Raw genomic sequence first — 95,451 nt, forward strand, 5'->3', positions numbered from 1 at the left:
CCGTCGCCGCTGTGGTGGCGCTGCACGCCGTCGGCGTCAGCCTGGCCCGACCCGGCACCACCGCCGCCGCCCTCGGGGTCGTGGCCCTGGTCGGCTTCGTCGTCGCCGGACTCGCCCGGGTGCTGGCCGGCTCCCCCGACCGTACCGACCCCGACGAGATGCCCAGCCATCTGACCCAGGTCGGCGGGGCGGCCACCTGCGGGGCGCTCTTCGCGCTGCCGGGAGCGGTCGCCGCGCTGGCCGCCACGCTTGGCTGGCCCGCGGGCATCATCGTCACCAGCGGGCTGGCGGCGTCGAGCCTCGGGGTCGCCGTACTGGCCGTGGTCCGCCGACAGGTGCCGCAGTTCCTGCCGTACGCGACCCTCGGCACCGTCGCCGGTGCGACGTTCACCGCCGCCGCCTCCGTACCCGCGGGTCTGCCGACCGGGGTCTACGCCGCAGCGGCGGCACTGCTGGGCGTGCTGGCCGAGCTGGTCCGGGCCTCCACCCCACCGCCGGCCGTCACCACCGAACCGTCCCGTCGCTGGTCGGTGGTGCTCGAAGGTGCCCTACGCCGGCTACCCCGGCGATCGCTGCACGGAGCGTGGCCGGTCAGCCCGGCGGTGGGGGCGATGGCCGCCGCCGCCCTACCGGTCGTCATCGCCCTGGCCGCCATCGCCCCGGCGCTGTTGGCCGCGCTGATCAAGCCGTACTGGACCCTCACCGACGTCTGGGCCGGACCGCAGCCACAGTTGTTCGACTTCCCGGCCGGTGCGGTGGACGGCACCAACGTACTGGCCGCCCTGCTGCTCACCATCACGGCGGCGTTGGCCGCCACCGGGCTGGCCGGGGGCCGACCGGCCCGGGCCGTGCCGGTGGTCCTGCCCGGTGCCGCGATCACGCTGCTCATCGCCCCGATCTCGCTCGGCTTCGGCTGGCCCAACAGCACCATGGCGGCGCTGGCCGTGTTCGCGATCTCGATGCTCGGGCTGGCCCTGACCCCGCCGCCACCGATCGCCGAGCGGGCCCGGTCACTGCGACTGGCCCGGTTGCTGGTCTTCGCCATCGGTCTCGCCGCCGGTGGCGCGGGTCTGGCCGGCAGCCTGGCCACCCGGCCCATGACCCTGTTCACCCTCGGTGGTGCCGTGGTCGTCGGTGCCGTGGCAGCCCTGGCCGGCCGTACGCAGACAGCCCGCATCCTCGGCTGGCTGTTCGCCTCGATCATGGCGCAGCTCTTCGTACTCACCGCCGGGCTGGTCGCCGGCCTGTCCCCGGTCTGGTCCGCGTTCGGCGTACTGGCGGTCGGGGCGGCCCTGCTGGTGGCTGCGGCGACGCTACCCAGACTCCGTGATCCGGTGGCGACCCGCGAGGCCGCGACCGTGGAGTGGAGCGGGTACGCGGCAGCGCTCATCGCCGCTGCGTTGGCCTTCGACTCCCCCCGGCACATCGCCGCCCTGCTGGCCGGTTGGGGCGCGGTGCTCGGGGTCTCGGCGGCACGTCCCGGTCGCCGGGTGGTGCAACGGCGGATCCTGTTCTGGGCCGCCGTGGGCTGCGAGATCAGCGCCTGGTGGCTGCTGATGGCGACCGCCGACGTCGCACTGGCGGAGGCGTACACGTTGCCGTTCGCCGCGCTGGCCCTGCTCGTCGGGGTGCTGGAGTTGCGGCACCGCCCCGACCTGAGCAGTTGGGTGGCGTACGGCCCGGCCCTGGTGGCGGCGTTCCTCCCCACCCTGGTCATCGTGCTGGCCACGGACACCAGCGCCCTACGGCAGGTGCTGCTCCTGCTCGGTGCGGTCGCCACGCTCATCTTCGGGTCGATGCGTCGTCAGCAGGCACCCGTGGTGGTCGGTGCCGTGGTCACCGCACTGGCCGCGCTGCATGCGCTCGCCACGGTCGGTCCGTGGTTGGTGCTGATCCCGGTCGGTGTGGTGCTACTGGTGCTCGGGGCCAGCAACGAGCGCCGACGCCGTACCCAGGAACGGCTCCGTGGTGCCCTACGCGGAATGCGCTGACACCGTGTAGCTCAGGAGAGCGAGGCGCGCAGCGCGGCGTCCTTCTCGGCGACCAGCGCCTCCAGGTCGGCCTGGAACGCGGTCATCCTGGCCCGCAGGTTCTCGTCAGCGGCGGCCAGGATGCGTACGGCCAGCAACCCGGCGTTACGGGCGCCACCGATCGACACGGTCGCCACCGGCACCCCGGCCGGCATCTGCACGATCGACAGCAGCGAGTCCATCCCGTCGAGGTACTTGAGCGGCACCGGTACCCCGATCACCGGCAGCGGGGTGACCGACGCGACCATGCCCGGCAGGTGCGCGGCTCCGCCCGCCCCGGCGATGATCACCCGAATTCCCCGGCCGGCCGCCTCACGGGCGTAGTCGATCATCTTGACCGGGGTACGGTGCGCCGACACGACGCCCACCTCGTAGGCGACGCCGAACTCGTCGAGCGCCTCGGCAGCCCCCTTCATGGTGGCCCAGTCCGAGTCGCTTCCCATGATCACGCCGACCAGGCTCACTTGCCCTCCCGCAGCCACCGCGCCGCACGCTCGGCGCGCGCCCGTACCTCGTCCATGTCGTCGCCGAGCACCGTGACGTGCCCGATCTTCCGTCCGGGACGGACCTGCTTGCCGTAGAGGTGCACCTTGACCCCCGGGTCCTCGGCGAAGAGGTGGTGCAACCGCTCGTCGATCGACATCCCACCCTCCGGGCCACCGAGCACGTTGGCCATCGCCACGGCCGGCGCGGTCAGCGCGGTGTCCCCCATCGGGTAGTCGAGAACCGCCCGCAGGTGCTGCTCGAACTGCGAGGTCCGGGCCCCTTCGATGGTCCAGTGCCCCGAGTTGTGCGGACGCATGGCCAGCTCGTTGACCACCAACCTCGGCCCGCCGCCGGTTTCGCCGGCCCCGTCGACCCCACCGGCCCGAGGCCCGACTGCGTCAACCTCGCTGGCCTGACCGGTCCGAGGCCCGACTGCGTCGACCTCGCTGGCCCGACCGGTTCGAGGCCCGACTGCGTCGACCTCGAAGAGCTCCACGGCCAGCATGCCGACCACGCCGAGCGCGTTGGCGATGTCGATCGCCAACTGCTGGGCCCGTAGTGCCAGGGCCTCCGGCAGCGCCGGGGCCGGGGCCAGCACCTCGACACAGATGCCGTCGCGCTGCACGGTCTCCACCACCGGGTACGCGGCCACCTGGCCGAACGGCGAGCGGGCGACCTGCACGGCCAACTCCCGCCGCAGCGCCACCCGTTCCTCGACGATCAGCTCGGTGCCGCCCTCGATCAGCAGCGCGGTCTGCTCGGCTGCTTCCCGGGCGTCGGACACCACCCACACGCCCCGGCCGTCGTAGCCGCCCCGGGCTGCCTTGAGTACGACCGGCCAACCCACCCGGTCGCCGAACTCGACCACGTCCTCGGGCAGGGTCACCGGTTGCCAGGCGGGCATCGGCGCCAACGCCGACAGCCGTTCCCGCATCGCCCGCTTGTCCTGGGCGTAGAGCAGCGCCTCCGCACCCGGATACACCGCCACCCCCTCGGTGGCCAGCGCCTGGACATGCTCGTTGGGTACGTGTTCGTGGTCGAAGGTGACCACGTCACACCCCTTGGCGAAGGTCCGTAGGGCCGCCAGGTCGGTGTGGTCGCCGTACCGGACGTCGGCGGCGACCAGCGCGGCACCGTCCTCCGGCGTGAGCGCGAGGACGCGCAGCGACTGGCCAAGGGCGATCGAGGCCTGATGGGTCATCCGGGCCAGCTGGCCACCGCCCACCATGCCGACAACGGGAAGTCCGGTACGTGAATCCATAACGGCGATCAGCGTAGCGTTGCCCAGGCAGCCGCCCCCAATCGCTGGCCCAGAAAGTGAGCAGCAAAGTGCGAGATCTTCTCCGTGGCCTTCCCGTACTGGCCCATCCGACACCGGAGTTCGACGTGGAGGCCGCACCGGCAGAGCCGACGGAGTTGTTCACCGCATGGCTGACCGGGGCGATCGCCGCCGGTGTGGCCGAGCCGCACGCGATGACCCTCTCGACCGTGGATGCCGACGGGCAGCCCGACGCGCGGGTGCTCATCCTGAAGGACCTGGACGCCGACGGCAACTGGCACTACGCGACCACCTCGACCAGCGCCAAGGGCCGACAGGTCGCCGCGAACCCCCGGGTGGCGCTCAGTTTCCACTGGCGGGAGCAGGGCCGGCAGATCCGGGTACGCGGCACCGCCCGCCCCGCCGAGCCCGACGTCTCCCGGCAGGACTTCCTGGCCCGGCCGGCGGGCTCCCGGACGGCCAGCCTGGTCGGCCGGCAGAGTGAGGTGCTGACCGACCGGGTGGAGTTGACCGAAGCGCTCGCGGCAGCCCGGACCCGGGTCGCCGCCGACCCGAGCGTGGTCTCCGAAACGCACGTCGTCTACGTCGTACGCCCCGACACCATCGAGTTCTGGCAGGCCGACCCGGAGCGCGAGCACATCCGCCTGCGGTACCGGCGCAGTGGCGGCACCTGGGCGCGGGAGCTGCTCTGGCCCTGAGGTGTGGGAAGGGGCCGCCGGCACGGCAAACCGCGCTTGAAGGCGGCCCTTCCTGACACCCGGTCAGCCGAGCTGGGTGATCAACTCCTCGACCGAGGTGACCGGTCGGTCGCAGACGAACCCCCGGCAGACGTACGCGGTCGGGGCACCATCGAGCATCGGCCGGTCCCGCAGCAGCGGCACCCCGGGCTGGTCGGCGGCACCCGCCACGATCACCGCCCCGGGCGGGGCGTGCCGGTACGCGGCCCGCAGCAGCGGCTCCTCGGCCGGGTCGGCGGTGACGATCGCGACCTCGTACGGGCCGGAGAGCGAAGCCTCGCCGACGGCTGCGGCGTAGCCGGCGAATCGGGGGTGCCGGGCGACGATCGGTGCCACCGTGCCGATCGCCAACTCGGCTGCCTCCCGATAGCTCGGCTCCCCGCTCAGCGCGGAGTACGTGACCAGCGCCCCCACCAGGGCGGACAGCCCGGACGGGGTGGCGTTGTCGGTCGGGTCGGCCGGTCGGGTGACCAACTGCTCGGCATCGTCGGCGGTGTCGTAGTACCCGCCGTCACCGGTCCCGAACCGGGCCAGCGCCGTGTCGAGCAGCCCGCCGGCGAGGGAGAGCCAACGTCCTTCGCCGGTGACCTGGTGCATGGCGCAGAACGCCTCGGCCACGCTGCCGTAGTCCTCCAGCACGCCGGTCGGCTCGCCCACCACGCCGTCGCGGGACACCCGCCGCAGCCGCCCGTCGACGATGTGCACCGTGGCGAGTTCCTCGGCGGCTTCCCGCATCGCCCGCCGGGCCGCCTCGGCGACGCCCTCCAACGTCTGGGACGAATCGTCCGCCCCTGCCGGGCCGAACGTGTCGGCGTACCGGCTGAACTCGGCGAGGGCGGTGATCGCCAGTCCGTTCCAGGCGGCCACCACCTTGTCGTCCCGCATCGGCTGCGGCCGGGTACGCCGGGCCTCCAGCAGCCGATGCACCACCGCCTGCCAGCGTTGCTGGACCATCGGGTCGGCATCGTCGATGTCCCGGGCCAGACGCAACACACTCGTCCCGTGTTCAAAGGTCCCGGTCGGCGTGACCCCGAAGAGGTCGGCTGCCCACGCCCCGTCCTCCCCACCGAGTACCTCGACGAGTTGCGCGGGCGTCCAGGCGTAGGTCAGGCCCTCCACGCCGTCAGCGTCGGCGTCCAGCGCCGACGCGAATCCCCCACCCGAGCGGTGGAGGTCGTCGACGAGGAACCAGGCGGTGTCCCGGGCGATCCGGCGGGCCAGCGGATCGCCGGTCAGCCGCCACAGTTGGGTGTAGACCCGCAACAGCAGCGCGTTGTCGTAGAGCATCTTCTCGAAGTGCGGCACGGTCCAGTGCCCGTCCACCGAGTACCGGGCAAAGCCGCCGGCCAACTGGTCGTAGATGCCGCCCCGGGCCATCGCCTCACAGGTGTGCCGGACGATCTCCAGCGCCTCGGCGGAACCGGTGCGCTGGTGGTGCCGCAGCAGGAAGAGCAGGTTCATGTGGGGCGGAAACTTGGGCGCCCCGCCGAAGCCGCCGTTCTTCTCGTCGTACTCCCTGGCCAGCTGGGCTGCGGCGGCGTCGAGCAGTTCGGCGGTGAGCGGGGTGGTCGGTCCGCCGACCGCCTGGGCGCCACCGATCGCCTCGACCACGGCGGCCCCCTGCCGCAGCACCTCCTCCCGCTGGTCGCGCCACGCCGTGGTCACGGATCCCAGCAACCGTACGAAGTTGGGCCGGGGGAAGTAGGTACCGCAGAAGAACGGGGTGCCGTCCGGGGTGGCGAAGACGGTCATCGGCCAGCCACCCTGCCCGGTCATCGCCTGGGTGGCGGTCATGTAGACGGCGTCCACGTCCGGTCGTTCCTCCCGGTCTACCTTGATCGAGACGAAGTTCTCGTTGAGCAGCCGGCCGACCGCCTCGTCCTCGAACGACTCGTGTGCCATGACGTGGCACCAGTGACAGGCGGCGTAGCCGACCGAGATCAGCACGGGCACGTCCCGCCGTTTCGCCTCGGCGAACGCCTCGTCGCACCACGGCCACCAGTCGACCGGGTTGTCGGCGTGCTGTTGCAGATACGGGCTGGTCGCGCTGGCCAGTCGATTCACCTGACGACCATATACAAGGCGGAACCGGCACCCGTATCCAAGACGGAAAAGGTGCTAGCCGAGACGAGGAACTTCGTATTCGGGAGGAGAAGGTCAGGAGGCGCCGTCGGCCCGCAACGGGAAGATCCGGGCCGGGGCGGAGTCGAGCAGTGACCGGAGCACCGAGACGATCTTGTCGGACGGCATCGGTTTGAAGAAGTGGTAGCCCTGGGCGGCGGTGCAGCCCAGCTCGGCGAGGACAGCACGCTGGTCGGCGGTCTCCACCCCCTCCGCGACCACCCGCAGGCCCAACTCCCGCCCCAGGTCCACCGTGGTACGGACGATCGCGGCGGCCTCCGGCGACTCCGCCATCCGCATCACGAACGACCGGTCGACCTTGAGTTCGTCCACCGCGATCCGGGTGAGGAAGGTCAACGACGAGAACCCGGTGCCGAAGTCGTCCACGGCGAGTTGTACGCCCATCGACCGCAGGGCGGCCAGCACCTCGTCGATGACCTCCAGCTCGCTCATCATCACCGTCTCGGTGATCTCCAGTACGAGCCGGTGTGGTGGCACCTGATGGCGACGCAGCGTCTCGGCGACCTCGGCCGGCAACCTCGGATCGAGCAGGCTCCGGGCGGACAGGTTGATCGAGATCGGCACGTCGACACCGTGCCGGGCCCAGTCGGCCGCAACCGCCAGTGCCTTGTCGATGACGTACCGGGTGAACGCGCCCAGCAGCTCGCTGCCCTCGACCGGTCGTACGAAGTCCATCGGGCTGAGCCAGCCCCGCCGTGGATGGTGCCAACGGATCAGCGCCTCCACCCCGGTCGGCACTCCGGTGCTCAGGTCGACCGCCGGCTGCAACGCCAGGACGAGCTGGTCGTCGGAGTCCAGCGCCTCCCGGAGTTCGGCCAGCAGCGCGAGCTGGTCGGTGCTGGCGTCGTCCTTGCTGCTGTCGTACGAGGCGACGTTGCTGCCGCCCTCCTTCGCCTGGTACATGGCGATGTCGGCCCGACGCAGCAGTTCGGTCATGTCGGCGGTGCCCGCCCCGGCGACCACCACCCCCACCGAGGCCTCGACCGACATCTTGACCCCGGCGACCTCGGACGGATCGGCCAGACGATCGACGATCTCCCTCGCCCGGCGCAGCGCGGGTTGCAGGGGGGACGGCCGGTCCCCGAGTACGGTCGGCTCACCCAACACCGGCAGGTTGGGGATCAGCAGCGCGAACTCGTCGCCGCCGAGCCGGCCGAGCAGCTCACCGGGCCGGGCCATCGCGGCCAGCCGGGCACCCGCCACCTGGAGGAGTTCGTCTCCGGCCGCATGGCCCAGGGTGTCGTTGACCTCCTTGAAGTGGTTGATGTCGAGCAGCAGCAACGCCACCGGATGATCGTGTCCGAGCTGGTGGAGCGTCACGTCCCCCTTGCTCAGCATCGCCACCCGGTTGGCCAGACTGGTGAGCGGGTCGTGCAACGCCTCATAGGAGGATCGCGCCGTCACGATGCGCAGCTCCCGGTGGGTGGCAGCATCGTGCAGGGCGGCGGCCAGCGCGTCGGCGAAGGCCGACAGGGCGTCCAGTTCCCGCTCCCCGGGGCTCGCCGACCGGGGAAGTCGTACGGTCAACTCCCCGACATGGACGGTGCCGACCACGAGCGATCGGGTGAGTTCCTGTTCGGTGTACTCCGGTCTGGCCTGCGGCGGCATCTCGCGGTCGACGATCCGCCCGGTGGGATCGCCACGGTAGCGGCGCCACCGTCCATCCCGGCGTAGCACGTCGACGTCGACCAGCTCCGCGTTGAACAGCGCCACCGCACCACCGACACCGGCGATCGCCACGCTGCGCTCGTCGAGCTGGTTGAGCGCGCGGGTCGCATCGGCGAAGACCCGCCACGTCCGGCGCTCGTCGTCGGCCCGCAACCGGTGGCTGTAGGTCTGCTGTAGCAGCCACAGCGCCGGAGGCAACAGGACCAGCCAGCGTGGATTGATGTCGATCAGGGTGACCACGGCCAACCCGACGAAGACGTTGCCGATGAACATCAGCGCCTTGCCCCGCATCGCCCGCATCAGCAACGGCCGGATCGGCAGCCGGTGGTGCAGCGACATCGTGACGCCGACGAGGCCGATGGTGACCAGCAGGTAGGTGGCCGCCCCGAGGGTCAACGCACCGGCGAGAGCGGGCGTCAATCCGGCTGCCAGCGGCCGGGCCAGCAGGGACGTGACGGCGGTGGCGAGGGTGACGGCGACGACGATGGAGGCGACGTTGTGTAGCACCTTGACGGGCGAACGCCGGTCCGTGAAGATCGACAGCAACGTCAGGGCCAACCCGGCACCGACAAGGGCGGCGGCGGGCAACCAGTTGGCGGGCGCGAGGTAGCAACCGACGATGAAGGCCGCTTCCCCCCAGGCGACACTGATCTCGCCGGACGCCACCCGGACCCGCAGCCGGGCCAGGAGTGCAACCGCCACCACCCCGACAACGAGGCCGAATCGGAGCAGCGGTGGCAGTCGGTCGGTGGCCGGCAGGTCCGCCGGCAGAACCAGGCCGGTCACGGCCGCGGTGAAGGTGAGGGCCACCAGGATCGCGCTGACGGCCAGGAGCCGAGGCGGGAGTTCAGCGCCGCCGAAGCGGGCCGCGAGCCGCTGGGCCTTCCGGCCGGTGGTCACGGATCTCCTCCGGCGAGGGTACGACCCGACACAGCACGCTCCGGCCGGGCAGAACGCCGGACACCGGATCGTCTGACAGTCATCGGCACCCCTTCCGCGCATGGTGCGGGGACTTTTGGCCCCCGGCGGGAAGGCTAAGCCAAACCTGTTAAGTACAACAGGGGCCTGCTAACCGATTTAGCCGGAATCATGCCCCGGATTGCACGTCCCTGCCCAGGTGGGCGGTGTCGGGAACGCTCCCGCGACTTTCCTTGACGGTGGCACCATCTGTCGGATCAAGGACTGCCGCCTCAGCGGTCCGATCAGCCACTCCGGTTCCCCCCTGGTCCGGGAACTGGGCCGGGAGCCGGCGCAGCCGGCCGTTCATGTTCCGGATCAGCAGGACCGTGGCGATGGCCAGCACCACGATGAGAAACAGACCCATCGGACCAGCCAGCCCACCGGTCCGGGTGTCACCAAAGTTGTTCTCCGCGAGCACCTGCGCGGCGGTCAGCATGACTGGGCTCCTCTGAAATGCGGGTCTGGGTCCACCGTACGCCCCTGGCGGTCAGCGGGCACCGGTGGTGTCCCGTACGCCGGCGAAGAGGTCCGACTCGGGCAGTGGGCTGTCGACCAGGGATCGAGCCAGCTGGAAGTCCTCCGTCGGCCACGCCTGCCGCTGCACCTCCATCGGCACCTGGAACCAGAAGCCGTCCGGGTCGACCTGGGTGGCGTGCGCCCGAAGCGCGTCGTCGCGGACCGGGAAGTACTCGCCGCACTCGACCCGGGTGGTGATCCGGGTGCCCTTGTCGACCTGGTCGCCCCAGCGGTCCAGCCATTCCACGTACGGCGACTCGCGCCCCGCCGCCAGCATGGCCTCGTGCAGCGCCATGATCTTGGCCTTGGAGAACCCGACGTCGTAGTAGAGCTTGAGCGGCTGCCATGGCTCGCCCAGCTCCGGGAAACGGGCCGGGTCGCCCGCTGCGTCGAACGCCGCCACGCTGATCTTGTGGCACATGATGTGGTCCGGGTGCGGATAGCCGCCCTGCTCGTCGTAGGTCGTCACCACGTGCGGCCGGAACTGGCGCATCAGGCGGACCAGCGGGCCGGCGGCGACCTCGACGTCCTGTAGGGCGAAGCAGCCCTCGGGCAGCGGCGGCAGCGGGTCGCCCTCGGGCAGCCCCGAGTCGACGAAGCCCAGCCAGGCCTGCTCGACGCCGAGAATGGCGCGGGCGGCGTCCATCTCGGCGCGCCGGACCTCGGCGATGTTGGCCCACACCTCGGGACGGTCCAGCTTCGGGTTGAGCACGCTGCCCCGCTCACCACCGGTACACGTGACGACCAGTACCTCGACCCCCTCAGCGAGGTACCTGGCCATCGTCGCGGCACCCTTGCTCGACTCGTCGTCGGGATGGGCGTGGACAGCCATCAGGCGTAGTTGCTCTGCCAACTCAGGTGCTCCCTCGTCTTTGCCCGTCACCCGGACCCCGTGCCCGGTGGGCCGACCTGCCCGGCTTTGGGTCACCTGCCGGTAGCGGCCGGTTGCCCGGCTGAGAAGATGGACCCTGTCATTCTGGCCGATGCCACCGACAACAAGCGTAGGAGATTACCTCCGGTGTCCGAGACGCACACCACATCCGCGCCGATCTTCCCGCCCGGGCGGTACGGCCGGCGTCGTGCGGCACGACGTAACCGGCCCTGGCTCATCAGTGCCCTGGCGGTTGTGCTCCTGGCCGCGCTGGGAATGGTCGCGTTCAGCCAGTACCGCCAGTACGGCGACCCTCTCTACGACGCGAAGGTCATCACTTACACGGACATAACGGACGCCCAGATCCTCGTCGAGTTCCAGGTGACCGTACCGCCCGGCGGCTCGGCGGTCTGCGCGTTGCGGGCCCGCTCCCGGGATGGCGCCGAGGTCGCCCGCGAGGAGGTACGGGTCACTGCGGCAGCCGGCGAGGAGCATCCCGTCGTCCGGCACCGGCTGGCCACCTCCGGTCGCGCCTTCCTCGGCGAGGTGCTGCGTTGCCGGGCCGGCGACTGACCGGCCGAACCGGCCCCGCAGAGATCATCGGGCGCCGTACGGGTGTGGCACTGGTAACTTGGTAGTTCTTGCCGGTTCGCCAGGCACTGTCCACCGCCCACCCAAGGAGATCCTCTGTGACCGACCGCGAGGCGCCCGCCACCTGGCTGTCCCAGGATGCGTACGACCGACTGCAGGCCGAGCTCGATGAGTTGATCGCTGGACGGCCAGTTATCGCCGCCGAGATCAACGCGCGACGTGAAGAGGGCGACCTGCGGGAGAACGGCGGCTACCACGCCGCCCGTGAGGAGCAGGGCAAGCAGGAGGGCCGCATCCGTTACCTCCAGGAGTTGCTGCGTACCGCCCAGGTGGGCGAGGCACCGAACGCCGACTCGGTCGCGCCCGGCACCGTGGTCACGATCCACTTCGACGACGACGAAGAGGACACCGAGACCTTCCTGCTCGGTTCACGGGAGATCGCGGCAACCACCGACCTGACCGTCTACAGCCCGGAGTCCGCCCTCGGCAAGGCGATCCTCGGCGCCCGGTCCGGACAGACCGTCACCTACACCGCGCCCAGCGGTGCCGACATCAAGGTCACGGTCGACCGGTTCGAGCCGTTCACCGGCTGAGCCCCGCCGCCCGACGCCTGCCGTTTCCAGATCAAGGTTCCGACCGGGTCTCCACTGTCGACCTCCGCTACGTGTTGCCACACTCGGTGCCCATCATCCGATGGGCACCGAGTGTCGGTACCGGATCGACGAGCGGTACGTACGCTCGGCCGGCGCAACCTGCTGCGCCGGCCGACACGATCGTGGCGGGCCGGTGGTACTCGGACGGGCCGGTCAGGCGAAGACCACCTGGTAGCCGCTGCTGCGCAGCGCGCTGATCAACCGGTCGGAGTGCTCGGGCCCCCGGGTCTCGACCGAGAGCGCCACCTCGACCTCACCAAGCCGCAGATGCGGATTGTGCCGCTGGTGCTCCACGTCGACCACGTTGCCCCGGTGTTCGGCGATCTGGCTCAGCAGCGACGCCAACTGCCCCGGCCGGTCCGTGCAGCGTACGGTGAACCGCAGGTAGCGACCGGCCGCCGCGAGGCCGTGCTCGATGACCCGCAGCAGCAGCAACGGGTCGATGTTCCCGCCCGACAGCACCCCCACCACCGGTGTGTCGACCCGTACCGCGCCGGACAGCAGGGCCGCCGCCCCCACCACCCCCGCCGGCTCCACCACCTGCTTACCGCGCTCCAGCAGCATCAGCAGCGCCCGGGAGATGTCCTCCTCGGAGACCGTGACCACCTCGTCGACCAGCTCACGTACGTGCGCGAAGGTGACGTCGCCGGGACGGCCGACGGCGATACCGTCGGCGATGGTGGCGTACGCCGGTAGCCGGACCGGAGCACCGGCCAGCAGCGAGGGCGGGAAGGCCGCCGCACCGGATGCCTGCACCCCGATCACCCGGATGTCCGGGCGCAGCGCCTTCGCCGCGACCGCGATGCCGGAGATCAGGCCTCCGCCCCCCACCCCGGCGACGATCGTCCGTACGTCGGGACACTGCTCCAGGATCTCCAACGCGACGGTGCCCTGACCGGCGATCACGTCCGGGTGGTCGAACGGGTGGATGAAGACCGCTCCGGTCCGGTCGGCGAACTCCTGCGCCGCGACCAGGGACTCGTCCACGCTGCTGCCGACCAGTTCGACCCTGGCCCCGTACTTCTTCGTCGCCTCCACCTTCGGCAGCGGGGCACCCACCGGCATGAAGACCGTGGCCGTGGTGCCGAGCAGCCCGGCGGCCAGCGCGACCCCCTGGGCATGGTTGCCGGCGCTGGCCGCCACCACCCCCCTGGCCCGCTCCGGCGCGGCCAACCGGGCGATCCGCACGTACGCCCCACGCACCTTGTACGACCCGGCGCGCTGCATGTTCTCGCACTTGAGCCACGCGGTGCCGCCAAGAACCGCGCTGAGCGGACGGGACGGCTCCAACGGGGTGGTACGGGTGATGCCAGCCAGCAGTTCCCGCGCGGCCTGTACGTCGGCCAAGCCGACCAGCTTCGTCATGCCCCGATGGTGCCACCCGGCCTGGGCTGCACCGGTGGGGAGGGGATGATCATGCCCGGGTGCAGTACGTCGGTGAGCACCGCCACGCCCACCGTGATCATGGTGGCCAGGCCGATGCCGCCCACCGGGTAGGTAGCGACGCTCCACGGCTCAGCCGGCAGCGCTGGGCACCCTGGGCCAGCTGGGTGCGTGCCGGGACCACGGGGCGGCCAACTCGAACTGACCGGCCACCGCCAGCAGCAGCAGCTCCGATCCGGGCGGGCCGACCAGTTGCACCCCGACGGGCAACCCGTCCGGCCGTACGCCTACAGGCACCACCAGCGCCGGTAGGCCGGCAATGTTCCACGGTGCCGCGTACGGGGCGTACCGGATGCTGGCCATCAGGTTGGCCCGCCAGGACCCGGTCGCCCAGCCCAGCGCCGACGGCGGTGTGGCGGCCAGCGCCGGGGTGAGCAGCAGATCCACCGAGTTGTCGGTGAAGAAGTTGATCGACCGCCGCCGCCACTCGGCACGGTCCGTCTCCCGGACCAGACCCCGCCGGTTGGCCCAGTCGCCGATGGCCGCGTGCCGTCGGCTGCGGGGTTGCAGGGTCCGCCGGTCCAGGCCGCTCTCCCGGATGTCCTGGGCGGCGGCGGCGAACCAGGTCGCGGTACCCCGCAGGCTGAGCGCGGCGGGATAGACCGGATCGATGGCGATCGCATCATGCCCGGCCGCTGCCAGCAGCCGGGACGCGGTGGCGACCGCGTCCCGGTTCGGCTCGTCGGGGCGTACGCCCAGCACGGGTGACCGCAGCGAGGTCGCCACCCGGAGGCGTTGTGGGGGTACCAGCTTGTCCGGGCGGCGCCCGGCCAGCACGGAGAACCCGACTGCGGCGTCGGCGACCGTACTGGCCAGGATGCCGTGCTCGGTCAGCCCGAACCAGTCCTCGGCCCCGAGTTGGCAGGGCACCACGCCGCGACCGGGCTTGAGACCGATCAGCCCGCAGCAGGCGGCCGGGATCCGGATCGAGCCCAACCCGTCGTTGCCGTGCGCGATCGGCACCATGCCGGCGGCGACCGCCGCGGCCGACCCGCCGGACGAGCCGCCCGGGGTCCGGTCGGCCCGCCACGGGTTACGGGTGGCCGCGGTCTCGTCGTCGGTGACCGCCCAGAGGCCCAGCTCCGGCATCCGGGTCACGCCGAGGATGATCGCGCCGGCCCCGCGTAGCCGTCGGACCACCTCGTGGTCGTCCTCGGCGACCGGGGTACGGGCGGCGGCGGAGCCGTTCCAGGTCGGTAGCCCGGCCACCGCCGTGTTCTCCTTGACCGCCACCGGTACTCCGGCCAGCGGCAGGTTGGCCAGTTCCTCCTGCTCGTCGACCTTCTCCGCTTCGACGATCGCCTCGCCGCCCCGAACCACCCGGAACGCGGACAACTCACGGTCCGCCGTGGCGATGTGGTCCAGGTGGTCGGCGACAACCTGGGTGGCGGACGCGTCACCGCGCCGGACCGCCCGAGCTATCTGTTTCGCGGTCGCGCCCACCCAGGTCGGCATGATCTCCTGCACGGCCACCCTCCCCAGCGCCTCAGCCGAGTGCCTGCTCCAGGTCGGCAAGCAGATCATCGGCCGTCTCGATGCCGACAGACAGTCGCACGAGATCGGCGGGAACTTCAAGCGGCGAACCGGCTGCACTTGCGTGTGTCATTTGTCCCGGGTGTTCGATCAGCGATTCCACCCCGCCCAGCGACTCGGCCAGCACGAACAGCTTGGCCCGGTTGCAGACGCGTACGGCCTGCTCCTCGCCACCGGCGAGCCGGAAGGAGATCATTCCACCGAACCGGCGCATCTGCTTGGCCGCCGTCTCGTGGCCCGGATGCTCCGGCAGACCCGGGTACAGCACCTGCGAAACGGCCGGGTGGCTGTCGAGGTACTGGGCGATCCGCTCCGCGTTGTCGCAGTGGCGGTCCATCCGTACGGCCAGTGTCTTGATCCCGCGCAGGGTCAGCCACGAGTCGAACGGCCCGCTCACCGCACCCATCGCGTTCTGGTGGTAGGCCAGTTCCTGGCCCAGGTCGGTGCTGGCCGCGATCAGGGCGCCGCCGACAACGTCGGAGTGGCCACCGACGTACTTGGTCGTGGAGTGCACGACGACATCCGCACCGTGGGCGATGGGCTGCTGGAGATAGGGCGAGGCGAAGGTGTTGTCCACCACCAGCAGTGCGCCCGCGTCGTGGGCGATCCCGGCGAGGGCGGCGATGTCCGCGATGCCGAGCAGCGGGTTGGTCGGCGTCTCCACCCAGACGATCTTGGTCTTGCCCGGTTCGATCGCCGCCCGCACGGCATCGGGGTCCGATACCTTCGCCGCCGTCCAGGCCAGACCCCAGCGTTCGGCGACCCGGGAGACCAGCCGGAAGGTGCCGCCGTACGCGTCGTCCGGGATCACGATGTGGTCGCCCGGCCGGCAGACCGTACGCAGCACCGTGTCCTCGGCAGCCAGGCCGCTGGCGAACGCCAGGCCGACCGGCCCGCGCTCCAGCGTGGCGAGGCACTCCTGCAACGCGTCCCGGGTCGGGTTGCCCGACCTGCTGTACTCGTAGCCCAGTCGGGGTTCTCCGACGGCGTCCTGGGCGAACGTGCTGGTCTGATAGATCGGCGGGATCACCGCCCCGGTGCGGGGGTCCGGCTCCTGGCCGGCGTGGATGGCGAGCGTCTCAAAGCCGTGACTCATCTGAGTGAGGTTAGTCTGCCCGGGTGGCTGGCTGTGTCTTCTGTGCCATCGTTGTCGGTTCGGCGTCGGCCTTCCTGGTCGCCGACGAGCCCTCCGGCGTGGCGTTCCTGGACACCCGGCCGGTGTTCCGGGGACATGTGCTGGTGATCCCCAGGGAGCATTTCGCGACGTTGGGCGACCTGCCCGGCCCGGACCTGGCCGGCTACTTCGGCCTGGTGCAGCGGATCTCGGCCGCCGTAGAGGCCGGTCTGGGTTCGGGTGGCACCTTCGTGGCGATCAACAACCGGGTCTCCCAGTCCGTGCCGCACCTGCACACGCACGTCGTACCGAGGACGAAGGGCGACGGGCTGCGCGGTTTCTTCTGGCCCCGCCACCGCTACGCCGACGACGCCGAGGCCGCCGACTACGCCACCCGGATCGCCGCCTCCCTGACCGGGCCCTGACGGGCCGGAGGACACCGGGCCACAACAGGCCACACCTGTCCCACCGGCCACTCCGGCTCCGCGACGGCTGCCGGCCTGAGTTGCCGCTGAGCGGGTAAGGATCCGACAGGGTACGGCGTTGCATCCCTTTGGAAGGCACGAGAGGAGAAGGACCCGTGTTCCTACGGCGGATGAAGGCCGAACTGCCCACTCCCGACCAGGCGCTGCCGGGCCGGGACACGCCGGTGCTGGTGACCGACCAGCATGCCGTGCTCGGCAGCCGGCTGCGTGGACCGTGGCCCGAGGGGGCGCAGGTGGCCGTCTTCGGGATGGGCTGCTTCTGGGGTGCCGAGCGGTTGTTCTGGAAGCTCCCCGGCGTGATCTCGACCTCTGTCGGTTATGCCGGCGGACTGACCCCGAATCCGACCTACGAGGAGGTCTGTTCGGGGCGTACCGGGCACGCCGAGGTGGTCCAGGTGGTCTACGACCCGATGCGGATCAGCTACGAGGACCTGCTGAAGGTCTTCTGGGAGAACCACGACCCGACCCAGGGCATGCGTCAGGGCAACGACGTGGGCACCCAGTACCGGTCCGCGATCTACACCACCTCGGACGAGCAGTTGGCGACCGCGCAGGCCTCCCGGGACGCGTTCGCGCCGGTGGTGGCCCGGGCCGGACACGGCGAGATCACCACCGAGATCGGCCGGCTCGGCGACTACTTCTACGCCGAGGACTACCACCAGCAGTACCTGGCCCCCACCAAGAACCCGGACGGCTACTGCACCCACGGTCCGACCGGTCTGACCTGCCCGGTCGGGGTCGCCCGTACCGGAGCCTGAGGGGCCTGAGGGAGCGAGCCCGGGCCTGAGCCAGCGAGCCCGGGCCGGAGCCGGTCCCGGACCCGGACCCGGACCCGGACCGTAGCCGCGGGCGGGGATGCCCTGCCTGCCCGCAGCAGGCCGATACCCCTTCTGCGGAACCAGCCTGCGGCCTGTCGAGCTGCCCCGTCTGTGCTCCCGCTGCTCCCGACCACGACCTCCCCGTGCCACGCCCAGCGTCGCGGCGGCTTGCCCCGTTGGTGCACCCAGCTCGACAGCTCCCGGAGCGTACGGGCCGACCGGGCCGACCTCCTCGATCGCCCGACGCCATCCGTACCGTCCAGGTGCAGCACCGACCCGCCGCCGACAGAGTCGACGAAATTCGTTGGCGGCACCACCCGGCGGTGGATAGCGTGGCCGTACACGGGAAAGGAGGTGGTCCTACTTTGTACGGCATTGGGACTCGTGAGGTGGCTGTCCGTTAGCCGCTGTCCTTGACAGTTCCCGGCTCCGCTGCTGTCGGTGGGGCCGGTCAACCGCCGAGACCGTGTGGCAGCGGTACGGCGAATCCAAGACAGCCATCCGACCCCCGGGGTGCCGGCCCAGTCCAGCCGGCCCACGCCACGGCGTGGAAGCCCCGGGGGTCGCTTTTTCTGTCGGCCGCCGAGTAACCTCGTCGATCCACCCGTGAAGGGACGATCCACCGTGTCGCTGCGTGAACTGGTGGTGCTCGGTACGGCCAGCCAGGTGCCCACCCGCCGCCGTAACCACAACGGCTACGTCCTGGTCTGGGACAGCGAGGTCGTCATGTTCGACCCGGGCGAGGGCACCCAGCGGCAGATGCTCCTGGCCGGGCTGCCGGTCAGCGCGCTGACCCGGATCTGCATCAGCCACTTCCACGGCGATCACTGCCTCGGCCTGCCCGGCGTCGTACAGCGTCTCTCGCTGGATCGCACGGCACACCCGGTCAGCGCCCACTTCCCGGCCACCGGAGCGGACTACTTCGCCCGGTTGCGGCACGCCAGCGTCTTCCACGAGACCGCCGAGGTCCGCGCCGAGCCGGTCAGCATGGACGGGCAGCAGATCAGCACCAGCGCCGGAACGCTCCAGGCCCGCCGGCTCCAGCATCCGATCGAGACGTACGGTTACCGGCTGGTGGAGCCGGACGGCCGCCGGATGTTGCCGGAGCGGCTGGCGGCGTACGGAATCGCCGGGCCGGCCATCAGCGAGCTGATCCGGACCGGCCACCTCGACGTCGACGGGCGCCGCGTCCCCCTGGATGCGGTCAGCGAACCGCGCCGGGGGCAGCGGTTCGCGTTCGTGATGGACACCGGCCTGTGCGACAACGTCTACGCCCTCGCGGAGGGGGCCGACCTCCTGGTGATCGAGTCGACCTTCCTGACCGAGGACGCCGAACTGGCCGCCGAGGCCGGCCACCTGACCGCGGCCCAGGCTGCCCGGGTGGCGGCCGAGTCAGGGGTACGACGCCTCGTGCTCACCCACTTCTCGCAGCGGTACCCCGATCCTGACCGCTTCGCGGCCGAGGCACGCGAACAGTTCGACGGCGACCTCGTGGTGGCCGCGGACCTGATCCGGGTGCCGGTGCCACCCCGGCTCACCAGTGCCGGGTCGTCGCCAGCCGCTTAGGTGCTCTGAGCCGCCACGACTCGGCCAGCAGCTCCCCCAGTTCCTGGTTGTCCACAGTCGACAGATTGACAACGACCATCGGATAGTTGACGTAGTGGTCGGGGACGGTGAAGGTGACCGGATCGGCCGCGACCAGCCCTTCCCGCTCGTGCGTGAAGATGGCGGCCCGCTGGCCGTCTTCCAGCAGTCGCGCGAACACCTTGCCCCGCACCTTGCAGGCGGGGGTGCCATAGGACGTGGAGTGCTGGACCTCCGGCAGCGCCGAGGCCAGCTCGCGCAGGGTCTCCCAGGTGGCCATGCCGGCACGCTACTACCGTTGACCGGGTGAGCATCACCCTCCGCCCGGCCCACTCCGATGACCTGATGGCCGTCGGCGCCCTGCACTACCGCGCCCGGCTGGCCGCCTACCGCGATTTCGTGCCCGCCGAGGCACTCGCCGCGATCTCCGCCGAGTCGATGGGGAGGTGGTGGACGGAACGCTGGCCGTACGAACGGGACAGCCACCGGATGACCGTCGCGGAGTACGACGGACGACTGGTCGGCTTCACCTATCTCGGCCCAGCCCCGGACGATCCCGCCGTCGGCGAACTGTACGCCATCCATCTCGACCCCAGTGAACAGGGAAAAGGCGTCGGTAAGCTACTGATGGTCGATGCCCTGGAGAGCCTGCGCCAGCGCGGTTGGCAACGGGCGAGCCTCTGGGTACTGGCCGACAACACGCATGCGCGCCGGTTCTACGAACGGGGTGGCTGGAGCGTCAGCGGCGAAGAACGGGAGGGCGACGTCGGTACGGCGATCACCCGCCAACTGCGGTATGTCCGAGATCTACCGTAGCCGTGAAGGTGACTCATATCACATAATGGGGAATGGGTAGGGACAACGATACGGATCAACCCCTGCTGCGTCGTATCCGCGAGGGTGTCATCGGCGACGACCGGCTGATAGCCGGCCCCTACGGTCCCCGCCGGATCACCTACGCCGACTACACCGCATCCGGCCGGGCGCTGTCGTTCATCGAGGACTTCATCCGCGACGAGGTACTCCCCCACTACGCCAACACGCATACCGAGTCGTCCAGCACCGGCCGGCAGACCACGAGGCTGCGCGAGGACGCCCGGGAGCTGATCCGCGAGGCGGTCGGCGGCGACGAACAGACCGTCATCATCTTCACCGGCTCCGGTGCCACCAGCGGCATCGACAAGCTGATCCGGATCCTCGGCCTGCAGGCGGGACCACCGAACCGCCACCAGCAGCACCCGGCACCGGGCGGCGACCGGCCGGCGACCGGCATCGAGCGGATCATGAAGGGCAGCGACCGCCCGGTGGTGTTCATCGGCCCCTTCGAGCACCACTCCAACGAGCTGCCCTGGCGGGAGTCGACCGCCGAGGTGGTGGTGATCCCGGAGGACGCCGACGGCCACATCGACATCACCAGGTTGGCGGGGGAACTCAGGCGCTACCGCCACCGACCGTTGAAGATCGGCTCGTTCTCGGCCGCCTCCAACGTCACCGGCATCCTCACCGACACCGGCCCGATCTGTCGGCTCCTGCACCGGCACGGCGCACTGGCGTTCTGGGACTTCGCCGCCGCCGGCCCGTACGTCGACATCGACATGGCCGGGGCCAGCACGCCGCTCGGCCACAAGGACGCCGTCTTCCTGTCGCCGCACAAGTTCGTCGGCGGCCCGGGCACCCCCGGTGTGCTGGCCGTACGCCGTGAGCTGCTGCGCAACCCGGTACCCACCGTTCCCGGCGGCGGCACGGTGGACTACGTCAACGCCATCGAGCACCGCTACCTCACCGATCCCGTGCACCGGGAGGAGGGCGGCACCCCGGCCATCGTGGAGTCGATCCGCGCCGGCCTGGTGTTCCAACTCAAACAGGCGGTCGGCACCGAGGTCATCCGGGCCCGGGAGGAACGGTTCTGGCGTACGGCGATCGACCACTGGGGCGGCAACCCGGCCATCGAGGTGCTCGGCAACCCCGACGCCGACCGGCTGCCCATCGTGTCGTTCGTGGTACGCCGACCGGACGGCCCCTACCTCCACCACAACTTCGTGGTGGCCCTGCTCAACGACCTGTTCGGAATCCAGGCCCGGGGCGGCTGCTCGTGTGCCGGGCCGTACGGGCACCGACTGCTCGGCATCGACCTGGACCGGTCACACCGGTTCGAGCGGGAGATCGTGGCCGGCTGCGCCGGGATCAAACCCGGTTGGGTACGCCTCAGCTTCAACTACTTCTTCAGTGACACGGTCGGCCGGTTCCTGATCGACGCGGTGGACCTGGTCGCCACCCATGGCTGGAAACTCCTGCCCGACTACCGGTTCGACCCGTGGACGGGGTTGTGGCGACACCGGGACGCGCCGGCCGAGCCGACGCTGCGCCTCGGCCAACTCCGCTACACCGAGGCCGGGCCGGACTGGCCGAGGCGGCACGGGCGGGCGGGCGAGGACGCGCTGGCCGGCTACCTGTCGTACGCCCGGGAGCTGTTCGACCGGCTCGACGGGCGCAGCTACGTTGACGGGGACCGGGGTTCGTCGGTGTCGTCCGCCTTCGAGGAACTGCGCTGGTTCGTACTGCCGGACGCCTGCCTCATGACGGAACGCAGCCCGGAGACCCCGTCCTGCGGGTGATCTCCGGGCTGCACGGGGTCGCTGCCCCGGCGGCGGGCGCCGAGGCAGCGGGGCCGCCGGGTCAGCGGGCGCCGAGATGCGCCAGCAGGTCCTGCCGGGTCAGTACGCCCTTGGGCTTGCCGTCGACCAGCACCAGCGCCGCGTCCGACTTCTCCAGCAGGTTGACCGCCTCGCTGACCGGCTGCCCGCCACCGATCATCGGCAGCGGCTCCGCCATGTGCCGCTCGATGGTGTCGTGCAGGTGGGCCTGTCCGGTGAAGAGCGCGTCGAGCAGATCCCGCTCGGCGATCGAGCCGGCCACCTCGCCGGTCACCACCGGCGGCTCGGCCTTGAGCACCGGCAGTTGGGAGACGCCGTACTCGCGCATGTAGTCGATCGCGTCCCGGACCGTCTCGGTCGGGTGTACGTGGACCAGTTCGGGAATGCCACCCGGCTTGCTGGCCAGCGCCTCGGCCACGGTCGCCTCGGTGCCGCCGGTCTGCATGAAGCCGTACCGGGCCATCCACTGGTCGTTGAAGATCTTCGACAGGTAGCCACGTCCACCGTCGGGCAGCAGCACCACCACCACGTCGTCGGGGCCGGCCTGCCGGGCGACCTCCAGCGCGGCGACGACGGCCATGCCGCAGGAGCCACCGACCAGCAGCCCCTCCTCCCGGGCCAGTCGCCGGGTCAGCTCGAAGGACTCCTTGTCCGAGACCTCGATGATCTCGTCACAGATGGTCCGGTCGTACGTCTCCGGCCAGAAGTCCTCGCCGACGCCCTCGACCAGGTACGGCCGACCGGTGCCGCCGGAGTAGACCGAGCCCTCCGGGTCGGCGCCGATCACCCGGACCTTCCCGCCGGAGGCTTCCTTCAGGTAGCGGCCGATGCCGGAGATGGTGCCGCCGGTGCCCACCCCGGCCACGAAGTGGGTGATCCCGCCCTCGGTCTGCTTCCACAGCTCGGGGCCGGTGGTCTCGTAGTGCGAGCGCGGGTTGGCCGGGTTGGCGTACTGGTTGGGCTTCCAGGCACCGGGGATCTCCCGCGCCAGCCGGTCGGAGACGTTGTAGTACGAGCGGGGGTCCTCCGGCGCGACCGCGGTCGGGCAGACCACCACCTCGGCGCCGTACGCCCGCAGCACGTCCTGCTTGTCCTGGCTGACCTTGTCCGGGCAGACGAACACGCACTTGTAGCCCTTGAGCTGGGCGACCAGGGCCAGCCCGACACCGGTGTTACCGCTGGTCGGCTCGACGATGGTGCCACCGGGCTTGAGCAGCCCGGCCTTCTCGGCGTCCTCGATCATCCGGGAGGCGATCCGGTCCTTGACCGATCCGCCGGGATTGAGATATTCAACCTTGGCCAGCACCGTCGCCGAGATGCCCTCGGTCACGTTACGTAGTCGGACCAGCGGGGTGTTGCCGATCAGCTCGACGACGTTTTCGTAGTAGTGCACCTCGTTGTGCCCTTCTCAAGGCGCCGACGGCTTCGTGGCCGGGCGGACGGTCACAGGTCAGCGCCAGCCTACGTGCCGTCAGTGCACCACGTACCCAGGGATCACCGTTTCGCGGCGGCGCTCCCACTCCAGGAACCGCTCGGTCTCGGCCAGCACGCTACCGGCCAGCCAGGTGATCATCAGGGCGTCGTCGGCCAGCCCGAAGAGCGCGAGGAACGCCTCCGGCACCAGGTCGACCGGGGAGGCAACGTACGCCGTCGCCGCCACCATCAGGGCCAGCCGCAGGCCGCCGTCGTACTCGCGCCGGGCGGTAGCCTTGATCATCCGGGGCAGGGCGGCCAACCGCTTGCCCAACGAGGGGCCACCGCGTGCGCCGGAGGTCATCGCCCGTGCCAGCGCCGCGAAAGCCGCCGTCCGCCTGAGTTTCTTCGCCATGTTCGTGACCTCCTCCTCGCAATGATGCACGCGGTGGCAAGAAGGCCCGACCGGCATCGGCCCTCATCGAAGGTAACTACCCATCACTGTCACTTTCTACTCAACCGGGCAGCCGGACAGCGACGGCACGCGTCGTACCACCGCGTTAGTCTCGAAATTTGCAGGGTCATTCGGCATCTGGGGGGCCGCTTGATGAGTCAGGCCGCAGCATCGGCAGGAAAGCTTCCGTCATGGCGCGTCGCGCGCCGGATCGGCAGGGTGGCGGCCGTGGGGACGGGCGCAACCGCGTTGACGGCGGCGGTCACCGCGGGCGTGTTGCTGGCCCAGGCCCGACAGGCCCGACGGACCATCCCGATGGCCGAGGCCCCGCCTCCGCGCGGCGACGGCCTCTACGGCGCCAAGCTTCCCGGCCAACCGATCAACCTGGTGCTACTGGGCGACTCGTCCGCCGCCGGCTACGGCGTACACCGTCCCCGGGAGACCCCGGGCGCGCTGCTGGCCACGGGCGTGTCCCGCCGCCTGGGACGGCCGGTGCGACTGCGCCGGTTCGCCGTGGTGGGCAGCCTCTCGGCCGGGCTGGCTCCGCAGGTCGACGCCGCCGTCGAGACCCGGCCGGACCTGGCGGTCATCCTGATCGGTGGCAACGACGTCACCAATCGCACTTCGCCGGCGGTGGCCGTACGCTATCTCGTCGATGCGGTCCGCCGGCTGCGGGAGGCGGGCGCGCAGGTGGTCGTCGGCACCTGCCCCGACCTCGGCGCCATCCAACCGATCAAACCGCCGTTGCGCTGGTTGGCCCGCCGCTGGAGCCGCCAACTAGCCGCCGCCCAGACGGTCGCCGTCGTCGAGGCGGGCGGGCTGACGGTGTCCCTGGGTGACCTGCTCGGCCCCCGGTTCGCCGCCGAGCCGACCCGGTTGTTCGCCTGGGACCACTTCCACCCCTCCGCCGAGGGGTACGCCATCGCCGTCGCGGCGCTGCTCCCGACCTCGCTGGCCGCCCTCGGTTCGGCACACGAGCAACGGGCTGCCCTCGCCCCCGGTGAAGGCGTACGCTCGCTGCCAGCCGCTGCCCAGGAGGCGGCCCGCCATGCCGGTACGGAGGTACGTGGCGCTCAGGTTGGCGGCCGGGAACGCGGTCCGGCCGGCCGGTGGGCGCAGCTACGTCGGCGTCGGTCCTGGTTCGGCCAGCCCCGGGCGGAGGAGCCCACCGAGAGCGGGGTGACGTCGGCGGTGCCCTGGCCGCCCCGCCCGGCCCCGGATCCAGCCAAGGTAGAGGAGCGGGCATGAGAGGCGTCGCCGCCCGGATCGGTCGGGCCGCCGTACTGACCCTCGTCGCCGGAACCGTCGGTGGCGCAGCGTTGCTGGCCGGTGAGGCACTGGTGGCCCGTAACCGGCGTTACGCCCAGCCGAAGCTCGGCCTGGCGTTGCGCTCGACCATCGGCCCGGCCAGTGCACCGCCGTTGCGCCTGGTGCTGCTCGGTGACTCGTCGACGCTCGGCGTCGGCGTCGACCGGGTCGGCGACACGGTCGGCGGGCAACTCGCCAGGCTGCTCTCCCCCGGCACCGGGCCGGCCGGGGTCGGTGAACGCCAGGTTCTGCTCTCCAGCGTCGGCGTCTCGGGCTCCCGGTGCGCCGACCTCGCCACCCAGGTCGCCCGCGCCCTGCTCGGTGAACGTCCGGACGTGGCGGTGATCCTGATCGGCGCCAACGACGCGACGTCCCTGCGCTGGCCCGGGGAGAGCGCCACCTATCTCGGCAGCGCCGTACGCCGGCTACGCGAGGCCGGGGTGGAGGTCGTCGTCGGCACCTGCCCCGACCTCGGTGCGGTACGGGCGATGGCGCAGCCGCTACGCCAGGTCGCCGGCTGGCTCGGCCGGCGTACCGCCCGGGCGCAGGCCCGCGCGGTGCTGGCCTCAGGTGGTGCCGTGGTGGACCTGGCCGGTGAGACCGGTCCGGTGTTCCGGGCCGACGCGGGGACCCTGTGCCCCGACGGCTACCACCCGTCCGCCGACGGCTATCGGGTGTGGGCCCACGCGCTGCTGCCCGCCGTGGCCCACGCGGTGGCCGTCGCCCAACAGCAGCACTGAGCGGCGGCAGCCGCACCGAGCCACAGCGTCGGTCAGAGTTCCTGACGGGTGGCGGCCACGTCAGCCGCGGCGGCCGACAGGACCGGTTCCGGCGCGTCCGCGGCGATCAGATCCGAGGCGATCGCCCGGAGCTGGTCCGGCAGGGCCAGATCGTTGCCGAGTCTCGGCACCTGCCGCCGGGGCTCCCCCTCGACGTCGGCGGACAGGTCGGCCAACCGCTGCACGAGTCGGTGCACCAGGTCGGCGCGGGTGCCCAGCCCGTTGGCGGCCTCGGCCTCCCAGCGGGGGGTTCCCCAGTGCCCCACCTGCCCAAGCAGCAGGTCGACCGCCCGGTTCAGTTCGTCAGCGCTCATCACCGCGAGTCTACGAGCAGACGGCGGCGGCCCGCCTCCGTTTCGGAAGCGGGCCGCCGTGGCCGTGGGACGACTGCTCAGTCGTCGCCCTGGAAGTAGCTGATCAGACGCAGGACCTCGAGGTAGAGCCAGACCAGGCTGACCAGGATGCCGAACGCGGCGGTCCACGAGTAGCGCTGCGGCAACCCCATCCGCACGCCCTCCTCGACCTCGTGGAAGCTCAGAACAAAGCTGAGCGAGGCCACCACGATGCAGACCAGGCTGAAGCCGATCGCCAGCGCACCGCCGCTACGCAGCCCGGTGTCGAACCCGAACAGCGCCAGCACCAGGTTGATCAGCATGACCGCGAAGAGACCCGCCATCACCGCGATCAACCCGCGGGCGAACTTCGGCGTGGCCCGGACGACCCGCATCTTGTAGAGCATCGCCATCACGAAGAAGACGCCGAAGGTGGCGACCACCGCCTGGAGCACGATGCCGTTGTAGAGCGTCTCGAACGCCTTGCTCACCATGCCGACGAAGACGCCCTCGATCACCGCGTAGGTGACCACGAGCGCCGGGTTGGCGATCCGGGAGAACGAGATGATCAGACCGAGCACCAGGCCGACCACGGCGGCACCGATCCAGGCCACCTTGACCAGCGCGTCGGGCACCAGCACCCAGGCCGCCGCCGCCGACACCCCCAGGATGCCCAGCAGGGTCACGGTCTTGACGACGACATCGTCGATGGACATCGTCTGCACGGTGGGCGGCGCGGACGGGTAACCCGTCGCCGGGTACGGCTGTCCGGGCTGTCCGTAACCGGGCTGGCCGTACGCACCGGGGTGCCCCGGCTGGCCGTATCCGGGCTGGCCGTACGGGCCGCCTGGGGCGTACCCGGCGGCCCGCTCGCGCTCGGCCGCCTGGCCGAGCCGGGCCAGCACCGGGTTGGAAGTCTTCACTGTCAGGCCTCCCTTGGGGGGTCGATGCACGTTGAGGTGCCAGTCAAGAGTAAACCGAGGCAGCAGGCTTTTGGAGATCCAACTATCCAGGCCATGACGGTTGGCTGGTGCCCGGGGCGGGGGTCGAACCCGCACGCCTTGCGGCAGCCGCTTTTAAGGCGGCCGTGTCTGCCTTTCCACCACCCGGGCCGGCGGCAGCGGAGTGTCGAGACACTCCGGTGCTGTCACCGTAGCGGGTCCGAGTCAACTGGGCGCACCCCGCCGCGCCTTCTGGCACTAGGGTCAAGGTCGTGACGAGCGCAGCCGACACCGCACAGGAGGCCGGCCCCGAGAAGGCCGCCACGAAAGGCAGTCCTGACGTGACCCGGCCCGGAAGACGCCAATGGCTCGAACGGCTCCGACGCTACTGGCCCGACCTGGGAATCTGTCTGCTGTTTCTCGTACTGGCCGGATGGCTCACCCACGGGCTGTGGCCGGATCCGACGACCCGTACCCTCGCTCTCAACCCCGAGGACCAGACCCTGATCGAGTGGTTCCTGGCCAACGACGCCCGGATGCTGCTCGGCGACTTCGGTCTGGTCAGTGACCGGCTGAACGCGCCGGACGGGTTCAACCTGATGGCCAACGCCACCATCATCGTGCCCGGGCTCATCCTCGCCCCGATCACCCTCCTGTTCGGCACCGGCACCTCGTTCGCCGTACTGGTCGCCGGCAATCTGGCCTTCACCTCGATCGGCTGGTACCTGCTCTACCAGCGCACACTCGGCGCAGGCCGGTTCCCGGCAGCCATCGGGGCGCTCTTCTGCGGCTTCGCCCCGGGCATGATCTCCCAGTCCAACAGCCACCCGCACATGACCGCACAGTGGCTGGTGCCGGCGATCGTGTGGTGCGTCGTACGCATGGTCCAGGTGTCCGACCCCGAACACCGCGACGGCGCGGCGGGGTCGAGCCGCCGTCTGGCCATCCTTGCTATGACCCTTGCCACACTGGTGACCGTCCAGGTCTTCGTCGGCGAGGAAGTGCTGTTCCTGACGGCGATCACCCTCGCCCTGCTGACGATCGCCTACGCCGTCGTCGCTCCCGCGTTCGTACGCCGGGTCCTGCCGCGTTTCGTCGGCGGCATGCTGCTGGCCGTCGGTCTGGCCGGGATGGCACTGGCCTATCCGCTCTGGATGCAGTTCAAGGGGCCGCAGAGCGTGCCGAACGGCGTGTTCAGCCCCGACTACTTCTCGGCCGACCTGGCCAGCTACGCAGCCATCTCGCCGCTGTCCATCGCCGGTACGCCAGGGGCGGCCCGACTGAGCACCGGGGCCTCCGAGTACAACACGTTCCTCGGCCTGCCGATGCTGCTGCTCTTCGCCGCCTGCGTCTGGTGGTTGCGGCGAAACCGGTTGGTGCTCGCGATCGTGCCGGTCGCCCTGCTCGCCGCCTGGCTCTCCCTGGGCCCACAGGTGGTCCTCGACGGTGTCCGTACCGACATCTGGGCACCGTACGAACTGCTGCGCAACAAGCCGGTGATCGAGGGTGCCCTGCCGATGCGGTTCGCCCTGATCCTGATCCCACTGATCGCAACGGTCCTGGTGCTGGCCCTGGACCGGGCCATGCGCAGCATGGACAGCCCGGCCCGGTTGCTGGTCCCGATCGCCACCGTCGCCGTCCTGCTGCCGATCGCGCCGGCTCCGCTGCCGGCCACCTCCCGTGCCCCCGTACCGACCTTCATCAGCGGCGGCCACTGGCGCCAGTGTGTGCCGAGCGACGGTGTGCTGGTGCCCGTCCCCCTGCCGACTCCGAAGGAACCGGACGTGATGCGCTGGGCCGCCGTCGCGAACGCCGAGTTCCGTCTGCCGGAGGGGTTCTTCATCGCCCCGTACGGGGCCGGCGGCAAGGCGTCGATGGGCACGTACAAGCAACCGACCTCGACGCTGCTCACCGAGGTGGCCAAGACCGGCCAGGTGCCGGTGATCACCCAGCAGCACCGTGACCAGGCCGCCCGGGACGTGGCCTTCTGGGGCGCATCCTGCATGGTGGTGGCGGAGTCGGAGCGCAACGCCCCGGCGCTGCGGACGACGCTGGACTCGCTCTTCGGTCCGGGCACCCTCATCGTCGACGCGTGGACCTGGCGGGTCTGACCAGTCGGCTACGACCAGGGCCGGTCCCGACCGGCCCGCTACGACGGGGTCCTAAGACTGCCTGTGACCCGGGGTCTCGACGACTGTCTACGACCCCGGGTCGCCTACCGACGACCTACGACCCGGGGGTCTCGGCGACGGCCAGTACGGACTGGCCGAACGGCACGCGGATGCGCGCCTCCACCCGTCGTAGCACCGGCACGATGAGCTTGTCGTAGATCTTCAACGGCAGCCCTTCGCCCGGTCGGCCGCGCAGCAACTTGACGAACACCAACCAGCCGAAGAGCCCGAGCGAGTTGAGGTAGGTCACCTTGATCGGCCGCAGACCCGCCGCCCGCAGGGTCGCCTCCATCGACCGGACCCGGTAACGGCGGAAGTGTCCGATCTCCCGGTCGAAGTTGCTCATCGCCTGCTCGAACGCGGGTACGACCAGCACGATCCGGCCGCCGGGTCGGACCAACCGGGCGAAGTCGCGCAGCGCCGCAACGTCGTCCTCGATGTGTTCCAGGACGTTGAGGGAGACCACCGCGGAGTAGTTACCGGATTCGCGGATCGGTACGGCCAGCTCGCGGACCTGGACCGTGGGATGCTCCGCAAACCGTTCCCGCAGCTCGGCCAGCCGGCCCGGGTCGGCCTCGGAGACGGTCAACGGTCGGCCGGTGGCGGCCCACCGGGCCGCCGCGTCACCGAGCCCGGACCCGATCTCCAACGGGTCGTCGCCCAGCCACGGCTCGGTCAGGGAGGTCACCCAGTCGAGGTGGTTCACCGCGGTCCGGAGGTCCTCCAGCACCTCCGACTGCAGGACGGTGGCCTCCTCGAGCGTCGCGGGTCCACGCCCGCCGGTCGAGCCGCTCACCGTCGCGGCCCCGCCCAGGTTTGCGCGACGTCGTCCCAGAAAGCGGCGCGATACACGGATGCGGCGCGATACACGGATGCGGCGCGATACACGGATGCGGCGCAATGCGCGGAACCGGCTGAATCTGCCGGCCTGCCCGAGACGGTAACGGCTCGAAGGCGGGGCATGACAGGCTCCTCGTCATCGTGGCGTAGGCCGAAGCCTGGACAGGATAACGCGAATGACGGTCGGACAAAGCCCTGCGTACAAATTGACCGCCCGGTAACAAGCGGCCGACCCGCACGACATCGTCCGTCGGGTCGGCCAAGTGTGACCGGGTCAGCAGGCACTAGCGGCGGGAGTCGGCCTCCACCTTCGGGGTGGCCTCCAGGAACTCCTCACGTGGGTCGTGCAACTGCCCGAGGGCGACCACCTCACGCTTCAGGAAGAGCGCGAGGGTCCAGTCGACCACCACCCGGATCCTGCGGTTGATCGACGGAATCCGGCTCATGTGATAGGTCCGGTGCATGAACCAGGCGGCGATACCGGTCATCTTGATGCCGTAGACCTGGGCCACCCCCTTGTGCAGGCCGAGGCTGGCCACGCTGCCCGCGTGCTTGTGCTTGTACTCGACCGGGGTCCGCCCCCGGATCACGGCACGGATGTTGTCCGCCATCAGCTTCGCCTGCCGTACGGCGTGCTGCGCGCTCGGCGAGCAGAACGAGCCCGGCTCCTTGGTCAGGTCCGGCACCGCCGCGCAGTCACCGGCGCTCCAGGCGCCCTCGACGATCCGGTCCCCGTCGACCACCTGCAAGGTGGGCAGACAGGTCACCCGTCCCCGGTTGTCCCGGGGCAGGTCGGTCTGGTCCAGCATCGGAGACGGCTTGACACCTGCGGTCCACACGATCGTGTCGGTCTTGAAGCTGTCCCCGTCGGAGAGGGACACCCGGCCGTCGACACAGGATTCGAGGCGGGTGTCCAACCGGATGTCCATCTTGCGCTTGAGTAACTGCTGGACGGTGTACGCCCCCATGTCCCGGTCGACCTCGGGCAGCACCCGCTGCGTCGCCTCGACCAGCACCCAGCGCATGTCCTCGGCCGACAGTTCCGGGTAGTACCTGAGCGCGTCGCGGGCCATGTCCTCCATCTCCGCCAGCGCCTCGATGCCGGCGTAGCCACCCCCGACGAAGACGAAGGTCAGCGCGGACCGGCGAACCTCCTCGTCGACCGTTGCCGCGGCGACGTCGAGCCGGTCCAGCACGTGGTTACGCAGAAAGATGGCCTCACCGATGGTCTTGAAGCCGATCCCGTGCTCCCGCAGACCCGGAATCGGCAGGGTCCGGGACACCGAGCCGGGGGCCACGACGATGTGGTCGTACGGCACCTCCCGGGGCGGCCCGATGATGGGCTGGACCGTGGCCACCCTGCGACCGTGCTCGATCCGGGTCACCGCGCCGGCGACGATGTGACAGCGCCGCAACGACCGACGCAGGGGCACCACGGAGTGGCGCGGTGAGATGTTGCCGGCCGCCGCTTCGGGGAGGAACGGCTGATACGTCATGTGTGGCTGCGGATCGACGACGATGACCTCGGCCTCGCGCGCCCGGAGTTTCTTCGAAAGGCGCAGGGCGGCATAGAGACCAACATGTCCGGCACCGACCACGAGAATGCGCTGCGGCTTCACGATTCCATCTTTCCCCCGGCAGACCGATCGTGCCCGGCAGATACCCCCTTCTGTGACGGGGAACGCCACTGTGAGCTACCTGACCGAGTTGGCTGTCCCCGCACCTTCAGGTCTACCCCGCATCACCCCCGGCCGGCAGCCGCTCGCCCGAATCCCACCCGTCCGACGCCCGAACGGGACACCATCCCGCCAGGTCAGGCGAGGTCCGGTCGGGTCGGGTGCGGTCATCGACGCCGGACCAGCCAGGCCAGGAGCGCACTCGTGGCGACGGCGACGGCGAGTCCGGCCAGCGCGACCGCGAGGAACGTCCGGTCACCGCTGCCCCGCTCGGCCAGTGCGATCAGCAACACTCCCAGGACCGCCGAGGCCAGCGTCACACCGAGGGCCCGCAGCACCCACCGGACCACCACCTCGGACGAGACGACGGCATCGAAGGGCAGCAGCGCGGCCAGGGCGGACAGGCTGTGGGTCAGGTAGAGCAGGGTCGCCAGCGCCAGCAGCCGCCACAGCACGATCGGCTCGTCGTACCAACTGGTCGACACCACCCAGCCGGCGACCGCGGTGAGCAACGCCAGGGTGGCACCGGCACGCCGAGGCGTCAGCGCCGGCAGCAACGCCACGATCAGCAGCACCGGCAGCAGCCGGCTCGTCAGGAGCTGTGTCGGGTACGCCACGACGAACGCGACCAGGGCGGTGAGGGCGGCGCCGGACCGTACCAGCAGGGAAACCCGGCTCACCCGCCTGATCGCGGCGGTGGTCGCCCGTACCCGACCGGTCATGGGGTTGGTCATCGCACCCCCACCCGGGGTGCGCCGGCCAGCCGGGCGATGTCGCGCAGCACCAGGTCGAGGCTGCCCGCCCCGGCCCAGGCGACCACGGGTACGCCATGCTCCCGCAACTGGCCGACGATGTTCGCCCGGTCCAACCGCCAGAGCCGGTACGCCACCTCCGTCCACGGCCCACTGCGTGGGGGCACGGCCAGCTCGGGCAGCGTGTCGACGGCCACCACGAACCGCCCGGAGCGGGCGAGCCGGGCCAGCATCGCGGCCGACCGGGGGTCCACCAGCGGCGTGAGTACGACCACGAGGGCGCTGGACGACAGCAGATGCGGGCCGAAGACCTGGTCGTACGGCTCGTACGGGGACGGGTCGACGTGTACGTCGAGCAGCCATTCCAGCAGCGTGAGGTACTGCCGGCGACCGGCGGCGGGACGCAGTCGCCGGGCGGACGGCCCGTATTCGAGCATGGACACCCGGTCGCCCTGGTGCAGGTAGTGCTCGCCGATCGCGGCGGCGGCCCGGACCGTGGTGTCCAGTACGGACGCGCTGCCCTTGATCCCACCGGACCGGCCGCCCTCGGCCAGCACGTCGAGTAGCAGCACCACCTCGGCGTCCCGGTCGGACAGCATCGCGGCGACGTGCAACTGACGGGCGCGCAGGGATACCCGCCAGTCGATACGGCGCAACCGGTCGCCGGGGCCGAACACCCGTACCCCGGCCAGTTCGCCGCCCTCGCCGGGGCGGCGGGACCGGTGACCGCCGACCAGGCCGGCGGCCCGGGGCATCGCCTCGTCCGCGTCGAACGGCTCGGTGACCGGATAGACCCGCAGGCCCCGGGCGTTGCTCACCACCGACCGGCTGGTCATCAGCCCGTCACAGGCGGCCACCCGGACCGCCACCGGTCCGATCTGGTGGCGCCCCCAGCGCAGCGCCTCACCGTGCAGCCCGATGGCGGCCCGGCCCGCCCCGGGAACGGTGAACGCCAGGGTCCGGTCCAGCCCGGCGGCGGTCAGGGCCGGCGGTCGTCCGCCAGCACCGTCCGAGCCGCCGCCGTCCGACCCGCCGCTGCCCGACCCACCACCGTCCGAGCCGGCGGTACCGTCGCTGACCTCGGCCCGGTCGATCCGGAGCCAGTTGGACACCAGCGACCGGACGAGCACCAGGTCGTAACCGGTGGTCTCCGGGTTGACCACGCTGATCTCGCCGGTGATCGGCCCACCCTCGACGACGTGGTCGTCGTCGGCGTCGACCCTGATCTGTGGCACCGCCGAGGGCCGCTGGCGCATCGCGTACGCGGTGCCGAGGGCGAACGGAACGGCCAGCACGATCAGGTCGATCCGCCCGAGCAGTACCCCGGCGACCAGCAGCACGCCGGTCAGCAGCACCGCGCGGCCGAACGCCCGGGTGGGCCCCCACTGTGACCCACTGTCCGAATCCTCGGCGGAGCCGGACGTCACCGGCTCGGCCAGCTGCCGCCAACCGGCACCGGGTACGGCCGGACGCAGCGACGCCCCGGTGCCGGGCGTCGCCGGGTGCGGAGAGGTCGCGACGTCGGTCACTGAACGGGGTGCCCTACCGGTATCCCGACCCCGCCGGCATAACTGGGCAGCGCGCCGCTGGCCGGGGCGGGCGTGGCATCGAGGACCTCGTTGACCACGAAGGACGGGTCGACCCGCCGTAGCCACATCTCGGGGCGGAGCGTGATCCGGTGCGACAGCGCCGGAACCGCCACCTCCTTGACGTCCTCCGGGATGACATAGTCACGACCGGCCATTCCGGCCCGGGCCCGGGCCAGCAGCAGCAGTGCCAGCGAGCCCCGGGGCGACGCTCCGACCAGCACCGACGCATGTTCCCGGGTGGCTGCGGTCAACTCGACGATGTACCGACCGATCGAGTCCTCCACGACGACGTTCTCCAGCGCCGCCTGCATGGCCCGCAGCCTGGTCGCGTCGACCACCGGCTTGAGGTCGGTCTCCTCCTGCCGGCGGGAGATCCGCCGACGAAGCACGTCCCACTCCTCCTCGCGGGCCGGATAGCCGAACGAGACCCGGAGTAGGAAGCGGTCGAGTTGCGCCTCGGGCAGCGGGTACGTCCCCTCGTACTCGATGGGGTTGGCGGTGGCCAGTACGTGGAACGGCGCGTCCAGCCGGTAGGTGACCCCCTCGACGGAGACCTGCTTCTCCTGCATCGCCTCCAGCAGGGCCGACTGCGTCTTCGGCGGGGTCCGGTTGATCTCGTCGGCCAGCAGCAGATTCGTGAAGATCGGCCCGGCCCGGAAGTTGAAGTCCGATGTGCGCTGGTCGTAGAGGAACGAGCCGGTGACGTCGGCGGGCAGCAGGTCCGGGGTGAACTGCAACCGCCGGAAGTCGAGCCCGAGTGCCTGGGCGAAGGACCGGGCGGTCAGCGTCTTGCCGAGCCCCGGCAGGTCCTCGAGCAGGACGTGACCGCCGGCCAGGATGCCGGCCAACACCAGTTCCAGGGCGTCCCGCTTGCCGACCACCACCGTGCCGACCGCATCGAGCACCGCCCGGGCCAGCCGGCCCACCTCCGCGGTCGGGATCGGCTCCAGGTCGTTCATAGGTTCTCCAATTCGGCAACGATCACGGTGTAGTCCTTCGGCGACGGGCTGCGGCGGCCCTTACCGGCCAGCAGGTTCCACAGTGGTTCCCCCAGCAACGCACGGGCCCGGTCCGGATCGGAGGCGCGGGTCAGCCCGTGTCGTTGACGTAGCCGCTCGTCAGCCAGTTCACCGAGCATGGGCAACAACTCCTGCCGGAACCAGTCACGGTCGCCACCGGCCCGGCCGAGCGCCTTCTCCCAACTCTTCACCGCGCCACGCAACGCGTCCCGCTCATCCGACCGGTAGCGGCCGGCGTCGTCGGCGGTGTCCCGGTAACGATGCCGACGAGGTGCCGGGGGCGGCGCGACCTGGGTGGTCACCCGACGTACGGCCAGCAGGGCGAGAAACCCCGCGAAGATCGCCCATACGGAGAGTTCGATGTTGAACATCCGCATCCCGACGACGGTGACGGCGGTGAACGCCGCTGCCGTGAGGCCGTAACGCAGCCAGACGAACCGTCGACGGTTGGTCGTCGGTGGCGGATCGTCGTCCTCGCCCAGCAGGGCGTCCAGACCGAAGTCACTCATGCGGCATCCCCGCACCGACCTCCGCGGTCAGCTCGGCGCGCAGTCGTTGCAGTGCCGACCGGGCCTGCCCCCGCATCCGCTCGTCGACGACCCGGGTGGCGTACCGCGCCTCACGGTAGACGTGCGCGAACTCGGCCAGCACGTCGGCGCTGACCGATGCCCGGGCCCGCAGCAGCCGGGACACCAGATCCGTGGGCGTGTCCCCGACCTGGCGGGGCAGGCCGGCAGCCGCCGCCGTCTGTTCAAGCCGTACCCAGCAGGCGATGACGGCTCGACGTGGATCGGTGTCGCTGTCGGAGAGTTCGACCAGACCCGCATCGAGCGCGTCGACCACCTCCTGTGCGGTGGCCGCGCCGGATGGTCGCCCCGGGGCCGACGACCGGTTGGCCCGGCGCCGCATCAGGTCCCGGACCACCAGCCGGACCAGCAGCCCGCCGAGGACGACGCCGACCGCGACGCACAGCCAGCCGGCGACGGTGGTGACCAGGTCGACCAGGTCGCTCGACTCGGCGTCGGCGACCTGCTGCGGCATCGCCGACTGGGGCGTGGGCTGCACGTACTCCGCCATCTCCGGCGGTGGTCCGGACGTGCCGTCGAGCCGGGTGAACTCGAGTGAGGAGTACGCGGCGGCCACCGAGGCCAGGCCGAGCAGGATCGTCACGGCGGCCAGCGGCCACAACCGGCGCAGGACGGTAAGCGTCGTCACCGGTCGGTCAGATCCAGGTGCGCAGATGCATCCGCATACGTTCGCCGTGTCTGTCCAGCATCGCAACCCCCGAGTCGTCGCCGGCCAGTGTCAGTCCACCCCGGCCAGCTGCTTCGCCCGGGCGAACACCTCATCCAGCATTGCTGGTGTCAACCGGCCGGTAAAGGTGTTCTGCTGGCTGACGTGATAACAACCCAGCAAATCCGGCACGGCTTCGCCGGACCAGTGTGCCCCATGCCCGAATCCGGGTCGCGGGCTGGGCGGGCGGACGTCGTACACCTGGCGCAGGATCGGCCACCACGCGGCCCAGGCAAAGGCACCGAGCGCGACCACGACGCGCAGGGTGGGCCGGATCAGTTCCACCTCGCGGTGCAGCCATGGCGCACAGGTGTCGCGCTCGGCCGGGGTGGGTTTGTTCTCCGGCGGCGCGCACCGGACCGCAGAGAAGATCCGGGTGTCGGTGAGGGTCAGCCCGTCGTCGGCGGCCACGCTGGTCGGCTGGTTGGCCAGACCGGCCCGGTGTAGGGCGGCGAAGAGCACGTCACCCGAGCGGTCCCCGGTGAAGATCCGTCCGGTGCGGTTGCCGCCGTGCGCGGCCGGGGCCAGGCCGAGGATGGCGATCCGCGCGTCGGCGCTGCCGAAGCCCGGTACCGGCCGTCCCCAGTAGCGCTGTTGCCGGAACGCGGCCCGGCGCACGGCCGCCACCTCCTCCCGCCAGGCCACCAGGCGCGGGCAGGCGAAGCAGTCGCTGACCGCGCCGTCGAGGTCGGCCAGGTCGGCCGCCTGCGGTGCGCGGGCGGCCACCTCCTCGGCGGTACGGGTTTCAGCCAAGCCTGGTCCGGAAGAGTTCGAGGGTACGGGCCCAGGCGCTGGCCGATGCCTGCTGGTCGTAGACCTCGGGCCGGTCGTCGTTGAAGAACGCGTGCGAGCTGCCCGGGTAGTCGTAGAGGACGCAGTCGCCGCCGGCCGCCTGGATGGCCCCGCGAGCGGTCTGCACCCCCTCGGCGGCGGAGGTGCCGTCCTCCTCGGAGCAGTGGATGATGGCGGCTTTACCCGCGTAGTCGGACCATTCCGGCTTCATCCGCTCCCAGGGCAGGACGGGGTAGAACCCGGCGGTCGCCACGATCTGCTCGGAGAGCGTCGCGGACCACAGCGCCAGGCTGCCGCCGGCACAGAAGCCGACGCAGCCCACCTTGCCGGCCACCTCGGGACGCTTGACGAGGTAGTCGGCGGCCCCGGCGATGTCCCGGGCGGCCTGGTCCATCGCCAGCCCCATGATCAGCTTTCCGGCGTGGTCCGGCTCGGTGGTCGAGATGCCGTGGTAGAGGTCCGGCGCCAGGGCCACGAAGCCCGCCTCGGCGAAGCGGTCGGCAACGGCGGTGATGTGCGGCACAAGCCCCCACCACTCCTGGATCACGATGACCGCAGGTCCGGTCCGGTTCCCGGCAGGCACGGCCAGATAGCCCTCGCTCATCCCCCCGTTGCTGGGGTAGCTCACCATCTCACCCATCGGCCGATCCTCCTGACGGTCAGTCATCGTTGGCTGGTCGCACAGTGGCGCTTCGCGCGTGCGGGTAGCGTGCCATGCCGCAGCCGGGCGAGGAAAGACAACGGCAACGTGGCGTACACCTCCTCGTTCGTCGGTGTACACCACGGCCGGGGCCGGGAAAGCAGAAACAGCAGCGGCGCGTCGTACACCTCACCCTGGGGCTGGGGTACGACGCGCCGCCGCCGGTTACCGGTTACCGGTTACTTCTTGACGGGCTCCAGGCAGAGGACGTAGCCGGTCCCGCCCTTCTTGCCCTCCCAGTAGCCGCTCTCCGTGGTCGGGAAGGCGGAGCAGATGTCCTCCGACTGCCTGAACTCGCTCTCGGTCTTGTTCTCCACCTTGCCGACGATCTTGTATTCGGCCGTGGCGTCGTCGCACTTCACGGTCTTCATCTCCTCGGCGGAGCCACCGGCCAGGCAGTCTCCGACCGAAGCCGTCTCCGGGGCACCCGTGAAGTACTTCCAGGCCAGGCCACCGACACCGATGACCACGGCCACGATCACCGCTCCGATGATCCGCTTAACGATGCCGCCAGCCACCGACGGGGCTTTCGGGGCCGGCCCCATTCCCTCCACAGGAGCGCCCGGGGGAACCGGGGCACCCGGCTGCGGCGGGGTGGGCGGGGTGGCCTGCTCAGTCACGATCGTTCCTTCCGAGGGGTGAAGGGACCGCCACGTCGGCGATCCCTCGGATACGCAGGCGACACCGTAACGATCAGGGGCGACATCTCACAGCCCCGACTACTCCACCTTTCAGCTTGTTTTCAGCCTGTCGGCGAGGGTCCGACCGGCGGTTCCGTCTGTGCGTGGGGCGTACCGCTACTCGGCGTCACCGCAGAGGGCGAATCCGTCGGCTCCGGGACAGACGGGGCGGTCGGCGAGGGGGTCACCGTTGGACCGGGTTGGCGCAGCCGGAACGGCGCGCTCTCCGGGCAGTACGGGTATGTCCGCCGGGTCGGATCACCGAACTCCTGCTCGCGCTGGGCGCTCGCGCACCAGGGCCAGCCGAGCTGGATCGGCTGACCGTCCTGGTCGAACAGCCGGGCCCCCTCCACCAGCCGTCCCTCGCTGTCGTAGACGTAGACGTCCTGGATGTGCTGGTACGGGTCGTCGACGGAGGAGGGGTAGTAGCCGATTCCGTTGCTGTCGGAGTCGACGCTGGTGAAGAGCGCCACACCGAACACGGCGATCAGCGCGGTCGCCACGTTGAGCGTCCACCTCGGCCAACGGGTCAGCCCGCTGCTGCGGCGGCCGAGCCAGACGGAGGCGGTCACACAGGTGACGAGGAGCAGCACCGCTGCCAGGAAGCTGCCGCCGAGCCGGGGCAGCAGTCCGGACTCGCCGCTGAGCGCGACTGCGATGAACATCGCAACCAGGTAGCCGCGCAGGATCCACCAGGCCGGTCGGAGCAGGCGAAGGTAGTCGCTGACCTTGGCGTACCCGAGGACCGAGCCCAGTTTGGTGTCGACCGTACGCAGCCTGGCCCGGCCGGCAGCCACGGCGGCGGTGACCCGCTTGTCCAGTCTGGCCTCGGCAGCGGCTGGGCCGACCCCGGCCACCGACCGCAGCTCGGCCGCGTACGCCTCGGGCGTGCCCAGCCGGTCGACGAGCGAACCGTCAGCTTCGGCGGCCACCTCGGTCAGGTGCTCCGGCAGGTCTTCGAGCAGTTCTTCCTGGGTGGCCACCGGCAGGTCGGCCAGCGCCGCCCGAACCTGGTCGACGTAGCGAGCGATCTCCTGCTCCCGCATGACGGTCATGCCGCCATCCCCCGATCATCGAGCAGCGTGTCCATTGTGGTCGCGAACGATCGCCAGACCTTACCGGAGCGGTGGAGCTGGGCACGGCCGGTGGCGTTGAGCGAGTAGTACTTGCGGTGTGGGCCGGACTCACTGGGAACCACGTAGGTGGTCAGCAGGCCGGCCTGAAAGAGTCGGCGCAGCGTGCCGTAGACGGAGGCGTCCCCCACCTCCTCGAGGCCGGCAACCCGAAGCCGGCGCATAATGTCGTAGCCGTAGCCGTCCTCGTCCTTGAGCACGGCCAGGACCGCGAGATCCAGCACCCCTTTGAGCAACTGCGTGGTGTCCACGCGAGAACGGTATAACGCACTACGTAGTACCGTCAACAATGCAGTAGCTGACGCCGACCAGCGACGGTCAACGTTGGCCGACCAGCGACGGTCAACGTTGGCCGGCCGGGACCGATGTCGGCCGCGCCCGATGACGGCGTACGGCATCCCGGTTCGCACAGCGGGGCGAGCAGTAGCGCTGTCGCCCACCCCGGGAGAAGTCGGCATAGACGGCCAGGCACCCGGCTCGGGCGCAACGTCCCAGCCGACCCATGCCCCGGCCGGTGAGATGCAGCGCGGTGCCGACGCTGACCAGCGCCCGCAGCACGGCTCCCAGGGGGACGCCGTTGTCCCGGTAGTGCAGGTGCCAGCCCGTGCCGGCATGGTTGGACAGGCGAGGGTACGTGGACGCCTCCGCCAACAGTCGGTTGACCAACTCGGCCCGCCGGTACTCGCCGTCGGCGTCGACGATCTCGCACCACCGGTCGACGAGATCCAGGGCGTCGGCCAGGTCGGCCTCCCCCACCGGCATGTCCATGACGAGACCGGCCGCCGAGCACCGGCGTACCAGGTCGTCGACGGACGTGGGGCGCTCGTTGGCCAGGTCGACGATCAGGCAGAGGGCATCCTGGCCGTAAGGGTTGATTTGCATAATGCCATTACACCAGGCTCGTCGACATGACCATCAACGATGACCACACCTGGACCGTCCGGTCCCGGCACCGGACCAGCGACGGATTGATGAGCTACCAGTCGTGCCACTGCGGCCTGTGGCGGGTGGTGTCCGGGGCCGGAGCGGTGATCGCCAACCGGGTCAGCACGACCCGGGACGAACCGGACCACGAGGAGCAGCGAGGGAGCCGACCCCGGTAGCGTCCGCGCTCAGAAGTGGTCCCGCAACTCGACGAAGGTGCTCAGCCGCAGCACCCGGTCGTCGGCGGGGTCGAGTTCGTCGTGCTCCAGCACCCAGGTGTGCTGGTGCGGAATGAAGACGGCGTTCAGGCCCGCCCGTCGGGCGGGGAGGATGTCCGACCTCGGAGAGTTGCCGACCATCCACGTCGTCTCGGGTGACAGGTCCTGCTCCGCCAGCAGCCACCGGTACACGTCGGCGTCCTTCTCCGCCACGATGTGGACGCTGCCGAAGTGGCTGGCCAGGCCCGAGGCATCCAGCTTGCGCTGCTGCTCCGCCAGGTCCCCCTTGGTGAGCAGCAAAAGCTCGTGCCGACCGCCGAGCTCCGTCAACGTCTCGGCGACCCCCGGGATCAGCTCCACCCGGCGCTCGATGAGCGCCACCGCCAACTCCTCGATCTCGCGCTCTTCCGCAGCGGTCGCCGGCCGCTCGCGCAGCCGCCCGAGGCACTCGCCCAGGCTACGCAGGAACACCCGGCTGCCGTACCCGTGGGCGACCGTGTTCGCCCGTTCGATGTCGTCGAGGATGGCGCGGATCTCGGCCCGGTCGAGCGTTGGATGGGCCAACCAGTCCAGGAAGTCGTCGATCACCCGCTCGAAGAGGACGTTGTTCTCCCAGAGCGTGTCGTCAGCGTCGAAGACGAGGGCCTGCTGCGTGGCGACCCCGCCACCGGGACGCCAGTACCAGCCGTCCGCCCGCCGCAGCAGCGCCGTGTCGATCAGGTAGCGACGCAACGAGACCCAGTCATGCTCGTAGTAGGCGCGCAGCCTCTCGTTGACCTCCCGCTCGGTCAGCCGTACCCCGACCGGGAAGGTTGCCGCGACATGTTCGAGCAGCACCTGCCGCTTGGCGGCCCGGGACGGCATCGACACCAGCCGGCCGTCGTCGTCCAGGAAGGTCCGCAGCACCTTCTCACGATCAGCACCCACGCTGGCACGGTAGCCAGGCAGGCAAGCGGTTATTCACGTACGGTGGGCCGGCGCTTCGGCCAGTCGGTTTTCGGCAACCTCGGAATCCAACCGAGAAACCGTTGTTGGAGCGCCTGCTCAGCGACCTCCTTGAGCCGCTCACGCAGGCCGTACGAGGAGATTCGCCGTCATGACCATGCGGAGATCCCGTCGGATTGATCTCGCGTGTACACGAAAGCGCGTACACTAACCTCATGGCCGAGAACACCGTGACTGTCCGGGAAGCCCGCGCACATCTCGCGGACCACATCAACCGGGCCGAGGAAGGCATTCCTACGGTCATCACGCGCAACGGCGCTCCAGTGGCGGCCGTGGTTCCGATCGCAGACTTCGAAGCGCTGGAGGAAGCGGCCGACGTGATGCTGGCCCGCGAAGCGGAAGCGGTCCTGGCCAAGGGCGGCCCCACCGTAACAATGGCGGAACTGCTGGCGGATCTGTTTTCCGAGCATGACGGCAAAGCGGCGTGAAGTACGCCTTCCGGTTCACCATGGCGGCACAGCGGCAACTCCGGGCCATCAGCCGGCCCGACGCCATGCGCATCCTGGCCGCGTTGACCGCGCTCGGCGACGACCCGTACCGCGAAGACGCCGACATCAAGAAACTCACCGGCCCCTCGGGGCTCTATCGGCTCCAGATCGGTAGCTACCGGGTCGCCTACCAGATCAACAACGGCGAACTGGTAGTCCTCGCCGTCAAGGTGGGCGACCGGCGGGACGTCTACCGCAACCTTTGACGACTTGCCCGGCACCATCGCCTCCGTCACCGACGTACGGTTCCGGATCCAGCTCTCAACGCGGGCCGAGTGCCAAAGACCAGGCGATTCCGTCGAGAATGTCGTGCTCGCTGGCCACCACCGAGGTCATGCCGGCCCGCTCCATGATCACGCGGAGCACCAGCGCGCCGGCACCGATCACGTCGGCCCGGCCGGGGTGCATCACCGGAATCGCCAACCGCTGCGCCGCCGACATCGCCAGCAGGTCGCCGGTCACCCGGGCGACCTCGTCGTACGAGATCCGGGCGTGGTGGATCCGTCCCGGGTCGTACGACGTGAGGCCCTGAGCTATCGCCACGACGGTCGTGACCGAACCGGCCAGCCCGACCAGGGTCGACGCCTCGCGACCCGGCACCGCCGCCAGCGCCCGGTCCACCGTGGCGGTGATGTCCGCCTCCGCCGCCGCGATCTGCTCAACGGTCGGCGGATCGGCATGCAGGTGCCGTTCGGTCATCCGGACGCAGCCGATGTCGACCGAGACGGCCGCGTCCACGCTGCCGGAGCCGACCACGAACTCGGTCGAACCACCGCCGATGTCGACCACCAGGAACGGCGGACGCGCGTCGGTCGGAAGGCCACGTACCGCACCGGTGAAGGAGAGCCGGGCCTCCTCGTCGCCGGTGACCACCTCGGGCTCGACCCCGAGGGTACGCAGCACCATCGCCCGGAACTCGTCGGCGTTGGAGGCGTCCCGGGAGGCGGAGGTGGCACACATCCGTACCCGCTCCGCACCCAGTGCCTTGATCTCGTCGGCGTAGCCGGCCAGCGCCACCCGGGTACGTTCGATGGCCTCCGGAGCCAGCCGACCGGTCCGGTCGACGCCCTGACCGAGCCGGACGATCTCCATCCGGCGGGCCAGGTCGACCAGCGGCGCGGTCGGTCCGGCCGCCGGATCCGGCAGGTCGGCCACCAGCAACCGGATCGAGTTGGTCCCGCAGTCGATCGCCGCCACTCTCGTCGTCACGGCGGCAACCCTATTACGGCTGCCGCCGAGCGCGGCAGGCAGTCAGAGACGCAGCGGCAGGCAGTCAGAGACGCAGCAGCATCCGGCTGTTGCCCAGGGTGTTCGGCTTGACCCGTTCCAGCCCGAGGAACTCGGCGACACCCTCGTCGTACGAGCGCAGCAACTGCTCGTAGACGGCCTGCGGTACGGGTGCCCCGTCGATCTCCTCGAACCCGAAGGAGCCGAAGAAGCGGGTCTCGAAGGTGAGTACGAAGATCCGCGAGACGCCCAACTCCCGGGCCACCACCAGCAGCTCCGAGACGATCCGGTGGCCCAGCTTCATTCCCCGGCAGTCCGGGTGGACCGCCACCGTCCGGATCTCGGCCAGGTCCTCCCACATCACGTGCAGCGCGCCGCAGCCGACCACCACGCCGTCGGCCGGGCGGACCGCGACCCAGAACTCCTGCACGTGCTCGTAGAGCGTGACGGTGGCCTTGCTGAGCAAGCGTCGCTCCGAGCTGTACATGTCGATCAGCTCACGGATGCCCCGGATGTCGCTGGTCCGGGCCCGTCTGACGACGATCTCCCCGTCGATCCCGCCGTCAGGCATCCGGTGCCCCGCCCACACAGGGCCCATCGACCCACCAGGGCTCCACCAGGTCGAGCGTCTCGTCGCCGAACGGGTTGACCCCCGGCCCGGCGGCCAGCGCGTGGCCCAGGTGCACGTGCAGGCACTTCACCCGGCCCGGCATTCCGCCGGCCGAGATCCCGTCGATCTCCGGCACCTCACCGACGGCCGCCCGCCGGGTCAGGTAGTCCTCGTGTGCCGCCCGGTAGCGCGCGGCCAACTCCGGATCGGCAGCCAGCCGCTCAGCCATCTCCTTCATCACCCCGGCCGACTCCAGCCGACTACAGGCTGCCGTGGCCCGGGGGCAGGTCAGGTAGAACAGGGTCGGGAACGGCGTACCGTCCGCCAGCCGTGGTGTGGTCTCCACCACGTCGGGAAGGCCGCACGGGCATCGGTGGGCCACCGCCCGGGTGCCGCGCGGCGGGCGTCCGAGCTGGGCGGCCACCGCAGCCAGGTCGCCCTCCGTGGCTGGTTCCCGCACCGGCGGAGGTACGTGGTCAGCCGCCGACTGCTCCGGCGGTACGACTGTCACTGCGCTGGCCTTTCGTTGGCGGCCTGGATGCTCGACCACAGGGTTCCGTACCAGGGATCGGTTGCGGGTTTCCGCCCCGCGTCCGGGTCGACCCCGGCATCCCGCGCGGCACCCTCCGGGTCGAAGATCACCACGTAGCCCTTCTCACCGGGCTCGAACATGTAGAACCGTGACTTCGCCTGGATCTTGACGTAGTCGTCGTCCCGCCACAGCGCCGCCTTCTCCGACAGCTTGCCGATCTCGTCGAGCTGGGCCCGCTGGGCCGCCTCCATCCGGTCGATGTCGGCCTGCTGGTTGAGGTAGACCCGGACCGGATACGTGTAGGCGAGAGCAAGCGCGATCAGTACGGCCAGCAGCACCGTCGCCCGACCGGTGATCCGTCGGGGACGGGGTGCGGAGGTGCGCTTGACCGTTCCGGCGGCGGCTCTACGCGCCACTGCCGGACGGCTGACCGACCTGGGCTGGTCAGTGCCCCGGCCGGTGCCAGCGGTACGGGCCCGGGGCGATCCAGCTCGCGGCTCGGCGCGTACCCCGAGGTCGCGGGCCGTTGTCCGGACACCCCGGGTCCCGCCGACGCGCCCGGGCTGGCCGGGTCGGCGGGCCGGACGCTGACCGCCCGGTGTGCGGCGCTGGATCATCCTCGTCGCACCCTTCCCCCAACCCGCTGTGGTTTTTCAGCGGGTTCGAAAATATTCGGCCCGGACCCGCTGGTATCGACCAGCGGGTCCGGATCCTAGCTGGTTCAGGCAGAACGGTAGCGCGGGAACGCACCCGCACCGGCGTAGCGGGCCGCGTCGGCCAGCTCCTCCTCGATGCGCAGCAGCTGGTTGTACTTGGCGACCCGCTCGGAGCGGGCCGGAGCACCGGTCTTGATCTGGCCGCAGCCCATGGCGACGGCCAGGTCGGCGATCGTGGTGTCCTCGGTCTCACCCGACCGGTGGCTCATCATGCACCGGAAGTTGGCGCGGTGGGCCAGGTCGACCGCGTCGAAGGTCTCGGTGAGCGAGCCGATCTGGTTGACCTTCACCAGTACGGCGTTGGCCGCCTTCTCCGCGATGCCCCGGGCGATCCGCTGCGGGTTGGTGACGAACAGGTCGTCGCCGACGATCTGGATCCGGTCGCCGATCGAGGCGGTGAGGGCGGCCCAGCCGCTCCAGTCGTCCTCGGAGAGCGGGTCCTCGATCGACACGATCGGGTACGCGTCGATCAGCTTGTGGTAGTAGTTGGTCATCTCGTCGGCCGACTTGGTGCCGCCCTCGAACGTGTAGGAGCCGTTCTCGAAGAACTCGGTGGCCGCCACGTCGAGTGCGAACACGATGTCGGTGCCGACCCGGTAGCCGGCCTTCTCGACCGCCTCGGCGATCAGGTCCAGGGCAGCCGAGTTGGTGGGCAGGTCGGGCGCGAAGCCACCCTCGTCGCCCAGCCCGGTGCCGAGCCCCTTCTTCTTCAACACCGACTTGAGCGCGTGGTAGACCTCGGTGCCCGAGCGCAGTGCCTCGCGGAAGGTCGGCGCGCCGATCGGCGCGATCATGAATTCCTGGATGTCGACGTTGGAGTCGGCGTGCGCGCCACCGTTGAGGATGTTCATCATCGGTACCGGCAGCAGGTGGGCGTTGGGGCCGCCCAGGTAGCGGAACAGGCTCAGGTCGGCGCTCTTCGCCGCCGCCTTGGCGACTGCGAGAGACACCCCCAGGATGGCGTTGGCGCCGAGCCCGGACTTGTCGGCCGTCCCGTCGATGTCGAGCATCCGCTGGTCGATCAGACGCTGCTCGCTGGCCTCGTAGCCGATGATCTCGTCGACGATCCGGTCCTCGACGTTGGCGACCGCCTTCTCCACGCCCTTGCCCTGGTAACGGTCGGCGTCGCCGTCACGCAACTCGACGGCCTCGAATGCGCCGGTGGACGCACCGGACGGCACCGCAGCACGGGCGATGGTGCCGTCGTCCAGCCCGATCTCGACCTCGACGGTCGGGTTGCCTCGTGAGTCGAGAATCTCCCGGGCGACGATTCCCTCAATGGTGGCCACTGTGTCGCTCCTCGTTTTTGATTTCAGTCCGGTCCGATAGGGCCGCGACGGTGCGGCTGAGGCGTTCCGCCAAGCAGCGTATCCGGCGACGCCGGGATACCGGGCGTGGCCTCCTGGGTCCGTCCCGTTCGGGGCGACTACGTGACATTCTGGGACGCTCTCGACACTGAACGGCAACCGGTTTGCGCCTGATCCGCCCTATCGACAAGGCTAGTGAGCATGTCCGCCGCCTCGACCCCGCTTCGCGTCCTCACGGGATCGATCCTCGCCGTACTGCTACTCACCGGCTGTCAGGCCATCGAGGATGGCAGTCGAGTGATCAGCCGCGCCGACCTGGTCAACGATCTCGCATCCCGGCTCGACCGCGCCACCGAACTGACCTACTCAGCGGAGTACCAGTTGACCGGTGGTGAGAGTGCCTCGATCGCACAGACGCAGGAGCCGCTCCAGGCAGCTTACAGCTACCCGGGCGGCAAGCTGACCGTCAGTGCCGAGGCAACCACCGAGTGCCAGACCGCAGGTCCGAAGCCGAGCTGCATCCTCGACGCGCCCCCGGCGCAGACGAACCGGCCGTCGGTCACCGTCTTCACCAACGCCAACAAGCGAGGCCTGGTCACGCCACCGGTGGTCATCGGCCTGCTCACCGCCGCCGCGCTCGACCCGAACGCGGACATCGAACAGACCGACACCACCATCGCCGGCCGGCATGCGACCTGCGTACGGGTCGCCGGGGTCGACGACGCCCCCACCTCCCAGTTCAACGCCTGTGTAACAGCCGAGGGAGTGTTGGGCCAGTTCACCGGCACCCTCGACGGAAACGCGGTCGAGATGGCGTTGAGCCGTTACCGGAACACCGTGGACGGCAGCGTCTTCGAACTGCCCAGCGGAGCCACGGTCATCGACCAGCGGCCCGGCACGAAGTGAGCCCCGACCGGAGGCGGGCCGGAGGGCAGATCACCATCGCACCCGAGCCCGTCCCGGACCCACCGCCCCACTTCGGCGCAGCCGATGCGCCCCGCTTCGGCGCAGCAACCGACGCGCCCCGCTTCGGCGCAACCGGTCCGCCACGGTTCATCCCGGACGCCACAGCCGGACCCGCCCGGCCGGACGAGCGGTGCCTGGTCGTAGCGGGCCGGGAACTCCTGCTGGGCACCGATGGCCGGTTCCCGACAGTCGCCGACCTCCCGGCCGGGACAGAGTGGATCCCGCTGGGGCAGCTCGACGGTTCCCGGGTGTGGGCCGCCGCCCTGCCGGAAACCGACGACGCACTCGGTTCCTGGTACGGCTGGCCGGCACTGGCCGCGCAGGTCGACGAGCCGCTGGCTGCCCTCGCCAGCCGGGCGTTGCAGGTGGTGACCTGGCGACGTACCCACCGCTTCTGCGGGGCCTGTACGGCGGAACTCGCCGACGTGCCGGGGGAACACGCCCGGCGTTGCCCGACCTGCGACCTGTACGTCCCGATGCAACTCTCCCCCGCCGTACTGGTTGCGATCACCCGCCCCGGCACCGGCGACCAGCCCGACGAACTGCTCCTGGTCCGGCACTCGTACGGCCCGACCGAGCTCTGGGCGCTGATCGCCGGGTTCGTCGAGACGGGCGAGACCCTTGAGGAAGCGGCCTGCCGGGAGGCAGGTGAGGAGGTCGGCCTCGACATCTCCGGGCTGGCCTACTTCGGCAGCCAGCCCTGGGCCATGTCCGGGCCAGGCGTCCTGTTGGCCGGGTTCACCGCCGTGGTCCGTGACCCGGCCGCCGAGCCACAGGTCGACGGCCGGGAGCTGACCGAGGCACGGTGGTTCCCGCTGGACGCGCTGCCGCCCGAACTGCCGCCCACGTATTCGATCTCCCGGTGGCTGATCGAGCACGTACGGTCGTAGGGCTGGCAGATCGAGCACGTACGGTCGCAGGGCTGGCGGAACAGCGCGGAAAGGTCGTGCCGGTCAGACGCCGAGCAGGGTACGCAGGTGTCGGGGCGGCGGGGAGCCGTGCGCCAGCATCGCATCGTGCCACTGGCGGACCGAGGTTCCCTCGGGGCGTAGCGCCGCGACCCCGGCGACCTCGGTGTAACCGACGAAGTACGTCGACAGCTGCGTCGAGGTGAGCAGCACCCGACGCCACTTGCCGGCGGCCTCGCCCTCCTCCTGGAACGTACGCTCGGTCATCAACGCCATCGCCTCCGCCTCGGGCATCTGCTCGCAGTGCACCAGCTGATCCAGGATCGCGTTGAGGCACATCCGCAGCCGCATCTTGAGCTGCTGGATCCGTACCGGCAGACCGCCGAAGCCGAGGCCGACCATCATCTCCTCGGCGTACACCGCCCAGCCTTCCACGAACGGGCCGGACCAGCCGAGCGATCGGACCCGGGTGCTGCCCCGGTAGCGGCGGGCGTGGGCGAGTTGCAGGAAGTGACCGGGCATCGCCTCGTGCACGGTCAGGTTCCGGATCAGGTGGTTGTTGTACTCCCGGTAGAACGACTCGACCTGCTGGGCCGACCAGTCGGCGGGCGTGGGCGCGATGCAGTAGAAGGTCGGCACGGCAGCGGTCTCCAGCGGGCCGGGCGGATCGCAGTAGGCGATCGCCACCCCCCGGGCGAACTCGGGCATTTCCGCGATCACGCACGGGTCGTCCAGGATGGTCACCAGGTCCTGCTGGCGGACGAAGTCGGTCGCCTCGGTGAGCGTACGTTCCGCCAGCGCCACGATCGTCGAGTTGTCCGGGTGATCGGCGGCCAACCGGTCCAGCGCCTGGCGTACCGTCTCGTCGGTGGCCGGGCCGCCGATCAGGGCGACCGACGCCGCCCGTAGTTCCTCGATCGTCCGGTCGAGGGTGTCCCAGGCCCGGTCGAGCACCTGCGCGGCGGAGAGTTCGGTGTCCAGGGTGTGCCAGAGCCGGGCCTCCCAGAGCCGGCGACCCAGCCGGGGGTCACGACCCGGCCCGGTTTCCTCGCGCAGACCGGCCCGCAGCCATTCGGCGAACTCCTCCAGCGCCCGTACCGCCTCCCGGGCGGCCGGTTCGACCTCGCCCCGCAGACCGGGCGACTCGGCCAGCAGGGTGGGCAGTTCACTTCGAACCAGCTCCGCCGTACCCAGGAACTGCCCGACCGCCGTCTCCGCGTGGATCCTCGGCATGTCGCGCAGCGTCGCCCGCGCGGTCGACAGCGCGTCCGGTACGGCGGACAGCCGGCCCGTCAGGCTCAGCAGGCGTACGTCCGCCGGGGCGAACGGCCGGGACAGCAGGCCGTGCAGCAGCATTCCCGGGTTGTGCCGCAGCGGGTCCCACTCGTGGTCACGAACCTCGGTCAACTCGAACAGGCTGCGGTCGACGAGTGCGGTCAGTACCTCGTGGTCGACCTGCTCCGCCCGGTCGAGGGTGTCGACCTCCACCTCGGAAAGGGCGTTGGCCGCGTCCCGCAGCATCGCCACGTCGGCGGCGACCGTGTCGGCGGAGAAGTCCGGTAGCCGGTCGTCGAACCGATGGTCACCGGTTTCAGCAGCCAGCGTAGGGTTGCTGGCCAGTATCGCATCGACAATTTTGTCGGCGATGGGAACAAAGGGTGGCATACGCCCAACCTAATCGATCAGCGTCGCCAATGTTCGTATCGCACGGACCAGCTCATCGGGTGAGTGCGCGGCATAGCCCAGGGCCAGGCCGGGTGGTCCGGGCCGGCGTTGGCTTCCCTCGGTGTCCGATCCCCCAGCAGCCGGGACGGGCATCCGCAGTCGGGACAGTGGGACCGGCCCGAGGCCGGCGGCGCGGGCGGCGCGGGTCAGCGCCGCGTCGTCGACATCGGCAGGCAGCTCCACCACGAGGTGCAGGCCGGCCGCGATCCCGGAGATCTGGACCGCCGGCAGGTACCGCCGTAACGCGTCGACCATGGCGTCACGGCGCTGCCGGTGCACCCGACGGGCGCGGCGCAGGTGCCGGTCGTAGCCGCCGCTGGCCAGCAACTCGGCGAACGCCATCTGTTCCAGCACCGGCCCGCCGAGGTCGGCCGAGAACTTGGCGGTACGCGCCGCCGCCCGCAGACGCGGGGGTGCGGCCAGCCAGCCGAGTCGCATCGCCGGGGCGAGCGCCTTGCTGACCGAGCCGACATGGGCCACCAGGTCCGGGGCAAGTCCCTGGAGGCAGCCTACGGGGTCCCGGTCGTAACGGAACTCGGCGTCGTAGTCGTCCTCCACGATCATCCCGTCGACGCGGCGTGCCCAGGCCAACAGGGCGGTACGACGGCTCGGGGCCAGCACGACGCCGGTGGGGAACTGGTGTGCCGGGGTGACCACGACCGCACGTACCCCGGTCCGGTCCAACGCGGCGACGTCCAGCCCGTCGGCGTCGACCGGCACCGGAACCGGTCGCAGCCCCAGGGTGGTCAGATGTTCCCGGATGCCGACGCTGCCCGGGTCCTCGAACCCCACCGTGCTGTCGCCCCGGGCGCGTAGTGCCGCCGCGACCAGGTAGAACGCCTGCGCCGCCCCGGTGGTGACCAGCAGGTCGGCCGGGTCGACCCGGGCGGACCGTACCCGGCCGAGATAGTTGGCCAGTTCGGTCCGCAACCGTGGTGCCCCGGCCGGGTCGCCGTAGTCGAGGGCCGCGTCGGGCAACGAGAGCAGCGCCCGCTCGTACGCCCGACGCCACTGTTCCCGGGGGAACATCGCAGGGTCGGGCACGCCCGGCCGCAACGGCACCACTCCAAGATCGCGATAATCCGGGAGTACGCCTCGCGTGTCGTCGGCGTGTTGCGCCACGTCCCCACCGATCACCGCGATCTTGCCGGGCTGACCGTCGGGCCGACTGCTGATCTTGCCGGGCTGACCGTCGGGCCGACTGCTGATCTTGCCGGGCTGACCGTCGGGCCGACGACTTCCGGCAGGTGTGGCGGCAGGCGTGCTGGCGACCGTGGTACCTGAACCGCGTCGGGCCACCAGCCGCCCCTCGGCGACCAGTTGCTCGTACGCCTCGACCACCACGCCCCGCGACAGCCGCAGGTCGGCGGCGAGTCCCCGGCTGGCCGGCAGGCGGGTGCCCGGCGCGAGTCGACCCTGCACGATCGCGTCCCGCAGCGCGGCGGTGAGCTGAGCGGAAAGACCCGGCCGGCTTCGATCAAGTTCGATCAGTGTCTCCAGAGTCGACAATTGGTCCCCTCCAGCACGATCAGATTGGACCTGAACAATGGTCCAACTGGACCCTAGCGTCGAGCGGGTGAACACCAGGGACATCCGGGCTGTTCTGCTCTGCGTCGCCGGAATGGCGATCGTCGGCAGCTCGGTCTCCATCAGCCAACTCATCCTCGACTACCCACCGCTCACCGGTCAGACGCTCCGCTATGCGCTGGCGGCCGTCGTACTCCTCGCCATCGCCCGCTGGTTCCCGCAGTTCGGTGGAACGGGTCAACCTGGCACGGGCGGTCGGCCGACCCGACGTGAGTGGGGCATCCTGACCGCCCTGGCAGCCACCGGCCTGGCCGCCTTCAACGCCTGCATACTCGTCGCCCTGCCACATGCCGACCCGGCCGTCGTCGGCACCGTCATCGGCGCGGCCCCGCTGGGCCTGGCCCTGATCGGCCCGCTGCTGCGGGGCGGTCGCCCGACCGTACGACTGGTGGTCGCGGCCGGCATCGTCGTGGCCGGCACCGCCGGAGTGCACGGCAGCGGGCGGGCGGACCCGATCGGCCTGCTGGCCTCGCTCGGTGCGTTCGGCGGCGAGATCGCGTTCTCGCTGCTAGCCGCAGCCGTGCTTCCGAGACTCGGCGCGGTACGGGTGGCCGCCTACAGCTGCGCGCTGGCCGTACCGCTGCTGCTGCTCTCGGCCGTCGCGGTCGGTGAGCCCACCCGGTGGCGGTTGCCGACCGCGGTGGAGGGGGCCACGCTCGGCTACCTGGCCGGACTGATGACGGTGGTGGCCTTCCTGGCCTGGTTCACCGGGCTACGCCACCTCGGCGTCGAACGGGCCGGCATCCTCGTCGGGCTGATGCCGGTGGCCACCCTGGTCACCGCTGCGATCCAGGCCGGACGGCTACCGGACCCCGGGCAGAGCCTCGGCGTACTGGTGGTCGCGTCCGGGCTGGCCATCGGCCTGACCGCCCGTTCAACCGCCACCCCCACCGACACCCCCACCGCCCCAGCCCACCCAGCCCACCCAGCCCACCCAGTTGATCATGAAGTTATCGCCGCCCAGACCGGCCAAACACGACAATAACTTCATGATCAACTAGAAGGGGTGGATGTGTGTTCGGCGGCCCGTACGGCGTCGGCGTAGGCCAGGGCCGCCCGGCGCAGGGCCGCCTCGGCATCCAGCCCGGCGGCCCGCGCCTGGGCCACGATCTCCAGCAGGCTCGCACCGAGCCGTGTCTGGGCGTCCACCGCCTCGGGTTGTGGCACGTCGAGGCCCACCCGGGCCGCCCGGTCGAGAATCTTCGTGGCGAGCGCCAACGCCGGCTGGCTCAGGGCGATCCCGTCCAGCACCGACTCCCGCGCCTTCTCGGCCTGTTTGATCTGCTCCCAGTTGGCGGTGATCTCCTCGACCGTGCCGACCGGTGCCCCGGCGAAGACGTGCGGATTCCGCCTGATCATTTTGTCGACCAGGCCACCGGCCACGTCGTCGACCGTCCACCGCTGGTCGTCGGGCAGTTCCTCGGCCAGCCGGGCATGCAGGACCACCTGCAACAGCACGTCGCCCAACTCCTCACGGAGGGAGGGCAGGTCACCGGCGGCGATCGCGTCGTACGCCTCGTAGCACTCCTCGAGCAGGAACCGGGCGAGGGTGGCGTGCGTCTGCTCCCGCTTCCACGGGTCACCATCCGGCGACATCAACCGGTCCATCACCGCCACCGCGTCGAGCAGTCGGGCGCCAGGCGGGTCCCAGGAGCCGTACATCAGCTCCAACTCGGCCAGGCCCGGCTCCCGGGCCAGCCGCAGGCCCAGTTCCCGGGCCAGCGCCTCGTCACCGGACGGCCCGGCCAGCCACACTGCCGTGCCATGCTCGGCCGCTGCCGCCAGCAACGCCTCCGCCGGCCGAGCATCCGCCCCGACCAGCCGGGCATCCGCCGCAGCCGGGCGGCGGTCGCCGAGCACCGTTACCTCGGCGCCCGCCGAGCGCAGGGCCGTGGTCAGCTCACTCTCCGCCGCAGCCAGCACCGGATTGGCGCGTACGACGTCCCAGGCCGCCGCTGTCAGCAGACCCGCCGGCAGCCGGGGCGAGGTGACCAGCAGTACGACCCGCGCCACCATCACAACTGGCCGGTCACGTCCGAGACTGCCGGCTCCCGGTCGGTGAGCGGAACCGTCAGCCACGAGGACGCCGGCTGGACCTGTACGGGAATCCGGAAGCTCGGGTTGCCGTACTGGGGGTTGACCGTCACGTCGGCCTCGTCGAGCGCGTCCCGGAGCAGGTTACGCAGACCGACCGCCTTGCCGATCTGCTGCTGGCCGAGGTGCGGCCGAGCCGACTCGAACGAATCCGAGATCGGCACCCCCTGCACGGTCAGGTGTGAGTACACCTCCCGCTGGTCGGCCTCGGTGGGCTCGACCGACGGGGCAGTCCTGTCGACAGCTTCGACAGCCGCGTTGAACGTGGCGGCCAACTCGGCGTAGTGGGTGTTGGGCGGCAGCCTGTTGCTCAGCGCGAAGCTGACCGGGTCGACGGTCGGCACAGTGATGTCGTGCTCGGCGGCGTAGCGTGTCGCCACCTCCCGAACCACCAGCATCTGGACCACGTTGCGCCGCAACACACCGCGCTCCTCCGGACGGATCTGCTCGCTGATCTCGTCGACCACCCGATCGACATCCTGGTGCGAGAAGCTGCGGTCACCGACGTACGCGGCCACCCCGGGCTCGCTACGGCAGCCGGCCAGGGCCAGGACACCGACGGTAACGGCAACGACGACAGAAGCCAGACGACGAGCACGCTGCATGGCCGTCACTCTCTCACGCACCGGTGGCTCCCGTGGGTACCGGGTCGCCAAGGACGTCCTTGAGGAGTTGGGCACACCACTCCAGCAACGCCTGGTCGCGCAGCGGCTCGCCACCGATCCGCCGGGTGCTCGGCCGGGGCACGCTGACCTGGTCGGTCGCCGACTTGTAGACCGAGTCCGGGTGGTAGCGCTTGAGCCGCAACTGCTTCGAGTCGGGCAGCGACAGCGGCGAGAACCGCAGATGCTTGCCCTGTACGGAGACGTCGGTCAGGCCGTACCGACGGGCCAGCAGCCGGAACCGGGCCACCGCGACCAGGTTCTGCACCGGCTCGGGCGGGGTGCCGTACCGGTCGGTCATCTCGGCGACCACCTCGCGGAGGCGGTTCTCGTCACGGGCCTCGGCCAGCTTGCGGTACATCTCCAACCGCAGCCGTTCGACACCCACGTAGTCGTGCGGCAGGTGGGCGTCCACCGGCAGGTCGATCTTGACGTCGACCTCCTCCTCCGGCCGCTCGCCCTTGAACGCCTGCACCGCCTCGCCGACCATCCGGACGTAGAGGTCGAACCCGACCCCCTCGATGTGCCCGGACTGCTCACCGCCGAGCAGGTTGCCCGCTCCCCGGATCTCCAGGTCCTTCATGGCGACGTACATGCCCGCGCCCAGTTCGGTGTGCTGGGCGATGGTGGCCAGCCGCTCGTGCGCGTGCTCGGTGAGCGGCTTCTCCGGCGGGTAGAGGAAGTACGCGTACGCCCGTTCGCGACCCCGGCCGACCCGACCCCGGATCTGGTGCAACTGGGACAGGCCGAGCAGGTCGGCCCGTTCCACGATCAGCGTGTTGGCGTTCGGGATGTCGATGCCCGACTCCACGATCGTGGTGGAGACCAGTACGTCGTACTCCTTCTCCCAGAAGCCGACCATGACCTTCTCCAGGGCGTCCTCGCCCATCTGGCCGTGTGCCACCGCCACCCGGGCCTCGGGCACGAGTTCCCGGATCCGCCGGGCCGCCCGGTCGATCGACTCGACCCGGTTGTGCAGGTAGAAGACCTGACCGTCGCGCAGCAGTTCCCGGTGGATCGCCGCCGCCACCTGCTTGTCGTCGTACGCCCCGACGGAGGTCAGCACCGGGTGCCGCTCCTCTGGCGGGGTGGCGATGGTGGACATCTCCCGGATACCGGTGATCGCCATCTCCAGGGTCCGCGGGATCGGGGTGGCCGACATGGTGAGCACGTCGACGGCCGTACGCAGGCCCTTGAGGTGTTCCTTGTGCTCGACGCCGAAGCGCTGCTCCTCGTCGACGATGACCATGCCGAGGGACTTGAACCGGGTGGCCGACTGGAGCAGCCGGTGGGTGCCGATCACGATGTCGGCGGTGCCGTTGGCCGCCGCCTCCAGGGTCTGTTCGGCCTCCTTCGGTGTCTGGAACCGGGACAGCTGCCGGATCTGCACCGGGAACTGGCCCATCCGCTCGGCGAACGTGTTGTAGTGCTGCTGTGCCAGCAGGGTGGTCGGCACCAGCACCGCCACCTGCTTGCCGTCCTGCACCGCCTTGAACGCCGCCCGTACCGCGATCTCGGTCTTGCCGTAGCCGACGTCGCCGCAGATCAGCCGGTCCATCGGGGTCGCCTGCTCCATGTCCCGCTTGACCTCTTCGATCGCCGCAAGCTGGTCCGGCGTCTCGGTGTACGGGAAGGCATCCTCCAGCTCCCGCTGCCAGGGCGTGTCCGGGCCGAACGCGTGCCCCTTGGACGCCTTGCGGGCGGCGTAGAGCTGGATGAGCTGGGCGGCGATCTCCTTGACCGCCTTGCGGGCGCGGGCCTTGGCCTTCTGCCAGTCCGAGCCGCCCATCTTGTGCAGGGTCGGCTGCTCGCCGCCCACGTACCGGGACAGCTGGTCGAGTTGGTCGGTCGGTACGAACAGCCGGTCACCGGGCTGGCCGCGCTTCGAGGCGGCGTACTCGATGACCAGGTACTCCCGGTCCGCACCGTTCACCGTACGCTGCACCATCTCCACGTACCGGCCGATGCCGTGCTGCTCGTGCACCACGTGGTCGCCGGTCTTCAGCTCCAGCGGGTCGATGGTGTTGCGCCGCCGGCTGGGCATCTTGCGCATGTCGCGGGTGGTCGCGCCCCGCCCACCGGTGATGTCGTTACCGGTGACGACGGCAAGTTGCGCCGTGTCGTCGAAGAAACCGTGGTTGAGCGAGCCACAGGTGATGACCAACTCACCGGGCTTCGGAGCCTCCTGGATCGTCTTCGCGGTCGCCACCCCGAGACCCGCGTCCCGTAGCACCTCGGCGGCCCGCTGAGCCGGCCCGTGCCCCTCGAACACCAGGGCGACCGCCCAGCCGTCACCGACCCAGCGCTTCAGGTCGTCGACCACCCGGCTGGTCTCGCCGTGGTAGAGCGGGGTCGGCTGCGCCGTCAGGGTGACCGGGATCGTGTCGTCGGGGGTGACCGTCGTCGCCTCCGGCTCGTCCTCCCACGGCGCGACCGTGCTGGTCGACTCCGCCCCCACCAGGCCGAACGGGGACACCGACCACCAGGGCTGGCCGAGTTCACCGGCGGTGGCGCGTACCTCGGCCAGGCTCTTGAAGGCTGCGGCCCCGAGGTCGATCGGGGCCTGGCCACCGACGGCGGCTGCGGCCCAGCTGGCCTGGAGAAACTCCTCCGAGGTACGGACCAGGTCGTGCGCCCGGGTACGGATCCGCTCCGGGTCGCAGAGCAGCACCCGCGTACCGGCCGGCATGCAGTGCGGCAGCAGTTCGAGCGAGTCCGGACCGATCAGGGCCGGGGACAGCGACTCCATTCCCTCGACCGGGATGCCCTCGGCCAGCTTGTCCAGGATCTCGGCCAGTTCGGGGTGCTCCTGCGCCAGCGCGGCGGCCCTGTCCCGCACCTCCGGGGTGAGCAGCAGTTCCCGACACGGCGGGGCCCAGAGCCGGGACACCGCCTCGATCGTGCGCTGGTCGGCGACGGCGAAGGTACGGATCTCCTCCACCTCGTCGCCCCAGAACTCGACCCGGGACGGGTGCTCGTCGGTGGGCGGGAAGACGTCCAGGATGCCGCCGCGTACCGCGTACTCGCCACGCTTGGTGACCAGGTCGACGCGGGCGTACGCAAGGTCGGTCAGCCGCCGGGCGATCGTCTCCAGTTCCGCCTCGGCCCCGACGGCGAGCTGAACCGGTTCCAGGTCGCCGAGCCCCTTGAGCTGTGGTTGCAGCACCGAGCGGACCGGCGCGACGACCACCCGCAGTGGCCCGCCGCTCTCCTCGATCTCCGGATGGGCCAGCCGACGCAGTACCGCCAGCCGGCGGCCCACCGTGTCCGACCGGGGGGACAGGCGCTCGTGCGGCAGTGTCTCCCAGGCCGGGAAGACCGCCACCTGGTCGGCGGGCAGCAGGCTGCCCAGGGCGCTGGCGAGATCGTCGGCTTCCCGGCTGGTGGCGGTGACGGCCAGCACCGGACGGCCCGCGCCGCCCCGCTCCGGTTCGGCCGCGACGGCGGCCACGATGAACGGGCGCAGCGCCGTCGGGGCGGTCAGGTCCAGCTCGTCGCCCCGGTTCGCGCGGGCGAAGTCACGGGTACGGGCCAGCGCGGCGTTGCCGAGGGCCGCCTGAAGCAGGCCGGCAAGCATCGTCATCGATCACAACCTCCGCGTGGGCACACGACAATCACCCCGCATCCGGGCCGGGACGGGGGTGTGGGCCGACCGGTCGAAGCGGGGGAGGCGAACCTTTCCACCCTATCCCCAGTCAGCGACAAACCGCCTTGTCCCGGCATCGCCCGTTCGATCATGCTCGTCCGCATGACAGGACACCCGGACACGGAACACCGGCAGACGGACACGGATCAGCATCGGGCGGACGCGGCTCAGCGACAGGCGGAGCCGCGACAGTGGCGGGCGCAGTTCGACGCGGAGGTCAGTTTCGCCAACGGCGGCGGACTGCGTACCGAGGGCTTCCGGCTGGACATTCCGGGCACGAAGATCAGCGACGACGAGTTGGCCGCGCTCCTCGTCCGCCACCTCGGGCTGCTGATGGTGGCCGAGGTACGGATCAGCAACAAGACGATCATCCAGGAGGCGCACAAGGGCGGCCGGGGCGTATCCGCCTCCCCTGGTGCCGGGGATGCCCGACGGCTGGTCGAGTTGAGCCACGTCATCCGGGACGGGATGACCACCCTGCCGGGGTGGCCCGCGCCGCGCATCACCGAATGGCTGACCTGGGAGGCGTCCCGGGCGAACTACGCGGCCGGCACCGAGTTCCACGTCGCCCGGATCGACATGATCGCCAACACCGGCACGTACGTGGACACACCCGCCCACCGCTGGGCCGGTCAGGCCGACCTGTCCGGGGTGGCCCTCGACCGCCTCGCTGACCTGCCCGGCGTCGTCGTACGGGTCCCGGCCGGGGTGCGGGCCGTCGACCGGCTGATGCTGGCCCCGTACGAGGTGACGGGACGGGCGGTGCTGCTGCACACCGGTTGGGACGAGCACTTCGGCACCGACCGGTACGGCTCCCCGGAGCACCCGTACCTGACCGGGGACGGAGCGCAGTGGCTGGTCGAGGCGGGTGCGGCGCTGGTCGGCATCGACTCGATCAACATCGACGACATGAGCCCGGCGGCGGCCGGCACACGACCGGCGCACAGCGCCCTGCTGGCGGCCGGTGTCCCGATCGTCGAGCACCTACGCGGGCTCGACGCGCTGCCACCGGACGGTTTCCGGTTCACCGCTGCCCCGCCCCGGGTCGACGGCATGGGCACCTTCCCCGTACGCGCCTTCGCCATCGTCGGCACCGCCTGACGGTCGCCCGGCTGCCACGCGCTGCGGTGGTAGTGGTGGTGGTGCCGCCCGGTGCCATCACGCTACCCGTCATCGCGGGGTGACGCGTGGCAGCCAGCCGGGCGGCTCCAACCGCTACATCATGTTCGCTAAGGGCCTTCGCTCAGAAGCTGCGCCTCGGTCTTGGTGATGAGGGGCAGATCCTGCGCCGTACCACTCAGGGTGCCGGGCAGGGCCTTACTGTCGACATCGACCTTCTGGAAGGCCGAAGCGCTGGTCGACTTCGCGTACACGCCGGCAGGACCGCCGACCACGACGTAGCCGCCGGCACGGTCGTTGGGGCCGTACATCGCCGGGGTGACGAACAACAGGTAGGGGCCACCGGACAGCAGTCCGAGCTTGCCGGTGTTCACATCGACACCGGGGCTGACCAGGTCTATCTCCTGCACGTCCAGGTTGCCTCGGAGGACACTGGTGACGGTCATGCGCACGTACTGCGTCGGCGCCGAATCCGGTTGGCCGTGCTTGGCCGGCAGCGGAACGCTGTGCGACTTGCCCGTCGGGGTGGCCAGGATGATCGCGCTGGCCTTGTCTGCGAGCTGTTGGACCGACATGTAGTCGTACGCCCGCGTGCCCTCGACCTCGAAGCGTGGAAGTTGAGAACCTTCCTGGGCTGGGGTGGCACATGCTGCCAATCCGCCGGCGATGAGTGCCGCCGTGGCGATGACGCCGATACGCAACCGCTTAGTAGAGCGCATTGATGCCCGCCTTATCATCGCTCTGGGGGGTCGTAACGCCGGCGCTATGCCGGTTGCTGTCGTACGGATACATCAGCTTGATCGGGCTGCTCGTATTATGTGCCAGACCGAGTGCGTGGCCGAACTCGTGAGCGGCCACGCCCTGCTTCTGGGCAGTAGTATAGCTGGAAACCGATGTCCAATTTATCACTACCTCCACCTGGCCAGTGGCAAAGAAGCCACCTACGCAGGGGGTGGGAGGATCCTGGACGGTCCCCTTCTTGCGAGTGACACCGGTCCACGCCACGGTGTTGCCGCGACTCTCGTTGGTCGCATAGATGTGTTCACCCGAGTTCACCCAGGTGAGCGATGCGTCCAGACCACCCCAGGAGGCCGCCGCGTTGTTCCAGATCGGGAACGAGATGAGCGGTGACGGCACATAGTACTTCACCGCCGAGGTATTCCACTTGCATCCGTTGAGGACGTAGGCACTCGCACTCCCCTGTGGCACGACGACCGACAGGGCACCCACGAGCGCCACGACTGACGCCCGACCAACTCCTCTCAGGATGGCTGGTTTGGCACGTGGCCCCCTCAGGCCCGGACCGGATCGAGTGATTCGCATTCCGCCTCCTCCTCCAGGGCAGTCGGGGGCCTGGCCTGCCAGTCGTTACCACCACCTCGTCCGACAGCACCCCCGGGGCAACACTAGCCAATTAATAGAAGCTCTTCAATGTCTGTGAAAATCAGTCAATTGCACTGACAGCCGCCACCCGAAGCGAAGTCGAATGATCTCGACCTGGGCTTGAGCAACTACGCCCAGCGGCACCCGGTCCTCACCGGCAGGGCCAGATCGTCATGGCCCCCGATGTCGGCGCTGCCGCTGGGCTTCGCAGTCACGGAAACCCGAACCCTGGTGGGGTCGGGCGCCCTCCCGACCGGACTACTCGCCACCGCGACCCGGCTGCTCGCCGTCGAGGACGCGCTGCCAGGCGGTTGCGTACAGTTCGGTCAGCGGGCGGGTCGGCCAGGACATCCCCTCGACCTCACTCCCGTCGGCAGAGAGCCCCAGGCCGTAGAGCGGGGCCTTCCAGGACTCCAACGGAAGATGGTTCTTGCCCGCTTTGGCCCACCCGCCCGGCAGGAACACCCCGCGCCCGGCCCGGGCCCGCTTCGCCTCGACCACCAGGCCACGCTCGACCAGCGTCGCCACCGCCGCCCTGTGCCGGGGCGGCTTCCACCCGTTCCAGGCACGGATGTTCTGGTCGGTCGGTTTCAGCAGCGTCAACAGTTCCAGATAGAGCGCGGCCGGGTCGGGTGCCAGGTCCAGCCGCTGGCCCACCTCGGCCACCAGATCCGGCACGCTGGCCAGCGGGTACGCCTCGTACGCCCCGTCGGGCAGCGCCCCGGACCGGATGCGCGCCACCATCCGCCCACACTCCTCGCTGAGCAGCCACTGCACGGCGGCGAAGTCCCAGCCGCCGATCCACGCCATGGCCCGCAACTGCTCCGATCGGGTGTCGTCGCCGTAGAAGGCCGGACGGAAGAAGAGGCTCGGGTCCTGCTCCCGCGAAACGCCCCGGAGTAGATAGGTCCCGCCGAGGGTGACGACGGTAAGACCATCATCGATGGTCGCCACGTCGAGCGGCTCCGGGCCGTGGTACGGCTTGTCGCCGAAGCGGGCTCGCAACTCCTCCTCGGTACGGTGACGGTAGTGCGCACGCCCGGCACTCAACAGAAGCCCAGGGTGGGAGAGCCGGGCGCGCAGCAGTTCGACCGTGGCGGGGACGCCGGCCCTGACCGGGTCACCGGCGGGCAGTTCGGCGTAGGCCCACTGGGCCCCGACGGCGAGGTTTCTCAGCAGGTTCCCGAATCGCCAGACGCCCGTGCCCCCATCGCCATCGGTGACCTTGTAGCCGTACTCCCCCTTCTTGATCCAGGTGTCCAGGTTGGTGGTGAGGGACGCAACGGCATGCGGCTCCGCGATCGTCACACACAGTTCGGTGGTGGAATCGGCCGTGGGCAGCTTCGTCGCCGCCGCCAGGGTCGCCTCGGGCACACTGACCTTGCGGCCGACCACGGCATTCCACCGCTGCGCCACCCGCTCGGCCACCGCACACATCCCGCCGGGTGCCCACAACTCGGCCGGGTCGGCAGGCAGCACGTCGGCCAGCAGGTCGAGCCGCTGCTCCGCGCTGAGCACGCCGAGTTCCTGCCGGCCCGACTCAGCCTCGGCGGTCTTCATCCGGAGGATCTTGCGTTCCGTCGGGTCCAGGAACGGCGGGTTGTACGAGCCGGTGCCGGGAATGCCGGCGAGGACGAGCCCGGCGGCGGGGCGGCTCAACCCCGTACGCTCGGCGAGAACACCGACCGCCGCGACGTCGTGCGGCACCGGCCCCCGCTCCCGGACGAGGGCGACGAGGCGGCGCAGGACGTCCGCTCCACCCCAGTTCCGAGGGGCGTCCGTCACCCCGACGACGGTTCCCAGCGCCGGCGGTTCACCGGCACCGGTACGCAGTTCGACGAACCGGCGCTGGCCCTTGGCGACCCAGCCGACCGTCACCGCCGCCCCGGACTCCCCGCGGACGAACAGGTGCCCGGTCCCCTCGGCCTCCACCACGCCGATACGCAGCGACGCCTCCGGATCGGCGAAGGGAGTCTGCGCCCAGACCTCCAGCAGGGCCAGCAGTCGGGCCCGGCGCTCGTCCCGGGTGGAGGCGGCCACGGCGCGTAGGGCGACACCGCCGATCCGGCCGATCAGTGACACCCAGTAGTCGGTGACTGTCGGCCCGCCCTCGGCGGCGAACCGATCCGGGGTCACGGCACCGGTGAGCAGGCCGCCGACGAGCTGGATCCGGCGCAGAGACCCGCCGTCGTGCTGCGTCATCCACCGATCGGCCAGCCCGTACAACGCCTTCGGCATTTTCGCATCGTCCAGGGGATGCCTGGTCGTCTCCTCCTCCGGCACCGTCCCGGACGACGCCGGTTCGGCGCCGGCCTCAGCCGCCTGGCCTACAACGGCCGCCTGGCCTACAACGGCCACCTGGCCTACAACGGCCGCCTGGCCTGCACCGGTCGGTTGGCGCAGCCGGCGCAACGCGGGCACCCGTTCCAGGTCGCTCCGGTCCCGGTACCGGTCCAGGCTCCTCTGCAACAGTGGCGCGAACACCGGGTTGGCGACCAGTGCCGGAATGTCCTCTTCGGGATCCCGGTCGGACATCCAGACGTGGAAGTCGAGCCCGGTGTCCCCCGCCGGAGCCGCCACTGGTACGCCGTTCGCGAGGCAGGTCTCCAACACCCGTACGTCGATCGCACGCTGCCCGTAGTCGGAACCGTGCAGCCGGACGGGGACGTCGTCTTCGACGAGCCGGGCGCTCAGTGCGGCGATGAGCCAACCGAACTGACGTGGCAGTGTCCGGTACACGCGGTCCCGGGGGGCCCGCCTCGCGTGGATGACGGCCCGGCTGAGCCAACGTCCCGCAGCCTGGGCTGGCTCGGGTTGGGCGCCGCCTTCGTGCGCGTCCGCGTCGGTCCGGGTGGACGGTGCACGCGTCAGGAGGTCGAGCGCGCCGCTCTCGTTGAGCAGCTCGAACCACCAGCCGTCGATACGGTCGGCCACGGGGAACACGTCGAGCAGCCGACGCTGGATCCGCGTCGAGCCCTTGGCCAACGCGACGAGCGCCGGCCGCCACGCCTTCCACACCGCCACTGGCGTCTCACGGATCGCGGGCAACGGCAGCAGCCGCTCGATGAGGCGTTGCTGCTCGACGTCGGCGTCCCGGCCAGCGGCGCGGGCCGCCGCCGCGAGCTGTCGTGGCAGCTCCGGCCAGGGCGGCTGGCCGTGCCGGGTACGCAGCTCGGCGAACTCGATCAGTGCCACGAGGGCGGGTTCGGGCGCGTACCGGTCACGCAGCACGGCCCCGAACCGGCCGGCCACCTTGGCACTGATCGCCCCCGCAGCGGCGAACTCCCGGTGGGTCGCCAGCCAGCTTTCGTCGACCGGAATGCTGTGCTCCTCCTCGACCTCCCGTGCCCGGCCGAACGCCATCGCCGCCCGCTTGGGGTCCCGCACCGCGATGAGCTGCCGACCAGCGTGCTCCCAGAAGACCGGCAGATGCCCCACCGGCAACCGGCGGGCCACCCACTCGTAGGTGCCCATCGCGTCGTGGGGCGCCTTACGGGCGGCCTGTTCCAGGTCGTCGACCACCGCGAGGGCCGCCTCCGCGTTCTCCGGATCGGCGACGAGCGCCCAGGCGGGGTACGTCCGGCAGGTCAGCACCTGCGCGGGAATCGGATCACACTCCTGGCCCGTGTCGTCGCGGCAGGTCAAACCCGTTCCGGTCAGGCTGAGCTCGTACCCGTCTCCGGCCGAAACCCAGATGGCCTGGCTGCTGTTCTGCATGGCGGGCATGATGACAAAGCAGGCTGACATTCCCCGATGCGCCACGACCTCTGGGCAGCGGGCGACCGGCTCGTCTGGGACGGCAGGCTGTCGGATAACCACGGGCACCAGGTATTCCCAGAGAGCTGGCATTGCTCCCGTTCTCCGGCAGTCGGGCCGTCGCCGCTGGCCGGTCAGGACTGGAGGTGACGGAGGACGGCGAGCACCCGGCGATGGTCGGACTCCGACGGCGGCAGTCCGAGCTTGCTGAAGATGCTCGTGATGTGTTTCTCCACCGCGCCCACGCTGAGGTAGAGCGACGCGGCGATCGCCGCGTTCGAGCGCCCCTCGGCCATCAGCCGTAGCACCTCACGTTCGCGCTCGGTGAGCGCGGCCAACTCGTCCGTGCGCTTCGGGGCGGTGAGGATCTGGGTGACCACCTCCGGGTCGAGGACGGTGGCGCCGCCGGCGATCCGCACCAGCGCGTCGGCGAACTCGGCGACATCCGCCACCCGGTCCTTCAGCAGATAGCCGACCCCCTCGGCGCCACCGGCCAACAACTGGGCCACGTACCTGGTCTCGACGTACTGGGAGAAGAGCAGCACTCCCGTACGCGGATGCGCGGCGCGTAGGGCGAGTGCCGCACGCAGGCCTTCGTCGGTGTGGGTTGGCGGCATCCGGATGTCGACCACGACCACATCCGGCCGGTGTTCGTCGACGGCGGTCAGCAGCGCGTCCCCGTCGGCGACGGCTGCGCGCACCCGGTGGCCACGATCGGAGAGCATGTGCACGAGCCCGTCCCGCAGCACACCGGAATCCTCGGCAAGGACGATTTCCAAGCCGGTCATGATCACACTCCTCGCCGTCTCACGCTCACGCACCTCGCCGCTCCCGCCGACGCGGGACGTCCGGTCTCACACGCGCATCGGCAGGTCGAGCTGGATCGTGGTAGGCCCGCCGAGCGGACTATCGATCTCCATCGAACCGTCCACGGCGCGTACCCGATCCCGCAGCCCGCTCAGGCCCCCGCTGGGCACCGTACCGTCGGACCGGGCGGGCGGCCCGAACCGGGCACCGCCCCCGCCCTCGTCGCGAACCAGCACCCGCAGCCGTTGGCCGTGCTGGCCCACGTCGACCGTGGCACGCCGGGCGCCGCTGTGCTTGGCGACGTTGGTAAGCAGCTCGGCGACGCAGAAGTAGGCGATCGTCTCGATCGCCGGGGACGGCCGGTCGGCCACCTCCACCCGCAGCGTCACCGGCACTGCGCCACGCGAGGCCAACGTGCCCAGGGCATCGGCCAGACCGTTGTCGAGCATCGGCGGATGGATGCCCCGTGCCAGGTCCCGCAGCTCGGTGATGGCCTCCTTCGCGTCCCGGTGTGCGTTCTCCACCAGGGTCCGGGCGGCCGGGGCGACATCCTCGCCGAGTTTCTCCTTCGCCATCCCGAGCTTCATCGCCAGCGCGACCAGCCGGGCCTGGGCACCGTCGTGCAGGTCACGCTCGATCCGTCGCAGCCGCGCGGCGGAGTCGTCGACGGCGTACGCCCGGCTCTGTTCGAGTTGGTCCACCCGGTCGGCGAGCCGGGTCGGGCCGAGCAGCCCGCGCATCAGCAGGCGGTCCAGCCCCAGAACGCCATGCAACACCCAGGGGCCGACCAGGAGCAGGAGTACGCCCACCCCGGCCAGCAGGATCGCCCGAGGCCAGCTGTCGAAGAAGAAGTCGCCGAGCTGGAGGGCCGCGTAGTGCTTCCGCCCCGCGCTGTCGGTGTTGACCGGGCGGACCTGTCGCCACCAGAACGGGTAGCTCAGGAAGAACAGCGCATAGGTCGGGAACACCACCGCGACCACGGCCGCCAGCACGCCCACCGGGAGCTTGACGACCAGGTACGCCAACCCGCGCCAACCCGTACCGTCGGTTAGTCCGGCCCGGACGAAGCCGACTGGGCCGGTGGCCGACCGGCGGACCGGTCGTGGGTCGGCCAGCTGGATACCGAGCGCCGCTCGACCGAACCGGCGGTGCAGCGCGCCCCAGCCGCGCGCCCCGAGGACCCCCGCAGCGAGCAGCGGCAGGCCGAGCAGTGTCAGCGAGAGCACGCCGCCGAGCACCAGCGTGAGCACGGCGTACGCGAATCCGAGTACTGCCAGCGGGAGGCTGGCCAGCGCGTATCCAAATTCCTTCCAGAACCGGCGGAGGCGAGTCATGCGCCCAGCCTTCCCGGTCCGGGTGACCGCCGCCCACCAGGCCGACCCCCGTTCTGCATTCGGGCTATCCCCACCGAGACAGAGGGGCCAGCCTGGTCGATCGGCGGTGCCCTGGTCGGCAGAGTCGACAGTGGCCCGATGCCGTCCCGTTGAACGGAGAGAACAGTGAGATACCGCCCATGGACCGCCCTGGTAGCGGTCGGTGCGCTGGCAACGACCTCGCTCGCATTCGCGCTGCCCACCCCGGCACCAGCCGCAGCGGTCGGTGCGCCCGCCATCGAGGTCGCCGAAGCTGGTGGAACGGCCGACGCGGCTCCGCTACGCATGGCGCTCGACCAGATGGTCACGGACGGCTATCCAGGAGTGGTCGCGTACGGCCGGGTCGGCGAGCGGCGATGGCAGCTTGCCGCCGGGGTCGCCGACCGCGCCACCGGCCGGCCCGCCCGGCCCGGCGACCGGTTCCGTATCGCGAGCAACACCAAGGCGTTCGTCTCGACCGTGCTTCTCCAGTTGGCCGGTGAGCGGCGGCTGTCCCTCGACGACCCGGTGGAGAAGTGGCTGCCGGGGGTGGTGCAGGGGGCAGGCAACGACGGGTCGAAGATCAACATCCGGCAACTGTTGAACCACACCAGCGGTCTCTGGGACCCGACCACGGAGCGGAGCTTCTGGGCGCCGTACCTCGATCAGCAGCAATGGGACCACGTCTACCCGCCGCGCGAGGTGGTCGCCGCAGCGGTCGCCCACCCGCCGAACTTCGCACCCGGCACGTCGTGGGACTACTCGAACACCAACTATCTGTTCGCCGGCCTGGTCGTCGAGGCGGTCACCGGCCGGGACGCGGTCACCGAGGTACGGCAGCGGATCTTCCGACCGCTCGGCCTGCACCACACCACGTTCCCGGTCACCGATCCGGAAATCCATGGTCGTCACCTGCACGGCTACGACCTCGTCGGGCGCGATCTGACCCGCTTCAGCCCGTCGTACGACTGGACCGCTGGCGCGATCGTCAGCACCACGGCGGAACTCGCCCGGTTCCACGCGGCGCTGTTCGGCGGCAGACTGCTGCGCCCAGCCCAGCAACGGGAGTTGGAGACCGTGTTGCCGATGGACGGCCCGTCCGGCGGGTACGGCCTTGGGGTGCGGCGGATGGATGTGCCCTGCGACTCGGGTCCGGTGCCGGTCTGGCAGACCGACGGCGGCGGGCCAGGCTTCACCAGCATCGCGCTGACCAGCCTCGACGGTTCCCGCCAACTGGTCCTGGCCGGCAACGTGTACGACATCGACCGGGACGTACGAGGTCTGCCTCCGGTCCCGAACAGCACCGGCTCCCTGATCGCCCTCCGTTCGGTGATCTGCGCCAGCTAACGGCGTCCCAGCCGGACGCCTCCGAGATCCGTTGCCGGTTCGGCGAGGTCGGTCAGTAGCGGACGGAGATGCTTCGGTTCACCGCGTCGACCCGGGCGGTGCCGCCGTACGGGACAATCAACTGCGGGTCGGTGTGCCCGATGTCGAGGTCGAACACGGCCACGGTGTCCGGGGCGTACTCGGAGAGGGCCCGCAGTACGGCGGCCCGCTGCGCCTCGGCGTACGCCTGCTTCTGCTCCTGGTTGTTGGGTTTCGCGAAGTCCCACGCCTTCGCGCGGGCGACCAGCACGGCCGGGAAGCCGGCCAGCAGGCCACGCTCCCCCAGGTTGCGCAGCATGCGGTAGACCTCGACGTCGGAGGGCAACTCCTCGGAGGTCTCCATCAGGAAGACCGAGCCGGCGTACGACTCGCTCGGGCCGACCCGACCGGCCTGGAGGATCCGGGAGAGGATCTCCAGGTTGCCGCCCCAGACCGGCCCCTCGACCGTGTGGGCCGGGCCGTGCCAACTCCACCCGGTGCCGGGGAACATGGTCGACGGCCGGTCCAGGCCCGCCGGGTCCTGCCAGTCGCCCGGTTCGTCACCCCACTCGTCAGCCGGCGCGAGGTCGTACCAGCCGGAGGTGAACAGTGCGGCCCGCAGCGAGTCGAGGCTGGTCGGGTGCATCTCGACCGGGCGACCGAGGTGCACCAGCACCGAGCCGCCGTGGTAGCCCACGATGCCGAGGCCGTACAGGTGGTTGAGCAGGTTGGTGTTGTCCGAGTAGCCGAAGAACGGCTTCGGATTGGCCCGGAGCACCTCGTCGTCGAGATGCGGGATGACGGTCACCTGGTCGTCGCCGCCGACGGTGGCCAGTACGGCGGTGATCGTCGGGTCGGCGAACGCGGCGTTGAGGTCCCGGGCCCGGTCGCGCGGGTCGGCCTGCCACTGCCGGGTGGTCGGATACTCCACCGGTTCCAGGCCGAGTTCGTCCCGCAGCCGGCGCAGCCCGAGTTCGTGCACGTGGGGAAAGATCGCCGGCAACGCGGTGGACGGCGACACGACGGCGACCCGGTCCCCGGGCCGCGGCTTCGCTGGATACCTCAGATCATGCATGGTCAGGACGCTATCGGCCGCGCCAAACGATTAAATTCCTCATAAGCTGACACGTGGTCGGACGGGGGACCGAAACCGGCCGACGAGCATGGCCGGGGCGACCGGAAGGACCCTGCTGCGAAAGCAGTAACCGAGGGGCCCTTCCTTACCCCCCGGTCCACGCCGATACGATCCAGCCAGTCGGGACAGCGCTGTCCTTCACACTTCGGTTAAGGAGCGCACCGTGACCGACCTCCATGAATCCAGTGGCCCCGACGCCGCACTCCGGGCCGACATCCGCCGCCTCGGCACCCTTCTCGGACAGACCCTGGCCCGCCAGGAGGGCCCGCCGCTGCTCGATCTCGTCGAAGAGATCCGCGCGCTGGTCCGCTCCGACGCCGAGGCCGCCGCGACCCGGCTGGCCGGGATGGACGTCACCACCGGTACGAAGCTGGCCCGGGCCTTCTCCACCTACTTCCACCTGGCCAACATCACCGAGCAGGTGCACCGGGCCCGGGACCTGCGCCGGCAGCGCGCGACCCAGGGCGGCTGGCTCGACCAGGCAGCCAAGCTGATCGCCGAACGGGGCGTGCCCGCCGAGGAGATCGCGGCAGCGGCCCGGCGGCTGGCCGTACGGCCGGTCTTCACCGCCCACCCGACCGAGGCGGCCCGCCGGTCGATCCTGTCGAAGCTGCGGGCGGTCGCCGACGAACTCGACGCCGAGACGGCCAACGCCGTGCTCTACGGCGCCAGCGACGAGGGCCCCACCAACCGGCGCCTGGCCGAACTGCTCGACCTGCTGTGGCAGACCGACGAGTTGCGCCTGGACCGGCCCGACCCGACCGACGAGGCCCGCAACGCGATCTACTACCTGCGGGACCTGTACGCCGCCGCCACCCCCCAGGTGCTCGACGACCTGGCCGACACGCTGCGCGGTCTCGGGGTGGAGACCTCCCCCACCGCCCGGCCGCTGACCTTCGGCACCTGGATCGGCGGTGACCGGGACGGCAACCCGTTCGTCACCCCGCTGGTGACCCGGGACGTCCTTCTCATCCAGTACGAGCACGGCATCCAGGCGACCGAGGCGGCCCTGGAGGGGCTGATCAGCGAGGTCTCGGTCTCCCGGCGGCTACGGGCGGTCTCCCTGGACCTGTCGGCCAGCCTCGCCACCGACCTCGACGCGCTGCCCGAGGTGTCGGCCCGGTTCCGGCGGACCAACGCCGAGGAGCCGTACCGGCTCAAGGCGCGCTGCATCAAGGCCAAACTGGCCAACACCCGGCTACGGCTGAGCCGGGGCACCCCGCACGTGCCGGGCCGGGACTACCGGGGCTCGGCGGAACTCATCGCCGACCTGGAGCTGATGCGCGCATCACTGGCCCGCAACTCCGGCCAGCTGACCGCCATCGGCCGCCTGGCCACGGCCATCCGTACGGTCTCCGCCTTCGGGCTGCACCTGGCGACCATGGACGTACGCGAACACGCCGAGGCACACCACGGGGTGCTCGCCCAGTTCTACTCCCAGGTCGGCGAGGTGACCGACTACAGCACGATGCCCCGGGGCGAGCGGACCAAGCTGCTGGCCGAGGAGTTGGCCGGACGTCGCCCGCTGTCCACCGTCGACACGCCGTTGACCGAGGCGGCCCGCAAGACGTTCAACGTCTTCGGCACGATCCGCGAGGTGCAGGAACGGTTCGGCGTCGAGGTGATCGAGTCGTACATCATCTCGATGACGATGGGCGCCGACGACGTACTGGCCGCCGTGGTGCTGGCCCGGGAGGCCGGGCTGATCGACGTGCACAGCGGCCGGGCGCGGATCGGCTTCGTGCCGCTGCTGGAGACCCCGGCCGAGCTGAACGCCGGCGGTGAACTCCTCGACGAACTGCTCTCCATGCCGGCGTACCGGGCGATCGTCGCCGCCCGGGGACACGTGCAGGAGGTGATGCTCGGCTACTCCGACTCCAACAAGGAGGCCGGGATCACCACGAGCCAGTGGTCCATCCACAAGGCGCAGCGGGCGCTGCGGGACGTGGCCGCCCGGCACGGCGTACGGCTGCGGTTGTTCCACGGTCGCGGCGGTACGGTCGGCCGGGGTGGTGGACCCACGCACGAGGCGATCCTGGCCCAGCCGTACGGGACGCTGGACGGCGCGATCAAGGTGACCGAGCAGGGTGAGGTCATCTCCGACAAGTACACCCTGCCGTCGCTGGCCCGGGAGAACCTCGAACTGACCCTGGCCGCCGTGTTGCAGAGTGCCCTGCTGCACACCACCCCGCGCCAGCCGGCCGAGATGCTGGAACGCTGGAACGAGACCATGGAACTGGTCTCCGACGCGGCCTTCCGTCAGTACCGGTCCCTGGTCGAGAATCCGGACCTGCCGGCCTACTTCTGGGCGTCCACCCCGACCGAGTTGCTGGGCGCGCTCAACATCGGCTCCCGGCCGGCGAAACGTCCCAACACCGGGGCCGGGCTGAGCGGCCTGCGGGCCATCCCGTGGGTCTTCGGCTGGACCCAGACCCGGCAGATCGTGCCCGGCTGGTTCGGGGTCGGTACCGGGCTGGCCGCCGCCCGGGAGGCCGGCCTGTCGGACGTGCTGGCGGAGATGCACCGCAACTGGCACTTCTTCGGCACGTTCCTGTCGAACGTCGAGATGATGCTGACCAAGACCGACCTGAACATCGCCCGCCGGTACGTACAGACGCTGGTGCCGAAGCCACTGCACCCGATCTTCGAAAAGATCGAGGAGGAGTACGAGCGCACCAAGAGCGAGGTGCTGGCGGTCACCGCCTCGCCCGCGTTGCTGGAGAACTCGCCGGTGTTGCAGCGGACCCTCGCCGTCCGGGACACCTACCTGGAGCCGTTGCACCACCTACAGGTGGCGCTGCTGCGGCAGTACCGCGACTCCGGGGCGGCGGGCCGGGCGGTAGCCACGGCGCCCGGCGGACGGCGGGCACCCGGCGACGGTACGGCGTTGGAGCGGGCGCTGCTGACCACGGTCAACGGGATCGCCGCCGGTATGCGCAACACCGGCTGACCCCGGCACTTCAGGTGTCGGGACGGGCCCCTTCCAAGTCGGAAAGCGACAGGAAGGGGCCCGTTCCGACAGCAGATCAGCTGGTTTCGCCGGCGACGCTGAACGAGCGCAGCCGGTTGATGGCCAGCACGGTGAAGCCGACCGAGAACACGACGGTCATCACGATCGCGACCGGCGTCGACACGGTGGTGCTGATCAGGGTGGTCGGCGCGATCCGGTCGGCCAGCGCCACCACGTACTGCTGGATGGAGAGCACCTGGGTGCCGCTGACTACGTTGCCCAGCAGCCCCTCCCAGATCAGCACGTAGACCAGGCCGAGCAGGACCGGTCGCCGGGTGACCAGGCTGAGCGCCACGAACAACGCCGAGTACGCCAGCGCGCCGACCGTACCCGCTGCCGCCAGCCCGAGCCCGAACCGTACCGACTCGGCCAGCACCCCGGCGACGTACAGCGGGACGGCGGTGGTCAACGCGGTCACCCCGGTTGCCACGAGCAGCTTGGGCAGCACAATCTGCCAGCGTGGCAGCGGTTTGGTCAGGATGTGCACGATCGTGCCGTCGTCGATCTCGGACCCGAGCACGCCGGTGCCGACGACCAGCGCGACGACCGGCAGTACGACGGCCAGCCCGAGGCCCAGCAGCACCGGCGGGCCCCACTCGCCGGGGTCGACACCGAAGGAGCGGGCCGTCACGGCCAGGGCGATCAGCAGGGCGGGCAGGGGTAGCAGCATCAGGAACCGGCGACGGCCGAACAGCCCGCGTGCGGTGATCCACGAAACCGTCGACATGATTACTCCTTCGTTTGCGACTGTGGGGCTCGCAGAACCGGCTCTTCTCGCATTCCGGCTCGGTCGCGTCCCACGCGAACCGCCCCGGAACGCTCGCTCCTCGCGCGCACGGCCTCAGGCCTCCACCAGGTAGGAGAACACGCTCTCCAGGGACTCGTCCGAGGGCAGCAGCCGGCGTACCCGGATGCCCGACGCCAACGCGATCTTGGGCAGGGCGCGGGTGAAGCTGCCGTAGTCACCGGCACGTACGGTCAGGCCGCTCCGGTCGATCTCCACCCCGGTCACGGACGGCTCGCCGATCAACGCCACCGCCAACCGCCGGTCGTCGGTCGACTGCACCGCGAAGACGTGCGGCCGGTTGGTCATCAGCCGTCGGATCGTACGGAAGTCGCCCGACGCGGCCAGCCGACCCGCCACGATCACCTGCACGGTGCCGGAGACCTGCTCGACCTCCTCCAGGATGTGCGAGCTGAACAGAATCGTCCGGCCCTGCGCACCGAGCCGGTGCAGCAGGTCCATCATGTGCAGCCGCTGTCGGGGGTCCATGCCGTTGAACGGCTCGTCGAGCAGCAGCACCTCCGGATCGTGCACCAGCGCCGCCGCGACCCGGGTACGCTGCCGCATCCCCTTGGAGTAGGTCCCGATCCGACGGTCCTGGGCGTCGGTCATCTCCACCAGTTCGATGGCCCGCTTCGCCGCCGCGGCCGGATCGGGCAGCCGGTGCAGCTTCGCGCTGGCCAGCACGAACTCGTACGCGGTGAGGAAGGTGTGCACCGCCTCCCGTTCGCTGACCAGCCCGAGTTGACGGTAGACGGCCGGGTTACGCCAGGCCGGGGTGCCGCCGACGGTGACACTGCCCCGGGAGGGGGCCAGGAAGCCGGCCATCATGTGCAGCAGGGTGGTCTTGCCGGCTCCGTTGGGGCCGAGCAGCCCGGTCACCCCGGCACCGAGGCTCATGGTCACGTCGTTGACGGCGACCACGTTGCCGTACCAGCGGGAGACCCCGCTCAGTTCCACGTCAGTCATTTGGCGGCGACCTTCCGGTAACGGGCGAGCAGCAGGGCGACGCAGGCGGCCACCAGCACGATCAGGGCCACGCCGTAGACCGGACCGGTGCCACCGATGGTCATCGCCAGTCCGGGCTCGGGGAACAGCCAGCCGCCCGCGCTCTGTACCAGGGTGGTCGGGGAGGCCAGGAAGGCCAGCTCGTTGACGATCCGCGACGGCATCACCGACAGCACGCCGACGATCGGCGTGGTCATCAGGAAGACGGCGACGATGCCACCGGCGGCGAACGCCCGCTTGCCGGTCAGCGACGCCACCAGCAGGCTGATCGTGGCGAACACCACCGCCCACATCCCGGCATAGAGCAGACCGGGTACGAGGTCGAGGAACTCGTCCCACACGCCACGCATACCGGTCTTGGTGGTGAAGGCTCCCCCGGCGAACATCAGCAGTTGCGGGCCACCGAGCAGCAGCCACACCGCCGAGGCCAGCGCGGCGAGCTTGGCCAGCGCATAGTCGGAGCGGCGCAGCGGCCGGGAGAAGTAGAGCGGAAGCACGCCGCTGTGCAGGTCCCGGGAGACCAGTTCGGGGGCCAGCACCGCGACGAAGAAGATCAGCAGCCAGCTCATCGACCCGGCGAACTGGGCGTAGGTCATGACCACTTCGCCGAACTGGGCCCGGACGGCGGTGAGGACGGCGGCGACCACCGTCACGATGCCGACGATCAGCCACGGGAAGATCTTGGCCTTGGCGCTACGGCCCAGGCCGAAGGCGGTACGCAGACCGTGCAGGTAGAGGGAGCCGACGACGTACCGTCGGCCGAGCCGGGGCCCGTCGTACCGCTGGTAGCCGATGTCGTGGATCACCCCGCCGGGCGTGGTGGTCCGGGTCTCAAGCGTGGGCACTGACGGCCTCCCTGGTGGCGAAGAGCTCGGCCACGCGGTGCCGGCGCTGGTCGAGACGGTGGAGCGGCAGGTCCAACTCGGCCACCGCGGTCAGGATCAGGTCGTACGTCCCATCGGACGCCAACGGTACGAGCAGCAGGCGGCCCTCCCGCCGGACCGGCAGGTCCAGGGCGGTCAGCCGGGCGGCGAGTTCCTCGGTGCCCTCGCTGACCTCGACGGCGAGTACGTCGGTGGCCTCGGTCATCGCGGAGATGTGGTCCGAGCGCAGCAGCCGGCCGCCGTCGATGGCGACCAGCGCGTCGCAGATCCGTTCGACCTCGCCGAGCAGATGGGAGCAGACCAGGACCGAGATGCCGAACTCGGTGCCGATCCGGTGGATCAGGGCCAGCATGGCGTCCCGCCCGGCCGGGTCGAGACCGTTGGTCGGCTCGTCCAGCAACAGCAGGTCGGGATCGTGCACCAGCGCCTGGGCCAGCTTGACCCGCTGCTTCATGCCGGTGGAGTAGCCGCCGATCTGCCGGTAGCGCTCCTCGTAGAGCCCGACGTGGCGCAACGCCTCGGAGGCCCGTTCCCGGGCGATGGTCCGGGGCAGTCCGCTGATCCGGCCGAGGTGGGTGACGAACTCGGCGGCGGACAGGTCGGGCGGCAGGCAGTCGTGTTCCGGCATGTAGCCGACCCGGGCACGAACCGCAGCCGCATCGGTCGTCGGGTCGAGTCCCAACACCCGTACCTGGCCGCTGGTCGGATCGAGCAGACCGAGCATGATCTTGATGAAGGTGGACTTGCCCGCGCCGTTGGCGCCGACCAGTCCGACGATGCCCGGCTCGACGGCGACCGTCAGGTCGGCCAGTGCGGTCACCCGCCCGCCGTACGTCTTGGTGAGCGACTGGGTCGCGATCAGTGTCACCGCCTCAGCCTATGGAACGTAGCGGCTTCTCGGGGTGCACGAAATCCCTGGCTCACCCCTGATCATTCCCTGTCCCGCCACCACTAGGGGACGCCACCGGTCGGCCGCCGCCGGACGTCGTCCGCCACGTAGGCGACGCTGGCGACCGCTCCGGACGCCGTCTGTCGCCGAGCGGACACCGCCGACGCCCGGGACGCCGTCGACGGGTCCGTAACGTTGTGTCCGACAGACCGTTGGGACTAGGTCGTACCGGCGGAAAACCCGGCCGCTGGTGGCCGTCCACGGTCCTAGGGTGGAGTGGCGCTCTCGACCGATGGGCGAGCGGCTGCGAAACTGTGTGCCGGTCGGTTGTTTGGGGGTGCGATGAGCAACGGGTGGGTGCTGCCCGATGACGTGCTGCGGGACGCGCCGGCGTACACGCCGCGCCCCCACGAACTGGCCGACCTTGAGCTGCTGCTCAGCGGGGCGTACGCGCCGCTGACCGGCTTCCTCACCCGGGCCGATCTGGCCTCGGTCGCTCGACGCGGTCGACTGGCCGACGGCACGTCGTGGCCGGTGCCGGTGACCCTGCACGTGCCGGCGGGCCTGGTCGAGGATCTCGACCTCGGCAATCCGCTGCGTCGGGCGATCGTGCTGGCCGACCCCGAGGGCGCCCCGGTGGCGATGCTGGACGTCACCGACGCCTGGCCGGCCCGTGACGGCATGGCCGGGGTCGGCGGCACCGTACGCCGGATCGGCGACGGCGGGCACGGCCCGTTCCAGCGACTACGTCGTACCCCGGCCGAGGTCAGGGCGCTGCTGCCCCCGGGCCGGGTGCTCGGGGTCATCGCCGAGCGGCCGTTGCACCGTCCACAGCTGGCGCAGATCGCCCACGCCGCCCGGACCATCGGTGCCCATCTGCTCGTCCTGATCCCGGTCGCCGAGAGCGGATCCGAGGGGTTGCCCCCCGAGGTGCTCGTCCGCAGCGTGTTCGCCGCCCGGGACCGGATGCCACCGGCCACCCTGGTCGCCGTACCGATCGCCCGCCGGGGCGACGAGATCCGTGACGCCCTGCTCCGGGCCCGGGTCGCCGCCTCGTACGGGGTGACCCACCTGCTCTCCACCGGTGACATGCTCTCCGGTGGTGGCCTGCGGGTGCTGGTGCCCCGCGAGCTCGCCTACGACAGCCGGGACGGGCAGTGGCGCTGGCGGGAGGACATCCCGCCCCGCAACCGGCGGCTGGCGCTGAGCCCGGCGGAGATCGAGGATCTGCTCGACCGGGGATTCCCGCTGCCCGAATGGCACACCCCGCCGGCCGTGGCCAAGGAGCTGACCCGGGCCCGGCCACCCCGGCGGCACCGGGGGCTGGTGGTCTTCTTCACCGGACTGTCCGGGTCCGGTAAGTCCACCATCGCCCGGGGGCTGGCCGACGCGTTACGGGAGAGCGGCGACCGGACCGTGACCCTACTCGACGGGGACGTGGTGCGCCGGGAACTCTCCGCCGGCCTCGGCTTCGGCAAGGCCGACCGGGACCTCAACGTACGCCGGATCGGTTGGGTGGCCGCCGAGGTGGCCCGGCACCGGGGGGTGGCGCTGTGCTGCCCGATCGCGCCGTACGCCCAGGCGCGGGCGGATGCCCGGGCAATGGCCCGGACGGCTGGAGCCGGCTTCCTCCTGATCCACGTCGCCACCCCGATCGAGGTGTGCGAGCAGCGCGACCGTAAGGGCCTCTACGCCCGGGCCCGGGCCGGCCAGCTCGTCGGAATGACCGGTGTCGACGACCCGTACGAGGTGCCGACCGACGCCGACCTGGTGTTGGACACCAGCGAGCTGACCATCGAGGATGCGGTCCAGACGGTGTTGCACCACCTGACCGAGACCGGCTGGGTCGAGCCCCGGCTACAGCCGGCCTGACCGGCGACTGCGACATCTGAAAGCTCATGAAACGTACCGTCACCGAGCTGGCCGATGGGCGCCAGCTGATCTATTTCGACGAACGTGACGACGCGGTCCGGGAGGGGCCGGACCGGCGGGTCCTGCCGCCCCCGCCGCCCGGATCGCAGCTGCGTTACGACGCACTGGTGGACGAGTGGGTGGCGGTCGCCGCGCACCGGCAGGAACGCACCTTCCTGCCCGCGGAGACCGACTGCCCGCTGTGCCCGTCCACGCCGGACCGGTCGACCGAGATACCGGCGTACGACTACGACGTCGCCGTCTTCGAGAACCGGTTCCCGGCGTTGAGTGACCGGGGTGATGGTGGCGGTGGCCGGTGCGAGGTGGTCTGCTTCACCGCCGACCACGGGGCGTCCTTCTCGACGCTGTCGCCCGGCCGGGTCCGTACCGTGCTCGACGCGCTGGCTGACCGTACCGTCGAGCTGGGCGAGTTGCCCCGTGTCGAGCAGGTCTTCTGTTTCGAGAACCGGGGGGTGGAGATCGGGGTCACCCTGCACCACCCGCACGGGCAGATCTACGCGTACCCGTTCCTGCCACCCCGGACCCGGGCGATGCTGGCCGCCGCCCGCCGGCATGCCGAGCGCACCGGTGGACGCAACCTCTACGCCGATGTGCTGGCTGACGAGCGGGAGGCCGGGGTACGGGTGGTGGCGGCCAACGCCCACTGGACCGCGTACGTGCCGGCCGCCGCACGTTGGCCGTTCGAGGTGCACCTCGCACCGCACCGGCCGGTGCCTGACATCCCGGCGCTGGACGAGGCGGAACGGGACGCGTTCGGGCCGATCTACCTGGACCTGCTACGCCGGTTCGACGCGTTGTTCGACCAGCCGATGCCGTACGTCTCGGCCTGGCACCAGGCGCCCGTACGTGACGTCGACCGGGAACTGGGCCATCTTCATCTGCAACTGTTCAGCATCCGGCGGGCCGCCGACCGGCTGAAGTACCTCGCCGGCTCGGAGTCGGCGATGGGTGTCTTCATCAACGACGTACCACCTGAGCGGGCCGCAGAGCTGCTTCGGCGGGCCGGCTAGGGCAACAACCCGGACGGGACCGCTCCACACCGCCCTGGCCGCTGTGGCAGCCGGAGGACCGCGCCGGTCGGGGACGTGGGCGCGGGGGGCCCGGACTGGGCCCCCCGCTGGGAAGGGACGGCCGGCTGTGCGCAACAGCCGGGAAGATCGATCGACCGGCCAGCGCCACGGTCCGGGCGGCCTTGAGCGATCGTTCTCCCTCGGACGCGACTGGCATCACGTCCAACCTGTTGAACGAGTGGGCGCAACGGATGGTGACGGCCGGCTGGCCGATCGGTCCTGACCTGGCCGGAACGACGTGCGGGCGGGCGGGCCGGAGCGCCAACGGAACAGCCCGCCGGCACAGCGGCCGGCGGGCTGTCTGCTGATCGACGATCAGGCGGCGAGCTTCTTCGCCAGGTTGGCGTCGAGCGCGGCCATGAACTCGTCGGTGGAGAGCCACGGAGCATCGCGCGAGATGAGCAGCGCCAGGTCCTTGGTCATCTGCCCGCCCTCGACGGTCTCGACGATGACCTGCTCCAGGGTGTTGGCGAACTCGGTCACCGCCGGGGTGCCGTCGAGCTTGCCCCGGTGGGCCAGGCCCCGGGTCCAGGCGTAGATCGAGGCGATCGGGTTGGTGGAGGTCTTCTCGCCCTTCTGCCACTGCCGGTAGTGCCGGGTGACCGTGCCGTGCGCCGCCTCGGCCTCGACCGTACGGCCGTCCGGGGTCATCAGCACCGAGGTCATCAGGCCGAGCGAGCCGAAGCCCTGCGCGACGGTGTCGGACTGCACGTCACCGTCGTAGTTCTTGCAGGCCCAGACGAAGCCGCCCTCCCACTTGAGCGCGGCGGCCACCATGTCGTCGATCAGCCGGTGCTCGTAGGTGATGCCGGCGGCCTCGAACTCGGCCTTGAACTCGGTCTCGAACACCTCGGCGAAGATGTCCTTGAACCGGCCGTCGTACGCCTTGAGGATGGTGTTCTTGGTCGACAGGTAGACCGGGTAGCCCCGGTCCAGGCCGTAGCGCAGCGAGGCGCGGGCGAAGTCGCGGATCGACTCGTCGAAGTTGTACATGCCCATCGCGACGCCGCCGCCGGGGAAGTTCGCGACCTCCATCTCGACCGGGGCGCTGCCGTCGGCCGGGGTGTAGGTGATGGTCACGGTGCCCGGACCGGGGACCACGAAGTCGGTCGCCTTGTACTGGTCGCCGTGCGCGTGCCGGCCGATGATGATCGGCTTGGTCCAGCCCGGCACCAGGCGCGGGACGTTGGACATGATGATCGGCTCGCGGAAGACGACGCCACCGAGGATGTTACGGATGGTGCCGTTGGGCGAGCGCCACATCTTCTTGAGGCCGAACTCCTCGACGCGGGCCTCGTCCGGGGTGATGGTGGCGCACTTGACACCGACGCCGTGCTGCTTGATGGCGTTGGCAGCGTCGATCGTCACCTGGTCGTCGGTGGCGTCACGGTGCTGGATCGACAGGTCGTAGTAGTGCAGGTCGACGTCGAGGTAGGGCAGGATCAGCTGCTCTCGGATCTGCTTCCAGATGATCCGGGTCATCTCGTCGCCGTCGAGTTCTACGACCGGGTTGGTTACCTTGATCTTCGCCATCGGCCGGCGCTCCTCTCACGGGACATGGTCAAGCAGTACGAGCGTACTGCAGAGGTGGCGGCCACTGACATCCGGCTGGATGACTCCGCCAATGGGCGCTTTCGATGACGCCCAGGAAACCTCCGACGGACTAAATCTGTTCGAGCTCACCCATCCAACTCTCAGGGAAGGTGTTACGTGGGCTCAATAAGATCGATAAAGCTCTGCGCGACTGCGTTCGCGCTGGCGGGGCTGGGGCTCGGGCTGGGGATCTCCCCGATGCCCGCCACCGGGTCCGCCGGTAGTCCATTGGCCGGAGAAGCTCCGGGCGACAAGGTGGTGACCCTGCTCACCGGTGACCGCGTCTACGTCGGCGACCGTGGGGTCTCACGCATCGTCCCAGGCAAGGGACGCGAGAAGGTGCGGTTCTCCACCAGGCGCAATGGCGACCAACTCTATGTCGTACCGCTTGATGCCGTCGCCGAGGTTGCGTCCGGCAAACTGGATCCCCGGCTGTTCGACGTCGCAGGGCTGATCGACCAGGGATACGGCGACGACAAGCGCGGCGACCTGCCGCTGATCGTGCAGGGTGCGGTTTCCGGCACCATGTCGACCAAGAAGCTGGGTGCGGTCGCTGGCCAGGCACTGCGGGTCCGCAAGGACGATCCCGCCTTCTGGCGTACGACGTTGGGCAACGGCGCGAAGCGGATCTGGCTGGACGGCATGATGAAGCTGTCCCAGGACCGCAGCGTTCCGCAGATCGGCGCCCCGGTGGCCTGGAAGGCGGGGTACACCGGCAAGGGCGTCACTGTCGGGGTGCTCGACAGTGGCGTGGACGTGACCCATCCCGACCTCGCGGGCAAGGTCGCCGAGGTCAAGGACTTCACCGGCGAAGGCGAGAAGGACCTGGTCGGGCACGGCACCCACGTCTCGGCCACGATCGCCTCGGGAGACCAGAAGTATCGCGGGGTCGCACCGGACGCGTCCCTGGTGGTCGGCAAGGTCTGCAACCAACGCGGCGGCTGCCCGGAGTCGGCGATCCTCGCGGCGATGGAGTGGATCGCGGCCGAGAAGCACGCGAAGGTCGTCAACATGAGCTTCGGTGGCCCGGACTTCGCGGGAGTCGACCTACAGGAGGAGGCGGTAAACCGGCTCACCGCCCAGTACGGCACCCTGTTCGTCTCCGGTGCCGGCAACAACGGCGCCGCTGGGGCGAAAACCCTGACCTCACCGGCGAGTGCCGACGCCGCGCTGGCCGTGGGTGCCGTGGATCGCGACGACAACCTCCCGCTGTTCACCAGTCGCGGCCCACGGAGCGGCGACTACGCCCTCAAGCCGGACATCACCGCACCGGGTGTTGGCATCGTCGCGGCCTCGTCGAAAGATGGCCAGGTCGGTGAGCCGGGCGAGCCGCGAGCGGCAGGGTCCGGCACCTCGATGGCCGCTCCGCATGTGACCGGTGCCGCGGCGTTGCTCTTCCAACAGCACCCGGACTGGACACCCGCACAGGTCAAGTCAGCGCTGATGGGGTCCGCCAAGCCCACCCCGGGCGCGAACGCGTTCGCGCAGGGTGCCGGCCGGGTGGACCTCAGCCAGGCGATCAAGCAGCAGGTGCTCACCAGCCCGTCCAGTCTCAGCTTCGGGCTCACCAGTTGGCCGCACGCCGACGACAAGGTCGTCGACCGTGACCTGATCTATCAGAACACCAGCGACCAGGACGTCACGCTGGCCCTGAAGGTGTCGGCGACGGGACCGGACAAGAAGCCCGCCGACGTTTTCCGACTGTCGGCCCCGACGGTCACCGTTCCGGCCCACGGCAGCGCGGTTGTCCGTGTCTCCGCCGACACCAGTGGCGACGGGCCGGACGGGGAATACACCGGCCGGGTGAGCGCGACGTCGGGTGACACCGTCGTCAACACGCCCATCGGGGTGGTCCGTGAGCCGGAGAGTTACGACCTCACGATCAACACCATCGACCGGAGCGGCCAGCCCGCGAAGGACTTCGCGATCGGGCTGAGCGGCTATGTGGATGGACCGCTGAAGCAGGCCTGGGGACTGAGTGGGAGCGTCGTTCTCCGCGTCCCCAAGGGCGACTACGTCCTCGACGCCGCCATCAACACCGGCACGGACCCGAACCGCAACGATGTCGACTTCCTGGTACGACCCTGGTTGGAGCTGCGCTCCGACCAGACCGTCACGCTCGATGCCCGGGTCACGAAGGCATCACCGGTGACGGTCGAACGGGCCGATGCGGAGCTGGCGGTGGGCACCCTGGGCTACAGCTCGCGGGCCGCCAACGGCGCGATCTCCCAAGCCTTCATCGACACCACCGACTTCACGAACACGCGGACCGGCCAGATCGGTCCGGACGGACCGAAGGACAGGTTCGTGTCCGCGCAGCGCGCCATCTTCGCGGTACGCGGGCAGGGCGAGCGGGAGTTCGCGAACTCGCCGTACGTCTACCACCTGGGCTGGTTCACGGCCGGCAAGATGTCCACTGGCGAACGAAAGGTCCGGGACGCGGACCTCGCCAAGGTCAGGACAACCCTGCTGCCCCAGGGCAAGGGCACCTCGGGTGAGAAGGGCGCGGGTCCGAACCCGGTTGACGCGCCCTGGGCCGGACTGGGATTCCCGATCTTCCCCGTCAGCCTGCCCGGCTCTCAGGAGGAGTTGTACAGCACCGAGGGTGTGGCCTGGTGGCAGGCGCTGGTGCAGGGCACCCAGGACGACATGGAGGCGGAGCAGTCCCGCCCCTGGCAGGTCTACCAAGCCGGCACCAGGTACGACGAGACGTGGAACGGTGGCGCCGTGTTCGGTCCGTCGTTGCCCGGCCCGACAGAGCTGGGCTCCCACGCGACGCAGTACGCGGACCGGCTGAGGTTCCAGGTTCCGCTCTTCGGCACGGCGGCGGGGACAGCGGGTAACTCGCGAACCGACGAGACGCGGACGGCCATCTACCGGGACGGTCAGAAGGTCTGCGATACGGTCCGGCCGAGGTGTGTCGTCGAGGGACCGCCGGTGGCCGGCAGGTACCGGGTCACGGCGTCGGCACAACGCAGCCTCTCGGACATGTCGACGAAGGTGACCGGGACGTGGACCTTCCAACACGACGGAAAGGAAGGACAGCTCCCCATCCAGGTCATCCGGTTCTCGCCAAGGCTCGACCAGGCCAACACCGCGCCGGCGTACAGGCCTTTCGGCGTGCCGGTGTCGGTGGGGCGGAACCCGAGTTCGCCCGATGCCAGGGTCAAGTCGTTGACCGTCGAGGTCTCCTACGACGACGGCGAGACCTGGAAGAAGGCGCCGGTCGTCAATGGCGTGGCGTGGCTGGTACACCCGAAGCAGGGATACGTATCGCTACGCGGCACGGCCGTTGACAGCAAGGGTGACTCCGTGCAGCAGACGATCATCCACGCGTACCGGTTGCGTTGACCAGAACCAGCAACAGCAGGAACGGGGCACCTGGTTCGCCAGGCGCCCCGTTCCGCGGTACGGGAGCCGTGGGTCAGGTCGCTGCGGGCAGGGTGACCGTGACGACCAGGCCGCCCCCGTTACGGGGCTCAGCGCATACGTCCCCGCCGTGGGCCCGGGCCACTGCCTGGACGATAGACAACCCCAGGCCCGCGCCGGGCGCGGTGTAGACCCGGTCGGCAAGCCGTCGGAACGGCTCGAAGAGCTTCGGGACCTCGTACCGGGGGATGATCGGCCCGGTGTTGCTCACGACCAGCACCGCCGTACCGTCCGGGCGGGTGTCGCTGGTGACCCGCACCCAGCCCTCCTCGGGGAGGTTGTGTCGCAGCCCGTTCTCCACGAGGTTCTGCACCAGCCGTTCGAGGAGAACCGAATCCCCGGTGGTCGGTGCCTCACCGGGCTCGGCGCAGACCGTGACCGGCCCCTCGGACACCTGCGCCACCACGTGCTCCACGATGTCCGCGAGGTCCACATACGATCTTTCGACGATCTCGCGTTCGGAGCTGACCAACAGCAGCAGCCCGTCGATCAGACGTTCGTGGCGAGCGTTGACCGCAAGCAGGGTCTCGCCGAGCTGGCGTACCTCTGGCGACACCGCCGTACGCTCCACCGCGATCTCCAGCAGTGCCCGATTGACGGTGAGCGGGGTACGCAGCTCGTGCGAGGCGTTGGCGATGAACCGGCGTTGGCCGTCGAACGAGTGGTCGAGCCGTTCGAGCATGACGTCGAAGGTGTCAGCCAACTCCTTGATCTCGTCGTGCGGTCCGTCCAGCGCGATGCGTTCGTTCAGATTCCGGTCGGCCGCCGGGGCGGCGGCGATCCGCCGGGCGGTCTCGGTCACCCGGTGCAGCGGTTGGAGCATCCGGCCGGCGATCAGCCAGCCGAAGGCGACCGCGGCGGTACCGACCACGGCCAGCGAGACCCCACCCTGGGTGAGCATGGTCTCGAGCGCGTCATTCTGGGCCTCACGCATAATCGTCTGACTTTGGACCGATAGGGTGGCACTGGCGTTGACGGGTGGCGGAACCGGCTGACCGGTGCTGGAAGTGGTCGTGTCGTTGTTGAACGAGACCTCACCGGTGCGTAGTTGTTGGGAAACGAGCACGTAGGTCACCCCGAGCAGCAACAGGCCTGCGATCAGGAAAAGCCCGCCGTAGACGAGCGTCAGCCGGGCGCGGATGGTCAGCCGGGGGATTCTGAGGTTCTTCACGGAATCCGGTACCCCACTCCCGGCTCGGTCACCACGATCGGCGGGTCACCGAGCTTGCGGCGCAGTTTGAGGATCGTCATCCGTACCGCGTGGGTGAACGGGTCAGCGTGTTCGTCCCACGCCTTCTCCAGCAGCTGCTCGGCGGAGACCGCGGCACCGTCGGCGCGCAGCAACTCGGTGAGGACCGCGAACTCCTTACGGGACAGTGGCACGTACCGGCCGTCCCGGTGCACCTCGCGGCGGTGCGGGTCGAGCCGGATACCGGCGCGGTGCAGGACCGGCGGCGTGGCCGGTCGGGCTCGCCGGCCCAGGGCCACCACCCGGGCGGCCAACTCCCGGAACGCGAACGGCTTGGGCAGGTAGTCGTCCGCGCCCAGGGCCAGCCCGGCGACCCGGTCGTCGATGTCGGCGGCGGCGGTCAACATCAGCACCCGGGTTGACGAGCCGGTCTCGACGATCTCCCTACAGACCCGGTCGCCGGGCACGACCGGCAGGTCGCGGTCGAGCACCACCACGTCGTAGTCGTTGACGCCGATCCGCTCCAGGGCCGCACCCCCGTCGTGCACCACGTCGACCGCGTGCGCGTCACCCCGCAGCCACCGGGCCACCGTGTCGGCCAGCAGCGGTTCGTCCTCGACCACCAGTATCCGCATCCCCCCATGGTGACGGACGGTCACGTCACTTCGGCGTCAAGGTTTTCGATGACGGCCAGGAAACACGTCATCACCGCTAATGGGGGGGTACGGCCGGGAGGCACCCGGCCGGTGAGGAGACGATCGATGCGTATCAGGAGAGCGCTCGTGCTCGGCCTGCTGCTGACCCTGGCGGTGGCGGGCTGCGGCGGCAACGACGACGGCGACGGGGTGGCCACCGCCGGTGGCAGGGCCAGTGCCGATGCCAACACTGGCGCAAAGGCCGGGACCGGCCCCGAGAACGAGCGGGAGAACGCCCTCAAGTTCTCGCAGTGCGTACGGGAGAACGGGGTGCCGAACTTCCCTGACCCGGAGCTCAAGGAGAACGGGGACATCTCCCTGAGCCTGCCGGAAGGGGCGGACCCGGCGAAGGTCAAGGCGGCCGAGGAGAAGTGCAAGCAGTACCAGCCCAACGGGGGTGAGCCGAGAAAGGCGGACCCACAGGTGCTGGAGCAGCTACGGCGCTATGCCAAGTGCATGCGGGAGAACGGCGTACTCAACTTCCCCGATCCGACCGACCAGGGCCTACAGATCGACAACAACGTGGTGAACCCCGAAGACCCGAAGGTCAAGGCCGCCGAGCAGGCATGTAACAAGCACATGCCGCCACCGCCCCCGGGCTCACTGGACCGGAGCAACGGATGACCGGCACCACCAGAGGACGATGGCGACGGAGGGGGCGGGTGGTGTCCGTGGCGGCAGCCGTGGCCGCCATCGGTGCCGCCGTCGCGGTGACCACGGGGTTCGGCTGGCCCGGCAGCGGGGACGGCGATCCGGCGCGCAGCAGTCTCCCTCCCGCTACCGCCCAGGTGACCCGGCAGACCCTCGTCGAGACGCAGACCGAGAGCGGCGAGTTGGGTTACGGCGACACGACGAAGTTGTACGGCCGGCTCCCCGGGACCGTCACGGCGCTACCGGCCGTCGGGGCGACGCTCAGTCGTGGACAGGTTCTCTACCGGGTCGACGACACGCCGGTGGTGCTGCTGTACGGCACGATGCCGGCCTACCGCACCCTGTCCACCGGGGCACAAGGCACCGACGTCAAGCAGTTCGAGAAGAACCTCCACGCGTTGGGCTACCGGGGATTCACCGTGGACGAGACGTACTCCGCCTCGACCGCCAGCGCGGTCCGAAAGTGGCAGGGCGACCTCGGCCTACCGAAGACCGGCACGGTGGAGCCGGGGCGGATCAGCTACGCGACCGGGGCGGTGCGGGTGGACAGCCTGACGGCTGCGGTGGGTGACGCCGGCCAGCCGGGTACGGCGGTACTCGCCTACACCGGGACGACCCAGGTGGTCACCGTCGAACTCGAAGTGTCGGACCAGCGGCTGGCCCGTAAGGGGGCCGAGGTGGAGGTGGTCCTGCCCGATGGCAGGGCCACATCCGGCAAGATCACCCGAATCCTGACGACGATCAAACCAGCCGAGGGGCAGAACGCCACGAAGACGACGCTGCTGGTCACCGTCTCGGTCGACGACCAGCAGGTGCTGGCCACCCTCGCCCAGGCAACGGTGACGGTGGGCTTCACCGCCGCGCAGCGGGAGAACGTGCTGACCGTACCGGTGGCCGCGCTGCTCGCCCTGGCCGAAGGCGGATACGGGCTACAGGTGGTGGAGGAGTCGGCGACCCGGATCGTCACGGTGCAGACCGGACTGTTCGCTGGTGGTCGGGTCGAGGTCTCCGGCCCGGGCCTGACCGAGGGCATGACGGTGGGGATGCCGGCGTGAACGCGGTGGTGGAGTTGGCGGAGGTAAGCAAGGCGTACCCCGGCGGGGTCGTCGCGCTGCGGGAGGTCACCCTCGCCATCAGGTACGGCGAACTCGTGGCCATCGTGGGTCCGTCCGGTTCGGGCAAGTCCACCATGCTGCATCTACTCGGCACGCTGGACCGCCCCTCGTCCGGGGTGGTACGCATCGACGGCCACGACGTCGCGACCCTCTCCGACCGCCAGCTCTCCGCGCTGCGGGCCCGCCGGATCGGGTTCGTGTTCCAGCAGTTCCACCTGACGCCGGGGCAGCCGGTGCTGGACACCGTCGCGGACGGGTTGCTCTACGCGGGCGTACCGATGCGGGAGCGCCGACGACGGGCGGAGGCCGCGCTGATCCGCGTCGGTCTCGGCAACCGGCTCGACCATCGACCGCACGAGCTCTCCGGTGGCGAACGACAGCGGGTGGCCATCGCCCGGGCGGTGGCCGGCGAGCCGGCGCTGTTGTTGGCCGACGAGCCGACCGGAAACCTCGACTCCACGTCCGGGGCCGGGGTGGTGCAGCTACTCCGTGAGCTGCATGAGGGCGGCACCACGGTGCTGGTCATCACCCACGATCGGGACCTCGCGGCGAGCCTGCCTCGCCAGATCTCGATGCGCGATGGGCAGGTGGTCTCGTGACCGAGTCACCACCACGGGTCGTTCCGGACGACCTGCCGCAGCCGGTCAGGGCGAACCCGCAGGATCTCTCGTCGGCCCGACTGCGTCCCCGGGACGTGCTGCGGGTCGGCGGTGCCGGGCTACGCACCCGGCCGCTCCGGGCATTCCTCTCCGCCCTGGGCATCGCGATCGGCATCGCCGCGATGATCTCGGTGGTGGGGATCTCGACGTCCAGTCGGGCCGACCTGGACCGTCAACTCGCTGCGCTCGGCACCAACCTGTTGACGGTGGCACCGGGTAACACCCTGTCCGGCGGGAACGCCCCACTACCCGCCGCATCCGTCTCGATGATCTCTCGGATCGGGCCGGTGACCGAGGTCGCCGCAACCGGCAAACTGCCCGAGACCCGCGTCTATCGCAATGACCGGATTCCCGCCGCGGAGAGCGGCGGGATCTCGGTACTGGCCGCACACCTCGACCTGCCGGCCACGGTGGCCGCATCCCTGGCCCACGGCACCTGGCTGAACGCGGCGACCGCTCGGTATCCGGCCGTGGTGCTCGGTCACGCCACGGCCCGGCGGTTGGGCATCGGGGCGGCCGGGGCGGATGTCCAGGTCTACGTCGGCGGCCGGTGGTTCACGGTGGTGGGCATTCTCGACCAGGTACCACTGGCACCCGAGCTCGACTCGGCCGCCCTGGTGGGCTGGTCGGCCGCAACGGCGTACCTGGACTTCGACGGCCACGCCACCACCATCTACACGAGAGCCGACGACGCCGACGTCGAGGCGGTACGCAACGTCCTGGCCGCGACCGCCAATCCACAGGCACCCAACCAGGTGAAGGTGTCCCGCCCCTCGGACGCGTTGACCGCGCGTCAGGCCGCCGACCGCTCCTTCGCCGGCCTGCTACTCGGGCTGGGGGCGGTGGCCCTGCTCGTGGGCGGTGTGGGGGTGGCGAACACGATGGTCATCTCGGTGCTGGAACGCCGTCCGGAGATCGGGTTGCGCCGCTCGCTCGGTGCCACTCGCGGCCAGATCCGGGTCCAGTTCCTGGCTGAGTCGCTGCTGCTCTCCGCCCTCGGCGGTATCGGTGGCGTGGCCGTCGGCATCTTGGTGACGGCCGGGTATGCCAGCACCCGGTCGATGCCGACGGTGGTACCCGGGTGGGCGATGGTCGGTGGGGTGGCGGCCACCCTGTTCATCGGCGCGATCGCCGGCCTGTATCCGGCGATCCGCGCCGCCCGCCTCTCCCCCACCGAGGCCCTCGCCACGCCGTAGCGGTGTCGTGGTGGGAGGGCGGTCGAGGACAGCCGTATCGGCACCCATCCTCCCGCCCTCCCACCGGTTCTCGTTTCCTACTCCTGGGTGTCCGGCTGGGTCATCCACTGCACGAGCTGGACGACGACACCGTTCGGGTCGGTCACCTGGAAGTAGCGCTCCCCCCAGGGCTCGGTCTCGATCGGCGTGGTGATCTCCACTCCCTCGCGCTGGACGCGTGCGTACTCACCGTCGATGTCCTCCACAACGAAGACCAGGAGGAGCCCGGACGCCCGCTGCTCACGCAGGCTGTCCGGCTTCAGGCTGGCCAGTCCGGTACGCAGGAAGATGACATTGAGGCCCAGGTCGTCCCGGGTCAGCGACACGAACCCGTCGGCGGCCATCTCCTCCCGGAACTCGAAGTGCTGCTTGAGGAAGGCGGCCGAGGCGGCCACGTCGTCGACGTTCAGCGAGATGGCGGCACCGGTGATCTGCAAGAGGATCTCCCTCGGTCGAGAAGCTCCGAGGCGCTCGGCCTCGATTCCCTTACATTGTACACAGTACAGCGTAGAGAGTTTAGTTTCCCGGTGTGATCCGGAACGCAGATCGCCCCGCCACCTCAGGTAGGTGGCGGGGCGATCTGTCGACTCGCGCGGTCGGCCGCGTCCGTCGTACGGGTCAGAGGTTGGCGACGTCGCCCTGCTTGGCGCGGACCGCCTCGGCGGCCTCCTTCAGGCTGGCCAGCTCGTCGGCGTCCAGGTCGGTCTCGACGACCCGACGTACGCCCTCAGCGCCGATCTCAGCCTCGACGCCCAGGTAGACGCCGGAGATGCCGTACTCGCCGTCGACCCAGGCGCAGACCGGCAGGACGTCGCCGGAGTCGGTCGCCACGGCCTTGGCCATCCGGGCGGCGGCGGCGGACGGGGCGTAGTACGCCGAACCGGTCTTCAGCAGCGCGACGACCTCGGCACCACCGTTGCGGGTCCGGACGACCAGCTCCTCGATCTTGTCGGCCGGCATGACGTCACGCAGCGGCTTACCGTCGACCGTGCTCTTGGACGGAACCGGGACCATGGTGTCGCCGTGCGAACCCAGGGTCAGCGTCTTGACCGAGGCGACCGGCACCGAGAGCGCCTCGGCCACGAAGTTGCTGAACCGGGCGGTGTCGAGCATGCCGGCCTGGCCGAGCACCCGGTTCTTCGGGAACTGGGTGGCCAGCTGCGCCATCGCGGTCATCTCGTCCAGCGGGTTGGAGACGACGATGACCACCGCACTCGGAGCGTACTTGGCGACGTTCTCGGAGACCTGTCGAACGATCTTAGCGTTGGTCTCCAGCAGGTCCATCCGGCTCATGCCCGGCTTACGCGGCAGGCCAGCAGTGATGACGACCACGTCCGAGCCTTCGATGGCCTCGTAGCCCTCACCGTTGGGACCGGTGGTCTGGCCGACGACCTTGGTCTCGAAGCCCTCGATCGGCCGCGACTGGTTGATGTCCAGCGCCAGCCCTTCGGGCTTGCCCTCAACGATGTCAGTGATCACCACGGTGTCGAAGACGTCGTACTCGGCCAGGCGCTGTGCGGTCGTCGAGCCGTAGAAGCCTGCACCGACGACAGTGACCTTTTTACCCATGGTCGTCCCACTCCCTGATACCAGTCGGGTTTTCCGGACCGTATCAGTCATGGTGTCACCGTTTTGGGCAGGGCCGGTGACCGTTGGCCGGATCACCGCTCGGTCGTGGGGTAGGGAAGGGCCCCTTCGTGTCGCTGGCCTTGGAACTGGCCCTTCCTGACACCAGAACGGTCAGAGGTCCCGCTCAGCGCGCTCCACCACGTTGGTCAGCAGCATGGCCCGGGTCATCGGCCCGACGCCACCCGGCATGGGCACCAGTGCCCCGGCCACCTCGGCCACCTCCGCCGCGACGTCACCGGTGTAGCGCCCCTTGCCATCGGCACCGATGACCCGGGTGATGCCCACGTCGACCACGACCGCACCCGGCCGGATCATGTCGGCGGTGAGTAGGCCGGGTACGCCCGCGGCGACGATCACGATGTCGGCCTGCCGGGTGTGCGCGGCCAGGTCCAGCGTGCCGGTGTGGCAGAGGGTGACCGTGGCGTTCTCGCTGCGCCGGGTCAGCAGCAGGCCCAGCGGACGACCGACCGTGTTACCCCGTCCGACCACCGCGACCTCGGCCCCGCGCAGCGCCACGTCGTGCCGCCGCAGCAGTTCCACGATGCCGCGTGGGGTGCAGGGCAGCGGCCCGGGGTAGCCGAGCACCAGCCGGCCGAGGTTCACCGGGTGCAGGCCGTCGGCGTCCTTGTCCGGGTCGATCAGCTCCAGCACCCGTTGGGTGTCGATCTGGGCCGGCAGCGGCAGTTGCACGATGTAGCCGTGGCAGGCCGGGTCGGCGTTGAGCTCGGAGATGACGGCATCCACCTGCTCCTGCGTAGCGTCGGCAGGCAGTTCCCGTCGCAGCGACGCGATACCGACCTCGGCGCAGTCCCGGTGTTTGCCGTTGACGTACGCCTGGGAGCCGGGATCCTCGCCGACCAGTACCGTGCCCAGTCCCGGGGTGATCCCCCGCTCCGCGAGTGCCTTCACCCGTACCCGCAGCTCATCCTTGATCTCCGCTGCGGTCGCTTTGCCGTCCAAGAGGGTCGCCGTCACACCACAAATCGTCTCACGTCCCCAAGATTCCCGTGATCAGGGACCAGAACCGGCGGTTTGCCGGTGTAGTCGTACCACCAGTCCCCTGATCACGAGGATCCTGGCGGAGGCCGGGGACACCCGCTGCCGGCGATCCGCGGGGCAACAGCCAGGCCATGCCGACCCTACGAGCCGCTCCATGAGCTGCGCCCCGGTACGTGGTACCGGGGCGCAGCCCATGGCGGAACGGTCAGTGGAAGAAGTGGCGGGCGCCGGTGAGGTACATCGTGATTCCGGCAGCCTGCGCGGCGGCGACGACCTCCTCGTCGCGTACCGAGCCGCCCGGCTGCACGACAGCCCGTACGCCCGCATCGATCAGGACCTGCAACCCGTCCGCGAACGGGAAGAACGCGTCGGAGGCCGCGACCGCGCCCCGGGCCCGCTCCGCACCCGCCCGGGACACCGCAAGGTGTGCCGCGTCGACCCGGTTGACCTGCCCCATTCCCACCCCGACGGTTGCCCCGTCCGCGGCCAGCAGAATCGCGTTGCTCTTCACCGCCCGGATGGCCCGCCAGGCGAACGCCAGGTCGGCCAGGGTCTCCGCGTCGGCCGCCTCGCCGGCCGCCAGCCGCCAGGTGGTCGGGTCGTCGCCGGGAGCGTCCACCCGGTCGGCCATCTGCACGAGTACGCCGCCGCTGACCTGCCGCCACTCGGCCGGCTGCGATGACCAGGCCGGAGCACGCAGCAGACGGATGTTCTTCTTCGCGGCCAGCACCTCGACCGCGCCCTCGGCATAGTCGGGGGCGACGACGACCTCGGTGAAGATCTCGGCCACCTGCTTGGCCAGCTCGACGGAGACCGGCCGGTTGACCGCGATGACCCCACCGAACGCCGACACCGGGTCGCAGGCGTGCGCCTTACGGTGCGCCTCGGCGACGTCCACGCCGACCGCGATGCCACACGGGTTGGCGTGCTTGATGATCGCCACCGCCGGCGCCTCGGCGAAGTCGTTCGCCGACCGCCATGCCGCGTCCGCGTCGACGTAGTTGTTGTAGGACATCTCCTTGCCGTGCAACTGCTCGGCCTGGGCCAGCCCGGCCGGGGTGCCGGGGTCGACATAGAGCGCCGCCTGCTGGTGCGGGTTCTCCCCGTACCGCAGCGTCGCGGTGGGACGCAGGGCGAGCCCGGCGAACCCGGGCCACTCCTGGCCCTCCTCGCCCATCGTCACCGCACACCAGTTGGCGACGGCCACGTCGTACTCGGCGATGTCGGCGAAGGCGCGGGCGGCGAGCGCGCGACGCTGCGCCAGCGTGAAACCGCCGTCGGCCAGGGCAGCCAACACCAGGGGGTACGCCAACACGCTGGTGACCACCGCCACCGACGCGTGGTTCTTGGCGGCGGCGCGGACCATCGCCGGACCACCAATGTCGATCTGTTCGACGCAACTGTCGAAGTCGGCCCCGGAGGCGACCGTCTCGGAGAACGGGTAGAGGTTGGAGACCAGCAGGTCGAACGGGCGTACGCCGAGTTCGTCGAGTTGGGCGGCGTGCCGCTCCAGCCGCAGGTCGGCCAGCAGACCGGCGTGCACCTTCGGGTGCAGGGTCTTCACCCGGCCGTCGAGGCACTCGGGGAAGCCGGTCACGGCCTCGACCGGCGTGACCGGTACGCCGGCCTTCTCGATGGTGGCGGCGGTGCTGCCGGTCGACACGATCTCCACTCCGGCGGCGTGCAGCGCCTGGGCGAGCTCGGTCAGGCCGGTCTTGTCGTAGACGCTGATCAGAGCGCGGCGCACCGGGCGCCGACCGTCCACTACGGAGCCGCTCTCGCTCACGGAATCGTGACCTTTCTTCCAGTTATCGTCCAACCCTCGCGGACCAGCCGGCCGATCTGCTCGACCAACTGACGCCGCTCGGCTTCCTTGATGCGTTCGGTGAGGGTTTCCTCGTCGTCGTCGTCGAGCACGGGCACGGCCACCTGGGCCACGATCGGGCCGGTGTCGACCCCCGCGTCGACGAAGAACAGGGTGGCCCCGGTGAGCTTGACGCCGTAGGCGAGGGCGTCCCGGGGACCGTGGATGCCCGGGAACGCGGGCAACAACGTGTTGTGCGTGTTGAGGTAGCGGTCGCCGAAGGCGGCGAGGAACTGTGGGCCGACCAGTTTGAGGAAGCCGGCCGAGACCACCAGGTCGGGCTGGTGTTCCGCGACGTGCGCGGTGAGGGCCCGGTCCCACTCGTCGCGCGACGGGTACGACCTGAGCGGGTCGACGAAGACGGGTACGCCGGCAGCGGTGGCCCGGTCGAGGCCGGCTATGCCGTCCCGGTCCGCCCCGACGGCGACCACCCGTGCCCCGTAACCCGGGTCGACGCATGCGTCGAGTAGCGCTTGCAGGTTGCTGCCAGATCCGGAAATTAGGACGACGATACGGGCGGCCGGCACGGGCTCAGTCACGTCAGCACCCTATCGGGCAGGTCAGGCGGCCCTTACGGCACCTCCACCGCAACCATCACAATTTCCCACCGATGTGGCGCGTGGTCGGCAAGTTGCCAACGTAGAACACCCCTCGTGTCGCCCGCATTCGGTACGCTGCCGGACGCTCGGGGATTGGCCGCCCAAAAGAATAGCCGCTCTCCGTAACCCTTTGGCCACGAAAGACGACATTCCAAGGAGTCCACCACCATGCACCCCGGCTACCCCTCTCAGCAGCCGCAGCAGATCGACAACAACATGACGATGTCCATCGTCGCGATCTTCCTGTTCTGGCCGCTGGCCATCCCTGCCATCATGAACGCGTCCAAGGTCAACCCGCTGCTCCAGCAGGGGGACTACGCCGGTGCGCAGGCAGCCGCCACCGAGTCCAAGAAGTGGTCGAAGATGGCCCTGATCATCGGCCTCGTTCTCTGGGCGATCAACATCATCTGCTGCATCATCTACTTCGTCATCATCGGGGCGGCTGCCTCAAGCAGTGTCTGACCGCGCCTAGTTCCGACAGGAGTCACACATGCAGCCCGGCTACCCCGGCCAGGACCCGTACGGCCAGCAGCAGCCTTCATCCCAGGACCCGTACGCGCAGCCGCAGCAGCCGTACGGCCAACCCACCTCGGGCCAGCCGGCATACGGTCAGCCCACGTCCGGTCAGCCGTACGGTCAGCCCACCTCGGGTCAGCCGGCATACGGCCAGCCGCAGTACTCGGACCCGTACGGCCAGCCGCAGTACTCGGATCCGTACGGCCAGCCGTCCTCCGGCCAGCCGTACGGTGCGGCCCCCGGCTACGGCGCGCCCGTCCCGGGCTACCCGGCGCCACCGGCTCAGCAAGAGAACACCCTGGGTCTGGTCTCCATGATCCTCGGTATCGTGGCGATCCCGCTGTTGTGCTGCTTCGGCATCGGCACCCTGCTCGGTATCGCCGCGGTGATCACGGGCTTCCTCGGTAAGCAGAAGGCGGACCAGGGGCTGGCCTCCAACCGGGGGCAGGCGATGGCCGGTTTGATCTGTGGCGCGGTCGCCGCTGGAATCGGTCTCATCCTGATCGTCCTGAACATCATCGGTACGTTCGCGTTCCCGACGAGCTGAATCCGCTGAAGAGCCGTACGGGGCGCTCCGGACCACCGGGGCGCCCCGTAGCTCTTTCCCGGCCCGGTTGCCTACCCGCCCACCCCGGCCATCGCCTGCCGGGCCCGAGGTCGGCGCGGAGCCGGTCTACCCGGGCCGGGCCCGAGGTCGGCCCCGGCCCGGAGCCGGTCCACCGTGCCGCGCCCT

At 70.3% G+C, this 95,451-nt stretch carries 86 protein-coding genes, 1 tRNA gene and 2 pseudogenes; 30 read left to right on the forward strand and 59 right to left on the reverse strand.

Going from position 1 to position 95,451, the window contains the following annotated elements:
- The coding region (locus ACFQ4H_RS17810) for an SCO7613 C-terminal domain-containing membrane protein (protein WP_377572106.1) at window positions 1–1,991 on the forward strand (1,991 nt) is incomplete at its 5' end.
- A gap of 11 nt (window positions 1,992–2,002) precedes the next feature.
- On the opposite strand, the gene purE is transcribed toward ACFQ4H_RS17810, so the two are convergent.
- Window positions 2,003–2,494 carry a 5-(carboxyamino)imidazole ribonucleotide mutase gene (gene purE / locus ACFQ4H_RS17815; protein WP_377572107.1) on the reverse strand — a complete coding sequence of 164 codons (492 nt, stop codon included), beginning with the start codon at window positions 2,492–2,494 and terminating at the stop codon, window positions 2,003–2,005.
- Window positions 2,491–3,777 (reverse strand): 5-(carboxyamino)imidazole ribonucleotide synthase, encoded by a 1,287-nt coding sequence (locus ACFQ4H_RS17820; protein WP_377572108.1) that lies wholly within the window; start codon window positions 3,775–3,777, stop codon window positions 2,491–2,493. Before ACFQ4H_RS17820 ends, purE begins: the two co-directional genes overlap by 4 nt.
- 68 nt (window positions 3,778–3,845) lie before the next feature.
- On the opposite strand from ACFQ4H_RS17820, the gene ACFQ4H_RS17825 reads away from it, so the two are divergent.
- On the forward strand, window positions 3,846–4,493 hold the full coding sequence (locus tag ACFQ4H_RS17825) for a pyridoxine/pyridoxamine 5'-phosphate oxidase (RefSeq protein WP_377572109.1): 648 nt from the start codon (window positions 3,846–3,848) through the stop codon (window positions 4,491–4,493).
- Between the two features lie 63 nt (window positions 4,494–4,556).
- On the opposite strand, the pseudogene ACFQ4H_RS17830 reads toward ACFQ4H_RS17825, so the two are convergent.
- From ACFQ4H_RS17830 to mca, 5 genes and pseudogenes are all read right to left on the reverse strand, one after another.
- Window positions 4,557–5,279, reverse strand: a pseudogene (locus ACFQ4H_RS17830) (hypothetical protein); the annotation flags it as partial.
- Between the two features lie 74 nt (window positions 5,280–5,353).
- Window positions 5,354–6,596 (reverse strand): annotated as a pseudogene (locus tag ACFQ4H_RS17835) (thioredoxin domain-containing protein); the annotation flags it as partial.
- A gap of 93 nt (window positions 6,597–6,689) precedes the next feature.
- Window positions 6,690–9,242 (reverse strand): putative bifunctional diguanylate cyclase/phosphodiesterase, encoded by a 2,553-nt coding sequence (locus ACFQ4H_RS17840; protein WP_377572110.1) that lies wholly within the window; start codon window positions 9,240–9,242, stop codon window positions 6,690–6,692.
- 187 nt (window positions 9,243–9,429) lie between these two features.
- Complete coding sequence (locus tag ACFQ4H_RS17845; RefSeq protein WP_377572111.1) at window positions 9,430–9,738, reverse strand: hypothetical protein; 309 nt, start codon at window positions 9,736–9,738, stop codon at window positions 9,430–9,432.
- Window positions 9,739–9,789: 51 nt separating this feature from the next.
- Window positions 9,790–10,671, reverse strand: a complete 882-nt coding sequence (mca, locus tag ACFQ4H_RS17850; RefSeq protein WP_377572112.1) for a mycothiol conjugate amidase Mca — start codon at window positions 10,669–10,671, stop codon at window positions 9,790–9,792.
- Between the two features lie 165 nt (window positions 10,672–10,836).
- Between mca and ACFQ4H_RS17855 the strand changes: the two genes are divergently transcribed.
- On the forward strand, window positions 10,837–11,262 hold the full coding sequence (locus tag ACFQ4H_RS17855) for a DUF4307 domain-containing protein (RefSeq protein WP_377572181.1): 426 nt from the start codon (window positions 10,837–10,839) through the stop codon (window positions 11,260–11,262).
- 116 nt (window positions 11,263–11,378) lie between these two features.
- On the forward strand, window positions 11,379–11,873 hold the full coding sequence (gene greA, locus ACFQ4H_RS17860; RefSeq protein WP_377572113.1) for a transcription elongation factor GreA: 495 nt from the start codon (window positions 11,379–11,381) through the stop codon (window positions 11,871–11,873).
- A 213-nt stretch (window positions 11,874–12,086) separates the two neighbouring features.
- Here the strand turns inward: greA and ilvA are convergent, their stop codons facing one another.
- From ilvA to ACFQ4H_RS17880, 4 genes are read right to left on the reverse strand one after another with little or no spacing between them, the layout of a single operon-like run.
- Complete coding sequence (ilvA, locus tag ACFQ4H_RS17865) at window positions 12,087–13,298, reverse strand: threonine ammonia-lyase (RefSeq protein ID WP_377572114.1); 1,212 nt, start codon at window positions 13,296–13,298, stop codon at window positions 12,087–12,089.
- Window positions 13,295–13,423 carry a hypothetical protein gene (locus ACFQ4H_RS17870; RefSeq protein ID WP_377572115.1) on the reverse strand — a complete coding sequence of 43 codons (129 nt, stop codon included), beginning with the start codon at window positions 13,421–13,423 and terminating at the stop codon, window positions 13,295–13,297. The genes ilvA and ACFQ4H_RS17870 overlap by 4 nt, the downstream gene beginning before the upstream one ends.
- A 25-nt stretch (window positions 13,424–13,448) precedes the next feature.
- On the reverse strand, window positions 13,449–14,849 hold the full coding sequence (locus tag ACFQ4H_RS17875; protein WP_377572116.1) for an amidase: 1,401 nt from the start codon (window positions 14,847–14,849) through the stop codon (window positions 13,449–13,451).
- Window positions 14,850–14,862: 13 nt separating this feature from the next.
- The gene (locus tag ACFQ4H_RS17880; protein ID WP_377572117.1) at window positions 14,863–16,005 is read right to left on the reverse strand and encodes a cystathionine gamma-synthase; all 1,143 of its coding nucleotides are present in this window, start codon (window positions 16,003–16,005) and stop codon (window positions 14,863–14,865) included.
- A gap of 23 nt (window positions 16,006–16,028) precedes the next feature.
- Here ACFQ4H_RS17880 and ACFQ4H_RS17885 point away from each other — a divergent pair, with 23 nt between their 5' ends.
- From ACFQ4H_RS17885 to ACFQ4H_RS17895, 3 genes are all read left to right on the forward strand, one after another.
- The gene (locus ACFQ4H_RS17885) at window positions 16,029–16,448 is read left to right on the forward strand and encodes an HIT family protein (RefSeq protein WP_377572118.1); all 420 of its coding nucleotides are present in this window, start codon (window positions 16,029–16,031) and stop codon (window positions 16,446–16,448) included.
- A 155-nt stretch (window positions 16,449–16,603) separates the two neighbouring features.
- Window positions 16,604–17,266, forward strand: coding sequence for a peptide-methionine (S)-S-oxide reductase MsrA (msrA, locus tag ACFQ4H_RS17890; protein ID WP_377572119.1), 663 nt, complete (start codon window positions 16,604–16,606; stop codon window positions 17,264–17,266).
- Window positions 17,267–17,950: 684 nt separating this feature from the next.
- The gene (locus tag ACFQ4H_RS17895) at window positions 17,951–18,892 is read left to right on the forward strand and encodes a ribonuclease Z (protein WP_377572182.1); all 942 of its coding nucleotides are present in this window, start codon (window positions 17,951–17,953) and stop codon (window positions 18,890–18,892) included.
- Here ACFQ4H_RS17895 and ACFQ4H_RS17900 read toward each other — a convergent pair.
- Entirely contained in the window at window positions 18,861–19,190 is a 330-nt protein-coding gene (locus ACFQ4H_RS17900; protein ID WP_377572120.1) for an MmcQ/YjbR family DNA-binding protein, read from the reverse strand. The two genes, ACFQ4H_RS17895 and ACFQ4H_RS17900, sit on opposite strands and share 32 nt — an antisense overlap.
- Window positions 19,191–19,216: 26 nt before the next feature.
- On the opposite strand from ACFQ4H_RS17900, the gene ACFQ4H_RS17905 reads away from it, so the two are divergent.
- Together ACFQ4H_RS17905 and ACFQ4H_RS17910 are read left to right on the forward strand one after the other, a co-directional pair.
- A complete protein-coding gene (locus tag ACFQ4H_RS17905) occupies window positions 19,217–19,726 on the forward strand; it encodes a GNAT family N-acetyltransferase (protein WP_377572121.1) in 510 nt (169 codons plus the stop codon).
- Between the two features lie 32 nt (window positions 19,727–19,758).
- Complete coding sequence (locus ACFQ4H_RS17910) at window positions 19,759–21,525, forward strand: aminotransferase class V-fold PLP-dependent enzyme (protein ID WP_377572122.1); 1,767 nt, start codon at window positions 19,759–19,761, stop codon at window positions 21,523–21,525.
- 61 nt (window positions 21,526–21,586) lie between these two features.
- On the opposite strand, the gene ACFQ4H_RS17915 is transcribed toward ACFQ4H_RS17910, so the two are convergent.
- Window positions 21,587–22,957, reverse strand: coding sequence for a cystathionine beta-synthase (locus ACFQ4H_RS17915; protein WP_377572123.1), 1,371 nt, complete (start codon window positions 22,955–22,957; stop codon window positions 21,587–21,589).
- Between the two features lie 78 nt (window positions 22,958–23,035).
- Window positions 23,036–23,392: a YkvA family protein gene (locus tag ACFQ4H_RS17920; protein WP_377572124.1), complete on the reverse strand. Its 357-nt coding sequence runs from the start codon at window positions 23,390–23,392 to the stop codon at window positions 23,036–23,038.
- Window positions 23,393–23,584: 192 nt separating this feature from the next.
- On the opposite strand from ACFQ4H_RS17920, the gene ACFQ4H_RS17925 reads away from it, so the two are divergent.
- Both ACFQ4H_RS17925 and ACFQ4H_RS17930 read left to right on the forward strand, forming a co-directional pair.
- Window positions 23,585–24,679: an SGNH/GDSL hydrolase family protein gene (locus ACFQ4H_RS17925; RefSeq protein ID WP_377572125.1), complete on the forward strand. Its 1,095-nt coding sequence runs from the start codon at window positions 23,585–23,587 to the stop codon at window positions 24,677–24,679.
- Window positions 24,676–25,479, forward strand: a complete 804-nt coding sequence (locus tag ACFQ4H_RS17930; protein WP_377572126.1) for an SGNH/GDSL hydrolase family protein — start codon at window positions 24,676–24,678, stop codon at window positions 25,477–25,479. The genes ACFQ4H_RS17925 and ACFQ4H_RS17930 overlap by 4 nt, the downstream gene beginning before the upstream one ends.
- A gap of 32 nt (window positions 25,480–25,511) precedes the next feature.
- Here ACFQ4H_RS17930 and ACFQ4H_RS17935 read toward each other — a convergent pair whose 3' ends face one another.
- From ACFQ4H_RS17935 to ACFQ4H_RS17945, 3 genes are all read right to left on the reverse strand, one after another.
- Window positions 25,512–25,832 carry a hypothetical protein gene (locus ACFQ4H_RS17935; RefSeq protein WP_377572127.1) on the reverse strand — a complete coding sequence of 107 codons (321 nt, stop codon included), beginning with the start codon at window positions 25,830–25,832 and terminating at the stop codon, window positions 25,512–25,514.
- 77 nt (window positions 25,833–25,909) lie between these two features.
- Entirely contained in the window at window positions 25,910–26,773 is an 864-nt protein-coding gene (locus ACFQ4H_RS17940) for a Bax inhibitor-1/YccA family protein (protein WP_377572128.1), read from the reverse strand.
- Window positions 26,774–26,878: 105 nt separating this feature from the next.
- A tRNA-Leu gene (locus ACFQ4H_RS17945) sits at window positions 26,879–26,962 on the reverse strand.
- 101 nt (window positions 26,963–27,063) lie between these two features.
- Between ACFQ4H_RS17945 and ACFQ4H_RS17950 the strand changes: the two genes are divergently transcribed.
- Window positions 27,064–28,902, forward strand: coding sequence for a glycosyltransferase family protein (locus tag ACFQ4H_RS17950; RefSeq protein ID WP_377572129.1), 1,839 nt, complete (start codon window positions 27,064–27,066; stop codon window positions 28,900–28,902).
- Between the two features lie 115 nt (window positions 28,903–29,017).
- On the opposite strand, the gene ACFQ4H_RS17955 is transcribed toward ACFQ4H_RS17950, so the two are convergent.
- The 13 genes from ACFQ4H_RS17955 to ACFQ4H_RS18015 form a co-directional block, all read right to left on the reverse strand.
- Entirely contained in the window at window positions 29,018–29,758 is a 741-nt protein-coding gene (locus ACFQ4H_RS17955; protein WP_377572130.1) for a class I SAM-dependent methyltransferase, read from the reverse strand.
- Between the two features lie 328 nt (window positions 29,759–30,086).
- The gene (locus ACFQ4H_RS17960; RefSeq protein WP_377572131.1) at window positions 30,087–31,421 is read right to left on the reverse strand and encodes an NAD(P)/FAD-dependent oxidoreductase; all 1,335 of its coding nucleotides are present in this window, start codon (window positions 31,419–31,421) and stop codon (window positions 30,087–30,089) included.
- Window positions 31,422–31,645: 224 nt separating this feature from the next.
- Window positions 31,646–32,212 carry a hypothetical protein gene (locus ACFQ4H_RS17965; RefSeq protein ID WP_377572132.1) on the reverse strand — a complete coding sequence of 189 codons (567 nt, stop codon included), beginning with the start codon at window positions 32,210–32,212 and terminating at the stop codon, window positions 31,646–31,648.
- Window positions 32,209–33,657, reverse strand: coding sequence for a DUF58 domain-containing protein (locus ACFQ4H_RS17970; RefSeq protein WP_377572183.1), 1,449 nt, complete (start codon window positions 33,655–33,657; stop codon window positions 32,209–32,211). Before ACFQ4H_RS17970 ends, ACFQ4H_RS17965 begins: the two co-directional genes overlap by 4 nt.
- A 98-nt stretch (window positions 33,658–33,755) precedes the next feature.
- Window positions 33,756–34,778: an AAA family ATPase gene (locus ACFQ4H_RS17975; protein WP_377572133.1), complete on the reverse strand. Its 1,023-nt coding sequence runs from the start codon at window positions 34,776–34,778 to the stop codon at window positions 33,756–33,758.
- Window positions 34,775–35,347 (reverse strand): hypothetical protein, encoded by a 573-nt coding sequence (locus ACFQ4H_RS17980; RefSeq protein ID WP_377572134.1) that lies wholly within the window; start codon window positions 35,345–35,347, stop codon window positions 34,775–34,777. The genes ACFQ4H_RS17975 and ACFQ4H_RS17980 overlap by 4 nt, the downstream gene beginning before the upstream one ends.
- Window positions 35,340–36,053 (reverse strand): DUF4129 domain-containing protein, encoded by a 714-nt coding sequence (locus tag ACFQ4H_RS17985; protein ID WP_377572135.1) that lies wholly within the window; start codon window positions 36,051–36,053, stop codon window positions 35,340–35,342. The genes ACFQ4H_RS17980 and ACFQ4H_RS17985 overlap by 8 nt, the downstream gene beginning before the upstream one ends.
- Window positions 36,054–36,143: 90 nt before the next feature.
- The gene (locus ACFQ4H_RS17990) at window positions 36,144–36,857 is read right to left on the reverse strand and encodes a uracil-DNA glycosylase (protein WP_377572184.1); all 714 of its coding nucleotides are present in this window, start codon (window positions 36,855–36,857) and stop codon (window positions 36,144–36,146) included.
- Window positions 36,858–36,876: 19 nt separating this feature from the next.
- The gene (locus ACFQ4H_RS17995) at window positions 36,877–37,563 is read right to left on the reverse strand and encodes a dienelactone hydrolase family protein (RefSeq protein WP_377572136.1); all 687 of its coding nucleotides are present in this window, start codon (window positions 37,561–37,563) and stop codon (window positions 36,877–36,879) included.
- 239 nt (window positions 37,564–37,802) lie between these two features.
- On the reverse strand, window positions 37,803–38,243 hold the full coding sequence (locus ACFQ4H_RS18000) for an LppU/SCO3897 family protein (RefSeq protein ID WP_377572137.1): 441 nt from the start codon (window positions 38,241–38,243) through the stop codon (window positions 37,803–37,805).
- A 122-nt stretch (window positions 38,244–38,365) separates the two neighbouring features.
- The gene (locus tag ACFQ4H_RS18005) at window positions 38,366–39,358 is read right to left on the reverse strand and encodes an HAAS signaling domain-containing protein (RefSeq protein WP_377572138.1); all 993 of its coding nucleotides are present in this window, start codon (window positions 39,356–39,358) and stop codon (window positions 38,366–38,368) included.
- Window positions 39,355–39,687: a PadR family transcriptional regulator gene (locus ACFQ4H_RS18010; RefSeq protein WP_377572139.1), complete on the reverse strand. Its 333-nt coding sequence runs from the start codon at window positions 39,685–39,687 to the stop codon at window positions 39,355–39,357. Before ACFQ4H_RS18010 ends, ACFQ4H_RS18005 begins: the two co-directional genes overlap by 4 nt.
- A gap of 91 nt (window positions 39,688–39,778) precedes the next feature.
- Window positions 39,779–40,318 carry a CGNR zinc finger domain-containing protein gene (locus tag ACFQ4H_RS18015; protein WP_377572140.1) on the reverse strand — a complete coding sequence of 180 codons (540 nt, stop codon included), beginning with the start codon at window positions 40,316–40,318 and terminating at the stop codon, window positions 39,779–39,781.
- A gap of 26 nt (window positions 40,319–40,344) precedes the next feature.
- On the opposite strand from ACFQ4H_RS18015, the gene ACFQ4H_RS18020 reads away from it, so the two are divergent.
- Window positions 40,345–40,539 carry a hypothetical protein gene (locus tag ACFQ4H_RS18020; protein WP_377572141.1) on the forward strand — a complete coding sequence of 65 codons (195 nt, stop codon included), beginning with the start codon at window positions 40,345–40,347 and terminating at the stop codon, window positions 40,537–40,539.
- 9 nt (window positions 40,540–40,548) lie between these two features.
- On the opposite strand, the gene ACFQ4H_RS18025 is transcribed toward ACFQ4H_RS18020, so the two are convergent.
- Complete coding sequence (locus ACFQ4H_RS18025; RefSeq protein WP_377572185.1) at window positions 40,549–41,442, reverse strand: DUF2087 domain-containing protein; 894 nt, start codon at window positions 41,440–41,442, stop codon at window positions 40,549–40,551.
- Between the two features lie 296 nt (window positions 41,443–41,738).
- On the opposite strand from ACFQ4H_RS18025, the gene ACFQ4H_RS18030 reads away from it, so the two are divergent.
- Complete coding sequence (locus ACFQ4H_RS18030; RefSeq protein WP_377572142.1) at window positions 41,739–42,011, forward strand: type II toxin-antitoxin system Phd/YefM family antitoxin; 273 nt, start codon at window positions 41,739–41,741, stop codon at window positions 42,009–42,011.
- Window positions 42,008–42,277 (forward strand): type II toxin-antitoxin system RelE family toxin, encoded by a 270-nt coding sequence (locus ACFQ4H_RS18035; RefSeq protein WP_377572143.1) that lies wholly within the window; start codon window positions 42,008–42,010, stop codon window positions 42,275–42,277. The genes ACFQ4H_RS18030 and ACFQ4H_RS18035 overlap by 4 nt, the downstream gene beginning before the upstream one ends.
- 55 nt (window positions 42,278–42,332) lie before the next feature.
- On the opposite strand, the gene ACFQ4H_RS18040 is transcribed toward ACFQ4H_RS18035, so the two are convergent.
- The 5 genes from ACFQ4H_RS18040 to eno form a co-directional block, all read right to left on the reverse strand.
- The gene (locus tag ACFQ4H_RS18040; protein WP_377572186.1) at window positions 42,333–43,268 is read right to left on the reverse strand and encodes a Ppx/GppA phosphatase family protein; all 936 of its coding nucleotides are present in this window, start codon (window positions 43,266–43,268) and stop codon (window positions 42,333–42,335) included.
- Between the two features lie 76 nt (window positions 43,269–43,344).
- The gene (locus ACFQ4H_RS18045) at window positions 43,345–43,869 is read right to left on the reverse strand and encodes an amino-acid N-acetyltransferase (protein ID WP_377572144.1); all 525 of its coding nucleotides are present in this window, start codon (window positions 43,867–43,869) and stop codon (window positions 43,345–43,347) included.
- Complete coding sequence (locus ACFQ4H_RS18050) at window positions 43,862–44,419, reverse strand: DUF501 domain-containing protein (RefSeq protein ID WP_377572145.1); 558 nt, start codon at window positions 44,417–44,419, stop codon at window positions 43,862–43,864. Before ACFQ4H_RS18050 ends, ACFQ4H_RS18045 begins: the two co-directional genes overlap by 8 nt.
- Window positions 44,416–45,057: a septum formation initiator family protein gene (locus tag ACFQ4H_RS18055; protein WP_377572146.1), complete on the reverse strand. Its 642-nt coding sequence runs from the start codon at window positions 45,055–45,057 to the stop codon at window positions 44,416–44,418. Before ACFQ4H_RS18055 ends, ACFQ4H_RS18050 begins: the two co-directional genes overlap by 4 nt.
- Before the next feature lie 104 nt (window positions 45,058–45,161).
- Complete coding sequence (gene eno, locus ACFQ4H_RS18060; protein WP_377572147.1) at window positions 45,162–46,445, reverse strand: phosphopyruvate hydratase; 1,284 nt, start codon at window positions 46,443–46,445, stop codon at window positions 45,162–45,164.
- 219 nt (window positions 46,446–46,664) lie between these two features.
- Here eno and ACFQ4H_RS18065 point away from each other — a divergent pair, with 219 nt between their 5' ends.
- Both ACFQ4H_RS18065 and nudC read left to right on the forward strand, forming a co-directional pair.
- Complete coding sequence (locus tag ACFQ4H_RS18065) at window positions 46,665–47,369, forward strand: hypothetical protein (protein ID WP_377572148.1); 705 nt, start codon at window positions 46,665–46,667, stop codon at window positions 47,367–47,369.
- The gene (gene nudC, locus ACFQ4H_RS18070) at window positions 47,366–48,319 is read left to right on the forward strand and encodes an NAD(+) diphosphatase (RefSeq protein ID WP_377572149.1); all 954 of its coding nucleotides are present in this window, start codon (window positions 47,366–47,368) and stop codon (window positions 48,317–48,319) included. The genes ACFQ4H_RS18065 and nudC overlap by 4 nt, the downstream gene beginning before the upstream one ends.
- 63 nt (window positions 48,320–48,382) lie before the next feature.
- On the opposite strand, the gene ACFQ4H_RS18075 is transcribed toward nudC, so the two are convergent.
- Window positions 48,383–50,002: a DUF885 domain-containing protein gene (locus ACFQ4H_RS18075; RefSeq protein WP_377572150.1), complete on the reverse strand. Its 1,620-nt coding sequence runs from the start codon at window positions 50,000–50,002 to the stop codon at window positions 48,383–48,385.
- A 9-nt stretch (window positions 50,003–50,011) separates the two neighbouring features.
- Window positions 50,012–51,571 carry a MocR-like pyridoxine biosynthesis transcription factor PdxR gene (gene pdxR, locus ACFQ4H_RS18080; protein WP_377572151.1) on the reverse strand — a complete coding sequence of 520 codons (1,560 nt, stop codon included), beginning with the start codon at window positions 51,569–51,571 and terminating at the stop codon, window positions 50,012–50,014.
- 67 nt (window positions 51,572–51,638) lie between these two features.
- Here pdxR and ACFQ4H_RS18085 point away from each other — a divergent pair, with 67 nt between their 5' ends.
- Window positions 51,639–52,634, forward strand: coding sequence for a DMT family transporter (locus ACFQ4H_RS18085; RefSeq protein ID WP_377572152.1), 996 nt, complete (start codon window positions 51,639–51,641; stop codon window positions 52,632–52,634).
- Window positions 52,635–52,642: 8 nt separating this feature from the next.
- Here the strand turns inward: ACFQ4H_RS18085 and ACFQ4H_RS18090 are convergent, their stop codons facing one another.
- From ACFQ4H_RS18090 to mfd, 3 genes are read right to left on the reverse strand one after another with little or no spacing between them, the layout of a single operon-like run.
- Window positions 52,643–53,665, reverse strand: a complete 1,023-nt coding sequence (locus ACFQ4H_RS18090; RefSeq protein WP_377572153.1) for a nucleoside triphosphate pyrophosphohydrolase — start codon at window positions 53,663–53,665, stop codon at window positions 52,643–52,645.
- Window positions 53,665–54,369: a SurA N-terminal domain-containing protein gene (locus ACFQ4H_RS18095; RefSeq protein WP_377572154.1), complete on the reverse strand. Its 705-nt coding sequence runs from the start codon at window positions 54,367–54,369 to the stop codon at window positions 53,665–53,667. The genes ACFQ4H_RS18090 and ACFQ4H_RS18095 overlap by 1 nt, the downstream gene beginning before the upstream one ends.
- Window positions 54,362–57,982 carry a transcription-repair coupling factor gene (gene mfd, locus ACFQ4H_RS18100; protein ID WP_377572187.1) on the reverse strand — a complete coding sequence of 1,207 codons (3,621 nt, stop codon included), beginning with the start codon at window positions 57,980–57,982 and terminating at the stop codon, window positions 54,362–54,364. The genes ACFQ4H_RS18095 and mfd overlap by 8 nt, the downstream gene beginning before the upstream one ends.
- Window positions 57,983–58,153: 171 nt before the next feature.
- Here mfd and ACFQ4H_RS18105 point away from each other — a divergent pair, with 171 nt between their 5' ends.
- Window positions 58,154–59,152 (forward strand): cyclase family protein, encoded by a 999-nt coding sequence (locus ACFQ4H_RS18105; protein WP_377572155.1) that lies wholly within the window; start codon window positions 58,154–58,156, stop codon window positions 59,150–59,152.
- A 128-nt stretch (window positions 59,153–59,280) separates the two neighbouring features.
- On the opposite strand, the gene ACFQ4H_RS18110 is transcribed toward ACFQ4H_RS18105, so the two are convergent.
- The 5 genes from ACFQ4H_RS18110 to ACFQ4H_RS18130 all read right to left on the reverse strand — a co-directional run bounded on the left by ACFQ4H_RS18110 (window position 59,281) and on the right by ACFQ4H_RS18130 (window position 66,450).
- Window positions 59,281–59,889, reverse strand: coding sequence for a hypothetical protein (locus ACFQ4H_RS18110; RefSeq protein WP_377572156.1), 609 nt, complete (start codon window positions 59,887–59,889; stop codon window positions 59,281–59,283).
- A complete protein-coding gene (locus ACFQ4H_RS18115) occupies window positions 59,876–60,319 on the reverse strand; it encodes a matrixin family metalloprotease (RefSeq protein ID WP_377572157.1) in 444 nt (147 codons plus the stop codon). The genes ACFQ4H_RS18110 and ACFQ4H_RS18115 overlap by 14 nt, the downstream gene beginning before the upstream one ends.
- Before the next feature lie 492 nt (window positions 60,320–60,811).
- Complete coding sequence (locus ACFQ4H_RS18120; RefSeq protein WP_377572158.1) at window positions 60,812–64,270, reverse strand: hypothetical protein; 3,459 nt, start codon at window positions 64,268–64,270, stop codon at window positions 60,812–60,814.
- 173 nt (window positions 64,271–64,443) lie between these two features.
- Entirely contained in the window at window positions 64,444–65,088 is a 645-nt protein-coding gene (locus ACFQ4H_RS18125) for a response regulator transcription factor (protein WP_377572188.1), read from the reverse strand.
- A 75-nt stretch (window positions 65,089–65,163) separates the two neighbouring features.
- A complete protein-coding gene (locus ACFQ4H_RS18130) occupies window positions 65,164–66,450 on the reverse strand; it encodes a sensor histidine kinase (RefSeq protein WP_377572159.1) in 1,287 nt (428 codons plus the stop codon).
- A gap of 165 nt (window positions 66,451–66,615) precedes the next feature.
- Here ACFQ4H_RS18130 and ACFQ4H_RS18135 point away from each other — a divergent pair, with 165 nt between their 5' ends.
- On the forward strand, window positions 66,616–67,815 hold the full coding sequence (locus ACFQ4H_RS18135; protein WP_377572160.1) for a serine hydrolase domain-containing protein: 1,200 nt from the start codon (window positions 66,616–66,618) through the stop codon (window positions 67,813–67,815).
- 52 nt (window positions 67,816–67,867) lie between these two features.
- Here the strand turns inward: ACFQ4H_RS18135 and ACFQ4H_RS18140 are convergent, their stop codons facing one another.
- The gene (locus ACFQ4H_RS18140; RefSeq protein ID WP_377572161.1) at window positions 67,868–68,908 is read right to left on the reverse strand and encodes a S66 family peptidase; all 1,041 of its coding nucleotides are present in this window, start codon (window positions 68,906–68,908) and stop codon (window positions 67,868–67,870) included.
- Window positions 68,909–69,131: 223 nt separating this feature from the next.
- Between ACFQ4H_RS18140 and ppc the strand changes: the two genes are divergently transcribed.
- The gene (ppc, locus tag ACFQ4H_RS18145; protein WP_377572162.1) at window positions 69,132–71,918 is read left to right on the forward strand and encodes a phosphoenolpyruvate carboxylase; all 2,787 of its coding nucleotides are present in this window, start codon (window positions 69,132–69,134) and stop codon (window positions 71,916–71,918) included.
- Window positions 71,919–71,994: 76 nt separating this feature from the next.
- Here ppc and ACFQ4H_RS18150 read toward each other — a convergent pair whose 3' ends face one another.
- The 4 genes from ACFQ4H_RS18150 to ACFQ4H_RS18165 form a co-directional block, all read right to left on the reverse strand.
- Window positions 71,995–72,705: an ABC transporter permease gene (locus tag ACFQ4H_RS18150; protein ID WP_377572163.1), complete on the reverse strand. Its 711-nt coding sequence runs from the start codon at window positions 72,703–72,705 to the stop codon at window positions 71,995–71,997.
- Between the two features lie 114 nt (window positions 72,706–72,819).
- Window positions 72,820–73,731 carry an ABC transporter ATP-binding protein gene (locus ACFQ4H_RS18155; RefSeq protein WP_377572164.1) on the reverse strand — a complete coding sequence of 304 codons (912 nt, stop codon included), beginning with the start codon at window positions 73,729–73,731 and terminating at the stop codon, window positions 72,820–72,822.
- Window positions 73,728–74,615: an ABC transporter permease gene (locus ACFQ4H_RS18160; protein ID WP_377572165.1), complete on the reverse strand. Its 888-nt coding sequence runs from the start codon at window positions 74,613–74,615 to the stop codon at window positions 73,728–73,730. The genes ACFQ4H_RS18155 and ACFQ4H_RS18160 overlap by 4 nt, the downstream gene beginning before the upstream one ends.
- Entirely contained in the window at window positions 74,602–75,522 is a 921-nt protein-coding gene (locus ACFQ4H_RS18165) for an ABC transporter ATP-binding protein (RefSeq protein WP_377572166.1), read from the reverse strand. Before ACFQ4H_RS18165 ends, ACFQ4H_RS18160 begins: the two co-directional genes overlap by 14 nt.
- Window positions 75,523–75,885: 363 nt before the next feature.
- Here ACFQ4H_RS18165 and cysC point away from each other — a divergent pair, with 363 nt between their 5' ends.
- Together cysC and galT are read left to right on the forward strand one after the other, a co-directional pair.
- A complete protein-coding gene (gene cysC, locus ACFQ4H_RS18170) occupies window positions 75,886–77,415 on the forward strand; it encodes an adenylyl-sulfate kinase (RefSeq protein WP_377572167.1) in 1,530 nt (509 codons plus the stop codon).
- Window positions 77,416–77,441: 26 nt separating this feature from the next.
- Window positions 77,442–78,485, forward strand: coding sequence for a galactose-1-phosphate uridylyltransferase (gene galT, locus ACFQ4H_RS18175; RefSeq protein WP_377572168.1), 1,044 nt, complete (start codon window positions 77,442–77,444; stop codon window positions 78,483–78,485).
- Window positions 78,486–78,860: 375 nt separating this feature from the next.
- On the opposite strand, the gene ACFQ4H_RS18180 is transcribed toward galT, so the two are convergent.
- Window positions 78,861–80,078, reverse strand: a complete 1,218-nt coding sequence (locus ACFQ4H_RS18180; RefSeq protein ID WP_377572169.1) for an NADP-dependent isocitrate dehydrogenase — start codon at window positions 80,076–80,078, stop codon at window positions 78,861–78,863.
- Between the two features lie 177 nt (window positions 80,079–80,255).
- Between ACFQ4H_RS18180 and ACFQ4H_RS18185 the strand changes: the two genes are divergently transcribed.
- Window positions 80,256–83,489, forward strand: a complete 3,234-nt coding sequence (locus ACFQ4H_RS18185) for a S8 family serine peptidase (protein WP_377572170.1) — start codon at window positions 80,256–80,258, stop codon at window positions 83,487–83,489.
- A 73-nt stretch (window positions 83,490–83,562) separates the two neighbouring features.
- On the opposite strand, the gene ACFQ4H_RS18190 is transcribed toward ACFQ4H_RS18185, so the two are convergent.
- Together ACFQ4H_RS18190 and ACFQ4H_RS18195 are read right to left on the reverse strand one after the other, a co-directional pair.
- Window positions 83,563–84,723, reverse strand: a complete 1,161-nt coding sequence (locus ACFQ4H_RS18190) for a sensor histidine kinase (RefSeq protein ID WP_377572189.1) — start codon at window positions 84,721–84,723, stop codon at window positions 83,563–83,565.
- Window positions 84,724–84,734: 11 nt separating this feature from the next.
- Window positions 84,735–85,391 carry a response regulator transcription factor gene (locus tag ACFQ4H_RS18195; protein ID WP_377572171.1) on the reverse strand — a complete coding sequence of 219 codons (657 nt, stop codon included), beginning with the start codon at window positions 85,389–85,391 and terminating at the stop codon, window positions 84,735–84,737.
- Between the two features lie 126 nt (window positions 85,392–85,517).
- Between ACFQ4H_RS18195 and ACFQ4H_RS18200 the strand changes: the two genes are divergently transcribed.
- The 4 genes from ACFQ4H_RS18200 to ACFQ4H_RS18215 are packed head-to-tail and all read left to right on the forward strand — an operon-like array spanning window position 85,518 to window position 89,072.
- A complete protein-coding gene (locus ACFQ4H_RS18200) occupies window positions 85,518–86,075 on the forward strand; it encodes a hypothetical protein (protein ID WP_377572172.1) in 558 nt (185 codons plus the stop codon).
- 47 nt (window positions 86,076–86,122) lie between these two features.
- Window positions 86,123–87,157: an efflux RND transporter periplasmic adaptor subunit gene (locus ACFQ4H_RS18205; RefSeq protein WP_377572173.1), complete on the forward strand. Its 1,035-nt coding sequence runs from the start codon at window positions 86,123–86,125 to the stop codon at window positions 87,155–87,157.
- A gap of 5 nt (window positions 87,158–87,162) precedes the next feature.
- Complete coding sequence (locus ACFQ4H_RS18210; RefSeq protein WP_377572190.1) at window positions 87,163–87,816, forward strand: ABC transporter ATP-binding protein; 654 nt, start codon at window positions 87,163–87,165, stop codon at window positions 87,814–87,816.
- 32 nt (window positions 87,817–87,848) lie between these two features.
- Window positions 87,849–89,072 carry an ABC transporter permease gene (locus ACFQ4H_RS18215; RefSeq protein WP_377572191.1) on the forward strand — a complete coding sequence of 408 codons (1,224 nt, stop codon included), beginning with the start codon at window positions 87,849–87,851 and terminating at the stop codon, window positions 89,070–89,072.
- Window positions 89,073–89,149: 77 nt separating this feature from the next.
- On the opposite strand, the gene ACFQ4H_RS18220 is transcribed toward ACFQ4H_RS18215, so the two are convergent.
- The 5 genes from ACFQ4H_RS18220 to purN form a co-directional block, all read right to left on the reverse strand.
- Window positions 89,150–89,548 carry a VOC family protein gene (locus ACFQ4H_RS18220; protein WP_377572174.1) on the reverse strand — a complete coding sequence of 133 codons (399 nt, stop codon included), beginning with the start codon at window positions 89,546–89,548 and terminating at the stop codon, window positions 89,150–89,152.
- 181 nt (window positions 89,549–89,729) lie between these two features.
- Entirely contained in the window at window positions 89,730–90,680 is a 951-nt protein-coding gene (gene mdh / locus ACFQ4H_RS18225; RefSeq protein ID WP_377572175.1) for a malate dehydrogenase, read from the reverse strand.
- Window positions 90,681–90,851: 171 nt separating this feature from the next.
- Window positions 90,852–91,715 (reverse strand): bifunctional methylenetetrahydrofolate dehydrogenase/methenyltetrahydrofolate cyclohydrolase, encoded by an 864-nt coding sequence (locus ACFQ4H_RS18230; RefSeq protein ID WP_377572176.1) that lies wholly within the window; start codon window positions 91,713–91,715, stop codon window positions 90,852–90,854.
- Window positions 91,716–91,944: 229 nt separating this feature from the next.
- Window positions 91,945–93,525, reverse strand: a complete 1,581-nt coding sequence (gene purH / locus ACFQ4H_RS18235; protein WP_377572177.1) for a bifunctional phosphoribosylaminoimidazolecarboxamide formyltransferase/IMP cyclohydrolase — start codon at window positions 93,523–93,525, stop codon at window positions 91,945–91,947.
- Complete coding sequence (gene purN / locus ACFQ4H_RS18240) at window positions 93,522–94,142, reverse strand: phosphoribosylglycinamide formyltransferase (protein WP_377572178.1); 621 nt, start codon at window positions 94,140–94,142, stop codon at window positions 93,522–93,524. Before purN ends, purH begins: the two co-directional genes overlap by 4 nt.
- Before the next feature lie 228 nt (window positions 94,143–94,370).
- On the opposite strand from purN, the gene ACFQ4H_RS18245 reads away from it, so the two are divergent.
- Window positions 94,371–94,664: a CD225/dispanin family protein gene (locus tag ACFQ4H_RS18245; RefSeq protein ID WP_377572179.1), complete on the forward strand. Its 294-nt coding sequence runs from the start codon at window positions 94,371–94,373 to the stop codon at window positions 94,662–94,664.
- A gap of 28 nt (window positions 94,665–94,692) precedes the next feature.
- On the forward strand, window positions 94,693–95,265 hold the full coding sequence (locus tag ACFQ4H_RS18250) for a DUF4190 domain-containing protein (protein ID WP_377572180.1): 573 nt from the start codon (window positions 94,693–94,695) through the stop codon (window positions 95,263–95,265).
- Window positions 95,266–95,451 lie beyond the last annotated feature (186 nt).

The organism is Micromonospora sonneratiae, from assembly GCF_042679305.1.
Taxonomy (GTDB): Bacteria; Actinomycetota; Actinomycetes; order Mycobacteriales; family Micromonosporaceae; genus Micromonospora_H; species Micromonospora_H sonneratiae.

Excerpts from the sequence above, each read along its gene's own strand:
- ACFQ4H_RS17820 (WP_377572108.1), bottom strand. The coding sequence starts at position 3,777 with ATGGATTCACGTACCGGACTTCCCGTTGTCGGCATGGTGGGCGGTGGC.
- ACFQ4H_RS17845 (WP_377572111.1), bottom strand. The coding sequence starts at position 9,738 with ATGCTGACCGCCGCGCAGGTGCTCGCGGAGAACAACTTTGGTGACACC.
- ilvA (WP_377572114.1), bottom strand. The coding sequence starts at position 13,298 with ATGACGAAGCTGGTCGGCTTGGCCGACGTACAGGCCGCGCGGGAACTG.
- ACFQ4H_RS17880 (WP_377572117.1), bottom strand. The coding sequence starts at position 16,005 with ATGAGTCACGGCTTTGAGACGCTCGCCATCCACGCCGGCCAGGAGCCG.
- ACFQ4H_RS17900 (WP_377572120.1), bottom strand. The coding sequence starts at position 19,190 with ATGGCCACCTGGGAGACCCTGCGCGAGCTGGCCTCGGCGCTGCCGGAG.
- ACFQ4H_RS17910 (WP_377572122.1), top strand. The coding sequence starts at position 19,759 with ATGGGTAGGGACAACGATACGGATCAACCCCTGCTGCGTCGTATCCGC.
- ACFQ4H_RS17920 (WP_377572124.1), bottom strand. The coding sequence starts at position 23,392 with ATGGCGAAGAAACTCAGGCGGACGGCGGCTTTCGCGGCGCTGGCACGG.
- ACFQ4H_RS17925 (WP_377572125.1), top strand. The coding sequence starts at position 23,585 with ATGAGTCAGGCCGCAGCATCGGCAGGAAAGCTTCCGTCATGGCGCGTC.
- ACFQ4H_RS17930 (WP_377572126.1), top strand. The coding sequence starts at position 24,676 with ATGAGAGGCGTCGCCGCCCGGATCGGTCGGGCCGCCGTACTGACCCTC.
- ACFQ4H_RS17935 (WP_377572127.1), bottom strand. The coding sequence starts at position 25,832 with ATGAGCGCTGACGAACTGAACCGGGCGGTCGACCTGCTGCTTGGGCAG.
- ACFQ4H_RS17965 (WP_377572132.1), bottom strand. The coding sequence starts at position 32,212 with ATGACCAACCCCATGACCGGTCGGGTACGGGCGACCACCGCCGCGATC.
- ACFQ4H_RS17975 (WP_377572133.1), bottom strand. The coding sequence starts at position 34,778 with ATGAACGACCTGGAGCCGATCCCGACCGCGGAGGTGGGCCGGCTGGCC.
- ACFQ4H_RS17980 (WP_377572134.1), bottom strand. The coding sequence starts at position 35,347 with ATGAGTGACTTCGGTCTGGACGCCCTGCTGGGCGAGGACGACGATCCG.
- ACFQ4H_RS17995 (WP_377572136.1), bottom strand. The coding sequence starts at position 37,563 with ATGGGTGAGATGGTGAGCTACCCCAGCAACGGGGGGATGAGCGAGGGC.
- ACFQ4H_RS18005 (WP_377572138.1), bottom strand. The coding sequence starts at position 39,358 with ATGACCGTCATGCGGGAGCAGGAGATCGCTCGCTACGTCGACCAGGTT.
- ACFQ4H_RS18015 (WP_377572140.1), bottom strand. The coding sequence starts at position 40,318 with ATGCAAATCAACCCTTACGGCCAGGATGCCCTCTGCCTGATCGTCGAC.
- ACFQ4H_RS18020 (WP_377572141.1), top strand. The coding sequence starts at position 40,345 with ATGACCATCAACGATGACCACACCTGGACCGTCCGGTCCCGGCACCGG.
- ACFQ4H_RS18025 (WP_377572185.1), bottom strand. The coding sequence starts at position 41,442 with ATGCCGTCCCGGGCCGCCAAGCGGCAGGTGCTGCTCGAACATGTCGCG.
- ACFQ4H_RS18030 (WP_377572142.1), top strand. The coding sequence starts at position 41,739 with ATGGCCGAGAACACCGTGACTGTCCGGGAAGCCCGCGCACATCTCGCG.
- ACFQ4H_RS18045 (WP_377572144.1), bottom strand. The coding sequence starts at position 43,869 with ATGCCTGACGGCGGGATCGACGGGGAGATCGTCGTCAGACGGGCCCGG.
- ACFQ4H_RS18055 (WP_377572146.1), bottom strand. The coding sequence starts at position 45,057 with ATGATCCAGCGCCGCACACCGGGCGGTCAGCGTCCGGCCCGCCGACCC.
- ACFQ4H_RS18065 (WP_377572148.1), top strand. The coding sequence starts at position 46,665 with ATGTCCGCCGCCTCGACCCCGCTTCGCGTCCTCACGGGATCGATCCTC.
- ACFQ4H_RS18075 (WP_377572150.1), bottom strand. The coding sequence starts at position 50,002 with ATGCCACCCTTTGTTCCCATCGCCGACAAAATTGTCGATGCGATACTG.
- ACFQ4H_RS18090 (WP_377572153.1), bottom strand. The coding sequence starts at position 53,665 with ATGGTGGCGCGGGTCGTACTGCTGGTCACCTCGCCCCGGCTGCCGGCG.
- mfd (WP_377572187.1), bottom strand. The coding sequence starts at position 57,982 with ATGCTTGCCGGCCTGCTTCAGGCGGCCCTCGGCAACGCCGCGCTGGCC.
- ACFQ4H_RS18105 (WP_377572155.1), top strand. The coding sequence starts at position 58,154 with ATGACAGGACACCCGGACACGGAACACCGGCAGACGGACACGGATCAG.
- ACFQ4H_RS18110 (WP_377572156.1), bottom strand. The coding sequence starts at position 59,889 with ATGCGCTCTACTAAGCGGTTGCGTATCGGCGTCATCGCCACGGCGGCA.
- ACFQ4H_RS18120 (WP_377572158.1), bottom strand. The coding sequence starts at position 64,270 with ATGCAGAACAGCAGCCAGGCCATCTGGGTTTCGGCCGGAGACGGGTAC.
- ACFQ4H_RS18130 (WP_377572159.1), bottom strand. The coding sequence starts at position 66,450 with ATGACTCGCCTCCGCCGGTTCTGGAAGGAATTTGGATACGCGCTGGCC.
- ACFQ4H_RS18140 (WP_377572161.1), bottom strand. The coding sequence starts at position 68,908 with ATGCATGATCTGAGGTATCCAGCGAAGCCGCGGCCCGGGGACCGGGTC.
- ACFQ4H_RS18150 (WP_377572163.1), bottom strand. The coding sequence starts at position 72,705 with ATGTCGACGGTTTCGTGGATCACCGCACGCGGGCTGTTCGGCCGTCGC.
- ACFQ4H_RS18155 (WP_377572164.1), bottom strand. The coding sequence starts at position 73,731 with ATGACTGACGTGGAACTGAGCGGGGTCTCCCGCTGGTACGGCAACGTG.
- cysC (WP_377572167.1), top strand. The coding sequence starts at position 75,886 with ATGAGCAACGGGTGGGTGCTGCCCGATGACGTGCTGCGGGACGCGCCG.
- galT (WP_377572168.1), top strand. The coding sequence starts at position 77,442 with ATGAAACGTACCGTCACCGAGCTGGCCGATGGGCGCCAGCTGATCTAT.
- ACFQ4H_RS18180 (WP_377572169.1), bottom strand. The coding sequence starts at position 80,078 with ATGGCGAAGATCAAGGTAACCAACCCGGTCGTAGAACTCGACGGCGAC.
- ACFQ4H_RS18195 (WP_377572171.1), bottom strand. The coding sequence starts at position 85,391 with ATGCGGATACTGGTGGTCGAGGACGAACCGCTGCTGGCCGACACGGTG.
- ACFQ4H_RS18200 (WP_377572172.1), top strand. The coding sequence starts at position 85,518 with ATGCGTATCAGGAGAGCGCTCGTGCTCGGCCTGCTGCTGACCCTGGCG.
- mdh (WP_377572175.1), bottom strand. The coding sequence starts at position 90,680 with ATGGGTAAAAAGGTCACTGTCGTCGGTGCAGGCTTCTACGGCTCGACG.
- ACFQ4H_RS18245 (WP_377572179.1), top strand. The coding sequence starts at position 94,371 with ATGCACCCCGGCTACCCCTCTCAGCAGCCGCAGCAGATCGACAACAAC.
- ACFQ4H_RS18250 (WP_377572180.1), top strand. The coding sequence starts at position 94,693 with ATGCAGCCCGGCTACCCCGGCCAGGACCCGTACGGCCAGCAGCAGCCT.